95 protein-coding genes and 2 tRNA genes (2 of these 97 only partly in view) are annotated in these 114,336 nt (G+C 63.3%); 63 read left to right on the forward strand and 34 right to left on the reverse strand.

Annotated elements, in window-relative coordinates:
* The 16 genes from tagH to BLT03_RS17320 all read left to right on the forward strand — a co-directional run.
* Positions 1 to 2,182, forward strand: partial view of a type VI secretion system-associated FHA domain protein TagH gene (gene tagH, locus BLT03_RS17245; RefSeq protein WP_092744995.1) — the 3' portion only. It extends 14 nt beyond the left edge of the window; 2,182 of the gene's 2,196 nt are visible here — the last part of the coding sequence; its start codon lies beyond the left edge, outside the window; its stop codon occupies positions 2,180 to 2,182.
* Positions 2,179 to 2,967, forward strand: a complete 789-nt coding sequence (locus tag BLT03_RS17250) for a PP2C family protein-serine/threonine phosphatase (protein ID WP_092744996.1) — start codon at positions 2,179 to 2,181, stop codon at positions 2,965 to 2,967. The genes tagH and BLT03_RS17250 overlap by 4 nt, the downstream gene beginning before the upstream one ends.
* A gap of 31 nt (positions 2,968 to 2,998) precedes the next feature.
* Entirely contained in the window at positions 2,999 to 3,568 is a 570-nt protein-coding gene (tssJ, locus tag BLT03_RS17255) for a type VI secretion system lipoprotein TssJ (protein ID WP_092744997.1), read from the forward strand.
* Between the two features lie 5 nt (positions 3,569 to 3,573).
* Positions 3,574 to 4,908 carry a type VI secretion system baseplate subunit TssK gene (gene tssK, locus BLT03_RS17260; protein WP_092744998.1) on the forward strand — a complete coding sequence of 445 codons (1,335 nt, stop codon included), beginning with the start codon at positions 3,574 to 3,576 and terminating at the stop codon, positions 4,906 to 4,908.
* A gap of 8 nt (positions 4,909 to 4,916) precedes the next feature.
* A complete protein-coding gene (locus BLT03_RS17265) occupies positions 4,917 to 6,257 on the forward strand; it encodes a DotU family type VI secretion system protein (protein WP_092744999.1) in 1,341 nt (446 codons plus the stop codon).
* A gap of 2 nt (positions 6,258 to 6,259) precedes the next feature.
* A complete protein-coding gene (gene tssM / locus BLT03_RS17270; protein ID WP_092745000.1) occupies positions 6,260 to 9,889 on the forward strand; it encodes a type VI secretion system membrane subunit TssM in 3,630 nt (1,209 codons plus the stop codon).
* A complete protein-coding gene (gene tagF, locus BLT03_RS17275) occupies positions 9,871 to 10,587 on the forward strand; it encodes a type VI secretion system-associated protein TagF (RefSeq protein ID WP_092745001.1) in 717 nt (238 codons plus the stop codon). The genes tssM and tagF overlap by 19 nt, the downstream gene beginning before the upstream one ends.
* 78 nt (positions 10,588 to 10,665) lie before the next feature.
* Positions 10,666 to 11,679 (forward strand): type VI secretion system protein TssA, encoded by a 1,014-nt coding sequence (gene tssA, locus BLT03_RS17280; RefSeq protein ID WP_092745002.1) that lies wholly within the window; start codon positions 10,666 to 10,668, stop codon positions 11,677 to 11,679.
* A 315-nt stretch (positions 11,680 to 11,994) separates the two neighbouring features.
* On the forward strand, positions 11,995 to 12,540 hold the full coding sequence (tssB, locus tag BLT03_RS17285) for a type VI secretion system contractile sheath small subunit (RefSeq protein WP_092745003.1): 546 nt from the start codon (positions 11,995 to 11,997) through the stop codon (positions 12,538 to 12,540).
* An 18-nt stretch (positions 12,541 to 12,558) separates the two neighbouring features.
* On the forward strand, positions 12,559 to 14,055 hold the full coding sequence (gene tssC, locus BLT03_RS17290; RefSeq protein ID WP_092745004.1) for a type VI secretion system contractile sheath large subunit: 1,497 nt from the start codon (positions 12,559 to 12,561) through the stop codon (positions 14,053 to 14,055).
* 195 nt (positions 14,056 to 14,250) lie between these two features.
* Entirely contained in the window at positions 14,251 to 15,030 is a 780-nt protein-coding gene (locus tag BLT03_RS17295) for a type VI secretion system accessory protein TagJ (RefSeq protein WP_245711439.1), read from the forward strand.
* Between the two features lie 20 nt (positions 15,031 to 15,050).
* Positions 15,051 to 15,575 carry a type VI secretion system baseplate subunit TssE gene (tssE, locus tag BLT03_RS17300; RefSeq protein WP_092745005.1) on the forward strand — a complete coding sequence of 175 codons (525 nt, stop codon included), beginning with the start codon at positions 15,051 to 15,053 and terminating at the stop codon, positions 15,573 to 15,575.
* Between the two features lie 66 nt (positions 15,576 to 15,641).
* Complete coding sequence (gene tssF / locus BLT03_RS17305; RefSeq protein ID WP_092745006.1) at positions 15,642 to 17,516, forward strand: type VI secretion system baseplate subunit TssF; 1,875 nt, start codon at positions 15,642 to 15,644, stop codon at positions 17,514 to 17,516.
* Positions 17,513 to 18,643, forward strand: a complete 1,131-nt coding sequence (gene tssG, locus BLT03_RS17310) for a type VI secretion system baseplate subunit TssG (protein WP_092745093.1) — start codon at positions 17,513 to 17,515, stop codon at positions 18,641 to 18,643. Before tssF ends, tssG begins: the two co-directional genes overlap by 4 nt.
* Positions 18,644 to 18,681: 38 nt before the next feature.
* Positions 18,682 to 21,462 (forward strand): type VI secretion system ATPase TssH, encoded by a 2,781-nt coding sequence (gene tssH / locus BLT03_RS17315; protein ID WP_092745007.1) that lies wholly within the window; start codon positions 18,682 to 18,684, stop codon positions 21,460 to 21,462.
* A 518-nt stretch (positions 21,463 to 21,980) separates the two neighbouring features.
* The gene (locus BLT03_RS17320; protein ID WP_092745094.1) at positions 21,981 to 22,733 is read left to right on the forward strand and encodes a DUF2325 domain-containing protein; all 753 of its coding nucleotides are present in this window, start codon (positions 21,981 to 21,983) and stop codon (positions 22,731 to 22,733) included.
* A gap of 377 nt (positions 22,734 to 23,110) precedes the next feature.
* Here the strand turns inward: BLT03_RS17320 and putA are convergent, their stop codons facing one another.
* Positions 23,111 to 26,872, reverse strand: coding sequence for a trifunctional transcriptional regulator/proline dehydrogenase/L-glutamate gamma-semialdehyde dehydrogenase (putA, locus tag BLT03_RS17325; protein ID WP_092745008.1), 3,762 nt, complete (start codon positions 26,870 to 26,872; stop codon positions 23,111 to 23,113).
* 104 nt (positions 26,873 to 26,976) lie between these two features.
* On the opposite strand from putA, the gene BLT03_RS17330 reads away from it, so the two are divergent.
* From BLT03_RS17330 to rlmD, 3 genes are all read left to right on the forward strand, one after another.
* Positions 26,977 to 27,453 (forward strand): Lrp/AsnC ligand binding domain-containing protein, encoded by a 477-nt coding sequence (locus tag BLT03_RS17330; protein WP_092745009.1) that lies wholly within the window; start codon positions 26,977 to 26,979, stop codon positions 27,451 to 27,453.
* Positions 27,454 to 27,572: 119 nt separating this feature from the next.
* Complete coding sequence (locus BLT03_RS17335; RefSeq protein ID WP_092745010.1) at positions 27,573 to 27,887, forward strand: hypothetical protein; 315 nt, start codon at positions 27,573 to 27,575, stop codon at positions 27,885 to 27,887.
* A 45-nt stretch (positions 27,888 to 27,932) separates the two neighbouring features.
* The gene (gene rlmD / locus BLT03_RS17340) at positions 27,933 to 29,372 is read left to right on the forward strand and encodes a 23S rRNA (uracil(1939)-C(5))-methyltransferase RlmD (RefSeq protein ID WP_092745011.1); all 1,440 of its coding nucleotides are present in this window, start codon (positions 27,933 to 27,935) and stop codon (positions 29,370 to 29,372) included.
* A gap of 49 nt (positions 29,373 to 29,421) precedes the next feature.
* Here rlmD and BLT03_RS17345 read toward each other — a convergent pair whose 3' ends face one another.
* Positions 29,422 to 29,799, reverse strand: coding sequence for a hypothetical protein (locus BLT03_RS17345; protein ID WP_092745012.1), 378 nt, complete (start codon positions 29,797 to 29,799; stop codon positions 29,422 to 29,424).
* 163 nt (positions 29,800 to 29,962) lie between these two features.
* The gene (locus BLT03_RS17350) at positions 29,963 to 30,655 is read right to left on the reverse strand and encodes a Bax inhibitor-1/YccA family protein (RefSeq protein ID WP_092745013.1); all 693 of its coding nucleotides are present in this window, start codon (positions 30,653 to 30,655) and stop codon (positions 29,963 to 29,965) included.
* Positions 30,656 to 30,871: 216 nt separating this feature from the next.
* On the opposite strand from BLT03_RS17350, the gene BLT03_RS17355 reads away from it, so the two are divergent.
* Positions 30,872 to 31,279: a GlcG/HbpS family heme-binding protein gene (locus BLT03_RS17355; protein WP_092745095.1), complete on the forward strand. Its 408-nt coding sequence runs from the start codon at positions 30,872 to 30,874 to the stop codon at positions 31,277 to 31,279.
* A gap of 222 nt (positions 31,280 to 31,501) precedes the next feature.
* Here the strand turns inward: BLT03_RS17355 and hemP are convergent, their stop codons facing one another.
* The 7 genes from hemP to yedA all read right to left on the reverse strand — a co-directional run bounded on the left by hemP (position 31,502) and on the right by yedA (position 35,637).
* Complete coding sequence (gene hemP / locus BLT03_RS17360) at positions 31,502 to 31,720, reverse strand: hemin uptake protein HemP (protein ID WP_092745014.1); 219 nt, start codon at positions 31,718 to 31,720, stop codon at positions 31,502 to 31,504.
* 90 nt (positions 31,721 to 31,810) lie between these two features.
* Entirely contained in the window at positions 31,811 to 32,218 is a 408-nt protein-coding gene (locus BLT03_RS17365; protein ID WP_092745015.1) for an ExbD/TolR family protein, read from the reverse strand.
* 4 nt (positions 32,219 to 32,222) lie between these two features.
* Positions 32,223 to 32,939, reverse strand: a complete 717-nt coding sequence (locus BLT03_RS17370) for a MotA/TolQ/ExbB proton channel family protein (RefSeq protein ID WP_092745016.1) — start codon at positions 32,937 to 32,939, stop codon at positions 32,223 to 32,225.
* Between the two features lie 14 nt (positions 32,940 to 32,953).
* A complete protein-coding gene (locus BLT03_RS17375; RefSeq protein ID WP_092745017.1) occupies positions 32,954 to 33,655 on the reverse strand; it encodes an energy transducer TonB in 702 nt (233 codons plus the stop codon).
* 97 nt (positions 33,656 to 33,752) lie between these two features.
* Positions 33,753 to 34,025: a (2Fe-2S)-binding protein gene (locus tag BLT03_RS17380; RefSeq protein WP_092745018.1), complete on the reverse strand. Its 273-nt coding sequence runs from the start codon at positions 34,023 to 34,025 to the stop codon at positions 33,753 to 33,755.
* A gap of 195 nt (positions 34,026 to 34,220) precedes the next feature.
* The gene (locus BLT03_RS17385; RefSeq protein ID WP_092745019.1) at positions 34,221 to 34,529 is read right to left on the reverse strand and encodes an SWIB/MDM2 domain-containing protein; all 309 of its coding nucleotides are present in this window, start codon (positions 34,527 to 34,529) and stop codon (positions 34,221 to 34,223) included.
* Positions 34,530 to 34,716: 187 nt separating this feature from the next.
* On the reverse strand, positions 34,717 to 35,637 hold the full coding sequence (yedA, locus tag BLT03_RS17390) for a drug/metabolite exporter YedA (RefSeq protein ID WP_175537788.1): 921 nt from the start codon (positions 35,635 to 35,637) through the stop codon (positions 34,717 to 34,719).
* Between the two features lie 93 nt (positions 35,638 to 35,730).
* On the opposite strand from yedA, the gene BLT03_RS17395 reads away from it, so the two are divergent.
* Positions 35,731 to 36,222: an Lrp/AsnC family transcriptional regulator gene (locus BLT03_RS17395; RefSeq protein WP_092745020.1), complete on the forward strand. Its 492-nt coding sequence runs from the start codon at positions 35,731 to 35,733 to the stop codon at positions 36,220 to 36,222.
* Between the two features lie 41 nt (positions 36,223 to 36,263).
* Here the strand turns inward: BLT03_RS17395 and BLT03_RS17400 are convergent, their stop codons facing one another.
* Positions 36,264 to 37,223 carry a DMT family transporter gene (locus BLT03_RS17400; protein WP_092745021.1) on the reverse strand — a complete coding sequence of 320 codons (960 nt, stop codon included), beginning with the start codon at positions 37,221 to 37,223 and terminating at the stop codon, positions 36,264 to 36,266.
* 44 nt (positions 37,224 to 37,267) lie between these two features.
* Here BLT03_RS17400 and BLT03_RS17405 point away from each other — a divergent pair, with 44 nt between their 5' ends.
* From BLT03_RS17405 to BLT03_RS17475, 15 genes are all read left to right on the forward strand, one after another.
* Positions 37,268 to 37,696 (forward strand): gamma-glutamylcyclotransferase family protein, encoded by a 429-nt coding sequence (locus BLT03_RS17405; protein ID WP_092745022.1) that lies wholly within the window; start codon positions 37,268 to 37,270, stop codon positions 37,694 to 37,696.
* A gap of 254 nt (positions 37,697 to 37,950) precedes the next feature.
* A complete protein-coding gene (gene aceA, locus BLT03_RS17410; RefSeq protein ID WP_092745023.1) occupies positions 37,951 to 39,270 on the forward strand; it encodes an isocitrate lyase in 1,320 nt (439 codons plus the stop codon).
* Between the two features lie 266 nt (positions 39,271 to 39,536).
* Complete coding sequence (gene thrS / locus BLT03_RS17415) at positions 39,537 to 41,456, forward strand: threonine--tRNA ligase (protein ID WP_092745024.1); 1,920 nt, start codon at positions 39,537 to 39,539, stop codon at positions 41,454 to 41,456.
* A 79-nt stretch (positions 41,457 to 41,535) separates the two neighbouring features.
* A complete protein-coding gene (infC, locus tag BLT03_RS17420) occupies positions 41,536 to 42,132 on the forward strand; it encodes a translation initiation factor IF-3 (protein WP_092745025.1) in 597 nt (198 codons plus the stop codon).
* A gap of 185 nt (positions 42,133 to 42,317) precedes the next feature.
* Positions 42,318 to 42,521 carry a 50S ribosomal protein L35 gene (gene rpmI / locus BLT03_RS17425; RefSeq protein ID WP_092745026.1) on the forward strand — a complete coding sequence of 68 codons (204 nt, stop codon included), beginning with the start codon at positions 42,318 to 42,320 and terminating at the stop codon, positions 42,519 to 42,521.
* Between the two features lie 25 nt (positions 42,522 to 42,546).
* Complete coding sequence (gene rplT, locus BLT03_RS17430) at positions 42,547 to 42,909, forward strand: 50S ribosomal protein L20 (RefSeq protein ID WP_092745027.1); 363 nt, start codon at positions 42,547 to 42,549, stop codon at positions 42,907 to 42,909.
* Between the two features lie 111 nt (positions 42,910 to 43,020).
* The gene (pheS, locus tag BLT03_RS17435) at positions 43,021 to 44,073 is read left to right on the forward strand and encodes a phenylalanine--tRNA ligase subunit alpha (RefSeq protein ID WP_092745028.1); all 1,053 of its coding nucleotides are present in this window, start codon (positions 43,021 to 43,023) and stop codon (positions 44,071 to 44,073) included.
* Between the two features lie 72 nt (positions 44,074 to 44,145).
* The gene (gene pheT, locus BLT03_RS17440) at positions 44,146 to 46,587 is read left to right on the forward strand and encodes a phenylalanine--tRNA ligase subunit beta (RefSeq protein ID WP_092745029.1); all 2,442 of its coding nucleotides are present in this window, start codon (positions 44,146 to 44,148) and stop codon (positions 46,585 to 46,587) included.
* Positions 46,587 to 46,943, forward strand: a complete 357-nt coding sequence (locus BLT03_RS17445; protein WP_245711441.1) for an integration host factor subunit alpha — start codon at positions 46,587 to 46,589, stop codon at positions 46,941 to 46,943. The genes pheT and BLT03_RS17445 overlap by 1 nt, the downstream gene beginning before the upstream one ends.
* Before the next feature lie 98 nt (positions 46,944 to 47,041).
* Entirely contained in the window at positions 47,042 to 47,458 is a 417-nt protein-coding gene (locus BLT03_RS17450) for a MerR family transcriptional regulator (RefSeq protein ID WP_092745030.1), read from the forward strand.
* A 29-nt stretch (positions 47,459 to 47,487) separates the two neighbouring features.
* Positions 47,488 to 47,564: transfer RNA gene (locus tag BLT03_RS17455), tRNA-Pro, on the forward strand.
* Between the two features lie 148 nt (positions 47,565 to 47,712).
* A complete protein-coding gene (locus BLT03_RS17460; protein WP_245711444.1) occupies positions 47,713 to 48,996 on the forward strand; it encodes a sedoheptulose 7-phosphate cyclase in 1,284 nt (427 codons plus the stop codon).
* Positions 48,983 to 49,414 carry a GlcG/HbpS family heme-binding protein gene (locus BLT03_RS17465; RefSeq protein WP_092745031.1) on the forward strand — a complete coding sequence of 144 codons (432 nt, stop codon included), beginning with the start codon at positions 48,983 to 48,985 and terminating at the stop codon, positions 49,412 to 49,414. Before BLT03_RS17460 ends, BLT03_RS17465 begins: the two co-directional genes overlap by 14 nt.
* Positions 49,411 to 50,166 carry an SDR family NAD(P)-dependent oxidoreductase gene (locus BLT03_RS17470; protein ID WP_092745032.1) on the forward strand — a complete coding sequence of 252 codons (756 nt, stop codon included), beginning with the start codon at positions 49,411 to 49,413 and terminating at the stop codon, positions 50,164 to 50,166. The genes BLT03_RS17465 and BLT03_RS17470 overlap by 4 nt, the downstream gene beginning before the upstream one ends.
* 9 nt (positions 50,167 to 50,175) lie before the next feature.
* Positions 50,176 to 51,075, forward strand: coding sequence for an EamA family transporter (locus tag BLT03_RS17475; protein WP_092745033.1), 900 nt, complete (start codon positions 50,176 to 50,178; stop codon positions 51,073 to 51,075).
* On the opposite strand, the gene BLT03_RS17480 is transcribed toward BLT03_RS17475, so the two are convergent.
* Positions 51,072 to 51,947 (reverse strand): LysR substrate-binding domain-containing protein, encoded by an 876-nt coding sequence (locus BLT03_RS17480; protein ID WP_175537789.1) that lies wholly within the window; start codon positions 51,945 to 51,947, stop codon positions 51,072 to 51,074. The two genes, BLT03_RS17475 and BLT03_RS17480, sit on opposite strands and share 4 nt — an antisense overlap.
* On the opposite strand from BLT03_RS17480, the gene BLT03_RS17485 reads away from it, so the two are divergent.
* Entirely contained in the window at positions 51,946 to 52,860 is a 915-nt protein-coding gene (locus BLT03_RS17485; RefSeq protein WP_092745100.1) for an ROK family protein, read from the forward strand. The genes BLT03_RS17480 and BLT03_RS17485 overlap by 2 nt on opposite strands.
* 1 nt (position 52,861) lies before the next feature.
* Entirely contained in the window at positions 52,862 to 53,794 is a 933-nt protein-coding gene (locus BLT03_RS17490; protein WP_092745034.1) for a carbohydrate kinase family protein, read from the forward strand.
* Positions 53,795 to 53,866: 72 nt separating this feature from the next.
* Here the strand turns inward: BLT03_RS17490 and BLT03_RS17495 are convergent.
* From BLT03_RS17495 to BLT03_RS17505, 3 genes are all read right to left on the reverse strand, one after another.
* Positions 53,867 to 53,956, reverse strand: a tRNA-Ser gene (locus tag BLT03_RS17495).
* Positions 53,957 to 54,016: 60 nt separating this feature from the next.
* On the reverse strand, positions 54,017 to 54,937 hold the full coding sequence (locus BLT03_RS17500) for an SPFH domain-containing protein (protein WP_092745035.1): 921 nt from the start codon (positions 54,935 to 54,937) through the stop codon (positions 54,017 to 54,019).
* A gap of 74 nt (positions 54,938 to 55,011) precedes the next feature.
* Positions 55,012 to 55,437, reverse strand: a complete 426-nt coding sequence (locus BLT03_RS17505) for an NfeD family protein (RefSeq protein WP_092745101.1) — start codon at positions 55,435 to 55,437, stop codon at positions 55,012 to 55,014.
* Between the two features lie 134 nt (positions 55,438 to 55,571).
* Here BLT03_RS17505 and BLT03_RS17510 point away from each other — a divergent pair, with 134 nt between their 5' ends.
* Positions 55,572 to 57,953 carry an arginine/lysine/ornithine decarboxylase gene (locus BLT03_RS17510; RefSeq protein ID WP_092745036.1) on the forward strand — a complete coding sequence of 794 codons (2,382 nt, stop codon included), beginning with the start codon at positions 55,572 to 55,574 and terminating at the stop codon, positions 57,951 to 57,953.
* Positions 57,954 to 58,139: 186 nt separating this feature from the next.
* Complete coding sequence (locus tag BLT03_RS17515) at positions 58,140 to 58,700, forward strand: fasciclin domain-containing protein (protein WP_092745037.1); 561 nt, start codon at positions 58,140 to 58,142, stop codon at positions 58,698 to 58,700.
* Between the two features lie 179 nt (positions 58,701 to 58,879).
* Here BLT03_RS17515 and BLT03_RS17520 read toward each other — a convergent pair whose 3' ends face one another.
* Both BLT03_RS17520 and fabI read right to left on the reverse strand, forming a co-directional pair.
* A complete protein-coding gene (locus BLT03_RS17520) occupies positions 58,880 to 59,740 on the reverse strand; it encodes a DNA ligase (RefSeq protein ID WP_175537790.1) in 861 nt (286 codons plus the stop codon).
* Positions 59,741 to 59,816: 76 nt separating this feature from the next.
* A complete protein-coding gene (gene fabI / locus BLT03_RS17525) occupies positions 59,817 to 60,614 on the reverse strand; it encodes an enoyl-ACP reductase FabI (protein WP_092745039.1) in 798 nt (265 codons plus the stop codon).
* Positions 60,615 to 60,740: 126 nt separating this feature from the next.
* Between fabI and BLT03_RS17530 the strand changes: the two genes are divergently transcribed.
* From BLT03_RS17530 to BLT03_RS17545, 4 genes are all read left to right on the forward strand, one after another.
* Positions 60,741 to 62,573, forward strand: coding sequence for an extracellular solute-binding protein (locus BLT03_RS17530; protein ID WP_092745040.1), 1,833 nt, complete (start codon positions 60,741 to 60,743; stop codon positions 62,571 to 62,573).
* 64 nt (positions 62,574 to 62,637) lie between these two features.
* Positions 62,638 to 63,675, forward strand: coding sequence for a microcin C ABC transporter permease YejB (locus BLT03_RS17535; RefSeq protein ID WP_092745041.1), 1,038 nt, complete (start codon positions 62,638 to 62,640; stop codon positions 63,673 to 63,675).
* Between the two features lie 19 nt (positions 63,676 to 63,694).
* The gene (locus BLT03_RS17540; protein ID WP_092745042.1) at positions 63,695 to 64,774 is read left to right on the forward strand and encodes an ABC transporter permease; all 1,080 of its coding nucleotides are present in this window, start codon (positions 63,695 to 63,697) and stop codon (positions 64,772 to 64,774) included.
* Positions 64,771 to 66,483, forward strand: a complete 1,713-nt coding sequence (locus BLT03_RS17545) for an ABC transporter ATP-binding protein (protein ID WP_434802410.1) — start codon at positions 64,771 to 64,773, stop codon at positions 66,481 to 66,483. The genes BLT03_RS17540 and BLT03_RS17545 overlap by 4 nt, the downstream gene beginning before the upstream one ends.
* A gap of 137 nt (positions 66,484 to 66,620) precedes the next feature.
* Here the strand turns inward: BLT03_RS17545 and BLT03_RS17550 are convergent, their stop codons facing one another.
* From BLT03_RS17550 to BLT03_RS17560, 3 genes are read right to left on the reverse strand one after another with little or no spacing between them, the layout of a single operon-like run.
* Positions 66,621 to 67,145, reverse strand: a complete 525-nt coding sequence (locus BLT03_RS17550; RefSeq protein WP_092745043.1) for a FlxA-like family protein — start codon at positions 67,143 to 67,145, stop codon at positions 66,621 to 66,623.
* Complete coding sequence (locus tag BLT03_RS17555) at positions 67,099 to 69,396, reverse strand: diguanylate cyclase domain-containing protein (protein WP_092745044.1); 2,298 nt, start codon at positions 69,394 to 69,396, stop codon at positions 67,099 to 67,101. Before BLT03_RS17555 ends, BLT03_RS17550 begins: the two co-directional genes overlap by 47 nt.
* Positions 69,397 to 69,441: 45 nt before the next feature.
* Complete coding sequence (locus BLT03_RS17560) at positions 69,442 to 70,500, reverse strand: AI-2E family transporter (protein WP_092745045.1); 1,059 nt, start codon at positions 70,498 to 70,500, stop codon at positions 69,442 to 69,444.
* 230 nt (positions 70,501 to 70,730) lie between these two features.
* On the opposite strand from BLT03_RS17560, the gene BLT03_RS17565 reads away from it, so the two are divergent.
* The 5 genes from BLT03_RS17565 (at position 70,731) to BLT03_RS17585 (ending at position 78,364) form a co-directional block, all read left to right on the forward strand.
* A complete protein-coding gene (locus tag BLT03_RS17565; protein WP_092745046.1) occupies positions 70,731 to 73,610 on the forward strand; it encodes a 2-oxoglutarate dehydrogenase E1 component in 2,880 nt (959 codons plus the stop codon).
* A 51-nt stretch (positions 73,611 to 73,661) separates the two neighbouring features.
* Positions 73,662 to 74,939 (forward strand): 2-oxoglutarate dehydrogenase complex dihydrolipoyllysine-residue succinyltransferase, encoded by a 1,278-nt coding sequence (odhB, locus tag BLT03_RS17570; RefSeq protein WP_092745047.1) that lies wholly within the window; start codon positions 73,662 to 73,664, stop codon positions 74,937 to 74,939.
* 86 nt (positions 74,940 to 75,025) lie between these two features.
* Positions 75,026 to 76,453 (forward strand): dihydrolipoyl dehydrogenase, encoded by a 1,428-nt coding sequence (lpdA, locus tag BLT03_RS17575; protein WP_092745048.1) that lies wholly within the window; start codon positions 75,026 to 75,028, stop codon positions 76,451 to 76,453.
* 86 nt (positions 76,454 to 76,539) lie between these two features.
* The gene (zapE, locus tag BLT03_RS17580) at positions 76,540 to 77,637 is read left to right on the forward strand and encodes a cell division protein ZapE (RefSeq protein WP_092745049.1); all 1,098 of its coding nucleotides are present in this window, start codon (positions 76,540 to 76,542) and stop codon (positions 77,635 to 77,637) included.
* 16 nt (positions 77,638 to 77,653) lie between these two features.
* The gene (locus tag BLT03_RS17585; protein ID WP_092745050.1) at positions 77,654 to 78,364 is read left to right on the forward strand and encodes a hypothetical protein; all 711 of its coding nucleotides are present in this window, start codon (positions 77,654 to 77,656) and stop codon (positions 78,362 to 78,364) included.
* 59 nt (positions 78,365 to 78,423) lie between these two features.
* On the opposite strand, the gene BLT03_RS17590 is transcribed toward BLT03_RS17585, so the two are convergent.
* Positions 78,424 to 79,212, reverse strand: coding sequence for a PP2C family protein-serine/threonine phosphatase (locus BLT03_RS17590; protein ID WP_092745051.1), 789 nt, complete (start codon positions 79,210 to 79,212; stop codon positions 78,424 to 78,426).
* A 201-nt stretch (positions 79,213 to 79,413) separates the two neighbouring features.
* Here BLT03_RS17590 and BLT03_RS17595 point away from each other — a divergent pair, with 201 nt between their 5' ends.
* On the forward strand, positions 79,414 to 81,543 hold the full coding sequence (locus BLT03_RS17595) for an ATP-dependent DNA helicase (protein WP_092745103.1): 2,130 nt from the start codon (positions 79,414 to 79,416) through the stop codon (positions 81,541 to 81,543).
* Here the strand turns inward: BLT03_RS17595 and BLT03_RS17600 are convergent.
* Positions 81,506 to 82,303 carry an outer membrane protein assembly factor BamD gene (locus BLT03_RS17600; RefSeq protein ID WP_092745052.1) on the reverse strand — a complete coding sequence of 266 codons (798 nt, stop codon included), beginning with the start codon at positions 82,301 to 82,303 and terminating at the stop codon, positions 81,506 to 81,508. The two genes, BLT03_RS17595 and BLT03_RS17600, sit on opposite strands and share 38 nt — an antisense overlap.
* Positions 82,304 to 82,491: 188 nt before the next feature.
* Here BLT03_RS17600 and dnaE point away from each other — a divergent pair, with 188 nt between their 5' ends.
* From dnaE to clpA, 3 genes are all read left to right on the forward strand, one after another.
* Positions 82,492 to 86,040 carry a DNA polymerase III subunit alpha gene (gene dnaE, locus BLT03_RS17605; protein ID WP_092745053.1) on the forward strand — a complete coding sequence of 1,183 codons (3,549 nt, stop codon included), beginning with the start codon at positions 82,492 to 82,494 and terminating at the stop codon, positions 86,038 to 86,040.
* Positions 86,041 to 86,107: 67 nt separating this feature from the next.
* A complete protein-coding gene (gene clpS / locus BLT03_RS17610; RefSeq protein ID WP_092745054.1) occupies positions 86,108 to 86,476 on the forward strand; it encodes an ATP-dependent Clp protease adapter ClpS in 369 nt (122 codons plus the stop codon).
* Between the two features lie 57 nt (positions 86,477 to 86,533).
* On the forward strand, positions 86,534 to 88,882 hold the full coding sequence (gene clpA, locus BLT03_RS17615; protein ID WP_092745055.1) for an ATP-dependent Clp protease ATP-binding subunit ClpA: 2,349 nt from the start codon (positions 86,534 to 86,536) through the stop codon (positions 88,880 to 88,882).
* Positions 88,883 to 89,021: 139 nt separating this feature from the next.
* Here the strand turns inward: clpA and BLT03_RS17620 are convergent, their stop codons facing one another.
* The gene (locus BLT03_RS17620) at positions 89,022 to 90,428 is read right to left on the reverse strand and encodes a lytic murein transglycosylase (RefSeq protein ID WP_092745056.1); all 1,407 of its coding nucleotides are present in this window, start codon (positions 90,426 to 90,428) and stop codon (positions 89,022 to 89,024) included.
* A 61-nt stretch (positions 90,429 to 90,489) separates the two neighbouring features.
* On the opposite strand from BLT03_RS17620, the gene sbcB reads away from it, so the two are divergent.
* The 3 genes from sbcB (at position 90,490) to BLT03_RS17635 (ending at position 95,327) form a co-directional block, all read left to right on the forward strand.
* Positions 90,490 to 91,926 carry an exodeoxyribonuclease I gene (gene sbcB / locus BLT03_RS17625; protein WP_092745057.1) on the forward strand — a complete coding sequence of 479 codons (1,437 nt, stop codon included), beginning with the start codon at positions 90,490 to 90,492 and terminating at the stop codon, positions 91,924 to 91,926.
* A gap of 24 nt (positions 91,927 to 91,950) precedes the next feature.
* Complete coding sequence (locus BLT03_RS17630) at positions 91,951 to 92,910, forward strand: NAD-dependent protein deacetylase (RefSeq protein ID WP_092745058.1); 960 nt, start codon at positions 91,951 to 91,953, stop codon at positions 92,908 to 92,910.
* Positions 92,911 to 93,104: 194 nt separating this feature from the next.
* Positions 93,105 to 95,327 (forward strand): sigma-54-dependent Fis family transcriptional regulator, encoded by a 2,223-nt coding sequence (locus BLT03_RS17635; RefSeq protein WP_092745059.1) that lies wholly within the window; start codon positions 93,105 to 93,107, stop codon positions 95,325 to 95,327.
* Here the strand turns inward: BLT03_RS17635 and BLT03_RS17640 are convergent.
* The 3 genes from BLT03_RS17640 to adh all read right to left on the reverse strand — a co-directional run bounded on the left by BLT03_RS17640 (position 95,302) and on the right by adh (position 98,405).
* Positions 95,302 to 95,691, reverse strand: a complete 390-nt coding sequence (locus tag BLT03_RS17640; RefSeq protein WP_092745104.1) for a DUF779 domain-containing protein — start codon at positions 95,689 to 95,691, stop codon at positions 95,302 to 95,304. The genes BLT03_RS17635 and BLT03_RS17640 overlap by 26 nt on opposite strands.
* A gap of 56 nt (positions 95,692 to 95,747) precedes the next feature.
* The gene (adhP, locus tag BLT03_RS17645) at positions 95,748 to 96,779 is read right to left on the reverse strand and encodes an alcohol dehydrogenase AdhP (RefSeq protein WP_092745060.1); all 1,032 of its coding nucleotides are present in this window, start codon (positions 96,777 to 96,779) and stop codon (positions 95,748 to 95,750) included.
* Between the two features lie 105 nt (positions 96,780 to 96,884).
* Entirely contained in the window at positions 96,885 to 98,405 is a 1,521-nt protein-coding gene (gene adh / locus BLT03_RS17650) for an aldehyde dehydrogenase (RefSeq protein ID WP_092745105.1), read from the reverse strand.
* A gap of 334 nt (positions 98,406 to 98,739) precedes the next feature.
* Between adh and BLT03_RS17655 the strand changes: the two genes are divergently transcribed.
* The 3 genes from BLT03_RS17655 to BLT03_RS24540 all read left to right on the forward strand — a co-directional run bounded on the left by BLT03_RS17655 (position 98,740) and on the right by BLT03_RS24540 (position 100,532).
* Complete coding sequence (locus BLT03_RS17655; protein WP_217640175.1) at positions 98,740 to 99,144, forward strand: TfoX/Sxy family protein; 405 nt, start codon at positions 98,740 to 98,742, stop codon at positions 99,142 to 99,144.
* 257 nt (positions 99,145 to 99,401) lie between these two features.
* Positions 99,402 to 100,115 carry a YebC/PmpR family DNA-binding transcriptional regulator gene (locus tag BLT03_RS17660; protein ID WP_092745062.1) on the forward strand — a complete coding sequence of 238 codons (714 nt, stop codon included), beginning with the start codon at positions 99,402 to 99,404 and terminating at the stop codon, positions 100,113 to 100,115.
* A 111-nt stretch (positions 100,116 to 100,226) separates the two neighbouring features.
* The gene (locus tag BLT03_RS24540) at positions 100,227 to 100,532 is read left to right on the forward strand and encodes a hypothetical protein (protein ID WP_175537791.1); all 306 of its coding nucleotides are present in this window, start codon (positions 100,227 to 100,229) and stop codon (positions 100,530 to 100,532) included.
* 38 nt (positions 100,533 to 100,570) lie between these two features.
* On the opposite strand, the gene BLT03_RS17670 is transcribed toward BLT03_RS24540, so the two are convergent.
* Positions 100,571 to 101,107 carry a hypothetical protein gene (locus BLT03_RS17670; protein ID WP_245711442.1) on the reverse strand — a complete coding sequence of 179 codons (537 nt, stop codon included), beginning with the start codon at positions 101,105 to 101,107 and terminating at the stop codon, positions 100,571 to 100,573.
* A gap of 149 nt (positions 101,108 to 101,256) precedes the next feature.
* Here BLT03_RS17670 and BLT03_RS17675 point away from each other — a divergent pair, with 149 nt between their 5' ends.
* Positions 101,257 to 102,810, forward strand: coding sequence for a winged helix-turn-helix domain-containing protein (locus tag BLT03_RS17675; protein WP_092745065.1), 1,554 nt, complete (start codon positions 101,257 to 101,259; stop codon positions 102,808 to 102,810).
* A gap of 85 nt (positions 102,811 to 102,895) precedes the next feature.
* Entirely contained in the window at positions 102,896 to 105,037 is a 2,142-nt protein-coding gene (locus tag BLT03_RS17680) for an NAD(P)-binding protein (RefSeq protein WP_092745066.1), read from the forward strand.
* A gap of 105 nt (positions 105,038 to 105,142) precedes the next feature.
* Here the strand turns inward: BLT03_RS17680 and BLT03_RS17685 are convergent, their stop codons facing one another.
* The gene (locus BLT03_RS17685; RefSeq protein WP_092745067.1) at positions 105,143 to 106,417 is read right to left on the reverse strand and encodes an amidohydrolase family protein; all 1,275 of its coding nucleotides are present in this window, start codon (positions 106,415 to 106,417) and stop codon (positions 105,143 to 105,145) included.
* Positions 106,418 to 106,649: 232 nt separating this feature from the next.
* Here BLT03_RS17685 and BLT03_RS17690 point away from each other — a divergent pair, with 232 nt between their 5' ends.
* Positions 106,650 to 107,039 carry a VOC family protein gene (locus BLT03_RS17690; protein ID WP_092745068.1) on the forward strand — a complete coding sequence of 130 codons (390 nt, stop codon included), beginning with the start codon at positions 106,650 to 106,652 and terminating at the stop codon, positions 107,037 to 107,039.
* A 37-nt stretch (positions 107,040 to 107,076) separates the two neighbouring features.
* On the opposite strand, the gene BLT03_RS17695 is transcribed toward BLT03_RS17690, so the two are convergent.
* The 6 genes from BLT03_RS17695 to BLT03_RS17720 all read right to left on the reverse strand — a co-directional run bounded on the left by BLT03_RS17695 (position 107,077) and on the right by BLT03_RS17720 (position 113,270).
* Positions 107,077 to 107,778: a helix-turn-helix domain-containing protein gene (locus BLT03_RS17695; RefSeq protein WP_092745069.1), complete on the reverse strand. Its 702-nt coding sequence runs from the start codon at positions 107,776 to 107,778 to the stop codon at positions 107,077 to 107,079.
* Positions 107,779 to 107,796: 18 nt separating this feature from the next.
* Entirely contained in the window at positions 107,797 to 108,411 is a 615-nt protein-coding gene (locus BLT03_RS17700) for a GNAT family N-acetyltransferase (RefSeq protein ID WP_092745070.1), read from the reverse strand.
* Between the two features lie 9 nt (positions 108,412 to 108,420).
* Positions 108,421 to 109,344, reverse strand: coding sequence for an ABC transporter permease (locus BLT03_RS17705; RefSeq protein WP_092745071.1), 924 nt, complete (start codon positions 109,342 to 109,344; stop codon positions 108,421 to 108,423).
* A gap of 109 nt (positions 109,345 to 109,453) precedes the next feature.
* Complete coding sequence (locus tag BLT03_RS17710) at positions 109,454 to 110,515, reverse strand: ABC transporter permease (protein ID WP_092745072.1); 1,062 nt, start codon at positions 110,513 to 110,515, stop codon at positions 109,454 to 109,456.
* A complete protein-coding gene (locus tag BLT03_RS17715; protein WP_245711443.1) occupies positions 110,512 to 112,161 on the reverse strand; it encodes an ABC transporter ATP-binding protein in 1,650 nt (549 codons plus the stop codon). The genes BLT03_RS17710 and BLT03_RS17715 overlap by 4 nt, the downstream gene beginning before the upstream one ends.
* 98 nt (positions 112,162 to 112,259) lie before the next feature.
* The gene (locus BLT03_RS17720; protein ID WP_092745074.1) at positions 112,260 to 113,270 is read right to left on the reverse strand and encodes a BMP family protein; all 1,011 of its coding nucleotides are present in this window, start codon (positions 113,268 to 113,270) and stop codon (positions 112,260 to 112,262) included.
* Positions 113,271 to 113,506: 236 nt separating this feature from the next.
* Here BLT03_RS17720 and BLT03_RS17725 point away from each other — a divergent pair, with 236 nt between their 5' ends.
* Positions 113,507 to 114,336, forward strand: partial view of a type I secretion system permease/ATPase gene (locus tag BLT03_RS17725; RefSeq protein WP_092745075.1) — the 5' end (the start) only. 1,456 nt of this gene lie beyond the right edge of the window; only the first 830 of its 2,286 coding nucleotides appear in the window; it begins with the start codon at positions 113,507 to 113,509; the stop codon falls past the right edge of the window.

Genomic DNA, 114,336 nt, shown 5'->3' on the forward strand with positions numbered 1-114,336 from the left:
ACTCAGAGTCGCTCAACAGGCCGATCTTTCAGTAGAGCGGTCTTGGTCTGCAGTCTTCGGCGTTGCCGGAGGCACGATCGGCCGGGGTGGGCAGAACAAGCTGGTTTTGCCAGATTCCGACGCCAGCGTGGCCCGCGTCCACGCAATGGTGCGCATGGAGTCTGACGCGGCTTATATCGCTAATCTGTGCGAGCGCAGGTCCATCACGGTGGCTGGGCAAGAAGTGCGGTCGGGTGAAGAAGTGCCTCTGGCCATTGGTGACGAAGTGGTGATCGGGCCGTATCGCTTGTACGCGCTGATTCCCGGCCAGCCGTTGGTGATTAAACCGGCCGAGCCGGCGTTCACCGCACAGCCTGTGGCAGAAAAAGCCATCTCGGCAACTCCGATTTCGTTCGAACCGATTTCAGCCCCGGTCGCCGAGCCCAGTCCGTTTGATTTGCCCCCTTCCTTGGGGGCACAGTCTCCCGTCGATGACAGCAATCCGTTCGCGATTTTGGGTCGGGTGTCTGAGCCCGGCGTTGCACCTTCAGTGGACGCCACGGAGACCGCTGCCTCTGCAATCGTGCCATCTTTCATGGCCTCACCGCCTGAGAGCGCGTCGCCAGTGAGTTCCAGCGCCAATAAATCGATTGGAGCGCCATCGACCTCGGCCTCGTCCTTTGAGCCTCAAGAAGCCGTCTTACCTGGAGTCGTCAGAACATCTTCTGCTTCTCCAGCTCCTAGCCCTGAATTGCCGGCTTCCGGTTGGGACGATGTTCCCCGTTCCTCACCGGCGAAAGCCGCAGCACACCGGGCGCTTGTGATACCGGATGACTTCGATCTGTTTGCTCAGGACGCCAACAGACAAGCGCAAAAGGGTGATCCCTGGGCGGGAGGTTTGCAAACGAAGAGCTTGTCGGACGTCGCCAATCTGCGGCACGACGAGTTGCTGAAAACGCTGCCGATTTCCGGACGTTTCGAGCACGAAATGGACAACCCGGCGCATACGGGGCTTCCTAAAGCTTTGGATCCACGCAATGAATTGGATCCTTTGCGCCTGTTTCAGCAAGACCGTGATCAACCGGCGCCGCAGGAAGCCGGGCCTTCTGCCCTGGGCTGTGATCTGTCTCAGGCCTTCAGCATGCCGAAAAGTGCCTCCGCGTCGGGCATTGCGGTGGAGAACCTTGCCGTCGAATCGTTGGGGATCGAAGCCATCAGCATCGATGCTGCGGTGTCGTCTGCTCAAGCCCTTGCTTCGGCACCTGCTTCTCCAGCACCGTTGCCTGGTGAGCAGGTTGCAGCGCCCTTGGTCGGTCTGCGCAAAGTCGACGGGCTGAATCTGGACAGCTTTGGCGATGCACTGACCGTTTCCGACTCCGCATGGATGCCTGCAGTCGAGCCGGTGACCCCTCTGGTGGAAAAAATCCCCGCCCAGATTTCCCTGCAGGAAGGCAATGCTGAGCCAAAAATCAGTGTTGGCTTCTCCCGAGAAAACACCGACCCATTGCCGCCGGCGGATCAATATTCGGCGCCTGCGCAAGCGGTGTCCGCGCCTGCTGCGATGCCAGTTGCTTCGTCCACTACAGGCGCGCTACCGGCTGCAGAACTGAACGCATTGGTCACAGCCTTTTTGGACGGTGCTGGCGTTCTTCCCAAAAAGCTGGAGCCCACGCTGACACCCGAATTCATGCGGTCCTTTGGCGAGGCGTTTCGGGTTGCGGTGCAAGGCACCATCGATCTGCTCGCCGCACGCTCGGAAATCAAGCGGGAGTTTCGCGCAGGGGTGACCGTCATTGCATCGGGTGCGAATAATCCATTGAAGTTCTTGCCCACGCCAGACGGCGTGATCATGCAAATGATCGGGCAGAATTTTCCGGGGTTCATGCAGCCGATTCCTGCCATGAAGGACGCGTACCAAGATTTGTGCGTTCACCAGTTGGCACTGATGGCGGGCATCCGTGCTGCGTATGCGGAAGCGCTGTCGCGTTTCGACCCTGTTGAGCTTGAAAAGCAGGCGGCCACCATCGGCGGCATGTTGGGAAAAGTGTCTTCCATCGGCCGCAAAGCAGCCTTGTGGGACGAGTACAAGAAAAACTTCGATGCCATCCGGCGAGATGCGGAGGACGACCTCACCGCCTTCTCGGGCCAGGCATTTTTGGAAGCCTATGAGAACGCTGAAGCCGCAGCAAAGGCAAAACTGTGATTGCACACGTCGTCGGCGACCAATACCGTTTTCGGCTCACGGCCGCGTCGCTGTCTGACAGAGGCTCGCGCGCGACCAATGATGATTTCCTGGGCATGGTCGATGCGGGAGGACGAGGGTTCTGCTGCGCATTGGCCGATGGAGCCGGTGGTCATGGCCACGGGGGACTGGCCGCGCGGCTCACGGTGAACGCTGTCCTTGACGGTTTTCGCCACAACCCGCTGTTTGCACCAGCAGGTCTTGCGTCTTTGATCTCGCTGGCAGAGCACACGGTCGCTGTGGAGCAGCCCGTATCGGTTTCTCGCAGGCACATGAGTGCGACGGTGGTGCTGTTGTGCCTGGATCTCGCCAAGGGGCGGGCGTTGTGGGCCCACTGGGGAGATTCGCGCCTGTATTGGTTCCGGGATCAGCGGGTGCACCGGATGACGGAAGACCACAGCGTCGTGCAGCAGTTGCTGCACGCGGGCGTTTATCGCAACGAGGATCCGCGGGATCTGCCGAACAGAAGTGTTCTGGCGGGCGCCATCGGGGCCGAATCGCAGATTCCTCCTACCGTGCTGTCCAAGGCCGTCGATCTTGCGCCCGGAGATGCGTTTTTGCTGTGTTCGGATGGCCTTTGGGAAGGCATCCATGAAGACGATATGGAAGAGGCCCTGCGGCTCAGCCAAAATCCTGAAGATTGGCTGGAATACATGGAAACCACCTTGCGCGCCCAGGGCAAACCCCATCAAGACAATTTCAGCGCCTTCGCTATTTGGGTTTCGCCCAATGAAGATGTGCTGTGACACCGTTTCATAAGAATCAAAGGAATTGACGATGCTTGATCGCGTTTTTGGAGGGCGGCGCACTGTGCTCGGAGGGGCATTGGGCATCGTTGCGCTGGGGCTGGCAGGGTGCGGGATGATTGGTTCGATGAATCGCCCGCAGGAAGCGCCTACTGCGGTCCCGCCTGCGGTCTTTGAGATCGTGGCAGACCCCAAACTCAATCCTGACGTGCATGGCGCGCCCAAGCCCATCTTGCTCAGGATGTACGAACTGCGCGCGACCGCGGCGTTTGAGAAAGCCAGCTTTCTGGACCTTCAAGAAAAGGACGAAGCCCAGTTGGGAAGCGACTTCGTGCGCCGCGAAGAATTCTTGGTGGTACCTGGAGAGCGCCGGGTGATTGATCGCAAGGGCAGTGCCGAGGTACGCGCCTTTGCTTTTTTCGCGGGCTACCGGGATTTGGAGAAAAGCACTTGGAGAGCCTCCGCTCCAGCCCCCAACTCGGTCGAGATGCGCCGACGCTGGTGGGGATTGGGTGAGACCGAACGTCTGAAGCCCGTGCGCTATCTCGTCACGGTGTCTCAGGACGCGGTCAGAGTTCAAATTCAAGAAAACAAGCAATAACTATCATGGTCTGGCAGCGCAAGGTCGTTTGGGCGGAGGGCATGTTCTTGCGCCCTCAGCATTTTCAGCAGCAAGATCGATTCACAGACTTCCTGGTCCAGGCACGCACGCTGCCCACGCAGTTCTTTTTCTGGGGGTTCTCAAGCCTGGTCCTGGACACCGAATTGCTTGCACTTGGAAAGATCGGGCTGATCTCCGCTGAAGGCGTGTTGCCGGACGGAACGCCCTTCAGTTTTCCGCACCATGATGAGCCGCCGCCCGCACTGAGCATCGGCAAAGACGTCAAGGACACGGTCATCCATCTGGCGCTGCCGATGCGCCGGCGGATGGCCGCCGAGGTGTCTCTGGGCGCTGATTCGAATGCGCTGGTTCGCTATTCCGCCCAGGTGGCCGAAGTTGCCGACGTCAATGATGTTGGGGCGCAGCCTGCAGAAGTGCAGGTCGGCCAGATCAAGCTGGCACTCAGGGCGACGCAGGACATTGCCGACGGCTGGGTCAGCCTTCCCGTCGTGCAGGTGGTGGAGCGGCGCGCAGACGGTTCGATCCTGCTCGACCCCACCTTCATTCCCACAGTGGTCACCAATGCCGAGATGTCCTATCTGGCGGTGTTCTGCCGCGAACTGTTCGGCCTGTTGCGGCAACGCGGCGCGGCCCTGGAAGAGCGGCTCACACAGCCAGGCCGTGGCGGAGTGGGGGAGGTCGGAGACTTCCTGATGCTGCAGTTCCTGAATCGATGGGAACCGGCAGTGGAGCATTGGGTTCGCATTTCCGCCATCCATCCTGAGCGGCTGTTTGACGACCTTCTCAAAATGGCGGGCGAGTTGGCCACGTTCACGCGAGACCAACGCCGTCCTGCGCCGATGCCGGCCTATGACCATGACGACCTGCGCAGTTCCTTCCTGCCATTGATGCTGGAATTGCGCCGCGGCCTTTCGTCCGTGCTGGAGCAAAACGCCATCCAGATCGAATTGCAAGAGCGCCAATACGGTGTGCATGTCGCACTCATTCCGAGCACCGAGTTGCTGACCAGCTGCGATTTCGTGCTGGCAGTCCATTCACAAGCCACAGTGGAATTCTTGCGGGCGCACTTCCCGACCCAGATCAAGCTGGGCCCGGTCGAACGCATTCGCGACCTGGTCAACCTGCATTTGCCGGGTGTGACTCTGCGGTCTCTGCCGGTCGCGCCGCGGGAAATTCCCTACCACGCCGGGTATTCCTACTTCGAACTGGACACCGCGCACGACTTGTGGCGCCAGCTTCAAAACTCCGGCGGCCTTGCCTTGCACGTGTCCGGTGAGTTTCCCGAGCTGCAGCTCGAGATGTGGGCGATTCGCCGTTAAGAACCGATATGTCCATTCAAACCTCCGGCAATGTATTTGCCTTCGACACGGGCAGCGGCACTGCGGCTGCAAGGAGCGGGGCGGTGCCTGCCCAGGCTCCTGCCGGTGCTGTGCGCGAAACGGCATTGCCCTATGTCGTCAGCGGTGGCAATCCGCTGGTGGCAGCGGCCAATACGCTGCTCAACCTGATTCCGCAGATCCGGGCGATGGCCACCAACGGCGACCCGGGTGGATTCCAGCAATTTCTTCTGGAGAACATTCGCCAATTTGAAAGCCGTGCCGGAAGCACCGGCGTGCCGATGGAAACTATCATCGGAGCCCGATATTGCATCTGCACCGCAATCGACGAAGCGGCAGCGCAGACGCCTTGGGGTGGCTCCGGCGTATGGCCCAAATACAGCCTGCTTGTCGCCCTGCACAACGAAACCTGGGGCGGCGAGAAGTTTTTCCAGTTGCTTTCAAAACTCGTACAGACGCCCAATCAGCACATCGATCTGATCGAGCTGATGTATTTCTGTCTCATGCTCGGTTTCGAAGGGCGGTACCACGTCGTTGAAAACGGCAAGAGTCAGCTGGAGAGCCTCAAGGCACGGCTGCTGCAGGTCATCGAAGGGGCAAGGGGAGACCGCAGCGGCGCCCTGGCGCTGCATTGGCGCGGTGTGCAGCGTGCGGCGGTTCCGCCCTGGACCTTGATTCCGTTCTGGGTCGCTGCGGCGCTGGCCTTGTTGATCGCCTTTTTGATCTTTCTCTGGTTCAACTACCGGCTGGCTTCGCGATCCGACGATCTGTTCGCTGCGATCAATGGCATCCGGCTTCCGCAGGCGCCGACGGTCGTTGCCGCCGCGCCGAAGCCCAGGCTGCGCCAATTCCTCGAGCCCGAAATCAGGGAGGGTCTGGTGGAAGTGAACGATCTCGCCGACCGCAGCATCATCATCCTGCGTGGTGATGGGTTGTTCGATGCCGGGGCCACGGTGGTCAAGCCTCGCTATGTCGCCGTGATCCAGCGCATCGCTGCGGCACTGAACGAAGTGTCCGGCAAGGTAGTGGTCAACGGTTACACCGACAACTCGCCGATCCGCACGGCTCGTTTTCCTTCCAACTGGCACCTGTCCCAGGAGCGTGCGCAGGCCGTGACCACCATGCTGCTCAAGAGCGTGTCCGACGGCCGAAGGCTTCATGCCGAGGGCCGCGCAGAAAGTGATCCGATCGCACCCAACACCACGCCGGAAGGCAAGGCGCTCAACCGCCGTGTCGAGATCGTCTTGCATGTTGCTCCGCAGACCCGCGACAACGAACTGCAGCTCACTCCGGGCGCAGTTCCCAGCGGTAGCGCCACCAATCAAAAATAAGCATGTTCCGCAAGATATTCGATTTCCTGTTCAACAGGTTCACGCTGGTCCTGCTGGGGCTGGTGCTTTTGAGCTTGGTAATCTGGTTCATCGGACCGCTGATCTACATCAAGCCTTATCAGCCGCTGGAAAGCCCTCAGGTGCGTGGCTGGCTGATCTTCGCGATTTTCGCCTTCTGGTTCCTGAAGCTGATGGTTCAGTGGTGGCGCGCCAAGCAGATGAACGCCCGGCTGCTGACCCAGCTGGCGCGATTCGGCACGAGCGACCGGCCGGCTGAAAAAGCCGGCCCCGGGGAGGAAGAAGTCGCCGAACTCGAAACCCGTTTCAAGGAAGCCATCGGCGTCCTGAGCAAGACCCGCTTCGGCCAGACGGAGCAAGGCTGGTTCGGCCGTCTGAATCGCCGCTACATCTACCAGTTGCCGTGGTACCTCATCATCGGCTCGCCGGGGTCGGGCAAGACCACGGCATTGGTCAATTCCGGCCTGGATTTTCCGCTGGAGGCGCAGTTTGGCAAGGCGTCGATCCGGGGCGTTGGCGGCACGCGCAATTGCGATTGGTGGTTTACCGATCAGGCCGTGTTGCTGGACACTGCCGGCCGTTACACCACGCAGGAAAGCGACGAAACGCAAGACAAGGCCGCCTGGGGCGGATTCCTGTCGCTGCTCCGCAGGTTCCGCGGGCGGCAGCCCGTCAATGGCGTGATCGTCACTCTGAGCGTGCAGGAGTTGCTGAGCAGCACCGATGCAGAGCGTGACCGCTTGGCACGATTGATCGGCATGCGCCTGGGTGAGCTGTGTGAAGAACTCGCCATCAAATTCCCGGTTTACGTGTTGGTCACCAAGACCGATTTGCTGGCCGGGTTCAACGAATTCTTCGGCAACATGAATCGCGAGGAGCGCTCGCAGGTTTGGGGCTTCACCAGCCCCTACAACGAAGGCGGAGTGCAGGAAGAGCCGGCAGCCCGGTTCCGGGCTGAATTCGACGAGTTGGCCGGACAGATCAACCGCCTGCTGCCCCAGCGCTTGCTGAGCGAGCCCGACCTCGCACGACGCGGCCTGATCTATGGCCTGCCGCAGCAGTTCGTGGGGCTGCGCGATGTGGTGCAGGAAACCCTGTCCGTCATCTTCGCCTCATCGCGCTTCAAGGAAAAGCCGCTGTTCCGTGGCGTGTATTTCACCAGCGGTACGCAGGAAGGAATGCCCTTCGACCGCGTGCTCTCGGCGCTTTCGCGGCGCTTTGCGGTGCCGTCGCCTGCCGGCGCCTCGGTGGGAGCAGGCAAGACCGGAAAGAGCTATTTCATTGAAACGCTGCTCAAGGGCGTCATGTTCAATGAGGCCGGCCTGACGGGGCGCAACGCCAAAAAAGAGCGTCAACTGCGCATCGCCCAGGCCGGAGGGTTGCTCGCGCTGGTGTTGGCATTGGTCGGGGTGACCCTGGGCTGGGCGATCAGCCACGATAACAACGTGGCGTACATCGGCGAAGTGAAAGACCGGGTGCCCGCGCTCAAGCAGGCCGTGAACGACGCGCGCGATGCGGATCCCGAAGACATGGTGAGCCTGCTGCCGCTGCTGAACAACGCAGAGTCGCTGGCGATCAGCCAGCGTTACGAAGGCGACTCCGCTCCCTTGAGCTGGCGCCAGGGCCTGCTGCAGGTGCCCAAGGTGCAGACGGCGGCGGATGCCACTTACATGCGATTGTTGGAAGACGCCTGGCTGCCACGCCTGTCCCGGCATTTGCGCCGATCGCTGCAGCAGACCTCCACCAGCAATCCCGAAGCGAGCTTTGAGGCGCTGAAGGTTTATCTGATGCTGTATGAGCCCGAGCGCTTTAACGCCAAGGCGATTCGCGCGTGGATGGTGAACGATTGGGAGACTTCCCTTCCACCCGGCCTGGTGCAGTCCGGCGTCGTCAACCAACTGGCCCACCATCTGGACAACTTGATGGAAGACCGCGCCCTGGTTGCGCCGGTGCCCATGGACCAGCAACTGGTGGCCGAGGTACGCCAGCGGCTCGCCCAGATGTCGCCTGCACAGCGGGCCTACAGCCGCGTCAAGCAATTGCTGTTGACCGGAAATTCCCTGCCACCCGAATTCACGGTGGTTCGTGCCAGCGGCCCGGAAGCACCGCAAGTCTTCTCGCGCCGGAGCGGTCGCCCGCTGACGCAGGGCATTTCCGGCCTGTTCACCTACGACGGGTATTACGGCGCTTTTGCGCAGGAACTGCCCAAAGTGACCGCATTGCTTTCTCAGGAGGAAAGCTGGGTGCTGGGCAAGGCCGACGGGCGCCGAAGCACTGCCAACGAGGTGTTGACCGGCCAGTTGGCGCTGGAGGTCAAGCGGCTGTACCTCATGGAATACGCAAAGCTGTGGGAAGACTTCCTGGCCGATGTCCGACCCGTGCGAATCGCCTCCCTCGACCAAGCCGGCGAGCAAGCACGGCTGTATTCGGCGGCCAACTCCAGCCTTGAGCAATTCATTCGTGCGGTCGCCAAGGAAACCACCCTGGGCCAGCGCCCCTCAGCAGGCTCTGGCACCAGCAGCTGGCTGGGCGAAAAGATCAACCGCATCAAGGAAGAGCAGGAGCAACTGAGCCAGTTGACGGGCAAGCAGGTCAATGTGGCGGGGCTCACCTCCAGCGGAACGCTGGAAGCGGATCTGGTCGACTTCCGCTTCCGCGAGTACCGGCGGCTGGCGACGTCCAACGGCTCGGGTCCTTCGCCGATGACTGCAAGCCTTCAAGTGCTCAACGAGGCAGCCGCGGTCATCGCATCCGCGCGGCAGCAGGTCAGCGGGGGGGGCTCGGTACCTCCTTCGCTGTCGGCCACGCTGGAGCGTGTGCGCACCGAGGCCAAGCGGGTTCCTCCACCGCTCAACGTCATGTACGAAGACCTGGCAGGTGCTACGTCGGCTTTCGTGGGGCGCGATGTGCGGGCCGCCGTGGGTGGCAACCTCAATGCAACGATCGGAGCGTTCTGCCGGCGCGCCATCCTGGGCCGGTATCCGTTCACGCGCAGCGCAAGCCGTGACGTGACGACGGATGACTTCGCGCGCCTCTTCTCCGTCGGCGGCACGATGGACGAGTTCTTCCGGACCACCTTGCAGCCCATGGTGGACATCTCCACCAACCCTTGGAGTTTCAAGCAGGGGGTGGATGGATCGCCGGTGGGTGGATCCGCAGCGTTGGCATCGTTCCAGCGCGCCGCCGTCATCCGGGACGTCTATTTCCGCGCAGGGGGCAAGGCGCCTTCCATCCGGCTGGACATCAAGCCATTGGAGATGGACGCTGCCATCACGCAAATGGTGCTCGATGTGGATGGCGAGGTCTTGCGCTACCAGCACGGACCTCAGATTCCCAAGTCGGTGAATTGGCCGGGGGCCCGTGGCACAGGTCAGGTCCGGCTCCAGCTGACGGGCGCCGGCTCCGAAAACACAGGCATGGTGACCGAAGGGCCCTGGGCTCTGCACCGGTTCTTCGATCGGGCCCAGATATTGCCGGGCAATGCGCCAGAGCGCTTCATCGCAGCCTTCAATGTGGAAGGCCGCCGTCTACGGTTTGAAGTTACCACCGGCAGCGTGCTGAATCCTTTCCGTCTCAAAGCCATGGAGGAGTTCGAGTGTCCTGGCAACCTCTGAGTCAAGCATCGCCGCAGTTGGAGTCCCGCATTGCCTGGTTCGGAAAGCTGCCAGGGCAGGGGGATTTCGTAGGTCGCAGAATGCCGCGTGCTGTCGGGGACGAGTGGGATGCCTGGCTGAGCCGGGGCCTGGATCAGTTGCGTGCCAAAGGGTCCGGCCAGTGGGAGCCTGGGTTCATCCAGTCGCCGCTGTGGTTCTTCGTTGCCAGCCTCGGCGGAAAAGCGCTGCCTTTTTGTGGGGTGCTCGCACCGAGTGCGGATCGCATCGGCCGCTGCTACCCCATTACCGCGTTGGCCATCGCTTCGGATCGCGCCTGCTCTCTCGCGCCGGACCCCATGCTCGAGCGGTTCTTTGCGGGCACCCGTGAGGCCATCGTGGATGCCCGGCGGCTGGCATGGCCGGCGGAAGAGCTGGATGCAAAGCTGTCATCGCTGCCGTGGCCATTCAACGCCGATATTGCGCCGGCAGCGGCAGCGCCATCCATGGCGGGCATTCTTGCGGATCTCGGGTTGAGCCCATCGCAAGGTGTTGGCGGGACCGGTGGCAGGCCGTGGGGGGCTGGCCGCGACGTACTGCGGTCGAAGCAGGCCCGCAGCGTCTGGTGGTCCGACTCGCCGGGCGGCAGCGAAATGCTGGAGCACAACGGTCCCTTTGACGACCATCTGTTCTCCCGGCTTTTCAAGAAAATTGCTGCTTGAGGAATGCTGGTTTCTTTTGTCCCTTCGTCCTTCCTTTAACGAGCAAGCGCACCTTTCATGTGCGCCGACGGGTATTGAATGATTGATCTTGACGCTCTGCTGGTACCGACCGGCGATACCCCACCGTGCGGCGAAGACCTGACGTACGACGCCGAGTTTCTCGCCCTTGAAAACGCGGCCAGTGGCAAGCCCGAACAACAGTTCGGCGAAACCGTGATCCCGGCCGAACCGCCGGATTGGCGCGAGGTCGAAAAACGGTCCATCGCTCTCCTGTCGCGTACCAAGGACATTCGGGTCGTGGCAAAGCTCTCGCAGGCACTCACGAATACGCAAGGCGTGCAGGGGCTGTCTCAGGGGGTTCAGCTGATGGCGGCCATGTTCAACCGGTACTGGGATGAGCTTCACCCCTTGCCGGAGGACGGCGACCATTTCATGCGGATGAACGCCGTTGCCTCGTTGAACGATGTGACCGGCCAATTGCGTGATTTGAGGCAGCAGGACTTTCTGCGGTCTGCGGCGGGCTCCATCAACGTTCGAGATGCGGAAGCCCTGGCACGCGGCACGGCGGCCGACGGCGCCATCAAGATGTCGATCGACCAGTTGCGCGGCGTAGTCGCCGACGCCTGGCGGCAAGGCAACGAGTCCTTGCGCGCCTGGGTCGTCGCCACCGACGCATTCCAGTCCATGCAAACGGTTTTCAAGGACCGTCTGGATGCGAGCCAGCGGCCTGACCTGGATCAGATCCGCGGTTTGCTGACCGTACTCCGGGACCTGATTCCAAAAGATGCCGATGCCAACGCCGATTTGGTGTCGGTGGGCGACGCCGAAAACACCGCCGTTGTGGGCGATGCCTCTGCGCCTGCCGCTCAAACCCAAACCGGGTTTGCGTTGCGGTCGCGGGCCGATGCCGTGGCAAGGCTGATGGACATCGCGGAGTTTCTCGAAAAGACCGAGCCGACCAACCCGGCTCCCTTGCTGATTCGCCGGGCGGTCCGATTGATGGGGCTGGACTTTCTGGACATTCTTCGAGAGTTGTCTCCAGACAGCGTGGCGCAAGTGGAAAATATTACCGGTGTGAAGAGCCCGCTTTGAAAACGTTTTGTAGCATTTGATAGCGGGGCCATGGGGATACTGGCGGGACGGAACTCGGCCAAGATACGACCTTGAATCTGAAGTTCCTCAAACGCTCAAATGCTCGCATTTATAGGCGTCTGCTATGGGAGTGGCGACGTCGGCGCGAATAATGGGTTGGAGGGATGGAGCCAATGCAGAGCATCTTGAAGAAGCAGTGCTCCACTTTGTTGTGAATTTGTAAGTTGGTGTTTTGCGAAGCCGTTGTAATGGCGAAGTCTTCACAGGACCCTACGCTCACGTTTTAATAAATCCTAGGAAAAGAGAAGTTACATCATGACACTGAGCAAAACGGGTAAGAGTGGTCAGAAATTCATTGCTCGCAATCGCGCGCCACGGGTTCAGATCGAATACGACGTCGAAATCTACGGCTCAGAGAAGAAGGTGCAGATTCCCTTCGTCATGGGTGTCATGGCCGACCTTTCCGGCAAGCCCGTGGAAGCGCTGCCGGAAATTGCAGACCGTAAATTCCTCGAAATCGACATCGATAACTTCGATGCGCGCATGAAGTCCATCAAGCCCCGCGTGTCGTTCAATGTGCCCAATACATTGACGGGCGATGGCCGCCTGCACATCGAACTCACGTTCGACAGCATGGAAGACTTCTCGCCTGCCGCCATTGCCCGCAAGGTCGGCGCGCTTAATTCCATGCTGGAAGCCCGCACGCAATTGCACAACCTGCTGTCGTACATGGACGGCAAGCAAGGGGCTGAAGAACTGATCAGCAAGGTCTTGAAGGACCCTGCGTTGCTCAAGTCGCTGGCCGCCATGCCCAAGCCTGCAGATACCACCGCCGCCGAGCCATCGACGGACGTCAAATAAGCGAGGAGTGACCTGACCATGAACGCACGTCAAATGGAAGCGGCACCAGCCGCTCAGACGCTCGAAGGCAATGAATTCGCTTCATTGCTGCAAAAAGAATTCAAGCCCAAGACCGATCAGGCCCGTGAAGCCGTCGAAGCTGCGGTGCAGACCCTGGCGCAGCAGGCCCTCGCTGCATCGGCCACGCTGTCCGACGATGCCTACCAGACGGTGCAGGCCATCATTGCGGAGATCGACCGCAAGCTGTCCGAACAAGTCAACCAGATCATTCACCACAGCGAGTTCCAGCAACTGGAAGGCGCCTGGCGCGGATTGCACCACTTGGTCCACAACACCGAAGTGGACGAAATGCTCAAGATCCGAGTGATGAACATCTCGAAGAAAGAGCTGCATCGCAACATGCGCCGCTACAAGGGCGTGGGCTGGGACCAAAGCCCCATCTTCAAGAAGGTGTACGAAGAAGAATATGGCCAGTTCGGTGGCGAGCCCTTCGGCTGCCTGGTTGGCGACTACCACTTCGATCACAGCCCGACCGATGTCGAACTGCTGGGTGAGTTGGCCAAGGTGTCCGCCGCGGCCCACTGCCCGTTCATCGCCGGCGCATCGCCTTCGATGATGCAGATGGAGTCCTGGCAAGAGCTGGCCAATCCCCGCGACTTGACCAAGATCTTCACCAACACCGAGTACGCCGCCTGGCGCAGCCTGCGCGAGTCCGACGATTCGAAGTACATCGGCCTGGCCATGCCCCGCTTCCTGGCGCGGCTGCCCTACGGTGCGAAGACCAATCCGGTCGATGAGTTCGACTTCGAAGAAGAAACCGCCAGCGGCGACCACAGCAAGTACTGCTGGGCCAATTCGGCGTATGCCATGGCGGTGAACATCAACCGCTCGTTCAAGTACTACGGCTGGTGCACCTCCATCCGCGGCGTGGAGTCCGGCGGGGCGGTGGACAACCTGCCGGCGCATACTTTCCCGACGGACGATGGCGGCGTGGACATGAAGTGCCCCACCGAAATCGCCATCAGCGACCGCCGCGAAGCCGAGCTGGCCAAGAACGGTTTCATGCCGCTGGTGCACCGCAAGAACTCCGACGTGGCGGCCTTCATCGGCGCGCAGTCGTTGAACAAGCCTGCCGAGTACTACGATGCCGACGCCACGGCCAACGCCAACCTGTCGGCGCGTCTGCCCTACATGTTCGCTTGCTGCCGCTTCGCGCATTACCTCAAGTGCATCGTGCGCGACAAGATCGGCTCGTTCAAGGAGCGTTCCGACATGGAGCTCTGGCTGAACGACTGGATCATGAACTACGTCGATGGCGACCCAGCCAACTCGTCGCAGGAAACCAAGGCACGCAAGCCCCTGGCTGCTGCCGAAGTGCAGGTTGAAGAAGTCGAGGGCAACCCTGGCTACTACACCTCCAAGTTCTTCCTGCGCCCGCACTACCAACTCGAAGGCCTGACGGTTTCGCTGCGTCTGGTGTCCAAGCTGCCTTCCGTCAAGCAAGCCGGCAATTGAGCGTTCGTGCGCCGGGAGGAGGGGCTTTTTTGCCATGCCTCCCGGTCGCTCCTTCGCTGACTTAATTAGCGGGTGCCGCCAGCCTGGCGCCAATCCGTAGTGCGGTGTGGCGCCGCTCGAGCGCTGCAATCATCTCTGATGGAGCCATCGGCGGCACCCGCCTTCATGCTCCATCGTTCAAGGCCGATCCGTCCCATGATCTTCGACTCCAAGCTTCCGCTGGACACGCAACTGAGTTCTTTGAAGGATGCCATTCGCAAAGACCCGGCGGATGCATCCCTGCGCGTCTTCTACTTCCAGATGCTGGTGCTGTTCGGTGAATGGCAAAAGGCACTCGACCAGCTCCAGATCTGCGCCCAACTGGACAGCAAGACGGCCCCCATGGCCAAGGCCTACCGGGAGGTGATTCTTTGCGAGGTCGCCCGGCGCGACGTGTTCGCCGGCAAGCGCACTCCGCAGGTGCTGGGCGATCCCTCCGCCTGGCTGGGCTGGATGGTCGAGGCGCTGAAGTGCGCGGCAGATGGCCAGCATGACAAGGCCGCCGAACTGCGCAGCAGCGCTTTCGAAGAAGCGCCTGGCTCCCCCGGCGAACTGGACGGCAGCGCCTTCGAATGGCTGGCGGACTCGGACGCACGGCTCGGTCCGGTGTGCGAGCTGTACGCCAACGGGGGCTACTACTGGGTTCCTTTCACGGCGATCCAGCAGATCAATTTCGAAAAACCTCAGGACCTGCGGGACCTGGCTTGGTCGGCTTGCGAAATCACGCTGGTCAACGGCGGGCAGATGCTCGGTTTCATTCCTACCCGGTATCCCGGTTCGGAAAGCTCTGCATCCGATGGCGTGCGGCTGTCGCGCACGACCGAATGGACCGAACTGGGCCAGGATCAGGTGTCCGGCCTCGGTCAGCGCGTCTGGATTTCCGACCAGGCAGACCATGCGCTGCTGGACGTCCGCCGCATCCAGTTCTCGGCCTGATTCGAGGCAGTTCCGTCCCCATGGCAACCACGCGGCCCAACGACAATTTCGGTAATGGAAAAGACCGGCTTCAGCCGGCCTTGCTCGACCGCCTGACGGACCACGAGCCCACCAAGCGCACCGAGCGTGCCGACGCCGTCTATGTCACCGAGGCCCGCCTGCGCCAGGCCCTGTTGCGCGACCTGAACTGGTTGCTCAATGCCTCGGACGCGACCTCGCACATCGATTTCGAGGGCCTGCCCGAAGCCGAGCGGTCGGTCCTCAATTATGGAATGACGCCTCTGGCGGGGCAGTTGCTGTCCGAGCTGGACTGGAAGGACATCGAGAAAGCCATTCTCCGGTCCATCCTCGCCCATGAGCCGCGCATTCTCCGCGACACGCTGGTGGTCGCCCTCGCGCCGTCCAGCAAATTGTTCAGCCACCACAACACCCTGCAGTTCGAAATCCGCTGCCAGTTCTGGTCGGCTCCCTATCCGCTGGAGCTGCTGCTCAAGACCAGTCTGGACCTGGAAACGGGGCAGGTGGTCGTCTCTGATTTACGGTGAAGTGATCCAGTCCATGCATCTTTGCGCAATCCGGCCGGGTGATGACGTCGTGAAGGGCCACGCCCGATGAACCCGCGCCTGGTCGAGTACTACAACCGCGAACTCAGTTACCTGCGGGAGCTGGGCGCCGAGTTCGCAGCCGCCTTCCCCAAGGTGGCGGGCCGCCTGTCGATCCGCGAACTGGAAGTGGCCGACCCCTACGTGGAGCGGTTGCTCGAAGGGTTCAGCTTCCTGACCGCCCGCATCCAGATGAAGATGGACGCGGAGTTTCCGCGCCTGTCGCAGCGCATTCTGGAGATGGTCTGCCCACACTATCTGGCCCCCACGCCTTCCATGGTGGTGGTGCAGATGGAGCCGAGCGCCAGCGAAGGCAGCCTGGCCGACGGCTACACGCTGCCGGTGGGCAGCGTGCTGAGGGCGCGCAAGACCGCCGAAGAGCAGACGCCATGCGACTTTCGCACCGGACACGAGCTCACGCTCTGGCCCATCGACCTGACCCATGCGCGGCTGGGCGGTCCTCCGCTCGACCTGCCGCTGTCTCGGCTGCGTTTGCCCGAAGAGCCCGCCGGGCACCTGCGCATCGATCTTTCGACCCGCGGCGCACTCCGGTTCTGCGATCTGCGCATGGACCGGCTGGATGTGCACATTTCAGCGGGCGATGCGGTGGCGTCGCACCTGCAGGAGCTGATCCACGAGTCACTGATCGGCATCGTCGTCCACGATGCGCAAGACCCCTCGCGCGTCTGGGCGCATCTGCCACCCGAGGCGCTGCAGGCCGAAGGCTATGAGCAGTCGCAAGCGCTGCTGCCGTACTCGCACCGCAGCTTCCAGGGACACCGGTTGCTCCACGAGTATTTCGCGTTTCCGGCGCGGTTCCGTTTCTTTTCGGTGCGCGATCTGCGCGCGGCTTTTGCCAAAGCCGAGACGAAGAATGTGGCCATCACCTTGCTGCTGCGCCGCGCCCAGCCGAGCCTGGAAGCGCAGGTCGATCGACACAAGTTCTTGCTGCACTGCGTGCCCGCCATCAACCTGTTCGAACGCCCGGCCGATCGCATTCACGTGGCGCCGAATGTCAACGAATACCACGTGGTGCCCGACCGCACCCGCCCGCGCGACTTCGAGGTCTACAGCGTTCTGGGCGTGACGGGGCATCGGGAAGGGCAGCTCAACGATCGTGAGTTCGTGCCGCTGTTTTCGTCGATTCACGGCATCCGCTCCAGCGACCAGGCCTACTTCGCGGCGCGCCGGGAGCCCCGGCTTTTCTCGGAGCATGCGGCGCGTTTCGGTCCCCGCACCCAGTACCTGGGCAGCGAGGTCTTCATTTCGCTGGTCGATCAGCGGGAGGCTCCGTTCTCGGACGACCTCAAGCAGTTGAGCGTGCGCACGCTGTGCACCAACCGCGATCTGCCCTTGCTGATGGGCGGGCGCAGCAACGAGGGCGACTTCACCACCGTGGAGTCGGTGCCGGTAGACCGCGTCCGCACGGTGGCGGGGCCCACGCGGCCCACGTCCAGCGTGGCCGAGAACGAAATCACCTGGCGCCTCATCTCGCACCTGTCGCTGAACTACCTGGCCATGACGGACCTGTCGGAAGAAGAGGGCGCGGCGACGCTGCGCGATCTGCTTCGCCTGTACCTCGACCTGGGCGACAAGGATTTGTCGGGCCAGGTGTCGAGCATCAAAGGACTGGGCATTTCAGCCATCACCCGCAGGCTGCCGCAGCACGGTCAACTCGTCTATGGCCGCGGCGTGGGCGTGTCGGTCGGCGTGGACGAAAGCTCCCTGGCCGGCGTGAGCCCCTGGCCGCTGATGGCGGTGCTGGAACGGTTCTTTGCCCGGCACGTGGGGGTGAACAGCTACACCGAACTGGCGCTCGATTCGCGCCAGCGGGGCCGGATTGCGCAATGGCGGGTGCGGCCTGGCCAAAGGCCCTGCACATGAGCCAGTTGCCGACGCTCGGCGGGGGCGAAGGCCGCGATGCACGCAGGCCGCAGGCAGCCGACAGCGCCGGGGTTGCCGACTTTTGGCAAAAGCTGAAAGCCAACCCGCACGAGTTCGACCTGTTCTTCACGCTGCGGCTGTTGCAGGCGCGCCAGCCCGGATTTCCCCGTTTCGGCAAGGCGCTGCGGCCCCAGGCTGAGTCCCTGCGGCTCGGGCAGGACCCGTCGCTGGCGTTTGCGCCGGCGACCTTGGCCGAAGTGTTGCCGGCCACGGCGGGGCAGCCCGAACGGCTCATGGTGTGGAACTTCGGGCTCTACGGGCCCAACGGGCCGATGCCCACGCACTTGACGGAATACGTGCGCGAGCGGCTGCGGCAGTACGACGACCCGACGCTCGCACGCTTTTCGGACATCTTTCACCACCGGCTGCTGCTGCTGTTTTTTCGCGCCTGGTCGGACCCGCAGCCCACCACGTCGCTGGACCGCGCGGGCGACGACCCGTTCGGGCGCCACGTGCGCAGCCTGGTCGGACTGGGCGAGCCGACCCAACTGGCCCGCGATGCGGTGCCCGACCACGCCAAGCAATACATGGCGGGACACCTGACCCGATGGACGCGCAACCCCGAAGGCCTGATGGCCGCGATCCGCGTCTACTTCGGCATACCGGTGGAGCTGATCGAATACACCCTGCATTACCTCGAACTGGAGCCGCGCCAGCAGACGCGGCTGTCGCGCAATGCCTGCAATTCGCAACTGGGCGTGGACACCGTAGTCGGAAGCCGCGTGCCCGATGCGCAGAGCAAGTTCCGCCTGCGCATCGGCCCCCTCACGCTGGCGCAGTACGAACGGTTTTTGCCGGCGGGCGAAGACTTCCAGGCGCTGGTGGACTGGGTGCGCAACTACCTGGGCATCGAGTTCGCTTGGGACTTTGAATTGATCCTGCGCCGTGAAGACGTGCCCCCCTGCCAGCTCGGCGGTGCCACGCGGCTGGGCTGGACGACCTGGTCGCTCTCTGCGCCCGCCACGCGCGATCCCGACGATTTCCGCCTCGACCCCGAACACTGGCTGACCCTGCGCAAAGGCGCCGCCCGCCGCGCCGCTCCTTCGCCTGCCTCCGCGCACGCCTGACACATTTCCTTTTTAAAAACCTGACTGACCGAGGTCCCATGTCTGAAATTAGCCGGCAAGCCCTTTTCGGAAAACTGAATCCGCTGCTGTTCAAATCGCTGGAAAGCGCCACGGTGTTCTGCAAGCTGCGCGGCAATCCCTACGTGGAACTGGTGCACTGGCTGCACCAGTTGCTGCAAGAAACCGATTCCGACCTGGTGCGCGTGTTTCGCCATTTCGAGATCGACGCCGAGAAGCTCGCCGCCGATGTGCTGCAGAGCCTGGACCGCCTCCCGCGCGGGGCGACGTCGATCAGCGACTTTTCGGCGCAGATCGAAACCGCCATCGAACGTGGCTGGGTCTATGCCACGCTGATGTTCGGCGAGTCGCAGATCCGCAGCGCTTACTGGTTGTCCGGCATGGTGCGCACGCGCGCGCTGGCCAATGAACTGCGTGCCATCTCCAGCGAACTGGGCCGGCTCACGGAGCCGGGCCTGAGCGACGCGTTCGCGCGCCTGTTGCCCGACTCGCCGGAATCCCGCCTGGGCGCTGCGGACGGCTCCGGCCTGTCCGGCGTGCCCGGCGAAGTGAGCGGCGCCACCGGCCCGGCCGGTTCGGGCCGCGGCGAGGCGCTGCAAAAGTACACGGTCGATCTGACTGAGCGCGCGCGCCAGCAGGAGCTGGACCCCGTCACCGGGCGCGACGAAGAAGTGCGCCAGATGGTCGACATCCTGATGCGCCGCCGCCAGAACAACCCCATCCTCGTCGGCGAGGCCGGCGTGGGCAAGACGGCCGTGGTCGAAGGCCTGGCACTGCGCATCGCAGCGGGCGACGTGCCGCCGCCGCTAAAAGACGTGCAACTGCGCGTGGTTGACATCGGGCTGCTGCAGGCCGGTGCGAGCATGAAGGGAGAGTTCGAGAACCGCCTGCGGGCCTTGCTCGATGAAGTGCAGGCCAGCACTGCGCCCATCGTGCTGTTCATCGACGAAGTGCACACCCTCATCGGCGCTGGCGGACAGGCCGGCACTGGCGATGCGGCCAACCTGCTCAAGCCCGCGCTCGCCCGCGGGGTCCTGCGCACCATCGGCGCCACCACCTGGGCCGAGTACAAGAAATACATCGAGAAAGACCCGGCGCTCACGCGGCGTTTCCAATTGGTGCAGATCCACGAGCCCGACGAAGCCAAGGCGGTGCTCATGCTGCGCGGCGTGGCCGCCAAGCTCGAAGGGCACCACCGCGTGCGCATCGGTGACGACGCCGTGGCTGCGGCCGTCAGCCTGTCGCACCGCTACATTCCTTCGCGGCAGCTTCCCGACAAGGCAGTGAGCTTGCTCGATACGGCCTGCTCGCGCGTGGCGATGGGCCTGCATGCCACCCCTGCGCGGCTGGAGGCCGTGATCCGGCAACTGGAATCGCTGGCGGTGGAAAAAGACATCGTGCAGCGCGAACTGGACCTGGGCGTGGGCGAGACCGAGCGCTTCGACGAAATCCAGGCCTCCCTCGCACGCCTGGAAGCCGAGCACGAAGTGCTCAAGGCCCGCTTCGAAACCGAAAAGGGCATGGTCCAGCAGATCGTGGATGCCGAAGCCGCCGTGCTGGCCCGCCGCGTGGCAAAGGAGGCCGCAACTGCCCAGGCAACGCCCGGCGCCGTAGCTGCCCAGCCCGATGCCCCTGCGGAGGCAGGCAGTGCCGCTGCTGGCGCACCTGCATCCACCGATGCCGTCGCTGCGACCGACAGTGACACCGGTGCAGGCCCCGCCGCCGTCCAGCAACTGAGCGATCTGCGCAGCGAACTGCTGCGCATGCAGGGCGAAGACCCGCTGCTGCAACCCGTGGTGGACGCCAGCGTGGTGGCGGCCGTGGTGGCTGAGTGGACCGGCATTCCGGTCGGCCGCATGGTGCGCGACGAAGTCAAATCCGTGCTCACGCTGGCGGACACGCTGGAAAAGCGGGTGATCGGCCAGCGGCATGGCCTGGAGGCCATCACCCGCCGCATCCAGACGGCGCGCGCGCAACTCGACAACCCGGGCAAGCCGATCGGGGTGTTCCTGCTCGCGGGCCCGTCCGGTGTCGGCAAGACCGAGACCGCGCTCTCGCTGGCCGAGGCCTTGTACGGCGGCGAGCAGAACCTCATCACCATCAACATGAGCGAGTTCCAGGAGGCGCACACGGTATCGACCCTGAAGGGCGCGCCACCCGGCTACGTGGGCTACGGCGAAGGCGGCGTGCTCACCGAGGCCGTGCGCCGGCGCCCCTACAGCGTGGTGCTGCTCGACGAGATCGAAAAAGCCCACCCGGACGTGCACGAACTGTTCTTCCAGGTGTTCGACAAGGGTTGGATGGAAGACGGCGAAGGGCGCTACATCGACTTCAAGAACACGGTCATCATCCTGACCTCCAACGTCGGCTCGGAACTGATCGCCGGCATGTGCCGCGACCCCGATCTGGTGCCGCCGCCCGAAGCGCTGGCCAAAGCCGTGCGCCAGCCGCTGCTGGAAAAATTTCCCGCAGCGCTGTTGGGCCGCCTGGTGGTGGTGCCGTACTTTCCGATCTCCGATTCGATGCTGGACCAGATCATCCGCCTGCAACTGCAGCGCATCCAGACGCGGATTCTGGAGCGCCACAACGCGCAGTTCACGTTCGACGAAGTCGCGGTGCAGCTGATTCGCCAGCGCTGCAGCGAGGTGGAATCCGGCGCGCGCATGGTGGACGGCATCATCACGCAGAACCTGCTGCCGCGGCTGGCCATGCAGTTCCTGCAATCGTCCGTGGATGCGCACGTGATCCGCAAGATCGAGCTCAGCGCCTCGGACAGCGATTTCGACATCGCGTTCAGTTGAGTCGAACAAGCCCATGGGCCGATGGCCCGTGGGCGTGCGGCTTGGCACCAGCCGTGGCTCAAAACTTAGTTAGGGCAGGGCGGTGGTGCCTGCCCAAGCCTCGATGGGGGCTGCGTGAATCCCATCGGGTCAGAGATCGCGTCGAAGAAATGGCGCAGGGCCGTTGCCCGAGCGTTCACCGCTGGGCCGTTTGAAAGAAGCGCAGCGACACCACCCATCCATCCATACATACATCGCAGAAAAAAAGCCTGGCTACGCGAGCACGCCCGTTGGCTGGCAAAAAACGACCCTTCGGACGGAGTCCGGGAGTCGCCCCACGATGAAACTGTTCGGTGGCTGAGCGGGGCATCGATCGGTTCGTGAAACGAACCTCCTGAAGCCCGGTCAGCGATTGACGCCAGTGTATCATTAAATGAGAATGGTTATCAATCAAATGGCTGGCGAGACGAACCAGCCATTGCCGGCAGCACCCATCCTGGGTTTGCAAGGGCTTCGGTACCGAACAAATGGGAGCGCAGATGATCGCCACTCCGCTGGAAGATCTGATCGAGGAACACCGCGTGCTGCTGGACGGATATGGGCGAGCACAAATCCGCTGCAGCCACCTGCTGACGCTGCAGGCCGCCGAAATCGAGCGCCTGCAGGCTGAGGCCATTCGCTTGCGAGGCCGGGCCATCGTGGCGGAGACTGCGCTGGCCTTCGCGCGCGAGGCGCTTGCCGAAAACGCGGCTGCGCTGCCAGCGTCCGGGTCGATGCGGCGCCGCGCCATGGGCCGGCAAATCGAGGCGTTGGGGCAGCGCATCCAGGACCTGATGCGCGAGGTGCTGCATTGGCAATGGCGCGCGGCGCGGCCTGGTGCGCACCCACCGCTGGCGCAAGGGCCCAGCACGGGTTCTGGGGCCGATGCCGAGACGCAGTGGCCGCCCGCGAACCGAGAGGGGCAGTCGCTGGTGCGTTCCGTGGTGTGCATTGCCCAGAACGCTGCCGGCAGCCTCGTTGCGCGGCCGGTCGTCGGTAACCCCCAATCCAACTTTTTGGACCCCGAGAACGCCACGGCGTGGGCGGCCGGTGATGCCGCGCTGGAAGCCAGCCTGGTGGCCGCAGACTTCGTGATCTGCCAGACCGGCTGCGTCGGCCACGACGATTACTGGCGTGTGCAGGACCATTGCAAGCGCACGGGCAAGCCATGCGTGCTGGTCGATCAGCCCCAGGTGGTTCAGATCATGCGGGGATTGGCCCACCCGCAGGATTGGCTGGTGCCGGAGCGTTGACGCGGGCATCGGCAGACATGGCCAGCAGGTAGCGCAGTGCAATGCCGTACAGGAGTGCTTCAGCCAAAAACGGCACTGCGACGCCAGATCGTGTTTGCTATTAAAAACATAGCTATACACCGTAGAGGAATATGCGCTGGAGCCACTTTTGGCTCAAATCCTGCTCTTGCCAACGCTGTCAAGACCTGCGCTTGCCAGTGGTGGTGTCGGGCACACCGAGTCGCTCTGCAGGCGATGCCTCACCCTTGAAACGCTGCCTTCGCCGATCAAGGACCCGCCGCCGCTTACCCTTGAGGTCATGGTGGAGTGCTATTGAATAAATAGCAAACCACCCTAGTGAATCATGCGCCGGAGCCGTTTTTGACTCGTACCCTGCCTCAGGCCATCGTCATCAGGCTCGCATTGCCGCCGGCGGCTGCGGTGTTCACGCTCAGCGCCCGTTCGATCACCAGCCTTTCCAGCGGCACCGAGGTCGCGCCTTCCGGCAGCGCGGTGATGCCCACGATGGGCCCCGGCCGTTGCGCCATCTGCTGGCACAGCGCCACCAGCGTCTCCTTGCTGCCTTGGTGCAGCACGGCGTCCAGCGCCACGCTGGGGCTGCGCCAATCGTTCACCAGCGCGATGCGCGTCTGCACGCTGGCCGGCAGCCGGGCGTGCAGCGCCTGCGTTTCAGCCAGGGGCCACACCGCCGTTCCACCCACGGCCAGCACGGCGGCCAACTGCGTCAGGCGGTCGGCCTCCTGGGTCGCCAGGCACAGGGTGCGGGCGCGGGGCGCCAGCGTGTACTGGTTGCGCTCGCCGGTCGGCCCGGGCAGTGTGCAGACCAAGCCCGCCACGGCAGCATCGGCCAGTGCGGTGCAGGTGTTGGCCAGCGATGCATGGCCGGCTCCCGGCGCCCAGCCGGCCAGCGCCTGCAGCGGGCCTTGCAGCACGGCACGTGCGGCCAGGTCCGGCGCGGCCGCAGCGGTGCAGTCGATGGCCCCACGGGCCGCCTGCGCCGGGTGCTGCGAGAGCAGGCGCAGCAGGTACAGCGGCCCGCCCGCCTTGGGGCCCGTGCCCGACAGGCCCTCGCCACCGAAGGGCTGCACGCCCACGACCGCGCCGACCATGTTGCGGTTCACATAGACGTTGCCGGCATGCGCACGCCGAACGACCCGTTCCACGGTTTCGTCGATGCGCGTGTGCAGGCCTTGCGTGAGGCCGTAGCCGGTGGCGTTGATCTGGTCGAGCAGCGTATCCAGGCCGTTGCTGGCGTAGCGCACCACGTGCAGCACCGGGCCGAACACCTCGCGCTGGAGTTCGCCGATGCTGGCCAGCTCGATCAGCGTCGGCGCGACGAAGGTGCCGCGTGCGAGCACCTCGGCATCGACCGGGGGTTGGAACACGGCGCGCCCGTTGCCACGCAGCGTGGCGACGTGCTGCTCGATGCCGGAGCGCGCTTCCTCGTCGATCACCGGCCCCACATCCACCGCCAGCAGGGCAGGGTTGCCCACGGTCAATTCGGCCATGGCGCCCTTGAGCATCTCGATCACGCGGTCGGCCGCATCGGCCTGCACGCACAGCACGCGCAGGGCGGAGCAGCGCTGGCCCGCGCTGTCGAACGCCGAGGCCACCACATCGCCGACGACCTGCTCCACCAGCGCGGAGGAGTCCACGATCATCGCGTTCTGCCCGCCGGTTTCGGCGATCAGCGGAATGGGGCGGCCCTGGGCATCGAGCCGGCCAGCCACGGTGCGTTGAAGAATGCGGGCCACGTCAGTGGAGCCGGTGAACATCACACCCATCACGCGCGCATCGCCCACCAGCCGTGCACCGACCGTCTCGCCGCGCCCCGGCAGCAACTGCACCGCCCCGCGCGGAATGCCGGCCTCGTGCAGCAGGCGCACGGCTTCAGCGGCGATCAACGGGGTTTGTTCGGCGGGCTTGGCGAGCACGGTGTTGCCGGCCGCGAGCGCCGCAGCCACCTGGCCCAGAAAGATGGCGAGCGGAAAATTCCACGGGCTGATGCACACCACCGGACCGAGCGGCCGGTGCGTGGCGTTGTCGAAATGCCCATCGGTCTGCACGGCGTAGTAGCGCAGAAAATCCACGGCCTCGCGCACTTCGGAAATGGCGTTGGCGCAGGTCTTGCCGGCCTCGCGCATCAGCAGGCTCAAAAGCTGGGGCATGCCGGCTTCGAGCAGCTCGGCGGTGCGCCGCAGCGCAGCGGCCCGCGCGCCCGGCTCGGTGGCGGCCCAGGCCGGTGCGGCGCCGCAGGCGGCCTGCAGTGCGCAGTCCACGTCGGCATCGGTCGCTTCCTGCACGTGGCCCACCACGTCGGTGGGGTCCGCTGGGTTGCGCACGGCCTGAGTCGTCTCGGTCTCCGCGACCTCGCCGTCGATGAGCGGCTCGGCCTGCCAGAACTGCCGTGCTTCCGCCGCCAGGGCGCTCGACAGGCGGAACAGCACCGATTCGTTGGACAGGTCCAGCCCTGCCGAATTGGCGCGGCGCGCACCGAACAGGTCCTTGGGCAGCGGGATGCGCGGGTGGGGCAGGGCGGTGCCGCCCTCGGCTGCGGCGGTGGCATCCACCGTGGCGACCGGGTCGCTGACGAGCGATTCGAGCGGCAGCGTGGTGTCCGCCACGCGGTTCACGAACGAGGTGTTGGCGCCGTTTTCCAGCAGCCGGCGCACCAGGTAGGCCAGCAACGTCTCGTGCGTGCCCACCGGGGCGTAGATGCGGCACGGGCGGCCCAGCTTGCCGGCCGACGGCGCACCGACGACTTGCTCGTAAAGCGGCTCGCCCATGCCGTGCAGGCACTGGAACTCGTACTGCCCGGGCTGGTAGTCCGGGCCGGCCAGTTGGTAAATGGTGGCGAGCGTCTGCGCGTTGTGGGTGGCGAACTGGGGGTACACCGCGTCGGTGGCGGCCAGCAGCTTGCGTGCGCAGGCGATGTAGGAAACATCGGTGTGCGCCTTGCGCGTGTAGACCGGGTAATCGGCCAGGCCATCCAGCTGGGCGCGCTTGATTTCGCTGTCCCAGTAAGCACCCTTGACCAGGCGGATCATCAGCCGATGGCCGGTGTTGCGGGCGATATCGATCACCCAGTCGATCACGTGCGGGCAGCGCTTTTGATACGCCTGGATCACGAACCCGATGCCGTTCCAGCCCGCCAGCGACGGGGCGCGGCACAGCCGCTCCAGCAGGTCGAGCGACAGTTCCAGCCGGTCGGCCTCTTCGGCATCGATGTTCAGGCCGATGTCGTACTGGCGGGCCAGCTCCACGAGTTGCAGCACCCGCGGGTAGAGCTCGTCCATTACGCTGGCATATTGCGCGCGGCTGTAGCGGGGGTGCAGCGCCGAAAGCTTGATCGAGATGCCCGGCCCTTCGTACACGCCGCGCCCGGCGGACGCCTTGCCGATCGCATGGATCGCGTCCACATACGAGCGCAGGTAGCGCGCGGCGTCATCGGCGGTCAAGGCAGCCTCGCCCAACATGTCGTAGGAGTAGCGAAAGCCCTGCGCCTCCATCGCGCGGGCGTTGGACAGCGCCTGTTCGATCGTCTCGCCCGTGACGAACTGCTCGCCCATCATGCGCATCGCCATGTCCACGCCCTTGCGGATCAGTGGCTCGCCGCCTTTGGCAGTCAGGCGCCGCAGTGCCGAGGTCAGGCCCCGCTCGCTGTGCGTGGCCACGAGCTTGCCGGTAAGCAGCAGCCCCCACGTGGCGGCGTTGACGAACAGCGACGGGCTTTTGCCGAGGTGGGGCTCCCAGTCGCCGGAGCGGATCTTGTCGCGGATCAGCGCGTCGCGCGTGGGAGCGTCTGGAATGCGCAGCAATGCCTCGGCCAGGCACATGAGCGCCACCCCTTCCTGGGAAGACAGGGCAAACTCCTGCAGCAGCCCCTGCACGATGCCGGCGCGTCCGCCAGCGCTCTTGCGGTTGCGAAGCGTGTCCGCCAACCGCAAGGCCAGTGTCTGAATGCCGCCGGACACACCGGCTGGCAGCCGTGCCAGATCCAGCAGCGGTGCAAGGGCCTCAGGCTCGGGCTGCCGGTACGCAGCGGTGATCGCATGGCGCAGTGGGTGGATGTCTTGAGCACGGGGCGCAAAAGAGGCTGCGTTCGTTGCGGGAGCGGCAGAGTCGGCGGTGAGGGACATGGCGGTTTAAAAAGACCAGCGGCGCTGGAGATATAACTATCATGCAATTGATTAATCTGAATTTCTTTCCAAAAAAAGCCAGATAGCAGAATAAAAAACTAACAATGCACGACTCTGAAACCACTTTGGACCGAATCGATCGCCGCATCCTGCAAACCCTTCAGGAAGACGGCCGCATCGCCAATCTGAAGCTCGCCGAGCGAGTGGCGCTGTCGCCCACGGCGGTGCTTTCGCGGGTGCAGCGGCTGACGCGTGACGGATACATCCTGGGCTACGAAGCGCGGCTCAACCCGCTCAAGCTCGGCGCGGGCCTGCTGGTGTTCGTCGAGGTGCTTCTGGACCGCACGACGCCCAATGTGTTCGATCAATTCAAGGCGGCAGTGCAGGTCTACCCGGAGATCCTGGAGTGCCACATGGTGGCCGGCGGTTTCGACTATCTGCTCAAGACACGTTCGGCCGACATGAAGGCCTACCGCGAATTCGCGGGGCACGTACTGTGGCAACTGCCGGGCGTGCGCGAAACGCGCACCTATGCGGTGATGGAAGAGGTGAAGCACTCCACCCACCTGCATCTGGGCTGAGACGGCGCATGCCATGCTGTGGCTTGCAAGCATCGGCATCGTCCGATGCGCCACCAGCCCCGAAGTCCGCAATAATCGGCGCCATTCATCCGCAAGAACGCATCCACAAGGGGTTCACCATGCCAGCCATCCGCTATGCCGCCGCCGCGCTCTTGGCCGGCTTTTTCTCCCAAGGCGCTTCTGCCGCGTGCTATCTGGTTTACAGCGCCGACCAGCAGATCATCTACCGCTCGCAGCGGCCACCGGTGGATCTGGCGCGCCAGGTGCACGAAACGCTGCCGCGCACCGTGCCGGGCGGCACGCTGGTCTTCTCGCTGGACAACTATGGTTGCGAGCTGGAAATCAATCGCCTTCCCGCTTCGGCCTCGCTGGGCGGCATGTCCAGACAGCCGGCCACCATGACGCCGCGTCGCGCGCGGGCCGACCGCAGCTGAGGCTGGCCTTGCCAGAAGGCCTTTGCGGCCTGAGACAATCGGGGGATGAGCGACCCCACAGAACCACAGATCCCCACGAACGAACTCCCTGAAGGCTGGCTGGAAATCACGTCCATGGACATGGATGCCCAAGGCGTGGCCCGCAAGCCCGACGGCAAGGTTGTCTTCATCGACGGCGCGCTGCCGCTGGAACTCGTTACCGCCAATACCCATCGCAAGAAGAACAACTGGGAGCAAGCCAGCCTGACGGCGATCCACCGTGAATCGTCGCAGCGCGTGCGCCCGGGCTGTCCGCACTTCGGCCTGCACGGCGGAGCCTGTGGCGGCTGCAAGATGCAGCATCTGCATGTCGCCGCGCAGGTGGCGGTGAAGCAAAGGGTGCTGGAAGACAACCTCTGGCACCTGGGCAAGGTCAAGTCCGAGACGATCATGCGTCCCATCGAGGGGCCGGCCTGGGGCTACCGCTACCGTGCGCGCCTGTCGGTCCGCTACGTCATCAAGAAGGGCCAGGTGCTCGTCGGCTTCCACGAACGCAAGAGCCGCTATGTCGCCGACATGGAGGTGTGCCCCGTGCTGCCGCCCCACGTGAGCGCCATGCTCGTGCCGTTGCGCAACCTGATTGCTTCCATGGAGGCGCGCGACACCTGTCCGCAGATCGAACTGGCCTGCGGCGACGACGTCACCGCGCTGGTGCTGCGGCACCTGGAGCCCCTGAGCACCGACGACCTGGCCAAGCTGCGGGCCTTTGCTGTGGAGCAGAACGTGCAGTGGTGGCTGCAACCCAAGGGGCCGGACACCGTGCAGCTTCTCGACGCCGGGGGCGAGCAACTGTCCTATGCACTGCCTGACTTCGGCATCACCATGCCGTTTCGGCCGACCGACTTCACGCAGGTGAATCCGCACATCAACCGGGTGTTGGTGTCACGGGCCCTGCGTTTGCTGGACGCGCGCAAGCATGAGCGGGTGATCGACTGGTTCTGCGGCCTGGGCAACTTCACCTTGCCCATTGCCACGCAAGCACGCGAGGTACTGGGCATCGAGGGCAGCGAGGCCCTGGTGGCCCGCTCACGGGATAACTACCAACTCAACCAGTCCCGCTCATCCGGTGGCAAAGCGCTGGCGAAGACGGATTTCGTCGCCAGAAACCTGTTCGACATGACGCCGGCGATGCTGGTGGCCGACGGAACTGCGGACAAGTGGCTGGTCGATCCTCCCCGGGAAGGCGCCTTTGCTCTGATGAAGGCGCTGGCCGATATCCACCAAGCCCGCCTCGGTGCCGAAGAAGCCCCGGCGTTGCCAGCCGGAGCGCAAGACTGGGTTCCACCCCAGCGCATCGTGTACGTGAGCTGCAACCCGGCAACGCTGGCTCGGGATGCCGGATTGCTGGTGCACCAGGCAGGCTATCGCTGCGTGGCGGCAGGGGTGGTCAACATGTTCCCGCACACGGCGCACGTGGAAAGCATGGCGGTGTTCGAGCGGGCCTGAAACTGAAACTGCCGCTCAGGTGAGCGGCAGTTGGCGCCCGTCAGCCCCATCAACTGCGGTTGCGGGAGCCGGTACCTGCTTCGCCAGACTCGGCCGCTTCGCCGGATTTGCTGGCGCGCTCCGGCTTGGTTTCCAATTTGCCAAGCACGGAGGGAGCGCCCTCCAGCTTGTTGTCGCGCATGTATTGGTCCATGTCCTTCCAGCCGGCGAAGACGGACGCTTTCGCGGCTTTGGGATTCAGCGTGAAGCAATCTTCCAGGCCGCGCAGCGCGTGCCTGCAAGCCCCGCCGATGGCTTTGGCCTCGGCTTCCTTTTGCACGGCGCGGGGGTCAGGCCCCAGCCCGGGGATTTCGCAGCCCGAGAGAAGCAGCAGGACGAGCAGGGCAGCGCATCGCGGGCGGAGGGTGGGGGCTGGGATGTGAGCCATGTTCCTTGATTATCGGCACGGCGCCGGAAGGATTGAGGGATTGCTGCGGCTTTGCGCGGAAATTAATTCCGGGGCGTTTTCAAATCACCGAAGACGCCATGAAAAAAGGCCTCTTTCGAGGCCTTTTTCAGAGAGAACCCGGCGGTGCCGTGGCACCGCAGGATCAGTCGCGCTCGCCACCCACGATGCCCAGCAGGGCCAGCAGGCTCTGGAACACGTTGAATACGTCGAGGTACAGGGCCAGCGTGGCGCTGATGTAGTTGGTTTCGCCGCCGTCCAGGATCTGCTTGAGGTCATACAGCATGTAGGCGCTGAAAATACCGATGGCCGCGACCGAGATGGCCATCATGCCGGCGGAAGAGCCCACGAACACGTTGATGATCGCGCCGACCATGAGCACCATCGCGCCCACGAACAGCCATTTGCCCATGCCCGACAGGTCACGCTTGATCACGCTGGCCAGGGTCGCCATCACAAAAAACACGCCTGCGGTGCCTGCAAACGCCGTCATGATCAGTTCAGTGCCGTTCTTGAAGCCCAGCACCATGCCGATCAGGCGGGAGAGCATCAGCCCCATGAAGAAGGTGAAAGCGAGCAGCACGGGCACGCCCGCTGCAGAGCGCTTGGTCTTCTCGATGGCGAACATGAAAGCGAAGGCGCCGCCGAGGAAAACGATCAGCCCGACGCCGCCACGCAGCGATTGGGTGATGCCGGTTGCGACGCCCACCCAAGCGCCCAGCACCGTGGGCAGCATGCTCAGCGCGAGCAGCCAGTAGGTGTTGCGCAGCACTCTCTGCCGCTCTTCTTGCGAGACCCCATATCCCGCTGAGCCCAGGGTAGTGACTTGGTCGTTCATCTTCTATCTCTCCTTTGAGGCCTGCACAGCGCAGACCGACAAATTCTAGGTGGTGCCGACGCACGCCGTTTCAAATACCCTCTTTCGATCCCGTACTTTTAAGGATGGAATCTTTTGCCTGATGCCAGCAGGGTCTTGCAGGGTCGAGCCGGTATGCTTGACCCTTCCACGGGCCACCGGCCCTTGTCCCTCGACCTGCACTGGACCGCACACGCCATGAAAAACAAACCCGAACTCGAAGCCGCCGACGTCAAGAAGATCGCTGCCGCCGCGGAAGCCGAAGCCCTCAAGAACCAATGGGCCGTGACCATCGCCATCGTCGACGACGGCGGGCATCTGCTGTCCCTGCAGCGCCTCGATGGTGCAGCCCCGGTGTCGTCGCACATTGCCCCGGGAAAAGCCCGCACGGCCGCCCTGGGCCGTCGCGAAAGCAAGGTGTATGAAGACATCGTCAACGGCGGCCGCACGGCCTTCCTGAGCGCCCCTTTCATCGACGGGTTGCTGGAAGGCGGTGTGCCGATCATGAAGGACGGACAGTGCCTTGGCGCCGTGGGGGTCAGCGGCGTGAAGTCGACCGAGGACGCACAAATCGCCAAAGCCGGCATCGCGGCACTGGGACTCTGACGTCCAAGAAGCGTGGAGGCGATTGCCTTCACGTTCCTGCTCTGAGGGTGGATTTGATACTTCGAAGGTCTCAATCTCATCCAAAAAAAACCGGCCTCAAGGGCCGGTTTTTTTATGAGCGGGGTGGGGCGGAAAAAAAGCCTGGCTACGCGGGCAACCCGTTGGCTGGCAAATACGACTCCCCGAGCACAGAGCGTGCCCTGGAGTCGCCCCACGATGAAACTATTTGGTCAGGATCAACTTGCCCAGCTTCGTGGCTTGCAAGCGGTAGACCGAGCCGTTGTGGCAGATGGCGACGGTCTTCTGTCCCTTGAGCAATTCCCGGCTGTCCACCGCTGGGGCGGAACTCGCCAGATGGGCGGCGCCCGATGGCTCGCGTTCCTGAAAGACGGCGGAACCAAAAAAGGAAGAAGAAGGCAGGGCGTTAAGACTGGCGTGCATGAGAAATCCTCTGTGCTTTGCGATTGAGTTAATGATAACTATTCGCAATTGTTCGTCAAGGGCGCCGCGTAGCTATCTTGTAAATATTTATCACTGGGGCTCGGTCACGAAGCCGATCTTGCGCACGCCGGCGCGTTGCGCGGCAGACATGGCCAGCGCCACGCGCTCATAGCGCACTTCCTTGTCGCCGCGGATGTGCAGATCGGGCTGAGGGTCCTTGGCGGCCTCGGCCTTCAGGCGAGGCTCCAGATCGTCGTCCCCGATCGTCAATTCATTCCAGTGGTATTTGCCGTCCGCAGTGATGCTGAGGCGGATCGTCTCGGGCTTCACGTCCTCGCGCTGGTTGGAGGCGCGAGGCAGATCCACCGGCACGGCATGCTTCATCACGGGCACGGTGATGATGAAGATGATGAGCAGCACCAGCATGACGTCCACCAGGGGCGTCATGTTGATTTCGTTCATCACCTCGTCGGCGTCGTCCTGGGTTCCGAAAGACATGGCTTCAGCCCTTCTTGATCGGCAGGACCTTGGCTTGTTCGCCAGGGGCGCTGACCCGTGCACCCGTCACGAAGTAGGCGTGCAGGTCGTGTGCAAAGCTGTTGAGATTGTTCAAGATGGACTTGTTGCCACGCACCAGCGCGTTGTAGCCCAGCACCGCGGGAATCGCCACGGCCAATCCGAGGGCCGTCATGATGAGTGCCTCGCCGATCGGGCCAGCCACCTTGTCGATGGTGGATTGGCCCGAAGTGCCAATCGCGACCAGTGCGTGGTAGATGCCCCAGACCGTGCCGAACAAGCCGATGAACGGAGCGGTCGAGCCGACGGAGGCCAGCACGGCCAGGCCGGATTGCACGCGCGCGGTGAACTCATCGATGCAATTGCGCAGGCTGCGCGTGACCCAGTCGCTCACGTCCAGGCTGTCATGCAGATGGGCCTTGGTGTTGCGGTGGTGCGCAGTGGCTTCGCGCCCTTCGAGCGCCAGATGGCGAAACGGGTTGGCTGGATCGTCGCCGAGCTTGCTGAGGCCTGCCGCGAAATCTTCGCTGTGCCAGAAATCGCGGGCGCCACGCGCATGTTTTTTGAATCGGAAGATGTCCATGGCCTTGATCAAGATGACGATCCAAGACGCGAGGGACATGCCGAGCAACAGCACGGCGACGGCGCGGGTGACAAAGTCACCCTGGATCCAAACGTTGGCAATGCCGAAATGCGATTCCATGAAAACTCCTGAAATTATTCGAGAACAAAATTGACGGGGACCAGGTTCCACATGGTTTCTGGAACGCCATTGCGCTTGCCGGGCACGAAGCGCCAGCGCATGACGGCGTCCTGTGCCTGGCGATCCAGACGGTCGAAGCCGCTGGACTTATTGATTTCCACCTTTTGTGGCAGGCCATCCGTGCCGATGAGCACGCGCAGCACGACTTTGCCTTGCTCGCCCAGCCGTTTGCTGATCGCGGGATAGGTCGGCCGGGGGTTGTTCAGATAGGCGGCGTCGCTGGACGGCAATTCGATCTTGGGCGGCGCTGGAGGAGCGGGCGGCGCAGGCGGAGGGGCTGGCGGCGCGACGGGCGCTTCAATGGGGGGAGCCGGTGGTTGAGGCGTGGTGACGCCTGTCGGAGCATTGGGCGCAGGCGTCGGATCAGGGATTGCGACCGGCATCGGCGCAGGTCGGGGTGCCGGCGCCTTGGGCGCGGGTTTTGGCGGAGGAGGTGGCGCCGGTTTGGGAGGTGGTGGAACAGGCGGCGCCGGTGGTGCAGGAGGGGTGATGAACTCGCTCAACACTTCCGCGGGAACGATGACTTCCGCCGCCTTGCGCAACAGGCCTGACTGCAGTGCCCACAATCCGGCCACGTGCAAAAGCACGACAGAACCCGCAATCACGGCGTTGCGGCTCACGCCCCGTGAGGAACCATATCGATCAAATTGGGACATAAAAATGATAGCTGCTAGCGCAAGCAGGACAAGCGCTAGAGGCCTAAAAGACCAAGTTACTTACGGAAGATCCACCACACCGAGCCGATGACGAAGATCAGGCTGCCTGCGAGGGTTGAGAGCAGTTCCATGCTTTGCTTTCCAAAATGGAGTTGGCAAGCTGGATCGTCTGCGACGGGATCTCTTTGTGCAGGGCAGCGACGGGATGGGAGACGCTGCACTGGGCCACGACGTCCCGCGCGCAACTTTCGCATCGGCCACATTGGGTGGCGACGCCCAGTTCGAACTGGATCTCGTCGAAACTCATGCCCGCATGTGCATGGCGTGCGATCTCGCGATCAGAAACCCGGCGGCAAACACAAACGATCATGGGGCAGGCAGTGTTAGCTGGCTGTTGACAATAAATCATTATAAATGCGAATTCATCGCATTTGCAATCCCTGGGCCTTTCTGCGGGAAAACATTGCATCAGGTCGTGTCTGCTGCAGGAATCAACGGGCCAAAAAAAAGCCGGCTGTAGGGCCGGCTTCACCATGAGTCTGCTGTAAAGCAGACCTAGAAATACTTACTTGACGTGCTTGCCGATCAGGCCGGCCATCTCGAACATGGAGACTTGGGGCTTGCCGAACACTTCCTTGAGCTTGTCGTCAGCGTTGATCATTCGCTTGTTGCTGGCGTCTTGCAGATTGTTGGCCTTGATGTAGACCCACAGCTTGCTGATGATTTCGGTGCGGGGCAAGGGCGTGGAGCCCACGACGGCAGCCAGGGCAGGGCTGGGCGTAAGGGCTTTCATGAAAGCGGCGTTCGGGGTGCGCTTCTTCGCGGGTGCTGCGGCCTTGGCTTCGGAGGCCGGCGCTTTCTTTGCAGTTGCCATGTTGGGTTTTCCTTGTTGGAAGTGAAATGTCGTCACCAGCGAAAACCTGCTTCTCCACTGGCCCGCAGATGCTACTGGGAAAAAAACGCGTTTCCAAGGGAGACGCCGCTTTTTTTGCCTCCATTTGTTGCGTGAGCACAGCGCAATTGATCCAGGCAAACTCCCATTGGCGTGACCAAAGCTGGTGTCAGCGCGTCCGACGCGACAGGAAGATGACCAGCACTGCCGCCAGGATCAACGCGCATGCAGACCATTCGCCAGCCGTTAGGTGCTCCCCTGCCAACGCACTGCCCAGCAGCAACGCGATGAGCGGATTGACGAATGCATAGCTCGATGCCAAGGCCGGGGTGGCATGGCGCAGCAAATACATATAAGCGCTGAATCCGACCAAGGAACCCAGGGTCACCAGATACAGCCACGCGGCGATGGCGGTTGGCTGTGGGGGCCACGCTGGCTGCTCGCCCAGTGCCAGCGATACCGCCATGAGAACGGCACCTCCGCAGAGCATCTCGCTGGCGAAGCCGCTGGGCCCGTCGGCCAGCGGAAGGCGGGTCGTGGACAAGACCGAACCCAGCGCCCAGGCCATCGTCGCGGTGAGGATGCAAGCCACGCTGGTGGGCGAAGCCGAGAAACTGCTGCCTTGCATGAGCATGAGCACGCCGATAGCACCCAACAACATTCCAATGGTTTCTCCCGGGGTAGGGCGCTTTCCCCAAAGCAATCCCCACGCAGCAATCATCATGGGGACCACGGCCACACATGCTGCGATCAGCCCTGAGCCGATATGCACGCTGGCCGTTGCGGTCAATCCCATTCCGCCGCCCAGCATCAGAGCGCCCACGATCCACGCGTTGATCCATTGCCGCCCGGTGGGCAGTACAGCTTTAACGCATCCCGCAGGCGCGCGCCAGACGACCCAGGCCATCAACAGCGAGCCAGCCACCAGAAAGCGGGCCCCCATCTGGAAGAAGGGCGGAAAGCTCTTGAGCGCGACCTGTATCGCCAGATAGGTCGAGCCCCAGATGAGGTAACAAGCCACCAGCGCGAGAACGACCAAGGTCGGCAAGCGGTAGGGGATGGAAGCAGTGGCGGTAGCATGAGAGTTCATGCCGCAAATGCTATGCAGGTGAGGTCCGCTCTTCCATGCCAATTCAAAGGTGAAAAGTGATTAGTGCCTTTTTATTGATGGTTAAATGGCTCTATGACCGATAAATTAATGCTGGACTTCCACGACGGCCGGATACTGGCCGAATTGCAGCAGGATGCTCGGATTTCGATGGCGGAGCTGGGCCGCCGGGTCCATCTCAGCCAGCCGGCGGTCACGGAGCGTGTGCGAAAGCTCGAGGCGTCAGGCGTGATCCGCAGCTACGGCGTTCGTCTGGACTACAGCCGACTGGGCTACGGCATCCGCGCGATCATTCGCGTAGGCCGCGCCGAATATGCGCGGGTGGTGCGATTGATCGAGGAGACACCGGAGGTCTTGAACGCCTACAACGTCACAGGGGAGGACAGTTGGGTGATCGAGATCGCCGTGATCGATGTGAGCCATCTCGATGCCGTCGTGACGGGGTTCTGCCTGTTGGCCGAAACATCCACCTGCATCGTGCTCAACGCGCCGCGCGAGCACGCGCCTGTTCTTCCTGCCCGGCGCGAGAGTATCAAGCCACCGATCCGCAAAGTGACTGGACGCTAGAAACGCCGTGCGCAACTGAGCGCCAGGTTGCTGCTGAACGGTTATTCGGCGATGGCCTTGTCTTTGACGAGCGGGTCGTCTGCGATCGATTTGCCCGGCAGGGTTGCCAGGACGACGCTGGCAAGTGCCACGCCGAACGCCATCAATTGAACGAGCGTCAAGGTCTCGCCCAGCACCAGCACGCCGACCAGCGCAGCGCTGATGGGAAGCATGACGGTGAACACCCCGCCCTGGGCAGCGGGAACCACCTTGAGCCCCGTCATCCACAGCCACACCGTCCACATGCTGGCAGCCAGCGCATAAAACACGAGCAGCGTCCACAAACCCGGCGTGAGCGTGGCGAAATCAAATTTCCACGCGGCATAGATTCCCATCGGCGTGGCCAGTACGAACCCCCACAGATTGATCAACGAGGTGATGCGGCGTGGCCCGAGCGTGCCGGTCAGTTTTTTCCCGATCACTGAATAAGCCGCCTCACAAAGCACGGCCCCAAGCAACAGCAATTGCCCCAGCCACGCCAGGTTTGAAGCGCTTTCGCCCGTCTGCCGCGGTGTATCTTGCAGGTGATGCTCTGAATTCGATAGCGAAAAGAGTGCGATGCCCGCCACCGCGCAGCCGACCGCGATCCAGGTGCGCGGCGAGACTTTTTCCTTCAGGAAAAACCAGCTCATCACAGCGACCGCGGCAGGTATCCCAGCCATCGTTACACCAGCCGAGACTGCGCTGGTCAGGCTCACGCCTGAAATCATGCAAAGTGTGAAAAGGAAGTTGCCAAGAAAAGACTCCAGGAAAAGCAGGCGGCGAACCTGTGGAGTCATGGGCCCCTCGTCCTTAGGCTTCCTGAGCCAATGCAGCATGCCCAAACCGCCGATGCCGAAGCGCAGCCAGGCCAACAAAAAAACCGGAAGCGCCGCCGCCAGCGGTTTTGACAAGGCGACATAACTGCCGACGAGCGACATGCTCAGTGCAAGGCAAAGATAGGCGACAGCGCGGCTCGGCATGGGAGATGGCTAGACTTTGGGCGGTAAATCCTGGAGCGCGAATCATGCCCGATGAAACCTTTCCCATCCCTTCTCGATACGTCTTCGTGTACGGCACGTTGCGCCGTGGCGGTAGCAACGACATCACCCAATTGACGCCACAAGCAAAGTTCGTTGGCGAGTCAACCGTTTGCGGAACGCTCTATGACCTGGGAGCCTATCCCGGAGTGGCTCTGCATTTGGAAGATGCGTCGGAACCTGGAGATTTTCCGGTGCAGGGAGAGGTCTACGCGATCTCGGCTGACCTCGAGGCCCGTTTGGATGAGATCGAAGGTTTGTTACCGGAGCCGAACGGCGAATATTTCAAGCGGGAGATTTCCGTGGTCGTGAACGGAAAACGCCTGGACTGCTTGGTGTACGAAATCAATCCCGAGCATTTGCGCAATGCGCCGCTCATCGCCCACGGAGATTGGATGACGGGGCGCCGCCCTTAAACATCAATTTTCACATTGCGAAATTTTTCTTCCACAATATGAAATTAATAATTGCTGCGCTGCCGCAATATTTCTCGATATGAGAAAATTATTTTCATATGATGAATTTAAAAAGATAACTTGTTGATTCTTAAGGTAAAAATTTATCTCTTATATAAGACATAAGAGATTGCATAAGTCTTATACAAGACTTAAAGTTGTTCCCAAGGGCCGCGTTTGCAGCCCGGCGTTTCAACCAACCTCTGGAGTGACTTATGCCGCAATCCTTCAATGAACAACTCAGCCGCGAACAGCAAATTGCCGCCCTCGAAAAAGACTGGGCGCAGAACCCCCGCTGGAAAGGCATCAAGCGCGGCTACAGCGCTGCGGATGTGGTGCGTCTTCGCGGTTCTTTTCAGGTCGAGCACACCTTGGCGCGGCGCGGCGCTGAAAAACTGTGGAGTTTGGTGAACAGCGAACCGTATGTGAACTGCCTGGGTGCCCTCACAGGCGGGCAAGCCATGCAGCAAGTCAAAGCAGGCATCAAGGCGATCTACTTGTCCGGGTGGCAGGTGGCCGCAGACAACAACGAATATGCGGCGATGTACCCCGACCAGTCGCTTTACCCGGTCGATTCGGTGCCAAAGGTCGTGGAACGCATCAACAATGCGTTCACGCGCGCTGATGAAATCCAATGGTCCAAAGGACTGAATCCAGGCGATGCAGGCTTCGTCGATTACTACGCTCCTATCGTGGCGGATGCGGAAGCCGGTTTTGGCGGCGTGCTGAACGCCTATGAACTGATGAAGGCCATGATCCGCGCAGGTGCCGGTGGCGTTCACTTCGAAGACCAATTGGCCTCGGTGAAGAAGTGCGGTCACATGGGTGGCAAGGTGCTGGTACCAACGCAGGAGGCTGTACAAAAACTGGTGGCTGCACGCATGGCGGCAGATGTGTACGGTGTTCCCACGCTGGTGATTGCCCGCACCGACGCAGAAGCCGCAGACTTGATAACGAGCGACTATGACGCGAACGACAAGCCGTTTTTGACGGGCGAGCGCACGGCCGAAGGGTTCTACAAGACCAAGAAGGGGCTGGACCAAGCCATCAGCCGGGCCGTTGCGTATGCGGAATATGCGGACCTCGTGTGGTGCGAAACGGGTACGCCTGATCTTGAGTTCGCGAAGAAATTTGCCGATGCTGTGCACGCCAAGCATCCGGGCAAATTGCTGGCTTACAACTGCTCGCCGTCCTTCAATTGGAAGAAGAACCTGGACGACGCCACGATCGCCAAGTTCCAGCGGGAGTTGGGCGCGATGGGCTACAAGTACCAGTTCATCACGCTGGCCGGCATCCACAGCATGTGGTTCAACATGTTCGACTTGGCCCAGGACTATGTGAAGCGCGGAATGTCGGCATATGTCGAGAAGGTGCAAGAGCCCGAATTCGCCGCCCGTGAGCGGGGCTACACCTTCGTGTCCCATCAACAAGAAGTCGGTACCGGTTATTTCGACGACGTGACCACGGTGATCCAAGGCGGCAAGTCCAGCGTGACGGCGCTCACCGGCTCGACCGAAGAAGAGCAGTTCCACTGAGCCTGGACTTCATAAAAAGCCCGACGCCTGACAGCGTCGGGCTTTTTCAATTGGCCGGTTAGAATGCAGCAATCTTCACATCAGCACAAGAGCGAGAAAGGCATATCTGGTTATGACACCGCGAACTACATCGGAGATTTCGATCGGCCTTTAAGGCTGCATGTTCGCGCCTGCACAGATTGCACTCTTTTTCCAAAAGCGCGGACGTTGTTCCGCGCTTTTTGCTTTGTGGCGCTGCGCTTGCCACGTTAGACAAGGATTCTTCAATGATTCAGATCACGCTTCCCGACAACTCCCAACGCGAATATCCCGGCCCGGTCACCGTGGCTGAAGTGGCGCAGTCCATCGGGCCCGGACTGGCCAAGATGACGGTGGCAGGAAAGGTGGACGGACGCTTGGTGGATGCCAGCGATCTGATCGATCACGATGCGCGCCTTCAGATCATCACGCCGCGCGATGAGGAAGGCGTTGAAATCATCCGTCACTCTTGCGCCCATTTGGTCGGCCATGCGGTGAAGCAACTCTATCCAACGGCTCGAATGGTCATCGGACCAGTGATCGAAGAAGGGTTTTATTACGACATCGCCTACGAGCGACCCTTTACTCCTGACGATCTCGCCGCCATCGAGCAACGCATGAAGGAATTGATTGCGCAAGATTACGACGTCGTGAAAAAGATGACGCCCCGGGCAGAGGTGATTGAGGTGTTCAAAGCCCGTGGCGAGGATTACAAGCTGCGCCTGGTCGAGGACATGCCCGAAGAACAGGCCATGGGCCTGTACTACCACCAGGAATATGTGGACATGTGCCGCGGCCCCCACGTGCCCAACACGCGATTCTTGAAAGTCTTCAAGCTCACCCGCGTCTCTGGGGCCTATTGGCGTGGTGATGCCAAGAATGAGCAGTTGCAGCGTATCTATGGCACGGCATGGGCCGACAAGAAGGACTTGGAGTCGTACGTCAAGCGCATAGAGGAAGCCGAGAAGCGCGACCATCGCCGTCTGGGGCGGGAGCTGGATCTGTTCCATATTGACGAGCACTCACCCGGTACCGTTTTTTGGCATCCCAAGGGTTGGACCATCTGGCAGGGCGTTGAGCAATACATGCGCCAGGTTTACCGCGACAACGGCTATCAGGAAGTGAAGGGCCCGCAGATCCTGGACAAGCATCTGTGGGAAAAAACCGGCCATTGGGACAAGTACCGCGAGAACATGTTCACGACGGAGAGCGAGAAGCACGACTACGCGCTCAAGCCGATGAATTGCCCTGGCCACATCTTGATCTTCAACCAGGGAGTGAAGAGCTATCGTGACTTGCCTTTGCGATTTGGCGAGTTCGGGCAGTGCCACCGCAACGAGCCGACGGGCGGCTTGCATGGAATCATGCGCGTGCGTGCTTTCACACAAGATGACGGTCATATTTTCTGCACGGAAGAGCAGATCCAGCAGGAGTGCATCAACTTCACGTCCTTGCTGCAAAAGGTCTATAAAGACTTCGGTTTCACGGACATCATCTACAAGGTGGCAACCCGTCCTGAAAAACGCATCGGTTCTGAAGAGAGTTGGGACAAGGCCGAAAGCGCACTCATCGAAAGCCTTAAGGCGTCGGGATGCGACTATCAGATCGCAGTCGGCGACGGTGCCTTCTACGGGCCTAAGCTTGAGTACACACTGCGGGATGCCATCGGTCGCCATTGGCAGTGCGGCACCATTCAGGTCGACCCCTCCATGCCAGAGAGGCTGGGGGCAGAATATGTGGGTGAGGACGGTGCCCGTCATCGGCCCATCATGCTGCACCGTGCGATCGTGGGTAGCCTGGAGCGCTTCATTGGAATCTTGATCGAGCAGCATGCGGGTGCATTGCCGGTCTGGCTGGCGCCTGTTCAGGTCAGCGTACTCAACATCACTGGCGCGCAGGACGATTACTGTCGTGAAATTGCCGCAAAGCTGCAAAAAGCATTGCCGAATCAAGACCTTAGGGTGGCGCTTGACCTGCGTAACGAAAAGATTACGTATAAAATACGAGAGCATTCGTTGCAAAAGCTGCCTTACATCGTCGTCGCCGGCGAGAAAGAAAAGGCGGCAGGAACCGTCGCTGTACGCGCCCGAGGCAATCGGGACCTCGGTGTGATGTCTTTAGAAGCGTTCGTAGCGCTCATCGCACAAGACATCGCCACTAAAGCTTGATTGGTTGAGAAATCTTGCTCTAGCCCGCGCAGTCGTACGGATTTAGCTACGTTATTTGTAGCATTTTGATTGAAGGAAGATAGCCATCGCTACTGAATTTCGTGATCGTCGCCAGCGCGAAGAGCGCAAGCACCGCCTGAACCGTGAAATCATGGCCCCTGAGGTTCGCCTCTCGGGTCCTGAGAACGAGCCGCTCGGGGTCGTTAGCCTCATGGAAGCCCTCCGCATGGCGGGCGAGCTGGATGTGGACTTGGTGGAGATTGCCGCCACGGCCAACCCTCCTGTGTGCCGCCTGATGGACTATGGCAAGTTCAAGTATCAGGAGCAGAAGCGCGCAGCGGAGGCCAAGGCCAAGCAGACGGTCATCGAGATCAAGGAAGTCAAATTCCGTCCTGGCACGGATGATGGCGACTACAACATCAAGATGCGGAATATCCGCCGATTTCTGGCTGAGGGCGACAAGTGCAAAATCACCTTGCGCTTCCGTGGCCGCGAAATCACCCACCAGGAATTGGGTCTGGCCCTGCTGAATCGCATTCGCGATGATTTGGGCGATACCATCCTGATCGAGCAGTTTCCGAAGCTCGAAGGCAGGCAGATGATCATGATGATTGCGCCTGGCAAGAAGAAGCCCGCTGGCAAGCCATCGGCAGAAGGCGCGACGACTCCTGCCTGAGATTGACTGAATCAGCGAGTTGAATGAATTGACTGGAGCAGCTTTTAAAACTGCTCTGGGCAAGATGCCGCGAAGGCGGCATCGAACGGTAGACCTAGGTTTGCCGTCAAAAAGTGGCTCGGGGCCAACAAGGTTGCGGATCGGTCTGCAAACGCCTCGCGAGCACAAGTAAAAGGAGCATTCACATGCCCAAAATGAAGACCAAGAGCAGCGCGAAAAAGCGTTTCCGCGTTCGTCCAGGTGGCACCGTCAAGCGCGGTCAAGCCTTCAAACGTCACATCTTGACCAAGAAGACCACCAAGAATAAGCGCCATCTGCGTGGTGCAGTTTCTGTGCATGAGACCAACATGGGCTCGATCGCACAAATGCTGCCCGGTGCTGGCCTTTAATAACTGACGAACAAGGAGTACTCACATGCCTCGCGTCAAACGTGGTGTAACGGCCCGTGCCCGTCACAAGAAAGTTCTCGCCCTTGCAAAGGGTTTCCGTGGTCGCCGCGGTAATGTTTTCCGGATCGCCAAACAGGCGGTAATGAAAGCTGGGCAATATGCCTACCGTGACCGCCGCACCAAGAAGCGCGTGTTCCGCCAACTGTGGATCGCTCGTATCAACGCCGCTTCGCGCGAGTTGGGCCTGACCTACAGCCAATTCACGAACGGCTTGAAAAAAGCTGCCATCGAGATCGACCGCAAGATGCTGGCCGACCTCGCGGTGCACGACAAGGCTGCCTTTGGCAGCATCGTGGAGCAAGTCAAGGCCAAGCTGGCTGCTGCTTGAGTTCACGACGGGTAGCTATCTTATAGATAGCTGCTTGCGCAATAAACGCAAGGGCTAGGGCTTGAAAAGGCACTAGCCCTTGTTTATTTCCAAGAGACGATGAGAGCTGGTATGAACGAGTTGGACTCCCTGGTCGAAAGCGCGCGGCAACTGTTTGCGCAAGCCATCACCCCCGCTGATCTGGAAAATGCCAAGGCCCAGTTTTTGGGCAAGTCGGGACGTGTGACCGAACTCATGAAGGGCATGGCTCAGCTCTCCGTCGAGGAAAAAAAATCCCGTGGGGCCGCAATCAACGTCGCGAAACAGGCGATCGAAGCTGCGCTGAATGCCAGCCGCAAAGCTTTGGCGGATGCCGAGTTGGAGGCACAGCTTCAAGCCGAATCACTGGACGTGAGCTTGCCCGGCCGTCAGCGTGGACAGGGAGGCCTTCATCCCGTCTCGCTGACCCTTGAGCGCATCGAAGGTATTTTTGGATCCATGGGATTCGACGTAGCAGAAGGCCCTGAAATTGAATCGGACTGGTTCAATTTCACGGCTTTGAATACGCCGGAAGACCATCCTGCACGCTCAATGCACGACACGTTCTATGTGGAGGGCGGCACTGCCACCGCGCCCAACCTGCTGCGGACCCATACCAGTCCCATGCAAATTCGCCATGCTGTTCAGCATGTCAAAAAGCACCGGAACCTCATCGATGCAGGGCAGACCATGCCTGAGATTCGAGTGATTGCGCCGGGGCGCACTTATCGCGTGGACAGCGATGCGACGCACTCGCCGATGTTTCATCAGTGCGAAGGACTATGGATCGGTGAGAACGTAAGTTTCAAAGACTTGAAGGTCGTCTTCACGGATTTCTGCCGTACCTTTTTCGAAAGCGACGATCTCGTCTTGCGCTTTCGGCCCAGTTTCTTCCCTTTCACCGAGCCCAGCGCCGAAATAGACATTCAATTCCAGGCAGGACCTTTGGCCGGGCGGTGGCTGGAGGTTGCTGGTTCGGGGCAGGTTCATCCGAATGTCGTGCGCAACATGGGGCTTGATCCCGAGAAATACATCGGTTTTGCCTTCGGCATGGGGCCTGACCGGCTGACGATGCTGCGTTATGGAGTCAATGATCTGCGCCTGTTCTTCGACGGTGACATTCGTTTCCTCTCGCAGTTCCAATAATCCGCAAGCCGTGCCCTCTGCGGACAGCTCTTGCCAAGCGCTACCGCATCCAAGAATCATCGAAGACTGAATATGCAATTTCCAGAATCCTGGTTGCGCGAGTTCTGCAACCCTCCGCTTTCGACCAACGAGTTGGCAGAGACGTTGACCATGGCGGGGCTCGAAGTCGAGGAGCTGCAGCCTGTCGCTCCGCCTTTCACCAAGATCGTAGTGGGCGAAATCAAGGAGGCAGCGCAGCATCCGAGTGCCGATCGCTTGCGTGTTTGCCAAGTCGATGTGGGGCAGGGTGCTTTGCTCAACATCGTTTGTGGTGCCCCGAATGCGCGCGTGGGCATCAAAGTGCCCTGTGCGCTCGTTGGTGCTGAGTTGCCGCCCGGCGATGATGGCAAACCCTTCCTCATCAAGGTGGGCAAGCTGCGTGGTGTGGAAAGCCAGGGAATGCTGTGTTCCGCACGCGAACTCAAGCTTTCCGAAGACCATGGCGGCCTGCTGGAGCTGTCTCCCGATGCCCCGCTGGGCCAGGATATTCGTGAGCACCTGAATCTGGACGACACACTGTTCACTCTCAAGCTCACACCTAATCTGGCACATGCTCTTAGCGTCTATGGTATTGCACGTGAAGTGGCTGCTTTGACCGGGGCACCTCTGAAGCCGATTCAGTTTCCTGCCGTGTCGGTGGGGCATTCAGATATTCTGCCGGTCAAGATCAGCGCTCCAGACCTCTGCGGACGATTCACAGGACGGATCGTGCGTAACGTCAACACGCAGGCAGCGACTCCGCAATGGATGCTGGACCGTTTGGCGCGCTGTGGGCAGCGGGGTGTTTCGCCGTTGGTCGATATTTCCAACTATGTGATGTTCGAGTTGGGTCGCCCTTCGCACATCTTCGATCTGGAAAAGATCCATGGTGGGCTGGATGTTCGCTGGGCACGCCCTGGCGAAGAGCTCAAGCTGCTGAATGGAAGCACTGTGGCGCTCGACGACAAGGTGGGCGTCATCGCCGACGAAAACCAAGTTGAGTCACTGGCCGGCATCATGGGCGGCGATGCAACCGCTGTGTCGGATGCCACCCGCCATATTTATATCGAAGCCGCTTTCTGGTGGCCGAAGGCGGTTGCAGGCCGCTCACGCCGGTACAACTTTTCGACCGATGCCGGGCATCGTTTCGAGCGCGGTGTGGACCCGAGCCAGACGGCCGAGCACATCGAGCGTATTACCCAATTGGTGATCGATATCTGCGGCACATCGGAGACCGTTTGCGGTCCGATGGACGACCAGCGTCCCAATATGCCGGAAGCCAAGCCGGTCACGTTGCGGGTTGCCCGGGCCGCAAAAGTCATCGGAATGCCGCTGACCCAGCAGCAGTGCTTCGATGCCCTGCATCGCCTGGGCCTGCCTGTGACTTCAGGGGAGGGTACGTTGACGGTGCTGCCGCCTTCTTATCGCTTCGACCTGGCCATCGAGGAAGACTTGATTGAAGAAGTGGCTCGCATGGTGGGCTACCAGCAACTGCCGACCACGCCACCCTTAGCGCCAATCACTCCAAAGTTGAGGGCAGAAGAGCAGCGCGGCCCTTTTGCAATTCGACGGGCATTGGCGGGGTTGGGTTATCAGGAGACCATCAATTTCAGCTTTGTGGAAGAGCACTGGGAGCACGAACTGGCTGGAAATCCAGAGCCCATTCGCTTGTTGAATCCCATCGCCAGTCAGATGAGCGTCATGCGCTCGTCTCTTCTGGGTTGTTTGCTGCAAATTTTGAAGTTCAACCTCGACCGTAAGTCCCAGCGGGTCCGGGTGTTCGAGTTGGGACGGGTTTTTCTTCGCGACAAGTCCGTTGTTGGGTCCGACACCACGGTGGAAGGGTTTCATCAGCCCATGCGGGTGGCTGGCCTCGCGTATGGTGCAGCGGATATGCTGCAATGGGCGCGCAAGGAACAAGACATTGATTTTTTCGACGCCAAAGGAGATGTCGAAGCGCTTCTGGCTCCGTTCAAGGCCGAGTTTGAGCCTGCGACCCATCCGGCCATGCATCCAGGCCGCTGTGCCCGCGTGCTGTTGAAGGGGCGGCCTATCGGCTTCGTGGGTGAATTGCATCCCCGCTGGCGCCAGTCCTGGGAGCTTCCGCAAGCCCCGGTCTTATTCGAGTTGGAACTGGATGCGGTCATTCAGCGGCCCATGCCTTCGTTCCGACCGGTTGCCAAGCACCAGGCCGTCGAGCGGGATCTGGCGGTCGCCGTTGCAGAGCGTGTCACTCATGCAGAGGTGATGGATGCGATCAAAGCTGCAGTTCCAGCAACGCGTTTGCGCAATGCGGTGCTGTTCGATGTGTTCCGCCCAAAGCCTTTGCGCGATGGAGAGGCTGCTGTCGGCAGCCTTGGCGCCGGTGAAAAGAGCTTGGCTGTGCGCCTCACGCTTGGCGCGGACGATGCCACGCTGACAGAGGCTGAGATCGACGCCACGATTCAATCGGTGGTTGAACACTTATCCCATCGCACTGGTGCGAGATTGCGGTGATGGTCATGTTGAACGGGAGCGCTGACGTGATGGAATTTGCGGTAGAGAGCCTGGAAACCCCTGCCTTGACGAAGGCCCAGTTGGCGGAACTTCTCTTCGATCACATCGGCTTGAACAAGCGCGAATCGAAAGACATGATCGACGCTTTTTTCGATTTGATTGCGCAGCGTTTGGTCGATGGTCAGGACGTCAAGCTGTCAGGGTTCGGCAACTTTCAAATTCGCACGAAGGCTCCGCGCCCTGGACGCAACCCCCGAACTGGAGAAGCCATCCCGATCCAGGCCCGTCGAGTGGTGACCTTTCATGCGAGCAGCAAGCTCAAGGAACAGATCCAGACGGGTGGGAGCGTGGCTTGAAACGCTGTCGCTTTCTTGTCTGCCCTTGAGGCAAATGTGGCTGGCGCCTTTGTTCCCGCTGCAGTACGCTCGCTCGCTTAATTGCTAGAAACCGCGTCATGGGCACACCGCTTCCTCCCATTCCGGCCAAACGGTATTTCACCATTGGCGAGGTTGCTGCACTGTGCGGCGTCAAACCGCATGTGCTCAGATATTGGGAGCAAGAGTTCACGCAGTTGCGGCCTATGAAGCGCCGTGGCAACCGCCGCTATTACCAGCACCATGAAGTGCTCATGATTCGCCGCATCCGAGACTTGCTGTACGAGCAAGGCTTCACCATCAGCGGAGCTCGGAATCGGCTTCAGGAGGCCGATTCGTCGTCTGTGGAGTTTGACGCAGAGGCATCGGTTTTGGATTCGATTGCTGGCTCGATCGAAATTGGCGCGTCACCGCCCTTGCGCTCTGGCAAGACCTTGGACGCGCAGATGTTGCGTCAGGAATTATTTGAAATTCGAGCGCTGCTTTCCTTGAACTGAGATTTTTCTGCATATAATCTAAGTCTTGTCGGCGTGTAGCGCAGCCTGGTAGCGCACTTGCATGGGGTGCAAGGGGTCGCGAGTTCGAATCCCGCCACGCCGACCATTTATTCAAAAAATTAACGGGCTATCGCAAAAGCGATAGCCCGTTTTTTCTTGTGCGTCATCTTTTGAACTGCCACTAGCATCGTTGGCATATGCGGACGTGCGAGAGATTGTACGCGGAATGTTGAACAAATAGTGTCGCCGTGCAGATGCTGCAGGCGACTATTCATCAACGATGCCGTAGAAAGCTTGCGAAACGTTCAACAATCAAACGTCCGCTTCGCCATACGCTCGCCCTACAAAAAGGGATGGAGCGAAGGATGAACGATCGGGCAGTTTGGTCGGCCAGCATGGGAGCGGTGACCCGTGTTGAAGCGAGCAGTTGGAGGGTCAACGCGACCCAAGAGGTTTCTTACGAAGTGCGGCAGGTCGATGGGATCTTTCGTCCGTCATCTCTTCATCTACTCAACTGTGGACGCGCTGCTTCCAGTGGGCGCCAGGTGATCGTGATTGACGCTCGCGTGGAGGAACTCTATGGCGATGAGATGCGTGCCTATTACGCGCATCACGGTATCGAAATCTCCGTCTTGAGCCTTTCGGTTTTAGAGGAGTCCAAGCACTTTGAAGCCGCATCGGCCGTGAGCCGCCATCTGGAAAGTGCGGGAGTGCTCCGGCGATCGGAGCCTATCGTTGCGATTGGCGGGGGCGTGCTGCTGGACCTTGCCGGTTTTGCAGCGGGTTTGTATCGGAGAGGAATTCCTTATGTGAAGGTTCCTACCAACGCGATGGCGTTGTGGGATGCCGCTGTCGGCATCAAGACCGGTGTCAATGCGCTGGGGCGCCGCAACAGGCTAGGTTCGTACCATGCGCCGAGTGCTGCTTTGCTGGATCGCCGCTTTTTATCGACGGTCGAGCCACGCGATCTTTCAAGTGGAATGGGCGAGTTGCTGAAACTCGGCGTGATCAAAAATCGACGTCTGTTCGATCTGCTGGAACAGCATTCCGAAATGTTGCTGCAGACTCGTTTTCAAGATGCCATCGTGGCACCTGAAGTCATCGCGTTGGCGGTGGAGGGAATGCTTGAAGAGTTAGCACCGAACCTGTGGGAACTGACGCTGGAACGTGCCGTGGATTTCGGGCACTCATTCAGTCCCATGCTGGAAATGAAGGCTCTCCCAGAGCTTTTGCACGGCGAAGCCGTAGCGCTGGACGTACTGTTGTCATGCCGTCTGGCACGCGTCCGAGGACTTCTTTCTGAGCTTGAGGTTTTGCGAGTTCGGAGTGTCATGAAGGCGATGCGGTTGCCGGTTCGACATCGTTTTTTCGCGGACCCGCAGTTGTTGAAGGAAGCGCTGTCCGACACGATGAGACACCGTGACGGAAGGCAGCGGTTACCGCTTCCTGATGGAATAGGTGCTTGCTGCTTTGTCGACGACGTTAGTGCCGGTGAACTCTCTGCTGCCGCAATGGAGATGACCGATGACGAAGCGTGAGCCTGGTTTAAGGCTCACGTCGAACCAGGCGCAGCAATTAGTGCAAAACGCCATCGCTGCCGGGCTTGGCGAAGGTCTGGCGGTCTCTGCGGCAGTGGTGGACAGTTCAGGACATCTTCTTGCCTTTGGCCGTGCAGATGAAGCCTTCTTGGGATCGATCGATGCGTCCATGGCAAAGGCTCGCACCGCGGTTTACTTCCGGCGCGATACCGGAGCCATGCAACGCGCATTGGAGCAAGGCAAAACGGCCTATCTGGCGCTGACAGGCGCGCTCCCTCTGGAGGGCGGTGTACCGCTGCATGCGGGTGATTCAGTTGTAGGCGGCCTGGGAATCAGCGGCGCCTCATCGATGCAGGACGGCACGCTGGCTCGTGCGGCCGCGTCTTTCATGAGTGGGTTGGGAGAGCACGGCGCATGACAGCATTTGCGGAAAAAGTGGTGCTGGTGACCGGAGGGGGAACCGGTATCGGCCGTGCGACTGCGCTCGCCTTCGCGAATCAGGGCGCTCATGTCGCCATTGCTGGCCGGACGTTTTCTTCTTGCAATGAGACTGCCCAGATGATTCTGGATGCCGGGGGCATCGGCTTTGCCGTGGCCTGCGACGTGTCCATCGAGAACGATGTCATGAACTTGGTGGACGAGGTGGAGCGTCGCCTTGGCGTAGTGGACATCGGGTTCCTTAACGCTGGCGTGGGGGCCGCCGCAGCCATCATCGATCAGGACATCGATGATTTCGAGGCGGTGATGCGCACCAACTGCACGGGCCTGATGCTGTGCATGAAGCACCTGTTGAGGCCGATGTATGAACGCCGCTCTGGCTGCATCGTCAACAACCTTTCAGTGCACGCCCATCGCACAATTCTTGAGGGAACGGGTGCCTATACGGCCTCCAAGCATGCGGCGCTGGCCCTCACCAAGACTGCTGCTGTCGAGGCAGCGCCGTACGGCGTCCGCGTTAATGCCGTCTCTCCGGGGCCGATCGGGACAGAAATGCTGCAGCGTTCCAGTGCCGTATCGGGAGGGATGAATGCCTGGGCAGACCGGCTTCCCATGAAGCGGACGGGTGAGCCGCATGAAGTTGCGCAAGCTGTTCTTTGGCTGTGCAGTTCGCAAGCGTCATTCATTACCGGCGCGATCATGCCAGTGGACGGAGGTTTCCTTGCCGTCTGATGCCAAGCCATGACGTGGATCGCACTGGGCCTGCTCGCCGGGCTTGTATTGGGAACCTACGATTTCCTCACCAAACTCGCACTGCGCGAGAAAACGGTGCTAGAAGTCGTGATGTGGTCCTCTCTTCTCGGTGCGCTGCTCTGGGTGCCTTTCTTCTTTGTCCCCGCCCCTTGGGCAAATACGTTGAAGCCGATCGGCCTTTATCCCGCAAGCTTGACGGCAGCTGAGCAGATGGCATTACTCCCTAAGTCCGCAATGATGGTCGCGACCTGGGTTCTTTCGTATTACTCCGTCAAATCGTTGCCGCTGTCGATCTCTGCGGGCGTGCGTGCTTCGGGACCGCTATGGACAGCGCTGGGTGCCATTGTGTTTCTATCCGAGCAACTCAATTGGTGGCAATGGATGGGCCTTGCACTGTCCATGGGCTCGTACTACCTGTTTTCTTTGATTGGCCGTAAAGAGGGCATCAGTTTCCAGCGAAATATGTGGGTGTTGTGCATGCTTGCAGCCACGTTGTTGTCGTCGGCCAATGCACTTTATGACAAGCATATTTTGGCCACTTTGCAGTTGGACTTGGCAGCTGTCCAAGCGTATTCGGCGATACAACGAGGCGGCATCGCGCTGCTTCTGCTGCCTTGGTTATTGGAAACCATGGAGTGGCGCAGCCTGCTGTCCCGCAATTGGGCGGTGCCTGCCATTGCTGCAACCTACGTGCTTGCGGAGTTCATCTACCTCACTGCAGTGCAAACGGACGGGGCGCTTATTTCAGTGATATCGGTTTTGCGTCGAACCAACCTTGTGATGGTCTTTTCGCTGAGCGCACTTTTTTTTGTCGAGCGTTTCATTCGCCAGAAAATACTGGCGATTGCTGGCGTGCTGCTGGGCATCGGACTCACCATCATCCATTAACCGTTTTGAACCAGAGAACGGATCCAATCGATCACTGTGCTGCCATGCCGGGACACCATGGCTCGCTCGGAAGCGAGCAAAAAATACGATTGCTCAGAAGGAATGGCAATCTCAGAAATCCGGATCAGGCTGGCGTTTTCCAGAAGACCCTTGACGAGAGAGCGGCGGCCCAGGGCAATGCCCTGCAAGTTAAGGGCCGCATCCAGCATCAGGCCCGTGTCGGAGTAGGTCAAGGTGCGCTGCGCTGCCGATATTTGAATGCCAGCTTTTTGAAGCCAGGGTTCCCACGGTTGCCGGCTGTGGGAAAGGAACACCGCTCGCTTGAACAATTGCTCAATGTTGAGGGTGCCCCATTTCGCCAGGTACGCCGGAGCGGCTACGGGAAACCAGTCGTCCTCCAAAAGCGCTTCGCAGTAGTGAGCCTGGGGCCGAATCTTCGAAAAGCGAATGGCGATGTCTGCTTCTCCTTGGTCGATATCTACCTTGCATGTGGTCGGCGAAACCTCTATCGAAACGGAGGGATGCAGGCGCTGAAATTCCGTCAATGCAGGGACCAGCCGAAAGCGCGCAAAAGATGGCAGCACACTGATTCGAACCACGCTCCGCTCAGGGTTGAAGTTTGAGAAAGCTGCCTCCAGCGTGTCCAGTGAATCTTTCATTTGCTGATGCAAATGTTCTCCTTCGGTGGTCATCGCGACCGAACGGGTAGTGCGCGCAAAAAGGCTGCTACCTAAAAGGCGTTCGAGTTCGCGGATGCGATGACTGACTGAGCTGTAGGAAATATTCAGCTCGTCCGCCGCTTTGTTGAAACTGCGCATGCGGGCGACCGCGTCGAAGGCCAAAATTAAATGAATGGGGGGAATCTTGCGCATGGATGCGGATAAGGAAAATTCAAAAGAAAGATTCCATATCGGGATCGATCTGGGCGGGACAAAAATCGAAGGCATCGTACTTGACGACCAATATCGTGAGTGCCGACGAATCCGAATGGAGACCCGCGCTTGCGACGGGTATGCGCAGGTTTTACAACGCATTGTCGATATGCATTCCCAATTGGCTCTGGTTGCGGCTGGAAAAGAGACGACCTTGGGCATCTGTACGCCAGGGTCGATCTCTCAAGCCACGGGACTGCTCAAAAACTGCAACGCGACTGAATTGAACGGACACCCATTGCAGATGGACTTGCAACAAAGGTTGGGCCGTTTTTTTGCCTTGGAAAACGATGCCAACTGCTTTGCCATGGCCGAAGCCAGCCATGGGGCCGGCAGTGGCCACGAATGCGTATTGGGGCTGGTGTTGGGAACCGGCGTTGGAGCCGGCATCGTGATCGGCAGACGGCTTCGGGGTGGGCGCCATGGCATTGCCGGAGAGTGGGGCCATATGTCCATCGATCCCACAGGCCACGCCTGCTATTGCGGCCGCAAAGGCTGTGTCGAGCAATACCTGAGTGGTTCCGCGCTGGAGGCACGCTATCTGGAGAATGCCGGCCATTGGGCGGATGCTGCAGGCATCGTGATGATGGCTCGCCAGGGCGATCGCATTGCGTCGGCGCTGATGGACGAATTCCTAGAAAAATTTGCCAGTGCTTTGGCCAATGTCGTGGCGGTGTTGGACCCCGACGTCATCGTGATCGGAGGAGGGTTGGCAAGCGTGGATGAGCTCTATGCAGAAGGCGTGCAAAGAATGCGGGAGATCGTTTTCAACGATGGCTTTCATACCCCGGTGCTGCGCAATATGCTGGGCAACTCTGCTGGGGTCATAGGCGCTGCCATGGCTGGTGTTTGAGATGCGCGTACTCACGATCGGAGGGGCCACGCTCGATATCGTGGTCATGGGTGCTGAAGCGATTCCAGTGCAGGGCGCCAAGCACGAAGTTGAGCACGTGGGCTTGTCCATGGGGGGAGGCGCCGTCAATGCAGGGCTGGGGTTCGCATCCTTCCGTGCCCAAGTGACCGCTCTTTGCGCGGTGGGGACGGATGCCGAGGGGCAATGGTTGCGTGCTTCGATGGCTCGCCAGGGCGTTTTGACAGAGAGCATGCAAACCATTGATGGCTACCCGACGGGAAAGGCCGTGGTTCATCTCGACGCGAACGGAGATGCCAGCGTGTACGCACAGCGCGGCGCCAGCACCCAGCTGACACTTGGGGCGATCGACGACCTGCTGGCAAAGGCCGATGTGGTCTATGTCTCGGCATTGGCAGAGCCGGCCATGCTTCAGCTGCAAAAAGCCCTGACCGAGCTCCCTCACCATTTCAGGCTTGCGATCAATCCAGGCGCAAGGCAACTGGCCCAATCTGCTCAATTGACGGACGGCTTGCTGGCCGCTGCAAACTTGGTGTGCGTGAACGCCACCGAAGCAAAACTGCTCGCGCATGGCAGAGGGTTGCCCCATGCCGCAGACATGGATGCGGACGGTGCTGCGGCACTTGCTCCCTTGCTGGCGCAGCATCCTGCTCAGTGCGTGCTGCTCACGCTGGGTGCGGAAGGCGCAGTCTTTTTCGATGGGCAACGCAGCCACTACCAAGCTGCTGACGATGTGATCGTCGTGTCTACGCTCGGGGCCGGGGATGCGTATGCATCTGCTTTCGCCTTCCACTGGTTTTCCGGCCATGGTGCCAGTGCCTCTTTGCAAGCCGCCAGCCGCAGGGCTGCGGCCGTGCTTCAAGTGGCGGCCGCGAATCTTGCAAGTTTGGTGATGGAAGACAGCAGAACAACGTAAAACGAGTCAGGCAATAAAAAAGACACCCGAAGGTGTCTTTTTTATTGCCTGATCTTGCTGACCAGTCTTGTTTGGCGGAGAGGGCGGGATTCGAACCCGCGGTGGGGATTAGCCCACACACGCTTTCCAGGCGTGCGACTTAAACCGCTCATCCACCTCTCCGAAGCCCGCGATTGTAGCAGCGGTTTTGGCCTGATTTTTGAAAAACCGTTGCAACGCTGCTTATGGCGCGCGTTGTGTCGTTTGCACCATCTTCATGGCAGAGCCGATCAGCGCTGACACTTCGCTCATGTTGCTGGGAACAATCAGCGTCGTGGTGGCGTCCGCAGCCACTTTGCCATACGCGTCCACGGCCCGTTCTGCCACCTTCAGCTGCACGGCTTGCTCGCCACCAGGCTGCCGAATGGCGGCGGCGATTCGCTCAATGGCCTGCGCGGTGGCTTCCGCCACCGCCGTGATGGAAGCGGCCTCGCCCTGGGCATTGTTGATCTGCGCCTGCTTCTCGCCTTCCGACCGGGCAATGAAGGCCTCGCGCTCGCCCGTGGCGATGTTGATCTGTTCCTGGCGACGGCCTTCCGATGCGGCGATGAGGGCACGCTTTTCGCGCTCTGCGGTGATCTGCGCCTGCATGGACCTCAGGATTTCAGCCGGCGGCGTGAGGTCCTTGATTTCGTAGCGCAGCACTTTCACGCCCCAGTTCAATGCGGCCTCATCGATCGCCTGGACGACTTGGGCATTGATGATGTCGCGCTCTTCGAAAGTCTTGTCCAGTTCCAGCTTGCCGATCACGCTGCGCAGCGACGTCTGGGCCAGTTGGGTCACGGCCATGATGTAGTTGCTGGAGCCATAGCTGGCGCGCATGGGATCGGTCACCTGGAAGTACAGGATGCCGTCCACCTGCAATTGGGTGTTGTCGCGGGTGATGCAGACCTGGCTGGGCACGTCCAGCGGAATTTCCTTGAGGCTGTGCTTGTAGGCCACGCGATCGACGAACGGCACCAGAAAATTCAGCCCAGGCGTGAGGGTGCCGGCATATTTGCCCAGCCTTTCCTTGACCCAGGCGTTCTGTTGCGGAACCACTTTCACCGAGCGTGCGATGAAGATGCCTGCGATGACGACGATGACGAGGGCAATGATTTCCATGGGGTCCTTTGCGATGGTGAAGATTCAAATGAGCGCAGTGATGTGTCGCGCTGCGTGATGGCAGGGGGCCAAGCTCAGAGCTTGTCGACCAGCAGACGGTTGCCGATGACTTCAGCCACGCGGTGCATGCCGGAGGAGGGTGCATTGCCGGGCCGCAAGACCACGGTCCATTGCGCGCCGCGGTAGCGCACCTGCGCGGTGCCGTCGGAGTTCCAGATCTCTACGTTCACGGATTCGCCCACATCCATGTTCACGTCGCGATTGCTCGATGCGGGCTGCGCTCCGGGGTGCTTCTTCCTGAAGACATAGCAGCCCACTGCGCCGGCCAATCCGATCGCGGCAGCGACCAGCAACTGCACTGCGACCGAGCCGCCCGCATGGGCGGCAAGAGCGCCGGCACTCAGGCCGATGGCCAGCATGAGCAGGTAAAAAGTGCCTGTGAAAAGTTCCACCGCAACGGCCCCTCCCGCCAGTAGCCACCAGAGGGTGGATTGCTCTATCACTTCGTGCTCCTCGTTGTGTTTAGTGCACCACATTCTGGGTCAAAAGGCCGGGCCGTCAAAGGCGTGACAACGTTATTCCTTACACTTCGCGCCTGTTTCGTTTTTTGGGCCCGCTCGCTCGGAGGCTGCGCATGAAATTCCGTTTCCCCATCGTCATCATCGACGAGGACTATCGTTCCGAGAACACATCCGGCCTGGGTATCCGCGCACTGGCGCAGGCCATCGAGTCGGAAGGCTTCGAGGTGCTGGGTGTCACGAGCTATGGCGACCTGTCCCAGTTCGCGCAGCAGCAAAGCCGCGCGAGTGCTTTCATCCTGTCCATCGACGACGAGGAGTTCACGCTGGGATCGGGGCTGGACCCCATCGTGCTCAGCCTGCGCACCTTCATCGCCGAGGTGCGCCGCAAGAACTCCGACGTGCCGATCTACGTGCATGGCGAGACGAAGACCAGCCGTCATCTGCCCAACGACATCCTGCGCGAGCTTCACGGTTTCATCCACATGTTCGAGGACACGCCGGAGTTCGTGGCGCGCCACATCATCCGCGAGGCCAAGAGCTATCTCGAAAGCGTGCAGCCACCGTTCTTCAAGGCGCTGCTGGACTACGCCGAAGACGGCTCGTACAGCTGGCACTGCCCGGGCCATTCGGGCGGCGTGGCGTTTCTCAAGAGCCCCGTGGGGCAGATGTTCCACCAGTTCTTCGGCGAGAACATGCTGCGCGCCGACGTGTGCAACGCGGTCGAGGAACTCGGCCAACTGCTCGACCACAACGGTGCCATCGGCGAGAGCGAGCGCAATGCCGCGCGCATCTTCAATGCGGACCATTGCTTCTTCGTGACCAACGGCACCAGCACTTCCAACAAGATGGTGTGGCACCACACAGTGGCGCCGGGCGATGTGGTGGTGGTGGACCGCAACTGCCACAAGTCCATCTTGCACAGCATCATCATGACGGGCGCGATTCCCGTGTTCATGAAGCCCACGCGCAACCACTTCGGCATCATCGGCCCGATCCCGCAAAGCGAGTTCGAGCCTGAAGCCATCCAGGCCAAGATTCGCGCCAATCCGCTGCTGAAGGGCGTGGATGCGAAAGCGGTCAAGCCGCGGGTGCTGACCCTGACGCAATCGACCTACGACGGCGTGGTCTACAACACCGAGACCATTAAGGGCATGCTCGATGGCTACGTGGACAACCTGCACTTCGACGAGGCCTGGCTGCCGCACGCGGCCTTCCACCCGTTCTATGGCACGTACCACGCCATGGGCAAGAAGCGCGCACGGCCGAAGCACTCCGTGGTGTATGCCACGCAGTCCATCCACAAGCTGCTGGCCGGCATCAGCCAGGCCAGCCATGTGCTGGTGCAGGATTCGCAGACCGTGAAACTCGACAGGCCGTTGTTCAACGAGGCCTATCTGATGCACACCTCGACCTCGCCGCAGTACAGCATCATCGCCAGCTGCGATGTGGCCGCCGCGATGATGGAGCCGCCCGGCGGCACGGCACTGGTGGAAGAAAGCCTGCTCGAAGCCCTGGACTTCCGCCGTGCGATGCGCAAGGTGGAGGAAGAGTTCGGCAAGGACGACTGGTGGTTCAAGGTCTGGGGACCGGACAAGCTGGTGGACGAAGGCCTGGGCCGCGCCGAGGACTGGATCATCCGCAGCGACGGCAAGGGCAAGAAGAACGCCAGCAAGTGGCATGGCTTCGGCCAGCTGGCGGACGGCTTCAACATGCTGGACCCGATCAAGTCCACCATCGTCACGCCGGGCCTGAACCTGGACGGCAAGTTCGACAAGACCGGCATTCCCGCGTCCATCGTGACCAAGTACCTGGCCGAGCATGGCGTGGTGGTGGAGAAGACGGGGCTCTACAGCTTCTTCATCATGTTCACCATCGGCATCACCAAAGGCCGCTGGAACACTTTGCTCACCGCGCTGCAGCAGTTCAAGGACGACTACGAGAAGAACCAGCCGATGTGGCGCATCCTTCCCGAGTTCTGCCAATCGCACAAACGCTATGAACGCATGGGTCTGAAGGACCTGTGCCAGCACATTCACCAGCTCTATGCCAAGTACGACATCGCGCGTCTGACGACCGAGATGTACCTTTCCGACCTGACGCCCGCGATGAAACCGAGCGACGCCTACGCGCACATTGCCCACCGCAAGACCGAGCGCGTCGAGATCGACCAGTTGGAAGGCCGCATCACCACGAGCCTGATCACGCCGTATCCCCCCGGCATTCCGCTGCTCATTCCCGGCGAGGTCTTCAACAAGAAGATCGTGGACTACCTCAAGTTCTCGCGCGAGTTCTCCAAGCTGTCTCCGGGCTTTGAAACCGACATCCACGGCTTGGTGGAGATCGAGGACGACAGCGGCAACGTGCGCTACTACGCCGATTGCGTGGCTGAAGCGCCGCAGGCGGCGGCACCTGCGCGCAAGAGCCGCAAGAACGCACCGGCGGCCGAAGACATCGTTCAGGTGGGCAGCGACGGGCCGTTCGGCCGCAAGATCTGACCGTGGGCGGCGAGAGCCGCCACCAATCCCAAGAGCCCGGTGGTGCGAAAGTGCCCCGGGCTTTTTGCATGGGATTTGTATGGGAATGTCACTGCGTGAATCCACCGGTCGCGCACGGCCGTATGAGTGTTCAGCCGCGCGAATTTTCGAGCGGCACGGTCTACAAACATCACATCGGAGATTTCCATGACCTTTCGTCTGAACGCCCGCCTGGCTGCTGCCGGCCTCACGCTTGCTTTGTCGGCTGCCGCGATGCCCGCCTTCGCCCAGGTGACCGTCGGCGGTGCGCCGATGTATCCCACCAAGGACATCATCGATAACGCGGTGAACTCCAAGGACCACACCACGCTGGTGGCCGCCGTGAAGGCAGCGGGCCTTGTGGACACGCTGAAGGGCCCCGGTCCGTTCACCGTGTTCGCACCCACCAACGCCGCGTTTGCCGCACTGCCGGCCGGCACCGTGGACACGCTGCTGAAGCCCGAGAACAAGGCCACGCTGACCAAAGTGCTGACGTACCACGTGGTCGCAGGCAAGGTCGATGCAGCCTCGTTGTCCAAGATGATCGCTGACGGCAAGGGCTCGGCGAGCCTCAAGACCGTGGCAGGCGGCACGCTGACGGCCAAGGCCAGTGGCTCGTCCATCGCACTGACCGATGAAAAGGGCGGCACGTCCACGGTGACCATTGCCGACGTGTACCAGTCGAACGGCGTGATCCACGTGGTGGACAAGGTGCTGTTGCCCAAGTAAGCCATCCGGCAGGCCGATGGCAGCGCTTGCACCGCTGACGGCGGTGCCGGTCCTGCGCTCTGCGCCTGAAGCGACGAATTCGCTAATGGCGCAAAAAGGCCGCATGAGTACCCGTTGGACGGGACGCTGCGGCCTTTTGTCTTTATGCCTCTTCGCTGTCGAGGTCGGCTTGAGGTGTTCTAGCGGGCTGCGGGGTGGAAGTCTTCACGCACCCGCATGAAGCTCGCGAACCTCGGCAGTCCGCCATCGTGGGTGCCGCGGAACCGGTAAGTGACCCAACCGCCCAGGGGTGGCGGGTGCTGGCGGTCCGCATCGCTGAAACCGGCGCCCAGCCGGAATCGCTGGCCGCTGGGCATCTCGACCAGCAAGGCGCCCATGCGGCCCTGGTGGCGGCCTTTGCCAGGCACGTAGCCCACCACCTTCGCTTCCGTATCCTCGTGGGTTTTCACCTTGATCAGGTCGTCGCCGCGGCCGGCTTTGTAGAGCGATGCGCCACGGTGCAGCATCAACCCCTCGCCGCCGGCCCGCACGGTTCGGTGCAGCAGCGATTGCAACTGGGCATCGGTGTCCACACGCTGCTGCGGCACCGCTTGCACCCAGCGCTGGCCGATGCCGGCGACCAAGGTTTGCAACGCAGGCAGGCGCTCGTCGAACGGTCCGCCGTGCGACGGCAGATCGAACACCATGAACTGAATGTGGCGCCACGCCGCGTCGTCGGGCCGCTGTTGCCGCACCGTGGACTGCGCCTGCGTGAAGCGGCCACGGCCTGCCCAAAGTTCACCGTCCATCGGCGTGGCTGGCCAGTCTTGCGTGAACCAGGCCGGCGGATTCACCGTTTCGCCGCCGCGCGTGCGCAACCGCGTGCCGTCCCAATAGCCGCGCACCCCGTCGTATTTTTCGCTCACCCAGTAGTCCGCCAGCGGCAGCCCCGGCTGATACACGCTGGCCAGCAGGAGCGCAGGCGGCGAGGAGGGCTGCGCCCCGACGGCGGTCGCCGCGCAGCAGCCCAGCAAAGCAATGATCGCAACGCGGCGGAGCATCAAACTCGGATTGCTATGTTATTGATAGCAATATACCGTCGTATTTATTGCGCTGGAGGCCATTTTGACCAATGCGTCAGGAGAGCTCGGTGCTGTCGCGGCTGATGCCGCCGGTCTGGCTGAAGCCGCCGTCCACGTACATGATTTCGGCCGTCACGCCGCTGGCAAGGTCCGACAGCAGGAACGCGGCGGCATTGCCCACGTCTTCGATGGTCACGTTGCGGCGCAGGGGCGAGGCGCCGGCGACCACGCCCAGCAGCTTGCCGAAGTCCTTGATGCCGCTGGCGGCCAGCGTCTTGATGGGGCCGGCGCTGATGCCGTTGGCGCGCATGCCGCGTGGGCCCAGCGATTCGGCGAGGTAGCGCACGCTGGCTTCCAGGCTGGCCTTGGCGAGGCCCATGGTGTTGTAGTTGGGCACCGTGCGCAGCGCGCCCAGGTAGCTCAGGGTCACCACGGACGATTTCTCGTTCAGGAAGGGAAGGGCGGCCTTCGCCATTGCGGGGAAGCTGTAGGCGCTGATGTCGTGGGCGATGCGGAACGATTCGCGCGACAGGCCTTCCAGGAAGTCGCCGGCGATCGCCTCGCGGGGTGCGAAGCCGATGCTGTGCACGAAGCCGTCGAACTTGGGCCAGGCTTGCGACAGGTCGGCGAACATGCGTTCGATCTGTTCATCGCTGCCCACGTCGCAATCGAAGATGAGCTTGGAGTCGAACTCCGCCGCGAAGTCGGTGATACGGTCCTTGAAGCGTTCGCCCACGTAACTGAAGGCAAGTTCTGCGCCCTGCGCGTGGCAGGCCTTGGCGATGCCGTAGGCGATGGAGCGATTGGACAGCACGCCGGTGATAAGCAGCTTCTTGCCGGTCAGAAAACCCATGGTTCTTCTCCTGTGAATGCGGGGGATTTGGTGGCTTTGACGGCGGCGCGTGTGCCGCCGACGGACCCATCGGGGCATGTGACAACGAACCGCCGGGGCGCCGCCAGCGTAGTGCAGAATTGTCGCATGCGTCTTTGGCCGATCTTGTTGCTGTGGGGGAGTGCGATGCCCGTCTGGGCCGGGCACGCCTATGCACTCTGGGGCGAGCCCCGCATGCCTGCGGGCTTCGACCACTTCGCTTATGTGAATCCCGATGCCCCCAAAGGCGGAGAGCTGCGATTGGTGAGCAACCTTCGCGTGTCCACCTTTGATAAATACAACCCGTTCACCATCAAAGGCAACGCGCCGGCCTACCTGTCGGACCTGATGTTCGACACCTTGCTCACCGGCTCCCTCGACGAGACCGCCACGGGCTATGGGTTGCTGGCGCAGGACGTCGAAGTGGCGCCCGACGGGCTTTCCGCCGTTTTCAAGCTTCGGCCCGAGGCGCGCTTTCACAATGGCAAGCCCGTGCTGGCGCAGGACGTGAAGTTCAGCTACGACACGCTGATGGGCCCCTACACCTCGCCGGCCTACAAGACTGCGCTGTTCGACGTGGCGGGCATCGATGTGCTGGACGACCGCACCGTGCGCTACCGCTTCAAGCACCCCAACCGGGAGTTGCCGCTGACGGTGGGCGGGCTGCCGGTGTTCAGCCGCGATTGGGGCGTCGAAAACGGCAAGGCGAAGCGCTTCGACCAGGTGGTGATGGACATCCCGATCGGCAGCGGCCCTTACAAGATCGGCCCGGTGCGATTCGGCAAGGACATCACCTACGTGCGCGACCCCGGCTACTGGGCGCGCGATCTCAACGTGCGCAAGGGCACCGCGAATTTCGACCGCATTCTCGTCAAGATCTACCGCGACAACACGGCGCGGCTGGAGGCCCTGAAGGCCGGTGAGTTCGACCTGATGCGATTTTTCAGCGCGGGCGACTGGGCGCGCCGCGTCACGGGCCGCAAGTTCGACAGCGGCGAACTGGTCAAGGGCGACTTCGCGCACAAGCAGCCCTCCGGCTTTCAGAGCTACGTGCTCAACACGCGCCGACCGCTGCTGCAGGACGCCCGCGTGCGGGAAGCGCTGGGGCTGGCCTACGACTTCGAGTGGATGAGCCGCCAACTGTTCTACGGGGCGTATCAGCGCATCAACGGACTGTTCGGCAACACCCTGTGCGAGACCCGTGGAACGCCCACGCCCGAAGAACTCGCGCTGATGGAGCCCTGGCGCCAAAGCATTCCAGCCAGTGCCTTCGGCCCCATGACGACCCCGCCGCGCACCGATGGCGGCACGACCCTGCGCGACAACCTGCGCCGCGCCCAGGCACTGCTGAAAGAGGCGGGGTGGGAGGTGAAGGATGGCGCGCTGCGCAATGCGCAGGGCCAGGCCATGGTGCTGGAGTACCTGGACAGTAGCGAAGGCGGCGTGCGGTCGCTGTCGTCGTGGATCCGCAACCTGCAAAAGCTCGGCATCACGCTGAACTTCCGGGCCGTGGACTTCGCGCTTTATCAGCAGCGTCTGAGTAAATTCGACTTCGATATCACCACCATCGCCTACCAGGGCAGCAACAACCCGGGTCAGGAATTGGCCGACATGTTCGGCTCCCAGGCGGCCGACACGGAAGACTCTGGCAATTTCCCGGGCGTGAAGAACAAGGCCGTGGACGCGATGATCCGGGGCATCGTTTCGGCCAAGTCCCTGGACCAGCTCTTGCCCGCCTGCCACGCGCTGGAACGCGTCATCGCGCACGAGCATTACCTGATTCCCCAATACACGGCACCCTCGCACCGCATGGTCTACAACGCCTGGCGCCTGGAGCGGCCGGCCACCCTGCCGCCGTATTCCACCGGCGAGGCCTGGGCCATCGACACGTGGTGGGCCCGCACGCCGCCCCAGACCGCGCCGGGCCCAGCGCCGCGCTGATTCGCCCCGCACATTCCCCGGCACCCCACAGTCCGCCTCAACTTTTCCACACCACACCGCTGCCATGTTCGCCTACATCCTCAAGCGCGTGCTGCTCATGTTGCCGACCCTTCTGGGCGTGCTGCTGCTGACGTTCGTGGTGATCCAGTTCGTGCCGGGCGGCCCGGTGGAGCAGTACCTGGCCGAATCCAAGGCAGGGCTTGCGCGCGGTGGCGGCGGAGCGGAAGGTGGCGGCTTGGGCTACCGGGGCGCGCAGGGCGTGGACCCGAAACGCCTGGAGCAGATCAAGGCGCTGTATGGGTTCGACAAGCCGGCGCATGAACGCTTCTGGCAGATGCTGGGCCAGTTCGCGCGCTTCGACCTGGGCCGCAGCTTCTTTCAGAACAAGGACGTGTGGCAACTGGTGAAAGAGAAGCTGCCGGTGTCCATCAGCCTGGGGTTGTGGACGTTCTTCATCAGCTATCTGGTGGCTGTGCCGCTCGGGGTGGCCAAGGCGGTGCGCGCGGGCTCGCGTTTCGACTTCATCACCACGCTCATCGTGCTGGTGGGCTACGCGATTCCGGGCTTCGTGCTGGGGGTGGCGCTGCTGGTGATCTTCGGCGGGCAGTTGCAATGGTTTCCGCTGCGCGGCCTGACCTCGGCGAACTGGGATGAGATGTCGTGGGGCGCGCGCATCGTGGACTACCTTTGGCACATCACGCTGCCCGTCACCGCAATGGTGCTGGGCAGCTTCGCGGTGACCGCCATGCTGACCAAGAACGCCTTTCTCGAAGAGATCCGCAAGCAATACGTGCTCACGGCCCGGGCCAAAGGGCTGTCCGAGCGGCAGGTGCTGTGGAAGCACGTCTTTCGCAACGCGCTCATCCCGATCATCACCGGCTTTCCGGCCGCGTTCATCGGGGCTTTCTTCGCCGGGTCGCTGTTGATCGAGACGCTGTTCTCGCTCGACGGCCTGGGCCTGCTGAGCTATGAAAGCGTGATCCGCCGCGACTATCCCGTGGTGCTGGGCACGCTGTACCTTTTCACGCTGATCGGGCTGGTGACCAAGCTGGTGAGCGATCTTTGCTACGTATGGGTGGATCCGCGTGTCAAGTTCGACTAATCCCTCCGCGCAAACAACCATGGCACCGGAGGGGCTCGCCCCGTCCGGCAACGCCCGCAATGCGGCTGCGCCTTCGCTCTCGCCGGGGCGCAGGGCATGGCGGCGTTTCAAGCGCAACCGGCTCGGCTACTGGAGCCTGATCCTGTTCAGCATGCTGGTGGCCTTGAGCCTGATGGCCGAGCTGATCAGCAACGACCGCCCACTCATCGTTCACTACGAAGGGCAGACCTATCTGCCCATGCTGCACGACTATTCCGAAAAGACTTTCGGCGGCGACTTCGACACGCCGACCGACTATCTCGACCCTTTCATCCGCGAGCGATTGGGGCAGGGCAGCAACTGGGCGCTCTACACGCTGAACCCGTACGGCCCGGACACGCTGAACTATTTCGCGAAGTCGCCCAACCCGTCCGGCCCCACGGCCCAGAACTGGCTGGGCACGGACGACCGGGGGCGCGATCTGCTCGCGCAGCTGATCTACGGCTTCCGCGTGAGCGTGCTGTTCGGCATCGCGCTCACCGTGGTGGGCGTGCTGCTGGGGGTCGTCACGGGTGCCATCCAGGGCTTTTTCGGCGGCAAGACCGATCTGGCATTCCAGCGGTTCATCGAAATCTGGGGATCGATGCCCGAGCTGTACCTGCTCATCATCTTCAGCGCGGTGTTCGCGCCCAGCGTCGGCTTGCTGCTGGTACTGCTTTCGCTCTTCGGCTGGATGGGCCTGTCGGACTATGTGCGGGCCGAATTCCTGCGCAATCGGCAATTGGATTACGTGAAGGCCGCCCGCGCGCTGGGTGTGCCCAACGGGCAGATCATCTGGCGCCACATCCTGCCCAACAGCATGACGCCGGTGGTGACGTTCCTGCCGTTTCGCATGAGCGCGGCCATCCTGGCGCTCGCCTCGCTCGACTTCCTGGGGCTGGGCGTGCCGCCCGGCACTCCGTCGCTGGGCGAGTTGCTCAACCAGGGCAAGAACAACATCGACGCCTGGTGGATTTCACTGTTCACCTTCGCGGCGCTGGTGGTCACGCTGCTGCTGCTCACCTTCATGGGCGATGCCCTGCGCGATGCGCTCGATCCCCGCAAAGCAGACCATTCATGAGCGAAGAACGCATGCACACTGCCACGCCGCAAGCCCCGGTGGCGTCCTCTTTGGCGGGCGGCCGAGCGCCTTCCGCGGCTGCCACTGCTGCGGGAGTACCGCTGCTGCAGGTGCAGGACCTGCACGTCCGCTTCGGCGACAAGGAGGTGGTGAGCGGCGTCAGCTTCGACATCGCGGCGGGCGAGAAGCTGGCGTTGGTGGGCGAGTCGGGCTCCGGCAAGACCATCACCGCGCTGTCGATCCTGCGGCTGGCGGGCGATGCCACCATCACCGGCCGAGCCCTGATGGCCGGGCACGATCTGCTCGCGCTGTCCGAGCGCGAGATGCGCGGCGTGCGCGGCGGCGACATCGCCATGGTGTTCCAGGAGCCCATGACCGCCCTCAACCCGCTCATGTCGGTGGGCGATCAGGTGGCCGAGGTGCTTCAACTCAAACAGGCCCTCTCGCGCGCGCAGGCCGGGCAGGCGGCCATCGAACTGCTGGCCAGCACCGGCATTCCAGAACCGGCCCGGCGTGCGGGCGCGTTTCCCCATCAGCTTTCGGGCGGGCAGCGCCAGCGCGCGATGATCGCCATGGCGCTCGCCAGCCGGCCGCGCTTGCTGCTGGCCGACGAGCCGACCACGGCGCTGGATGTCACGCTGCGTGGCCAGATCCTCGATCTGCTGTCCGACCTGCAGCGGCAGACGGGCATGGCCGTGCTGCTCATCACCCATGACTTGAATCTGGTGCGCCGGTTCGCCGACCGTGTGGCCGTGATGGAGCATGGCGTGCTGGTGGAGCACGGTGCTGTGGCCGACGTGTTCCGCGCGCCGCAGCACCGCTACACGCAGCGGCTGATCGGCAGCGTTCCGCGCCGCGATGTGGTGGAGGCAGCGCCCCCGGCCGATGCGGTGCCGGCGGCGCAGGCGCAGGCACTGCGTGTGGCCTACGCCACGCCACTGCCCGGCGTGCGCGGCTGGTTCAAGCGCGGCGAGTTCGTGGCCGTCAAGGGTGCTGACTTTTCCGTTGCCCATGCGCGCACCCTGGGTGTCGTCGGCGAATCGGGCTCGGGCAAATCCACGCTGGCGCAGGCGCTGCTGGGCCTGCTCCCCTACCAAGGCACCTTGAAGATAGCGGGGCAGGGCTGGCAGCAGCCGGCCACGCGCAACAGCCCAGCCAATCAGGCGCTGCGGCGTGAAGTGCAGGTGGTGTTCCAGGACCCGTTTTCGTCGCTGTCACCGCGCCTGACCGTGGAAGAGATCGTGGGCGAAGGGCTGCTCGTGCACGAACCCGGCCTGTCGCCTGCCGAGCGCCGCACGCGCGTGCAGTCGGCATTGCACGATGTGGGCTTGGCGGAAACGCAGTTCCCGGGCCTGCTCGCGCGCTACCCGCACGAGTTTTCCGGCGGGCAGCGCCAGCGGCTGGCCATTGCCCGCGCCTTGATCCTGAGCCCCCGCCTGCTTGTGCTGGACGAGCCCACCAGCGCGCTCGACGTCACCATCCAGCAGCAAGTGCTGACGCTGCTGCAGCGGCTGCAGAAAGAGCGCTCGCTGAGCTACCTGCTCATCACGCACGACGTGGCGGTGATCCGGGCGATGGCGCACGACGTGATCGTGATGAAGGACGGCGAGGTGCTGGAAACCGGCCCGGTGCATGCGGTGCTGGATGCGCCGCGGCACCCCTACACCCAGCGGCTGGTTTCCGCGGCCGGGTTGGATGGCCTGGGCTGATCCAAAGCCTTTTTGCCTGCTGCCGCCGTGTTTATTGCCTCTTTTGCTATTAATTTAATAGCAAATTGACGTGATGATGCCGCGGTGCGGATGACCAGGGCGCCCTTGGTGCTGGTCGTTGCAAGGGTCTGTGAATGTCAGGCGTAAGTATCGACCTGCGTGCCCAGGTTGGGCGGGGAGGGGGGCGTTTTCTTCTCGGCCGTTTGCATCTGCTGCATGGCCTTCTCCATCGCCTTTTGCTGCTGCTCTTGCTGCTGTGCCTGCTGAATGGCTTGAATCTGCTGCTGCACCAGTTGAATCTGGTTTTGCAGCGCCTGCATTCTCTGCTGCTTGGCTTTGGCTTCGGTCTGATTCGCTGACTGGCCGGCTTCTGCAGATGCCTGCTTCAGATCGGCCGTCAGGTCCTTGAGCTGCTTTTGCAGCGCCGCGATGTCGCTGTTCGATGTGCCCGAAGAACGGCTGGCCGAGATGTTGGAAGAGGTGCCGGAGGCAGAGGCGATGGAAAGAGACATATGGGTGGTATCGGCGAGGATTTGCGATAACTGAAGGGCACGCCGGGCTTTTATTTTTGCGGAAGGCGGCGAGCGGTATGAATCGGCTGTTGGCCCGTCGCGGCTATTCGGTGGCTGCTGTGGCGGCTGGCCCGGCAACGTCTGCCGCATGGGGTGCCGAGACGATGCTGGGTTCCTGGTCCGCGCCCTCGAACAGGCGGAAATGCCCGCGTCCTGCCCGCTTGGCGGCATACATCGCCATGTCGGCGCTGCGGGCCAATTCTTCGAAGCTGCGGCCATGTTGCGGGAACAGGGCGATACCGCCGCTCAGGTGAATGCGCCGGGCGTTGCCTTGCAGATCGAAGGGCGGCTCGCAGGCCGCCATGATCTTGTGCGACACCAGGCAAGCCTGCTCGGCGTTGTCCAGGCTGGGCAGGAGAACGACGAATTCGTCGCCGCCCTGACGGCACACGGTGTCCGAATGCCGGACTGCGCCTTTGAAGCGGCGTGCGACCTGTACCAGCAGCACATCGCCCGCATCGTGCCCGAGCGTGTCGTTGACCTGCTTGAAACCGTCCAGGTCGATGTACATCAGCGCCAGGCTTCGGTTGTCGCGTATCGCATGCGCAATGGCCTGCTGCGCGCGATCCTGCAGCAGCACGCGATTGGGCAGGTCGGTCAGCACGTCGTATTGGGCCAGATGCGCCATGCGGCGCGACATTTCCATGGCTTCCGTCACGTCGCGCAGCACCATCACGGTCCCAGTGACGTGGCCGTGGCGGTCCATGATCGGGCTCACCGATTTTTCGATGTCGATGCGCCTCCCGTCCCGGCACTGCAGCACGAAACCCCGCTCGGACGGCTGGGGCGTGCCTTGCGCCAGCGCCTTGCGCGTAGGGCTCACGCTGCCTTCGTTGCCTGGCTGCAGCAGCGGAACGACATCGTCGATGTCCGACCCCGCAGCGTGAAAGGCCTGCCACCCGGTCATCTTTTCGGCGACCGGGTTGATGTAGGTGACTTGGCCCTCGGCGTCGGTGCAGATGACCGCATCGCCGATGGACTGCAGGGTCAGCCGGATCAGCTCTTTCTCTTCGAACAGCAAGTCTTCCATGCGCTTGCGGTCGGTCAGGTCGTCGATCTGCACGAAGATGCCCTGCACCTCGTCGCCCTCCTTGTCGGGGATGTACGAGACGAGCGTGTGGCGCACCTCGCCGGAGGGCAGCGGCACCGTGCGTTCGAACACCTGCTTGTGCCCTTTCAGGGCCTGCTGGATATGGGTCAGCGCGTGGTTGTAGGTGTTCTGGTCCAGCACCTCCAGCAGCTTCACGTCGGGCATGCGCTCCGGTGAAACGCCCAGCCAGTCCATGTAGGCCTGGTTGGCAAATCGGTTGCGCTGGTCCTTGTCCCAATAGCTCACCAGCGACGGCAGGTTGTCCAGGATCGTGCGCATGTCGTGCTCGGCCTGCTTCAATTGGGCGGCGATGGCCTGGCGGCGCTGCAACTCTCTAGCGAACAGGGCGGACAGACCCAGGCAGGCCGCCATCAGCAGCACGGCGAACGCGCCGAGCACCTTGGCGCTGGCGCGCCATTTGGCGAGGATGTTGTCGGCGGACTGGCCCACGCTCACCACCAGGGGATAGCCGCCGATGCGGCGGAACGTGTGCAGCCGTTCGGTTCCATCCTTGGCATCCTGCGCCGTGAAGCTGCCGCTGTCGGAGGCTTGCAGCCGGGCGAGCAGGCTGGCGTCGTCCATCGGCTGGCCGACGTCCTTCTCTTCATAGGGAAACCGCGCCACCGCAATACCGTCGCGGGTGCTCCAAAGATCCACGCGGCTCATCGGCCCGACGTCGATCGAGGCGAACAGTTCCTTGAAGTAGCTGATCCGGACGGTGCCCACCACCACGCCGCCGAAGCTGCCATCGGGCCGGTAATAGGCGCGGCTGATGGGCAGGCTGTACATGCCCGTCACGCGGCCCTGGATCGGCTTGCCGACGTAAACGCCCTCGCGTTCGACGTCCTTGTGGACCTGGAAATACTCCCGGTCTGCCAGATTGAGCGTGATCGGCTCCAGGCTGGTGGAGCGCATCAGCACGTCGCCTTTGTCGTCCAGCACCGCCACCGCGCCCAGGCCCGGGGTGTGCAGCGAATGGTCGAACAGGAAGGTGTTGCGCATCTCCGGGCCCAGACTCGGCAGGCCCGGGTCGGACAGGCTCTTGGCCACCCCGATCAATGAATAGTCGAAGCCATCCAAAGTGCGCTTGATGTTCTGCTCCACCGTGCGCGCCAGGCTGGCGTTGGTTTGCAACGCATAAGACCAAGCGTCGTCCCGGATCGTGAGGATCGCCCGGGCGAACAGCGCACCGATGCCTGCCGAGAGCACGAGGGCCAGCAGGACGAGGCGGCGAGGCGAAATCTGGGGCATGGCGGATGGCAGCCGGCCAGGTGCCGGCGGGTGCCGCAGTGCAGGCTACTTTAGCGAGGATTCAGGCGGTTGCGAGAACAGATCCCAGGTGGCGATGAACAGGGCAGCGATCACCGGGCCGATCACGAAGCCCGTCAGGCCGAACAGCGCCATGCCGCCCAGCGTGGAAATGAGCACGATGTAGTCCGGCATCTTCGTGTCCTTGCCCACCAGCACGGGGCGCAGCGCGTTGTCCACCAGCCCGATCACGCACACGCAGAACGCTACCAGCACCGAGCCTTGCCAGACGGCGCCTGTGGCGAAGAAATAGATCGCCACCGGTCCCCAGATCAGGCCGGCGCCGATGGCGGGCAGCAGCGACAGGAACGCCATCAGCACGCCCCAGAGGATGGGGCCCTGGATGCCGAGAATCCAGAAGATCCCGCCGCCCAGCGCGCCTTGAACCGCCGCCACCACGATGTTGCCTTTGACCGTGGCGCGGATCACCGTGGTGAACTTGCTGGCCAGCTGGCGCTTGTGCTCTTCGTCGAGCGGCACCGCCTGGCGAATGCGATTCACCAGCGAACTGCCGTCGCGCAGCAGGAAAAACAGCAGGTACAGCATGATGCCGAAGCTCACGATGAACTGCAGCGTGTTCTGGCCCACGTCCAGCGCCTTCGTCGCCACGAACTGGCCGGCCTGCACCGAAACCGACGACAGCTTGGCTTCCACCTCGGCGGCGGTCGTCAGATTGAAGCGGTCCAGCAGCCCCAGCAGCCACGAGGGCAGTGCGCCCAGCACCTGCTGCACGTAGGCCCCGAAGTTGAGCTGCCCGGTCTTCATGCGCTCATAGATCAGCCCGGCCTCCTGCACCAGTGAAATGGTGATGAAGGTCATGGGCAGGATCACGATCACCAGGCACAGTCCCAGCGTGCACAGCGCCGCCAGGTTGCGCCGGCGTGGCATGCGCCGCAGCAGGCGCCGGTGCAGCGGCGTGAAAAGAATTGCCAGGATCACCCCCCAGAACACCGCCCCGTGGAACGGCCACAGGATGGCGAAAAACGCGACCGTCACCGCGATGAGAAGGAGCAAAAGGGTGCGGCTTTGCAGGGTGGGTGAGTTCATATGGGCGGTAACAGCGAAAGCAGAAATGTAAGCGACGCGCATGACACGGCCGAGCAGGAACACGCGCTTACGCCCCGTAGGGCGCGCTGGTGAGTGTTCGGTGGCACAATGGCGCCCGCACCCCCGGCCCTTCCCCAGCCACAGTCGCATCCGCCAATCGGTTCAGCCGTGTCGCGGAAGGTTTACCCACCAGCTAATGCTTCCCCAAGGGAAGCGGAGGTCAGCGGAATATGAGCGATACGACATCCGTATACCAAGCCTACCAAGGCAACACCTATCTTTTCGGCGGCAACGCGCCTTATGTCGAAGAGATGTACGAGAACTATCTCGTCAACCCCGGCAGCGTGCCAGACACGTGGCGCGAATACTTCGACGCCCTGCAGCATGTGCCAGCCGTCGATGGCTCCAACGCCAAGGACGTCCCCCATCTTCCCGTCGTCAATGCTTTCGCAGAGCGCGCCAAGCAAGGCGGCACGAAGGTCGTGGTGGCCACCGGCGCCGACTCCGAACTTGGCCGCAAGCGCACCGCCGTCCAGCAGCTGATCTCCGCGTACCGCAACGTCGGCCAACGCTGGGCCGATCTGGACCCCCTCAAGCGCACCGAGCGCCCCGCCATTCCTGAGCTCGAAGCCTCGTTCTACGGCTTCACCGATGCCGACCAGGAAACGGTGTTCAACACCAGCAACACCTTCTTCGGCAAAGAATCGATGCCGCTGCGCGAACTGACCAACGCGCTGCGCGAAACGTACTGCGGCTCGATCGGTGTCGAGTACATGTATGCCACCGACCAGAACCAAAAGCGCTGGTGGCAGGAAAAGCTCGAAACCATCCGCAGCAAGCCCAGCTTCGGCCCCGACAAGAAAAAGCACATCCTGGACCGTCTCACGGCCGCTGAAGGCCTCGAGCGCTTCCTGCACACGAAATACGTCGGCCAAAAGCGCTTCTCGCTCGAAGGCGGCGAAAGCTTCATCGCGGCCATGGATGAGCTCATCCAGGCCGCCGGCACCAAGGGCGTGCAGGAAATCGTGATCGGCATGGCCCACCGCGGCCGCCTGAACGTGCTGGTGAACACGCTGGGCAAGATGCCCAAGGACCTGTTCGCCGAGTTCGACCACACCGCTCCGGAAGACCTGCCGTCCGGCGACGTGAAGTACCACCAAGGTTTCAGTTCGGACGTCAGCACCCCTGGCGGCCCGGTGCACTTGTCGCTGGCCTTCAATCCATCCCATCTGGAAATCGTGAACCCCGTCGTGGAAGGCTCCGTGCGCGCACGCATGGACCGCCGCGCCGATCCACACGGCAAGCAGGTGCTGCCTGTACTGGTGCACGGCGATGCCGCTTTCGCCGGCCAGGGCGTGATCCAGGAAACGCTGGCGCTGGCCCAGACCCGTGGCTATTCCACGGGGGGCACGGTGCACATCGTGATCAACAACCAGATCGGTTTCACCACCTCCGATCCACGCGACAGCCGCTCCACGCTGTATTGCACGGACGTGGTCAAGATGATCGAGTCGCCCGTGCTGCACGTGAACGGCGACGATCCTGAAGCCGTCGTGTTCGCCACCCAGCTCGCCCTGGAATTCCGCATGGAGTTCCAGAAGGACGTGGTCGTGGACATCATCTGCTTCCGCAAGCTGGGCCACAACGAGCAGGACACCCCCGCGCTCACCCAGCCGCTGATGTACAAGAAGATCGGCGCACACCCAGGCACCCGCAAGCTTTATGCCGACAAGCTGGCCACGCAGGGCATGGGCGAAACGCTGGGCGACGACATGGCCAAGGCCTATCGGGCCGCCATGGACGCTGGCAAGCACACGGTCGATCCGGTGCTGACCAACTTCAAGAGCAAGTACGCCGTGGACTGGAGCCCGTTCCTGGGCAAGAAGTGGACCGACGCCGGCGACACCGCCATTCCGCTCGCCGAGTGGAAGCGCCTGTCCGAAAAGATCACCACCATTCCTGAAGGCGTGACGCCGCACCAACTGGTCAAGAAGGTGTATGACGACCGCGCTGCCATGGGCCGCGGCGACATTCCCGTCGACTGGGGCATGGGCGAGCACATGGCTTTCGCTTCGCTGGTGGCCAGCGGCTTCCCGGTGCGCCTTTCGGGCGAAGACTGCGGCCGCGGCACGTTCACGCACCGCCACTCGGTCATCCATGACCAAAAGCGCGAAAAGTGGGACACGGGCACCTACGTGCCGCTGCAGAACGTGAGCGAGAACCAGGCTCCGTTCGTCGTGATCGACTCGATCCTGTCGGAAGAGGCGGTGCTGGGCTTCGAATACGGCTATGCCTCCAACGACCCCAACACGCTCGTGATCTGGGAAGCGCAGTTCGGCGACTTCGCCAACGGCGCGCAGGTGGTGATCGACCAGTTCATCGCTTCCGGCGAAGTGAAGTGGGGCCGCGTGAACGGCATCACGCTGATGCTGCCGCACGGCTACGAAGGCCAGGGCCCCGAGCACAGCTCGGCCCGCCTGGAGCGCTTCATGCAGCTGTCGGCCGACGCCAACATGCAAGTGGTGCAGCCCACCACGGCCAGCCAGATCTTCCACGTGCTGCGCCGCCAGATGGTCCGCCACCTGCGCAAGCCGCTGATCATCATGACGCCGAAGTCGCTGCTGCGTAACAAGGACGCGACCTCGCCGCTGTCAGAGTTCACCAAGGGCAGCTTCCAGACGGTGATTCCGGAGCAGAACGAAGCCATCGACAAGAAGGCCGACAAGATCAAGCGCGTCATCGCCTGCTCGGGCAAGGTGTACTACGACCTGGTCAAGAAGCGCGAAGAGAAAGAAGCCGACGACGTCGTCATCCTGCGCGTGGAACAGCTCTATCCGTTCCCGCACAAGGCTTTCGCTGCCGAGCTGAAGAAGTACCCGAACGCCACCGACATCGTGTGGTGCCAGGACGAGCCGCAGAACCAGGGCGCCTGGTTCTTCGTGCAGCACTACATCCACGAGAACATGCTCGACGGCCAGAAGCTGGGTTATTCCGGCCGCGCCGCCTCGGCGTCTCCCGCGGTCGGCTACTCGCACCTGCACCAGGAGCAGCAAAAGGCTCTGGTGGACGGCGCGTTCGCAAAGCTCAAGGGGTTTGTCCTGACCAAGTAAGGCCGGAAACCCGAACACACAAAAGCAGAAACAATCCCCGAAAGAATTCCCATGGCTATCGTTGAAGTCAAAGTCCCCCAACTGTCCGAATCCGTGGCGGAAGCCACCATGCTCACGTGGAAGAAGAAGGCCGGCGAGGCCGTCGCCATCGATGAGATCCTGATCGAAATCGAAACCGACAAGGTCGTGCTCGAAGTGCCCGCGCCGTCCGCCGGCGTGCTGGCAGAAATCGTGCAGGGCGACGGCGCCACCGTGGTGGCCGACCAGCTCATCGCAAAGATCGACACCGAAGGCAAGGCCGGCGCCGCAGCGCCAGCCGCCGCAGCCCCTGCCGCCGCGCCCGCCGCTGCACCGGCACCAGCCACGGCTGCAGCCCCCGCCGCCGCTGGCGGCTCCAAGGGCGATGTGGCCATGCCGGCCGCTGCCAAGCTGCTGGCCGACAACAACCTGTCGGTCTCTTCCGTGGCCGGCACGGGCAAGGACGGCCGCGTGACCAAGGGCGACGTACTGGGCGCCGTGGCCTCCGGCGCTGCCAAGCCAGCCGCCGCCCCCGCAGCGATCCCCACCGGCGTGCCCACGAAGGCGCTGCCCCAGGTGGCTGCACCGGCCGCCAAGGAAGACCTGAGCGGCCGTCCGGAGCAGCGCGTGCCCATGAGCCGCCTGCGTGCCCGCGTGGCCGAGCGCCTGCTGCAATCGCAATCGACCAACGCGATCCTGACCACGTTCAATGAAGTGAACATGGCCCCCGTGATGGACATGCGCAAGAAGTTCCAGGACGCGTTCACCAAGGAACACGGCGTGAAGATCGGCTTCATGAGCTTCTTCGTGAAGGCCGCCGTGCACGCCTTGAAGAAGTATCCGGTGCTGAACGCTTCGGTCGATGGCAACGACATCGTCTACCACGGCTACTTCGACATCGGCATCGCCGTGGGCTCGCCCCGTGGCCTGGTGGTGCCGATCCTGCGCAATGCCGACCAGATGACGTTCGCCGACATCGAAAAGAAGATCGCCGAGTTCGGTCAGAAGGCCAAGGACGGCAAGCTGGGCATCGAAGAGATGACCGGCGGCACGTTCTCTATCTCCAATGGCGGCACGTTCGGCTCGATGCTGTCCACGCCCATCATCAACCCGCCCCAGTCGGCCATCCTGGGCGTGCACGCCACCAAGGACCGCGCCGTGGTGGAGAACGGCCAGATCGTCATCCGTCCGATGAACTACCTGGCCATGTCGTACGACCACCGCATCATCGACGGCCGTGAAGCTGTGCTCGGCCTGGTGGCCATGAAGGAAGCGCTGGAAGACCCATCGCGCCTGCTGTTCGACATCTGATCCCCCCTGGATGACCCACCCGCGTGGCCCGGCCGTTGGCCGTGCCCGCCGGTGGGTTTTTCTTCAACCGATTGAGTGAGATTGACATGAGCAAACAATTCGACGTGATCGTGATCGGCGGCGGCCCCGGCGGCTACATCGCTGCCATCCGCGCCGCGCAGCTGGGCTTCAACGTGGCCTGCATCGACGAGTGGAAGAACGGCAAGGGCGGCCCCGCGCCCGGCGGCACCTGCACCAACGTGGGCTGCATTCCTTCCAAGGCGCTGCTGCAATCGTCCGAGCATTTCGACCAGGCCAACCACCACTTCGCCGACCATGGCATCGAAGTCAAGGACGTCCGCATGGACGTGGCCAAGATGATCGCCCGCAAGGACAGCGTGGTGAAGCAGAACAACGACGGCATCCTGTACCTGTTCAAGAAGAACAAGGTCACGTTCTTCCATGGCCGCGGTTCGTTCGTCAAGGCGGCCGACGGCGGCTATGAAATCCGCGTGGCCGGCGCTGCCGAAGAGTCCATCACCGGCAAGCAGATCATCCTGGCCACGGGCTCCAACGCCCGCGCTCTGCCCGGCGTGCCGTTCGACGAAGAGTTCATCCTCTCCAACGACGGCGCACTGCGCATCGGCGAGACGCCCAAGAAGCTGGGCCTGATCGGCGCTGGCGTGATCGGCCTGGAAATGGGCTCGGTGTGGCGCCGCCTCGGTGCCGAAGTGACGGTGCTGGAAGGCCTGCCCACGTTCCTCGGCGCGGTCGACGAGCAGATCGCCAAGGAAGCCAAGAAGGCTTTCGACAAGCAGAACCTCAAGATCGAACTGGGCGTGAAGATCGGCGAGATCCAGACCGGCAAGAAGAGCGTGACCGTCGCCTACACCAACGCCAAGGGCGAAGCCCAGTCGCTGGAAGTGGACAAGCTCATCGTCTCGATCGGCCGTGTGCCCAACACCATCGGCCTCAATGGCGAAGCTGTGGGCCTGCAGCTCGACGAGCGCGGCGCGATCGTGGTCGATGCCGATTGCAAGACCAACCTGCCCGGCGTGTGGGCCGTGGGTGACGTGGTGCGCGGCCCGATGCTCGCGCACAAGGCCGAGGAAGAAGCCGTGGCGGTGGCCGAGCGCATCGCGGGCCAGCACGGCCACGTGAACTTCAACACCATCCCCTGGGTGATCTACACGAACCCCGAGATCGCATGGGTCGGCCGCACCGAGCAGCAGCTCAAGGCGGATGGCGTGAAGTACAAGGCCGGTACGTTCCCGTTCCTGGCCAACGGCCGCGCACGGGCGCTGGGCGACACGACTGGCATGGTCAAGTTCCTGGCCGACGCGACCACGGACGAAATCCTGGGCGTGCACATCGTCGGCCCGATGGCCAGCGAACTGATCGCAGAAGCGGTGGTGGCCATGGAGTTCAAGGCCAGTGCAGAAGACATCGCGCGCATCTGCCATGCCCACCCCAGCCTGAGCGAAGCCACCAAGGAAGCGGCGCTGGCCGTCGACAAGCGCACGCTGAACTTCTGATTCCGGGACTTTGAGTAAAAATGGCTGCCGGCGCTTGAAACACTAGCGCAGGCAGCTATCTTTTTTATAGCGTTTGGAGTGTGCGTGTGAATGTGAAGCAGGCGTATGAAGCGGAGTTGGCCAGCAAGGGCTACCAAAGCGATCCGGCCCAGTTGCGCGCCGTGGAGGCACTGCAGCGCTGTGCCGACGATTGGGCGCTGTACAAGGAGCGCCGTTCCAACGCCTTGAAAAAACTCATCAACCGCCCTGAGGTGCCCCGTGGCGTCTACATGTACGGCGGGGTGGGGCGTGGCAAGAGCTTCCTGATGGATTGCTTTTTCAACGCAGTGCCCATTCGCCGCAAGGTGCGGCTGCACTTCCATGAATTCATGCGCGAGGTGCACCGGGAGTTGGCGGGGCTGCAGGGCACCGTCAATCCGCTGGACGTGCTGGGCGAGCGCATCTCCAAGCGCTACAAGCTCATCTGCTTCGACGAGTTCCATGTGGCCGACATCACCGACGCGATGATCCTGCACCGCCTGCTGGTGGCGCTGTTCGAGAACGGCGTGGGTTTCGTGACCACCTCCAATTTCGAGCCTGACGGGTTGTACCCCGGCGGGCTGCACCGCGACCGCATCTTGCCGGCCATCGAACTGCTGAACCAGCGCATGCAGGTCGTCAATGTGGACAACGGCACCGACTATCGCCGGCGCACGCTGGAGTCGGCGCGGCTGTACCACACACCGCTCGGTCCTCAGGCCGACGCAGAAATGTCCGAGACGTTCGACCAGTTGGCCGAGGTGCGCGACGAAGATCCCGTGCTGCACATCGAAGCCCGTGAAATCCGCGCGCGCCGCAAGGCCGGCGGCGTGGTGTGGTTCGATTTCAGCGTGCTGTGCGGCGGCCCGCGCTCGCAGAACGACTACCTGGAAATCGCCACGCAGTTCCATACGGTGCTGCTGTCGGACGTGCCATACATGCCCGTGGCGATGGCGTCCCCGGCCCGGCGGTTCACCTGGCTGGTGGACGTGTTGTATGACCGGCGCGTGAAGCTCATACTCTCGGCAGCCGTGCCCCCCGAGGAGCTCTACACCGAAGGCCCGCTGGCGCACGAGTTTCCCCGTACCGTGTCCCGGCTGAACGAAATGCAATCCAAGGAATTCCTGGCCCTGGAGCGGCGAACCGTCGACACCGGGCTGACCTGACCCCTCATCTTTCACCATGCCATCTTTCCATCGCCTTTTCATCGCCGCTGCGGTGGCGCTCGTCTCGTCGCTGGCTACCGCTCAGGCCCCGCTGGACGCTGCCCGTTCTTCGGCCGATGCGGCGCAGGCCGAGCGGCGTGCGGAACTCGACCAGATCCAACGCGACCGGCGTGCGCTGCAGGCCCGCCGCACGAAGGAAGAGGGCGTTTGCTACCAGCGCTTTGCCGTGGAGGCCTGCCTGGCCGAAGTGCGGGCCCAGGTGCGTGACCAGGAGACCGCGCTGCGGCAGCGCGAGATCGCGATCAATGACGCGGGTCGGCGCGAAAAAGCCGACCTGCGCAAACAGTCCATCGAGCAAAAGCAGCAGGAGCAGCGCGAAAAGATCGAAGGGGGAGAGCGCCCTGCGCCCATGCAAGCGGCTTCGCGTGCCCAGTCGCAGGCAGAGGGCCGTGCCGAGCGCGAGCATGAAGCGCAACAGCGCGCGGCACAGCAGCATTCCCGCGAGCAGTCGCATGACGCTGCCAAGGCACAGCGGGCCGCAGGTCAGCCGGCCGCCATTTCCGAGGCGCGTGCCCGTTACGAAGCCAAGCAAAAGGCCGCTCAGGAACGGCGGGAAAAGCACGACAGAGCCCAGGCCGAGGCTGCCGCAGAGGGCCGCAAGCCCGCAGCAGCATTGCCGCCGCCACCACCAGCGCCAACCGTGGCACCAGCCAGCACCACGCCCTGAGCGGATTGCCGCGGGGCCCGCGCCGCTGCGTCAAAAGACTGCGCGTGCAATGCGCGGAGTCAGCGCACCAGCCGGGCAGGCTTCTTTTCTTCGGCCAGTGCTTCGATCTTGACGATCGCAAGGGACAGGTTGTCGCCACCGCCGCGTGCCCGCGAGCGCGCTTTCTCGATGAGGAATTCGGTCGCCTCGCGCGGTGACAGCGAATCGACCACCGACGCCAGTTCGGTGGGCGAAAAATAGTGCCATACCCCATCGCTGCAGGCCAGCAGCACATCGCCCGGCAGCAGTTGCGGGATCATGTGCTGCGTCACCGGCGGGTCGCTCTCGGTGCCCAGGCAGCCCACCAGGATGTTGGAATGCGGGTGGGTGTTGGCCTCGGCCTCGGTGATTTCGCCGCGGTCCACCAGGGCCTGCACGTAGGAATGGTCGCTGGTGCGAAAGGCCAGCCGGGCCCCCTGGAAGTGATAGATGCGCGAGTCGCCCGCATGGGCCCAATGGCAGTCGCCGCGCGGATTGATGATGAACGCCGCCACGGTGCTGTGCGGCTCCTGCTCGGCCGAAATGGCGGTGAGCCGGATCACGATGTGGGCCTCTTCGACCATGTGCTTGAGCATGGCGGCCGTGTCGTCGCTGTCCGGCGAGTAGCGCTCAAACCACTGCCTTGCTGTGAGCATCACCTGATCGGAGGCCTTGCGACCGCCGCTGCGGCCCCCCATGCCGTCCGCCACCACCCCCAGCACGCAGCCGTTGTAGCGGGGATGGGCGATCAGCGCCACCTGGTCCTGCTGGTACTCGCGGTCGCCTTTGTGGATGCCAGTTGACGCAGTGAGGCGAAACGGTTTGGTCATGGCGGAGATGGTGTGGGGGCGGGGAACCGCCGGCCGGACGGAGGGGCGGGTGAGCACGTATTATCGGGCGCCCTTTGGCGGTTTTGCCATGCGACGCGCGTCCTGCCTTCTTTCCTTGTCCTCCCCTTCTTTCTCTCCGCGATGCTGCAATCCCACAGGGTGGGCTGTTCCGCGTGCCTGGCGATGCAGGGCCTGAACGGCATGGACCTGCCTCGCACTGAATCGCTGGTGCACAGCGTGCAGGCTGCGTTCGCCCAGGGGGGCGTGCTGACGCTGGCGCACGAGCACTTCAAGCCGCGCGCCGGCCAGACCGAAATGGCCGTGGCGGTGGCGGAAACCATCGAGCAGGGCGGCGCGCTGGTGGTGGAGGCCGGCACGGGCGTCGGCAAGACGTTTTCCTATCTGGTTCCGGCGCTGCTCAGCGGCGAGCGGGTGCTGGTGTCCACGGCCACCAAGGCCCTGCAGGACCAATTGTTTGCGCGCGACCTGCCGCGACTGGTGGATGCCTTCGCACTGCCTGTCCGAACGGCTTTGCTGAAGGGCCGAGCCAGTTATCTCTGCCTGCACCGCATGGAACTGGCACGGCAGGACGGTGCGGCGCACGATGCCTCCGTGGCCCGCGTGCTCGCCCGTGTGGAAACCTGGTCGCAAAGCACGGTGAGCGGCGATCTGGCCGAGCTGCCGGGGCTGGACGAGCGCTCGCCCGTCATCCCGCTGGTGACCTCCACGCGCGAGAACTGCCTGGGCTCGCCGTGCCCGCGGTTTCGGGCCTGCCACGTGCATCGCGCCCGTCGCGAGGCACTGGCAGCCGATGTCGTGGTGATCAACCACCATCTCTTTTTCGCCGACCGCGCCATTCGCGATTCCGGCATGGCCGAGTTGTTGCCCACGGTGCGCGTCGTCATCTTCGACGAAGCGCACCAGTTGAATGAAACGGGCGTGCAGTTCATGGGACGGCAGGCGTCCACTGCGCAGCTGCTGGATTTTTCACGCGATGTGATGGCGGCCGGGTTGCAGTTCGCCCGGGGTCTCGTCGATTGGCTGGCGGTGGCTGCGGCGCTGGACCGCGCCGCGCGCGATCTGCGGCTGACGGTTGGCCGTGCCGCCGCGGGCGCCCGGCTGCGCTGGACGGGCGAAGTGCCTGACGGGGTCGACCCAGGCGATTGGCATGCCGCCATGCTCCAGGTGGTGGGCGCCTGCCGCAATGCCTTGGCCGCCCTGGATTCGGTCAGCGAGATCGCCCCGGATTTCGTGCGCCTGCACGGGCGCGCTGTGCAGCTCATGGAGCGCATGGACGGGTTTTCGCAGCCTTGTGGCCCAGATGCCGTGCGGTGGGTGGACGTGGCGGGAGCCTTGCGGTTGGTAGAGGCCCCGCTCGACATCGCGGGGCCCATGCGTTCCTTGTGGCACTTGCCCACAGGCCAATCCGCTGACGGGGCGGAATCAGGCTTCGATGTGGATGCGAATGCCGAGGCAGACGCCAACGCATCGGCCTGGGATGAACCTGAGCAAGAAAGGCCGCCGCAGGGCAAGCCCCGCTCCTGGATCTTCACTTCGGCCACGCTGGGAGACGACGCCACCTTGCGCTGGTTCACCGAGCCTTGCGGTCTGCAGGAGGCTCGCGTGCTGAAGGTGGACAGTCCTTTCGACTATTCGTCGCAAGCGGCGTTTTACGTGCCCCGGGAGTTGCCGAAACCTGCCGACCCGGCCCACAGCGCGGCGTTGGCCGCCTGGGTTGGCGAGGCGGCCCAGGTGCTGGGCGGGCGCACCCTGGTGCTGACCACCACCCTCAAGGCCCTGCGGAGCATCGGCGAAGCGCTCCAGGCCCGGTTTGCTGCAGAGCCTGCCATCGAGGTGCTGGTGCAGGGCCAATGGCCCAAGCGGCGCTTGATGGAGCGGTTTCGAGAAGGTGCCTCGGAGGGGCGCGCGGGTTGCGTGCTGGTGGCGTCCGCCACGTTCTGGGAAGGGTTCGACGTGCCAGGCGAAGCGCTGCAACTGGTCGTGATTGACAAGCTGCCTTTCCCTCCCCCGAGCGACCCCTTGGTCGAGGCGCGCTCGCAGCGGTTGGAGCAGGCCAAGCGCAGTGCTTTTCGCTATTTTTCGCTGCCCGAGGCGGCGATTGCCCTCAAGCAGGGGGCCGGGCGGTTGATTCGCAGCGAGACCGACAGGGGCGTGCTGGTAGTCGCTGACACCCGGCTGGTCGATATGGGCTATGGCAAGCGCCTGCTGGCGGCGCTACCCCCGATGCGGCGCCTTCAGACGGCGCAGGAATTCGAGGCGGCGCTGCGCGCGCTCACCACACCTTCCACCACGGTTCCGCCTTGGCCTTGAGGCCTTCGCGGTTCAGTTCGCTCTGCGGGTAAGAACTGGCCATGACGCGCTGCGCATCGTCTCGCAGCTGGGTCATGCCCAGTGCGTCATAAGACTTGACGAGGATGTACAGGGCTTCTTCGAGCGCAGGCACTTCCTTGTAGTCGGCCAGGGCGATCTGCGCGCGGCTGATGGCAGCCACATAGGCGCCGCGCTCGTAGTAGTAGCGGGCCACGTGCACTTCGTACTGCGCCAGGGAGTTGACGATATACGTCATGCGCTGGCGCGAATCCTGGGCGTAGCGCGAATCGGGAAACCGCGTGGTCAGTTCACGGAAAGATTCGAAAGAATCCTTGGCGGCCTTCTGGTCGCGCTCGGAAAGGTCCTGCCGCGATAGCCACGAGAACAGGCCCAGGTTGTCATTGAAGTTGACCAGGCCCTTCAGGTACAGCGCATAGTCGTAGGCCGGGCTGGCGGGGTGCAGCTTCATGAAGCGGTCCAGCGTGGCGATGGCCTGGGCTTTTTCACCGGCCTTGTACTGGGCGTAGGCTTTTTCCAGTTGCGCCTGCTGGGCCAAAGGCGTGCCAGCGGCACGGCCTTCCAGCTTTTCCAGCAGTGGCACGGCCTTGTCGAAGCCGCCGCTGTTGAGCTCGTCGCGGGCTTCGGAATAAATGCGATTGGGGCTCCAGCCGGCGGTCTTGTCTTCGGGGGTGCTGGAGCAGCCCGCCATCAGGCCGGCGGCCAGCAGGACGGACAACAGGGGCAGGGGAAAACGCGGCATGGAGGCAGCTTTCAGGCAATAGAAGGGCATCTGGTTCCCGCTTCCGATCGACAAGCCGCCTGGGCCACAGGGGCTCGCGCGGCGATCGGGCAGGAGCCGGATTGTACCGGCGAGCCGGCTGGCGGCCTGAACGAAACCCCGGGGCTCTGGCGCGGGACCATGAGGCTAGCGTTCCTACAATACCCGTCATGTTTGTTCATTTGCGCCTGCACACCGAATTTTCCGTCGTCGACGGCACCAATCGCATCGATGAGGTGGCCAAGGCGGCCGCCAAAGATGGCCAGCCCGCCCTGGCGATCACCGACCTCAACAACCTTTTCGGCGCCATCAAGTTTTACAAGGAAACCCGCGGCAAGGGCGTGAAGCCCGTGCTCGGGGCCGAAGTGTTCGTCGAGCCCGAAGAGCCCGGTAACCCGCCGTCCCGCATCATCCTCTTGGTGCAGGGCAAGCAGGGCTACCTGAACCTGTCAGAACTGCTCGCACGGGCTTGGACCCGCGGCGTGGTGAAAAACCAGCCCCTGTGCACCTGGGCCTGGCTGGAAGAGCTGGGCGAGGGCCTCATTGCCCTGGCAGGTGCGCAGGCCGGCCCGGTGGGCCAGGCGATCATCAAGGGCGACGATGCCGGGGCCGCGCGCCTGGCCTTGCGCCTGGCGGGGATTTTTCCGCACCGTTTCTATCTGGAAATCCAGCGTGCGGGCCGGGCCGACGATGAAGCGCATGTGGTCTCCGCCGTGCAACTGGCGGCGCGGTTGAACCTGCCGGTGGTGGCGACCCACCCCGTGCAGTTCGCCACCGCCGATGACTACGAAGCCCATGAGGCGCGCGTGTGCATTTCCGAGGGCGAAATCCTTGGCAATCAGCGCCGCGTGCGCAAGTTCACGCGTGAGCAGTATTTCAAGTCGAGCGCCCAGATGGAGGCGCTGTTCGCGGATGTGCCCTCTGCCATCGCCAACACGCTGGAAATCGCCAAGCGCTGCAACCTCACCCTGGTGCTGGGCAAGCCACAGTTGCCGGACTTCCCCACGCCGGGCGGCATGCCCATCGACGAGTACTTCCGCGTGGCTTCGCTGGAGGGGTTGGAAGAACGGCTCGCACACCTGTACCCGAAGGAAGCCGAGCGCGACAATCAGCGACCTCGCTACCTGGAGCGGCTGGAGTTCGAGATCAACACCATCCTGAAGATGGGGTTTCCCGGCTACTTCCTCATCGTGGGCGACTTCATTCAGTGGGCCAAGAACAATGGGTGTCCGGTGGGGCCGGGCCGAGGGTCCGGCGCCGGCTCGCTGGTGGCTTACGCGCTCAAGATCACCGACCTGGACCCACTGCAGTACAACCTGCTGTTCGAGCGGTTCCTGAACCCGGAACGGGTCTCGATGCCCGACTTCGACATCGACTTTTGCCAGTCCAACCGTGACCGCGTGATTGACTACGTGAAGGACAAATACGGCAAGGATGCCGTGAGCCAGATCGCCACGTTCGGAACCATGGCCGCGAAAGCGGCGATCCGCGACGTGGGCCGCGTCATGGACATGAGCTACACGTTCTGCGACGGAATTTCCAAGCTCGTGCCGGGCAAGCCGGGCATGTCGTACACGCTGCAGTACCCGCCCAACCCGAAAAAGGAGGGCGACAAGAACAACTACGCGCTGGAGTTGGAGCCCTTGCTGGCCGAGCGGGTGCAAAAGGAAGAGGACGTCAAGACCATCATCGAGATGGCGCAGAAACTGGAGGGCATGACCCGCAACATCGGCATGCACGCCGGGGGCGTGCTGATCGCACCGGGCAAGCTGACCGACTTCTGCCCGCTGTACCAGCAGCCGGGAAGCGACTCGGCAGTGAGCCAGTACGACAAGGACGATGTGGAGGCCATCGGGCTCGTGAAGTTTGACTTCTTAGGTCTGGCCACGCTGACCATTTTGGAGATCGCCAAGGACTTCATCGTCAAGCGCCATAAAGGTCAGGAGAACTTCACGTTCGAGAACATCCCGCTGGACGATTCGCGTACCTACCAGCTGTTTTCCGACGGCAAGACCGAGGCCGTGTTCCAGTTTGAAAGCCGCGGCATGCAGGGCATGCTCAAGGAAGCCCGGCCGAGCCGCCTGGAAGACCTGATCGCCCTGAATGCTCTGTACCGGCCAGGCCCGATGGACCTGATCCCCAGCTTCGTGAACCGCAAGCACGGCAAGGAAGTGGTGGAGTACCCGCATCCGCTGGTCGAGAAGGTGTTGTCGGAAACCTACGGGATCATGGTGTACCAGGAGCAGGTGATGCAGACCGCCCAGGTGCTGGGAGGCTACTCGCTGGGCGGTGCCGACATGCTGCGCCGGGCCATGGGCAAGAAGAAGGCCGAGGAAATGGCCGAGCACCGCGAGATCTTCCGTGCGGGTGCCGCCAAGCAGAACATCAGCCAGGAAAAGGCCGACGAGGTGTTCGACCTGATGGAGAAGTTTGCGGGGTATGGCTTCAACAAGTCGCACGCCGCCGCTTACTCACTGCTGGCCTACCAGACCGGCTGGCTCAAGGTGCACTACACGGCCGAGTTCTTCTGCGCCAACATGACGGTGGAAATGGACGACACCGACAAGCTCAAGGTGCTGTTCGAGGACGCCATCAAGAATTTCGGCCTGTCGTTCGAGCCGCCGGACGTGAATCGCGGGATGTACCGCTTCGAGCCGGTCACCGACAAGGTCATCCGTTACGGCCTGGGCGCCATCAAGGGGACGGGGCAGCAAGCCATCGAAGCCATCATTGCGGCCCGGGAAGGGCGGGGCGCCGGGCCACGCGGCGATACGAAGGGGCCGTTCACGAGCCTTTTCGATTTCTGCGTGCGCGTGGACCGCACTCGTTTGAACAAGCGCACGCTGGAGGCGCTCATCAAGGCGGGCGCCTTCGACGCCATGAACATGAACCGGGCGTCGCTCGCCGCATCGATCGACCGGGCTTTCGATTTCGCCAACGCCACGCTGGCCAATGCCAACCAAGGCGGCCTGTTCGACATGATGGGCGAAGACGTCCATGGCTCCAGCACGCAAGAGCCGGAGCTGGTGGAAATGACCCCCTGGGGCGTGAAAGAGCGCCTCACGATGGAAAAGACCGCGGTGGGTTTCTACCTGTCGGGCCACCTGTTCGATGAGGTCGCCAGCGAGGTCCGCCGCTTCGTGCGCACCCAGATCGACGAACTGCTCGACAGCCGAGAGCCGCAGATTCTGGCCGGCATCATCAGCGACTTCCGGGTGATCAACGGCCAGCGGGGGCGGCTCGCGCTGTTCAAGCTGGACGACAAGTCCGCCACCATCGAGGCCTCGGCCGACGAAAACGTGGTCAATGCGCACCGCGACATGCTCAAGGACGATGAGTTCGTTGTCATGAGCGGGCGCCTTCAGCTCGACCATTTCAGCGGGGGGCTGCGGGTCAAGGTCCAGCAGGTATGGGATCTGGCGGGGGCACGGGCCAAGTTCGGCCGTTATCTTCAGGTGGCCATCGGCGACACCGCCCCCGATGTGCAACGGCTGGTGCGCGAATTTCCGCCTCGCCGGCAGGAGACCGAGCAGGGCGAGGTGCTGGTGCATGGCCTTCGCGTGCGGATGGGGGTGCGCTGCAAGGCCGGGCAGGGCCAGGCGACGGCTGAATTGCAGCTGGGTGAGGGCAGCCGCTTCTTCCCGTCCGATGCGGCGTTGGCCGCGTGGAGCGCGCAGGCCGGCACCGGTTCCGTCAACGTCGTCTATGACGCGGGCTGAAGGCTTGAAACACCGTTGGGTGATCACTACATGGGAGAGGCTGCGTCGATCGCCGTGGCTCGCTAGAATGAAATCCATGGCAACTAAACCACCTTCCCCTGTTCCCGCTCCGCCCACCAGGACGCCAGCGCGGGACGACGGCGGTTCGGTCGTGCTTGAACGGCGCACACAAAAGACCCAGCCGCCACAAATGTTTCAGGTGGTCATGCTCAACGATGACTTCACGCCGATGGAATTCGTCATCGTCGTGCTGCAGGAATTCTTCAGCAAAGACCGGGAAGCCGCCACGCAGATCATGCTGAAAATCCATTTGGACGGCAAAGGCGTATGTGGGGTGTATTCCCGCGATGTCGCAGCGACCAAGGTGGAGCAGGTCCGCGAGGCAGCCCACAAAGCGGGGCATCCGCTGCAATGCCTCAGTGAGCCTGTTGAATAAACGGCCTTTGGTCCCGATCTACAGTAATCCCTTCCACGCAAGCACAAAGGAGTTCACATGATTGCCCAGGAACTGGAAGTCAGCTTGCACATGGCCTTTGTCGAGGCCCGCCAGCAGCGCCACGAGTTCATTACCGTGGAGCATCTGCTGCTTGCATTGCTTGATAACCCCAGCGCAGCCGAAGTGCTGCGCGCATGCTCGGCCAATATCGATGATCTGCGTTCATCGCTGGCCAACTTCATCAAAGACAACACGCCCCAGGTCGCCGGCACGGACGAGGTGGATACGCAGCCCACGCTGGGTTTCCAGCGCGTGATCCAGCGCGCCATCATGCACGTGCAATCCACCGGCAACGGCAAGAAGGAAGTCACCGGCGCAAACGTGCTGGTGGCGATCTTCGGCGAGAAGGATTCGCACGCCGTGTACTACCTGCACCAGCAGGGCGTGACGCGGCTGGACGTGGTTAATTTCATTGCCCACGGCATCAAGAAAGGCGAACCGCCGGAGCCCGCCAAGCCTGAGAACCAGGCCGAGGGCGAAGAGGGCGGCGGTGGCGAGCGCAACGAAAAGGCTTCGCCGCTCGAGCAGTACACGCAAAACCTCAACCAGGCGGCCAAGGACGGCAAGATCGATCCGCTGATCGGGCGCCACTACGAGGTGGAGCGCACGATCCAGATACTGTGCCGCCGCCGCAAGAACAACCCGCTTCTGGTGGGTGAGGCTGGCGTGGGCAAGACGGCCATCGCCGAGGGCCTGGCGTGGCGCATCACGCAGAACGATGTGCCGGAAATCCTGGCCGAGGCCGTGGTGTATTCGCTCGACATGGGAGCGCTGCTGGCAGGCACCAAGTACCGCGGCGATTTCGAGCAACGCCTGAAGGGTGTGCTCAAGTCGCTCAAGGACAAGCCCAACGCCGTGCTGTTCATCGACGAAATCCACACGCTGATCGGCGCTGGCGCCGCCTCGGGCGGCACGTTGGACGCGTCCAATCTGCTCAAGCCGGCGCTCTCCAGCGGCCAGCTCAAGTGCATCGGCGCGACCACGTTCACCGAATACCGCGGCATCTTCGAGAAAGACGCGGCGCTTTCGCGGCGCTTCCAGAAGGTGGACGTGGTGGAGCCGACCGTGCAGGAAACGGTAGACATCCTGAAGGGCCTGAAGTCGCGCTTCGAGGAACATCACAGCGTGAAGTACGCTGCGGCGGCGCTGCAGGCTGCGGCCGAGCTGTCGGCCAAGTACATCAACGACCGCCATCTGCCCGACAAGGCCATCGACGTGATCGACGAGGCCGGTGCAGCCCAGCGCATCCAGGTCGCCAGCAAGCGCAAGAAGACCATCGGCAAGGCCGAGATCGAGGAAATCGTGGCGAAGATCGCGCGCATTCCGCCCGCGAACGTTTCCAACGACGACCGCAGCAAGCTGCAGACCATCGAACGCGACCTGAAGAGCGTGGTATTCGGCCAGGACAAGGCGCTGGAGGTGCTTGCCTCCGCCGTGAAGATGGCGCGCTCCGGCCTGGGCAAGGGCGACAAGCCGATTGGCTCGTTCCTGTTCAGCGGCCCCACTGGCGTCGGCAAGACCGAAGCGGCGAAGCAGCTGGCCTACATCATGGGCATCGAGCTGATCCGCTTCGACATGTCCGAGTACATGGAGCGCCATGCGGTGAGCCGCCTGATCGGTGCGCCTCCTGGCTATGTGGGGTTCGACCAGGGCGGCCTGCTGACCGAAGCCGTCACGAAGAAACCGCACTCCGTGCTGCTGCTGGATGAAATCGAGAAGGCGCACCCGGACATCTTCAACGTGCTGCTTCAGGTGATGGACCACGGCACGCTGACCGACAACAACGGGCGCAAAGCCGACTTCCGCAACGTCATCATCATCATGACGACGAACGCGGGTGCCGAGACCATGAACAAGGCCACCATCGGGTTCACGAATCCGCGGCAGGCGGGCGACGAAATGGGCGACATCAAGCGCCTGTTCACGCCAGAGTTCCGCAACCGGCTGGATGCCATCGTGAACTTCAAGGCGCTGGATGAGCAGATCATCCTCCGCGTGGTGGACAAGTTCCTGCTGCAGCTCGAAACCCAGCTGGCCGAGAAAAAGGTGGAGGTGACTTTCACCGACACCCTGCGCAAGCACCTGGCCAAGAAGGGGTTCGATCCGCTCATGGGTGCACGCCCGATGCAGCGCCTGATTCAGGACACGATTCGCCGTGCGCTGGCTGACGAGCTGCTGTTCGGACGCCTGACCGAAGGGGGCCGCCTCACGGTGGACATCGAAGTCAAGACGGACGACAAAGGGGTGGAAACGCCCGACGTGTTGCTCGACATTCAGCCGTTGCCGAAAAGAGAGCGTTCCGCGAAGTCGGAACCCGCCGAGCCGGAAGAGGCCACGGCCGACTGACCAGCGGCGGCCACCGCAGTCGGTGGCCTGGACTTCCCGCAAAAAAGCCCGCGTTCATCGCGGGCTTTTTTATGGCGAGAGCGGAATGCTCACAGTCGAGGCAACCGCAACCGAGCCTCGGTGCCGTGGGCAACGCCCATCACGGAGCTGTCAGGCGCTGCAGCAGCTCCAGGGTCGGATAGCCATCGGCCACGGCACCGATGCTCTGCTGGTACTGGCGCAGGCCAGCCCGCGTGGCGGGGCCCATCACACCGTCTGGTGTGCCGGTGGAAAAGCCGCGCGCATTCAGCGCGGTTTGCAGGTCTTTCACCTGGCTGCGCGACAGTGGCTGCAGGTCTCGCGGCCAGGCGGCCGCCACGCCGGTTCCACCTTCGATCTGCCGCGCCAGCAGCCCCACGGCGAGCGCGTAATTCACCGAATTGTTGTAGCGCAGGATGCTGCGGAAGTTGTCGCCCACCAGGAAGGCCGGCCCGCGTGCACCCGCTGGGGCTATGACCGAGGCCGAGCCGAGGTCTGGCAGTGGCTGGCGGTCGATGGCCACGACGCCTTCGCTGGCCCACTGGGCCGTGGATTGGCGGATCGTGGTTTCGGCGCGGGCATGGTCGAAGCCGGCGGGCAGTTGCACTTCGACGCCCCAAGCCTGTCCTGTGCGCCAGCCGGAGTTGGCGAGGTAGTTGGCGGTGGACGATGCAACGTCGGGAATGCTTCCCCATATGTCGCGGCGGCCATCGCCGTCGGCATCGACGGCATAGGCCAGGAACACCGATGGCAGGAACTGCGTGTGCCCCATGGCACCGGCCCAAGAGCCGATCATTCGGTCGGCGGCGATGTCCCCCTGGTCGAGGATGCGCAGCGCAGCCATGAGTTCATTGCGCGCCCATTGGGACCGGCGGCCTTCGAAACCCAGGGTGGCCAGCGCATCGACTGCACGGAAGGTGCCGAAGTTGCTGCCGAAGTTGCTTTCCATGCCCCAGATGGCCGTGACGATCGAGGCCGGCACGCCGTACCGCCCGGCTGCGGCTTGCAGAGGTGCTGCGTACTCGGTCAGCTTGGCCTGGCCTTGAGCGATGCGCTGGGCGGAGACCGCACTGTCCAGGTAGGCCCATGGCGTGCGGGTGAACTCGGGTTGCGCGCGGTCCAGTTCGATCACGCGCTGCTGCAACTGGGCACCGGCCAACGCAGCCTGCACGGTTTCAGGGCGAATGCCGGCGGCCAAGGCTTCCTGGGTGAATGCTGCAATCCAGGCGGTGAAGCCTGCCTGCTCGGCAGCCGCCGCCTCTTCTGGCGTGGGCGGCACAGCGGTGGAGGGCGCTACCGGCTCTGCAGGCATGGCGGGAACCACGGGAACCTGTGGCGTTTGTGGCGCAGGCATCGCGGCTGGCGGGGCTGCCGGCAGCGCTTGCGGCGCCTGGGCGCGAGGCTCGGAAGCGCAGCCTGCCAGGGCCAGCGCGGCCACCAGAGGTGCCAGCCAGGCCGCGGAGACAGTGGCGCGCCGGCGGTGGGGATGAAGATGAGGGGGGGATGAGGGGGCAAGGCGTCGGTGCATGCCTTATTGTCCCGCGCCCCGGCATACTTGCGGGCTTCGGTGTTACCGGCTGCACGATTTCATGCATACCTTTCTCTGGCACGACTACGAAACCTTTGGCGCGAACACGCGCCGCGACCGCCCGGCGCAATTTGCCGGCATTCGCACCGACGCGCAACTGAACGAAATCGGCGAGCCGCTGATGGTCTATTGCCGGCCTGCGCCCGACTATCTGCCCGACCCCGAGTCGTGCCTGATCACGGGCATCACACCGCAACTGGCGCTGGAACGTGGCCTGCCGGAGCATGAGTTCGCCGCCCGCATTGAAGCCGAACTGGCACTGCCCGGCACCATCGGTGTGGGTTACAACACCATCCGCTTCGACGATGAGATCACGCGCTTCATGTTCTGGCGCAACCTGATGGACCCGTATGCGCGCGAATGGCAGAACCAATGCGGCCGCTGGGACCTGCTCGACGTGGTGCGCATGTGCTACGCCCTGCGGCCCGACGGTATCGTCTGGCCGAAAAAGGAAGATGGCTCGCCCAGCTTCAAGCTGGAGCATTTGTCCAAAGCCAATGGCCTGGTGCACGAGGCGGCGCACGATGCGCTGTCCGACGTGCGCGCCACCATCGCGCTGGCGCGCCTGATCCGCGATCGCCAGCCCAAGCTGTTCGAATTCGCACTCGGGCTGCACAAGAAAGACCGCGTTGCCGCCGAACTGCGCTTGCCCGCCACGGCCGAGACGGCGCGGCCGTTTCTGCACATCTCGGGCATGTTTTCCGCTGAGCGTGGCTGCGTGGCCGTCATGTGGCCGTTGGCCAGCCACCCGACCAACAAGAACGAACTGATCGCCTGGGAACTGGCTCACGACCCGTCCGAGTTGGCCCTGCTGGGTGCCGACGCGATCCGCGAGCGCCTGTTCAGCCGGGCCGATGCGCTGCCCGAAGGGGTGTCGCGCCTGCCGATCAAGACCGTGCACCTGAACAAGTCGCCCATGGTGGTGGGCAACGTCAACACCCTGACTGCGCAGATGGCCGAGCGCTGGGCCATCGACCTGGACCGGGCTGCCGGCCACGCCGAAGTGGCGCGCGACCTGCCCGACATGAGCGCCATCTGGACCAGTGTGTTCACCCGCCCGCAGGAAGCCGCGCCCGATGTGGATCAGGACCTGTACGGCGGCTTCGTCGGCAACGAAGACCGGCGGCGCCTGAACCGCCTGCGCACCTTGCGGCCTGAAGAACTGGCCATGGCCAAGACCGGTTTCGACGACGAGCGGCTCGAAGAGCTGGTGTGGCGGTACCGGGCGCGCAATTTCCCGCACACGCTGGATGCCGCAGACCAGGAGCGCTGGGAGAACCACCGCGTCGCCTGCCTGATGGAAGGCGCGGGCGGCGCACTCACCTTCGACGAGCTTTTCGCGCGGCTGGACCAATTGGGTGCCGAGGCCGATGAGCGGGGCGAGGAGATCCTGGGCGCCTTGTACGACTACGCGGAAAGCATCGCGCCAGCGATGTGAACGCGCCCTGAACCGAAGGCCTGAATGTCCCTGACCCCACCCACAGAGCCCGGCGCAATACCTGCGCCATCCGCGCCTTTGCTGGTGGCGCATGCCCTCCCTGCAGCACCTGCCGGCGGAGCCGTGCCGGCGGCTTCTGCGGACGGGCTTCATGCGCTGGCGGAGTTCATGGCCGCGCACCCCCGGGTGTTCGTGCTGACCGGCGCCGGCTGCAGCACCGCGGCGGGCATACCGGACTATCGCGATGGCAATGGCGACTGGAAACGCCCGCCGCCGCTCACCTTTCAGGCATTCATGGGCGACGTCGCGACGCGGCAACGCTACTGGGCCCGCAGTTTCATCGGCTGGCGCGTGATGGGTCGCGCGCAGCCGGCAGCCGCACACCACGCGCTGGCGGCCCTGGAGGCCGCCGGCCGGGTAGAGATGCTGCTCACGCAGAACGTGGATGGCCTGCACGACGCGGCGGGAAGCCTGCAGACCATCGACCTGCACGGCCGTGTCGACACGGTGCGCTGCATGGGCTGCGAAGCCCGCATGCCACGCGCTGAGTTGCAGGCAGAGCTGCTGCGCCGCAACCCCGATTGGGCCGCGCTGCACGCCCAGGCCGCGCCCGACGGCGATGCAGACTTGGAAATGCAGGATTTCAGCGCGTTCGATGTGCCGCCGTGCCCACGCTGCGGTACCGGTGTGCTCAAGCCCGACGTGGTCTTCTTCGGAGAAAGCGTGCCGCGCGAGCGGGTGCAGGCCGCGCGCGACGCGTTGCTGCGAGCCGATGCCATGCTCGTTGCCGGCTCTTCGCTCATGGTGTATTCGGGCTTTCGATTCGTTCAGATGGCGGTGGACGCGGGCAAGCCGGTGGCGGCCGTCAATTGGGGGCGCACGCGGGCCGATCCGCTGCTGTCGCTCAAGGTCGAGCAAGAAGTGGGATCGGCGCTCGGCGCCGTGGCTCACGCACTGGGTGCGCTGCCCCTCGGGTCGGCTTGAGTCTGCTTCCGCGATTTAGCGATTGAAGCTGGCAGGGCCGTGCTGGGCTGTACTTGTGGGCGCAGCGGCCGGCCGTCCGGTGTGCCACCAGGGTTTTGGGAGCGACGGCGGCTGCCGATGGTGCTAAGGTGCCAGCCGCAAGCACCCCGGCAGCGCCAGCGCGCCGGGCGACGACTGAGCCCCAAGGAGACAGCATGCAGACGAACGCATTCCTCGGTGCGCCCGGCCCGATGCCGGGCGAGTTGGCCGCCTCCGTGGCCCAGCAGATCGCGCAGGCCCATGAGCGCTCCACCGCCTTCGGTCTGCGGCGGACCGAAGCGGCCGACCTGCAGCCGGTAGATGCCGAAGCCCTGGCCTGGATGGTGGCCCGCAACGAAGCCCTCTTTGCCCACGCGCGCCCCGTGATGGAAACGCTGTCGGCCCAGATCGCCGGCACGCAGAGCATGGTGCTGCTGACCGACGCGCAAGGCGTGGTGCTGCACGCGCTGGGCGACGACGAGTTCCTGGACCGGGCAAGCCGCGTCGCCCTGCGCCCTGGCGCGGCGTGGTCGGAGCGCAGCAAGGGCACCAACGCCATCGGCACAGCGCTGGCGCTGGGCGAGGCCCTGCAGGTCAACGGCAGCGAACACTTTCTGCAGGCCAACCATTTTTTGACGTGTTCGTGCGCCCCCATCCTGGACCCGCACGGCCGCGTGATCGGCGCGCTCGACGTGAGCGGCGACCACCGCAGCCAGAGCGCTCACACCCTCGCTCTGGTGCGCATGTCGGCCAAGATGGTGGAGAACCACCTCTTCGGCAAAGTCTTCGAAGACGCGGTGCGGTTGCGCTTTCATGCCCGGCCGGAATTTCTGGGCACGCTGGTGGAAGGGTTGGCCGCGTTCACCCCGGAGGGGCGATTTCTCGCGGCCAACCGCAGCGGCCAGTTTCAGCTGGGGTTGTCGGTCAACGCTCTGCAGGCGCACACGTTTCCCTCGCTGTTCGGCTTCTCGATGAGCGCGCTGCTGGCCCATGCGCGACAGGCGGTTCCGGAGTTGCTGCGGCTGCAGTTGCCGGGTGGCGTGACGGTACAGGCGCAGGTGGAGTTTCGGCCACGATCAGGCACGTTGCTGCCGATGGCCGACGTGATTGAACGGAGCGAGCCGGAGGAATCGACCGGCCTTGCTGAATCGGCACATACCAAAAACCATCCAGGGTTGGAGTCAGGCTCGACGGATGCAATGGGGCAGGGCAGTGGCGCAATGGGCCGACCCGTGCGCCAGCGCCCGGCCATGCCAGCCCGGCTGTCCAGCTTGCGCTATCTGGACACGGGCGACGCACAGCTCGCCCAGGTCATCGACCGCGTGACGCGGCTGCTGGGCAGCGATGTGTCCACGCTGATCCTGGGCGAAACCGGCACCGGCAAGGAGTTGCTGGCCCGTGCCATCCACCAGGACGGGCCGCGCCAGCGTGGGCCATTCGTCGCCGTCAATTGCGCGTCGATCCCCGAGTCGCTGATCGAGTCCGAGCTTTTCGGCTACGACGAAGGCGCCTTCACCGGCGCGCGGCGCAAGGGCAGTGTCGGTAAAGTCGTGCAGGCCCATGGCGGCACGCTGTTCCTGGACGAGATCGGCGACATGCCGCTGTCGATGCAGGCCCGTTTGCTGCGCGTTTTGCAGGAGCGCAGCGTGTCGCCTCTGGGTGCGGCGAAACAGGTGGCGGTCGATGTGGCCGTGGTCTGCGCCACCCACCGCAATCTGCGCGAAATGATGGCGCAGGGCACGTTCCGCGATGACCTCTACTACCGGCTCAATGGCCTGGTCGTGCGCCTGCCTGCGCTGCGCGAGCGAACCGACCTGGCCGTGATCGTCGAGCGCATCCTGCGCGCCCAGGCCGAAACCCCACCGGTCCCCGCGAGCGGTGCCGTGCCGCGCGTGGCGCCCGAAGCCATGGCGCTGTTCGCTGCGCATGCCTGGCCCGGCAACCTGCGCCAGCTCAGCAGCGTGCTGCGCACGGCCGCGCTGATGGCGCGCTCTGACGGGGGCATGATCCAGCGCACGCACTTGCCGGAAGATTTTCTGGAAGATTGCGACCAGTGGCTGGCGCATGCGGACGGTATGGCGGGCCCTGCCGGCGCGGCTGGCGCACTGCACCCAAACCCGGATCGCCTGTGGGACACGACGGGGGCTGCGGCGCAAGCCTCGCCGCCCCGCCCGGGCGTTTCGAGTCCCCCTGCCGCGGTGTCCCGCCTGGGTGATACCACGGCTGCGGCGCTGGAGCAGGCGCTCGCAGCGCACGGCGGCAATGTGTCAGCGGCGGCGCGCGCGCTGGGCGTTTCGCGCAACACCATCTACCGGCATTTGAGGGCGGCCCGGGTTGCCCCCGACGCGCTGTCGCCGGCAGCAGCGGCAACCGTCAGCGGGGTGGGCCGAGCGCGCTGACCACTTCCCACTCGGCGTCGCTGTACAGGCGCGAGCGGGTCAGGAAACGCAGCCCGGTGGGCCGCTCCAGCGAAAACATGCCGCCGTTGCCGCGCACCGCATCGATGATGAGGTGCGTGTGCTCCCAATAGGCGAACTGCGAGCGGCTCATGTAGAACGGCGTGCCCGCGATTTCGCCCAGCAGCACGTCGGAGTCGCCGACCATGAATTCGCCCAGCGCAAAGCACATCGGCGCGCTGCCGTCGCAGCAGCCGCCCGATTGGTGGAACATGAGCGGGCCATGCTGTGCGGCCAGTCGCTCTATCAACTCCACTGCGGCAGGTGTGGCAGAAACGCGGCTCGCGGCCGCCGCATCCGTTGCCATGGCAGGCGCTGCGGGCACCGCTGGATCCGTGGGCTCGGCAGAGGGCGTGGCCATGATCAGGCCGCCATGTCCAGCACGATGCGCCCCTGGATCTGCCCCTGGCGCATGCGCTCGAACACTTCGTTGATGTTCTCGAGCTTTTCGGTAGCGACCGTGGCCTTCACCTGCCCGCGTGCCGCGAAATCGAGCGATTCCTGCAGGTCGAGCCGGGTGCCCACGATGGAGCCGCGCACCGTCACGCCGCGCAGCACCATGTCGAAGATGGGCAAGGGGAAATTGCCGGGTGGCAACCCGTTGAGGGACACCGTGCCGCCGCGCCGCACCATGCCGAGTGCCTGTTCGAAAGCCTTTGGCGACACGGCCGTTACCAAGGCGCCATGTGCGCCGCCGATCTCTTTTTGAAGATAGGCTGCCGGATCGGTCGTCTTGGCGTTCACCGTCACGCTCGCGCCGAGCTGGCGGGCCAGGTCGAGCTTGTCGTCTTCCACGTCCACCGCCGCCACGTTCAGCCCCATGGCCTTGGCATACTGGACGGCCATGTGGCCCAGACCCCCGATGCCGGAGATCACCACCCAGTCACCGGGTTTCGTGTCGGTGACCTTGAGGCCCTTGTAGACCGTGACGCCCGCGCACAGCACCGGGGCGATCTCGACAAAGCCGATGTCCTTGGGCAGGTGGCCCACGAAGTTCGGGTCGGCCAGGGCGTAGTCGGCAAAGCCGCCGTTGACCGAGTAGCCCGTGTTGGTCTGCGATTCGCACAGGGTTTCCCAGCCGCCCATGCAGTGCGTGCAGTAGCCGCAGGCCGAATGCAGCCACGGCACGCCCACGCGGTCGCCTTCCTTCACGTGCTTGACGTTCTTGCCGATGGCAGCCACGAAGCCCACACCTTCATGGCCCGGGATGGAAGGCGGGTTGGGCTTCACCGGCCAGTCTCCTTCGGCGGCATGCAGGTCGGTGTGGCACACGCCGGAGGCTTCGATCTTCACGAGAATCTGGTCGTCCGAGGGCCTCGGCACCGGCACTTGCTCTATGGCGAGCGGCTGGCCGAACGTGCGAACGACGGCGGCTTTCATGGTCTTGGCGGTCATGGGTGAAGAAGTCCTTTCGCCTGCAGTACAGGGGTGGTGAAACGGGTGTCGGGTCTTTCACCTTAGGCCCGGCCACCCGCGTGCGTGCTGACCCAGATCAAGCGGTCAGAAGAACCCCAGCGGCGCTTGCGAATAGCTCACCAGCAGGTTCTTGGTCTGCTGGTAGTGGTCCAGCATCATCTTGTGGTTCTCGCGGCCGATGCCCGATTGCTTGTAGCCACCGAACGCCGCGTGCGCGGGGTAGTGGTGGTAGCAGTTGGTCCACACGCGGCCGGCCTGTATGCCCTTGCCCATGCGGAACGCGCGGGCGCCGTCGCGGCTCCACACGCCGGCGCCCAGGCCGTACAGCGTGTCGTTGGAGATTTCCAGGGCCTCTTCCTCGGTCTTGAAGGTGGTGACCGACAGCACCGGGCCGAAGATCTCTTCCTGGAAGATGCGCATCTTGTTGTGGCCCTTGAACACCGTCGGCTTCACGTAATAGCCGCCGGCCAGGTCGCCACCCAGATCGTTGCGTTCACCGCCGATCAGGCACTCGGCGCCTTCCTGCTTGCCCAGGTCGAGGTAAGAGAGGATCTTTTCCAATTGCTCCTGCGAGGCCTGCGCGCCGATCATCGTGCTCTTGTCCAGCGGGTGGCCCTGCTTGATGGCCGCCACACGCTTCAAGGCGCGCTCCATGAACTTTTCGTAGATCGATTCCTGCACCAGCGCACGGCTGGGGCACGTGCAGACTTCGCCCTGGTTGAGCGCGAACATCGCGAACCCTTCCAGCGCCTTGTCGAAGAAACCGTCGTCCGCCGCCATCACGTCTTCGAAGAACACGTTCGGGCTCTTGCCGCCCAGCTCCAGGGTGACGGGGATGATGTTCTGGCTCGCGTACTGCATGATCAGCCGGCCCGTGGTCGTCTCGCCCGTGAAGGCGATCTTTGCGATGCGCGGGCTGCTGGCCAGCGGTTTACCGGCTTCCAGGCCAAAGCCGTTCACCACGTTCACCACGCCGGGCGGCAGCAGGTCGCCCACCAGTTCCAGCAGCACGAGGATCGAGGCCGGCGTCTGCTCGGCGGGCTTGAGCACCACGCAGTTGCCGGCGGCCAGCGCGGGCGCCAGCTTCCACACGGCCATCAGGATCGGGAAATTCCACGGAATGATCTGTCCCACCACGCCCAGCGGCTCGTGGAAGTGATACGCCATGGTTTCGTGGTCGATCTCGCTGATGCCGCCTTCCTGCGCGCGGATGCAGCCGGCAAAGTAGCGGAAATGGTCGATGGCCAGAGGAATGTCAGCCGCCATGGTTTCGCGCAGCGGCTTGCCGTTGTCCAGTGTTTCGGCCACGGCGATGGTGAGCAGGTTCGCCTCCATGCGGTCGGCGATCTTCAGCAAGGCGTTGGCACGGTCGGTGGTGGAGGTCTTGCCCCAGGCGGTCTTGGCCTTGTGGGCTGCGTCCAATGCGGCGTTGATGTCCTTGTCGTTGGAGCGGGGGATGGACGTGAAAACCTGTCCGTTAATCGGCGAGGCGTTCTCGAAATACTGTCCGTCGATCGGTGCCACCCACTGGCCGCCGATGTAGTTGCCGTATTGCTTCTTGTAGGGGTTGGCGATTCCGAGGCTGGCGATTTCTGCCATGTTCATGGTGCTTGTCTCCTGTGAACGGTTGGTGTTCCGCGCCACGGCGAGCGGTGCGGGCCCCAGCATTGGCGCAATGCCCGTGCCAACTGCCTCTGCGCTCAGTAACTATCAAAATTGATAGCAATAAAACCAATGTGTAAAAGCGCTGGGGTCGATTTTTATGGTCATCGCTTTTTTTTGGCGGTGAACAGCCTCACATGTTCCAGTGTTGACCGGCTGTTCCGTTGCGGAACAGTCCCGGAACAGTGCGCTACCCAGGTCGTCCCCTTGGCTTGGCGCAACATGGCTCGCCCGCCGCACACAATGGCCTTTCCCTTCCCACCCTGAGCTTGCACGCGTGAAAAAACCGACTGCCATTCCCATGAGCGCTTTCGCGCAGGAGCTTCCCGCCGTTTTCGCCCCGGGGGGCCCCGTGCAACTGCGCCGCATGTTCGGGGGCTGGGGCGTCCTCCACGAAGGTCTCATGCTGGCACTGGTGTTTCACGACACGCTGTACCTCAAGGCGGACGCGCAGACGGAGCCGGCGTTCGAGCACCGGGGATTGCGGCCGTTCGTCTACGAGCGCAGCGGCCGGCCGGTGGCCCTGTCGTACCGGCAGGCCCCCGCAGAGATGTACGAAGGCCCTGCCGAGGCCATCGAATGGGCGGGCCGTGCGTGGGAGGCGGCCTTGCGGTCGGGCACCAAGCCGGCAGCGCCGCGAGGCCGGCAAAAGCGCCAGGACGTGGGCAAAACGAAGGCGTGAAGGTCAGTTCTGCCGGATGCTATCGTTTTGATAGCTATGCAGGCAATCAATACGGCGGCAGGAGGTCTTTTTTGCTCGGATCACGGCGCAGACGGGCAAGGCACGGGTGCCTGGGTGTATAACCGATGCCCTTCGGGTCGGGCGCCCGTGCCGCACCGCTGGGTGCGAGGATCATTGTTCCAAGCCGCCGCCCGGCCTGTCATCCAATCAACGAAGCCGGACGCCTTTCGAGCGCCGCAACACAAGGAATCGTCACGATGGGCGCGCAGTGGAAAGCAAAGGGCAAGGCACAGGTCGCGGATGCCAAGGGCAAGCTGTTCGGCAAGCTGGTCAAGGAAATCATGGTCGCCGCGCGCGGCGGCGCCGACCCGGCGGGCAACGCACGGCTGCGCCTCGTGGTGGAACAGGCCCGCAAGGTGTCCATGCCCAAGGACACGCTGGAGCGCGCCATCAAGAAGGGCGCAGGCCTCTCCGGCGATGCCGTCAACTACGAACGCGTGATCTACGAAGGCTTCGCCCCGCACCAGGTCGCCGTCATGGTGGAGTGCCTGACCGACAACGTGAACCGCACCGCGCCCGAGATGCGCGTGCTTTTCCGCAAGGGCCAGCTGGGCACTTCCGGCTCGGTGGCCTGGGACTTCAACCACGTGGGCATCATCGAAGCCGAGCCAGCGTCTGCCGATGCCGACCCCGAAATGGCCGCCATCGAAGCCGGCGCGCAGGATTTCGAGCCCGGCGAGGAAGAGGGCAACACCACCTTCTGGACCGACCCCACCGATCTCGACCTGGTCTGCCGCGCGCTGCCGGCGCAAGGGTTCACGGTGCTGGCGGCCAAACTGGGCTATCGGCCCAAGAACCCGGTGAACCCGGCCAATCTCAGCGCCGAACAGCTGGAAGAGGTGGAATCGTTCCTGGCCGCCATCGATGGCAACGACGACGTGCAGAACGTCTTCGTGGCGCTGGCAGGCTGAACGCCGGCGGGTCAGCTACCTTCTCTGGCGCTACTGGCGCCAATCAGCAAAAAGCCGCCCCGGCCAACGCCGGTGCGGCTTTTTTGCGAGCGGTACCGTCAGAAGTCCAGGATGTTCGCCTGGACGATCGTCGGGATGTGCGACTGCACGAACGACTGGATCGCGCTGCAGGGCAAGAAGAACGGCCGCTGTGTGATGGTTACCGTACAAACCTGTCCGTTGACCGAGAACGTTCCTGCGACGGTTCCGATGGGCGTGCCCACTGAAAAGCTGCCACCGGCTGGACCACCGGAAATCGTTCCACCATTCTGGTGGATGAGCGATGCGATCTTGATAAACAGATCCTGTGCGCCACCCGTGAAGGGGACGTTAAATGGACTGCATGAAGCCATTGAGTTTCTCCCGATCAATGAATAGCCGAATTTTTAATGATCCGGCCTCTCCCTTTTTTAAAATCAGCAGCGACCGACAACGGTTCCGCTGTAAATAGGATTGTCGTTGAGGTAAATCGTGACTTTCAGGCCTGTGGGAATGAAGGAGCCGCAAGTTTGGGCGCAGGCCTTCAATTGGCCTCCGAAGGGGATGCTGACTGGCGAGGTAATACAAAGGTTGCCATAGATTGGCACCGAGAAGCAGATCTGGTTGGTGGATGGGTTGTAGCTTGCGCCCACGCAGACCGAAAGCTTCAGCGCGTGCACGCCTTCCAGGTTGGGTGTGTTGCCAGCGTTGCTGCGCAGTACGGGCGCATGGTTGTTGCCTTCGGAGAAACCAACGGCAGCGAAATTCGGCACATGATCAGCGTTGTCTTGGGCATTGTTCTGGTTGCAATTACAGTCGGACATGGTGTTTCCTTCAGGGGTCTTTTGGGCTGAATTAAATGCCGGCTGCAGCAAAATGATTGCTTCGCCGGTGGGGTTCTCATGCCAGCTCTGAATAATGTTTTCAAAGGTTTTTTTAAAGCCCTTGAATAATCCATTCAGCGCCCGATTCATGAGTGGGCAGATTTTGTTCGCCCCCCTCATGCTTTGCCCTTAACAAATCTTGGAAAATCCTGAAGCGTTCTGAAACATCTTGGTGTAGAGTCAGCCTCCAACCGGGGGAGGCCGGGTCGTTTCATGGAACAGGACCTTGTGCGGGCGCAATGACCACTGAATTCACGTTTTCCCACTTCACTCTGAGAGTCCATGAACGCCAGTTGCTGGCCCATGGCAAGCCTGTTCTGCTGGGGGCACGCGCTTTCGATGTCCTGTGCGCCCTGGTGCACAAAGCCGGTGCTCTGGTAACCAAGTCGGAACTGTTCAACCTGGTCTGGCCCGGCATGGTGGTGGAAGAGAACAACCTGCAGGTGCACGTCTCCTCGCTGCGCAAGCTGCTGGGCTCCGAACTGATCATGACGATTCCCGGGCAGGGCTACCGGTTCGTCGCCCGCGTCGCACCGGTCGTGCCGGCAGCGGCCCTGGCAGTGGACAAGGCGATGCCCGAGCCGGTGCCCATCGTGGCCCCAAGCACCTCGCGTTCGGTGGCGGTGCTGCCTTTCGGCGTGGCTGGTGGGGTTGCCGAAGAGGGCTATCTGGCCGATGGCATGGCCGAGGACATCATCAACCGGCTTTCGCGCTCGCGCTGGCTGTATGTCATCGCCCGCAGCTCCTCGGTGAGCTACCGGCATCCACTGCCGCCCAACGGCACCATCAGCCAGCAACTGGGGGTGCGCTACCTCGTGACGGGGCTGATCCGCTTCAACGGCAACCGGCTGCGCATCACCGCGGAGCTGATCGATGGCCCGCGCAACGAAACCATCTGGGCGCAAAGCTTCGATCGCCCGGTGGACGATCTCTTTCAGGTACAGGACGAAATCTCGGCCGCCATCGTGAGTGCGATCGAGCCGGTCTACCTGCGGCGAGAAGAATGGGTCAGCAGCCAGACCACCCCGCGCGACCGGGAGCATTGGGAACTGTTGATGCGCGCGCGCTGGCACTTCTGGCGGTCCACGCGCGATCACATGCAAAAGGCCGAGCACTTCGCGCAGAAGGCGCTCGACACCAAGCCCGACGATCCCCCCAGCCTGGCGCTCATGGCCTTCGTGCTGATGTCGCGGGTGTGGGCGGGCTGGTCCGATTCAGCGCGCATGGACATTGCCGAGGCCAACCGCCTTGCCCTGATGGCGGTGAGCCACGACGACACCGATGCGTTCGCCCATTTCACGCTGGGCACGGTGCTCTCTTTCTCGCACAACTTTCCCCAGGCGATCTCCGAGCAGGAACATGCGCTGTCGATCTACCCGCAGTTCGCCGCCGCTGCGGGCGAGTTGGGGCGCCTGCTGGCGTTCTGCGGGCGCACGCAGGAGGCCGCGAGCTATGCGCTGCAGGCGTGCGAGGCCAGTCCGCTCGATCCGCACCTGAGCCTGTGGATTCGCACGCGCGCACTGGCCAGCTTCATCGAGCAGGACTACCAGGCCGCGCTCGGCTTTGCGCTGCAGGCGCTGTCCAAGCGGCCCGACTGGTTCTTCAACCATTACCTGCTGGCGGCCTGCCAGGTCGCCGCGGGCGTGCCCGAAGACGCGCAGCAAACCCTGCGGCAGGCGCAAAAGTTCGGTCCGTATTCATTGCAGGCGCTGAAGGCCGGGCACCCCTTCGTCGACGAAAACCATTTGAACCGCTACACCGACTGCCTGCGCCAGGCCGGCTGGAGCGAGTGAACCGAACCGATTCGATCACCCATGGAGCGTGAAGACGTTCCGACAAGAAGCCATCGGCAATCCAAAGAGAAAAGAGGGAAGAGGTATGTCTGACGCGAATCGTTCACCCCGGAAAATTGCCATTCTCGGGGGCGGCCTGGCCGCTCTCACGGCGGCCTACGAGCTGACCAGCCAGCCGGGCTGGCAAGAGAAATACGCCATCACCGTGTACCAGATGGGATGGCGTCTGGGCGGCAAGTGCGCCACCAAGCGGGGGCCCAACAACCGCATCGAGGAGCACGGCATCCACGGCTTTCTGGGCAGCTACTACAACGCGCTGCCGCTCATGGCCGATTGCTACAAGGCGCTGGGCCGCCCCGCAGACGCCAAGCTGGCCACGTTCGATCAGGCTTTCGTTCCCGAGAGTTTCGTGCTGATGTGGGAGTTCGAGAACGGTGGCTTCAAGCGCTGGCCCATGACGGTGCCGACCAACGCGCTCACGCCGGACGATTCCTCGTCGCTGCAGACCATTCGCCAGTGGATCGGCGGGCTGATCGAGACCACGCAGGGCCTGATCGATCCCGAAGCCACGCCCGGCCTGAGCGAAATCCACAAGCTGGAGCTGCGGGCCGGCCAGGCCATCCTGGAGCGCCTGCAGACCGCGATTCTCGACGAGGGCACGATGTTGGGCGCCAGCCATCCGGTGCTCGACGAGGTGTGGGGCTGGCTGCAGTCCCACCTCAAAACGCTGATCGAGGAGAACGACGATCTGCGGCGCCTGTATATCCTGCTCGAATACCTGCTGGCCATCGTGCGCGGCGTGCTGGCCGACCACATCATCGAACGCGGCTTCGATGTGATCGACAACGAGAACTTCAGCGACTGGCTCGCGCGCCACGGCGCTTCGGTGATGACGGTGTCGTCGCCGCTGGCGCTCAATACGGTGAATCTTTCATACCAGTATCCGCAGGGCGACACGGCCCGCACCGCCAGCATGGCGGCCGGCGCCTACCTGCACTGGTCGCTGCGCAGCTATGCCTACATGGGCGCGTTCGCTTGGCTCTTCGCAGCGGGCACGGGCGAGACGGTGATCGCGCCGCTGTACCTGGTGCTGCGCCAGCGTGGCGTGCAGTTCGAGTTCTTCCACAAGGTCGAGAACCTGGCGCTGTCGGCCGACGGCCAGTCGGTGGCGGCGGTGCAGATGGGCGTGCAGGCCACGCTGGTGAAGCCGGACGCGCCCTACGAGCCGCTGGTGCCGGTCGAGGGCCTGCCGTCGTGGCCGTCCGGCCCCGGCTACGACCAACTGGTGCAGGGCGACGCGCTGCGCGAGCAGAACATCGATCTGGAGTCGTACTGGACACCCTGGAAGAACGTGGGCGAGAAGACCCTCAAGGCCGGCGAAGACTTCGACCAGGTGGTGCTGGCCATCGCCGTGGGCGCCGTGCCCTACCTGTGCAAGGAACTGCTGGCCGCACGCCCCGCATGGCGCAACATGGTCGAGAAGGTGCCCACCGTGCAGACGCAGACCATGCAGGTCTGGCTGAACCGCACCACCACCGACCTGGGCTGGGACATTCCCATGAAGAACCCCACCGACACGGTGATCGGTGCCACCTACATGAATCCGCTGGACGGGCAGGTGGACTTCAGCCACCTGCTGCAGTGGGAGTCCTGGCCCGCCGCCCAGATGCCGAAATCGCTCTGGTACTTCTCGGGCGCCATGGCCGACTACGAGCCGCCCCCGCCGCTGACAGACACCGACTATCCCGCGCGGGCCCATGCCCGGGTCAAGGCGCAGTGCATCCAGTACCTGCAGGTGTGCATGGGGCCGCTGCTGCCCAAGTCCACCACCAACGTGGTCTCGCCCCCCGGCGACCCGACCGGCATGGATTTCAGCCTGCTGCAAGACCATGACCCGGCCAACGCGGGCCTGGGCGTACAACGGTTCGACCAGCAATTCTGGCGCGCCAACATCGATCCGTCCGAACGCTACGTGATCAGCCCGCCCGGCAGCACGGCGGCCCGGCTCAAAGCGTGGGAATCCGGCTTCACCAACCTGGTGTTGGCGGGCGACTGGATCTACACCGGCCTGAACGTGGGCAGCGCAGAGGGCGCGACCATGGGCGGACGGCTTGCCGCGCATGCGATCAGCGGCCTGCCTGCGCTGACGGACATCGTCGGGTATCCAGCAGCCGATGTGCCACCCGGCACCTCGACGACCTTGCCCGCGCCAGCCGCTGCTGCTTGACGAGCTGAAGGCCTGAACACGGGCGGGCCGCCGGCAACCGGCGCCCGCCCGTATATCACGGTCAGATCCCGCTCAGACCCCGGTCAGACCGCGCTTAGATTCAGCTCAGCCGCGCAGGAAGTCCGCGTGGCCCGGCCTGCCGGGCAGCGCCAGCGCCGCCACGGGGGCAGGGCTGCTCGCCACCTTCTTGCCGCGCCGCCACACGGCCAGCCGTGCGGCGCGCAGTCGAATGGCCTCGGCCGGGTTGCGCGCGTGCAGCAGCACGAAATCGGCATGGCAACCGGCCTCGAGGCCGTAGCCTTCCAGCCCCAGCAGCTTCGCCGGGTTGGTGGTGACGGCCTCGAAGCACTGGCGCATGGCGGTCTGGCTGGTCATCTGCCCCACGTGAAGGCCCATGTGCGCAGCCTCCAGCATGTCGCCGCTGCCGCCGCCGTACCACGGGTCCATCACGCAGTCGTGGCCGAACGCCACGGTCAGCCCGGCCGTCATCAGCTCGGGCACGCGCGTCATGCCACGGCGCTTGGGGTAGGTGTCGTGCCGGCCCTGCAGCGTGATGTTGATGAGCGGATTGGCCACCACGCCCAGCTGCGCCTCGGCCATCAGGGGAATGAGCTTGCTCACGTAGTAGTTGTCCATGCTGTGCATGGAGGTGAGGTGCGACCCGGTCACCCGGCCGTGCAAGCCCAGGCGCTGCGTCTCGAAGGCCAGCGTTTCGACATGGCGCGAGAGCGGATCGTCGGATTCGTCGCAGTGCATGTCCACGCGCTTGCCCAGATTGGCGGCCAGCTCGCACAAAATGCGCACGCTTTCCGCGCCCTGCGCCATGGTGCGCTCGAAATGCGGAATGCCGCCCACCACATCCACGCCCATGTCCAGGGCCCGTTTCAGGTTATCGAGGCCGCCTGCGGCGCGCAGCACACCGTCCTGCGGGAAGGCGACGAGCTGCAGGTCGAGGTAGGGCGCCACGCGGCGCTTCACGTCGATGAGCGCCTGCACCGGCAGCAGCCGCGCATCGCTGGTGTCCACGTGCGAGCGGATCGCCAGCAGGCCGCGCCCCACGGCCCAGTCGCAGTACTGCATTGCGCGTTCGACGATGGCCTCGTGCGTGAGATCCGGCTTGAGTTCGCCCCACAGCGCGATGCCCTCCAGCAGCGTGCCGCTCTCGTTCACGCGCGGCTGGCCGTAGCTCAGCGTCGAATCCATGTGGAAGTGCGCGTCGACGAACGGCGGGCTGAGCAGCAGTCCGCCGGCATCGACGGTGTCATGCGCGGGGGCTTGCAGCCCTTCGGTCACTTCGGCAATGCGCCCGTCCTGCACGGCCACGGAGATGTTGGTGCGGCCGTCGGGCAGGGTGGCGTTGTGGATGAGCAGGTCGAGCATGGGGTGGGGCGCGCGAGCAGGGCGCGGCGGTTTTGTGGGTTGGAGGATGCGCGGCCGGGCATGCAAAAGGCTTGCCTGCGGGCGCTGCCCCGCCAGTGTAGGCCGCAAGGGAAACGTCCCCCTCGCAGGCCGATGGCCAGGCAGTCCCTGTCGGATTTCTTCCAGACCGTCAGCATCAGGCCGCCTATGCTGCGGCAGGTTCGATCCATCCCATTTTGTTGAAGGAGACCGCATGCAGTTCGGCTACACCATTCTCTACGTCGAAGACGTGCCCGCCACCGTCGCTTTCTACGAGGCCGCGTTCGGCCTCTCACGCCGCTTCGTGCACGAAGAAGGCGATTTCGGCGAAATGGACACCGGCGCCACCGCGCTGGCGTTCTCGTCGTTGAAGCTGATGGGCCAGCTCGGCAAGAACCCGCAGCGCGCGGTGGCGGGCGCTCCACAGTGCGAGATCGCGTTCACCACGGCCGACGTCGCCGCTGCCGTGGACCGCGCCGTGCAGGCCGGCGCCATGCTCGTACAGCCGCCCGAGACCATGCCCTGGGGCCAGACGGTGGCCTATGTGCACGACTGCAACGGCTTTCTGGTGGAGCTTTGCACGCCGATGGCCGCGGGCGGTTGATGAGTGAAGCGGTGGCTTGGTCGAAGGCCCCGCGCCATCAACCGTAGCCGCTGGACTGCACGGACGCCAGCAGGTCTTGGGACGACCGCAGCCTGGCGGGCGTTTGCCCCAGCCAGTGCAGGCACTCACGCCCGAAGTGGGCTTGGTCGGCATAGCCGTGGTCCGCAGCGATGGCGGCCAACGGCAACCCATCGCCAGCCAGTGCCCGGGCCGCGCGGCGCACCCGGGCGAGGGCGCGCCAGTAGCGCGGGGGCTCGCCGGTCGTGGTGCGGGTCAGCCGCTCCAGCGTGCGTTCGGACACGCCCAGCGACCGTGCCGCAGCGGCAACGGTCGGGGAATGGGCCAGTGCGGCCAGCGCATCCTGCATGCGTGCGTCGCACCGCGTGAAATCCGCCAGCGCCGTGTGCACATGGGCCGCGCTTTCGGCCGGATCGCCGGTCAGGTCGATGGCCTGCACCGCCTGCAGCAGCGCATCGGCGTTCACCACCACGCCGGGATGCAGCCGAAAACCCAGCCAGTCTTCGCCAGCGCTTCCCGGCACGCCATAGGCCTGCTGCGGCAGGTGCGACACCATCCAGTGCGCGGCGCCCTGCGCGTCGATTTGCACGATGAGGTCACGGCACCCGTCGGGCAGCACGCAGGTCACGCCGGGTTCGGTGCTGTGGTGCTGCCAGCGCTCCAGCACCGTGGGAGGCAGCCATATTGCATCCGGCGAAGCGGGAAGCAGGAGACGTTCCATGGGCGGTGCCGAGGTGCTTCAGCTGCGACCCGCGCCTACCTGCCAGTCGGCACGGGTGAGCCGGTACAGGCAATGCGGCTGCACGGGGTGCCCCTGCGGCACGGCCGGGTGATCGAACGCCTCTGCAAGGCTTTCACGCATGCCCAGCCGTTCCATCACGGCGCGGGATCGCTGGTTGCGCAGGGTGGTGAACGACACGATTTCCGATAGGTCAAGTGCTTCAAAACCCACGCGCAGGGCCAAGCGAGCTGCCTCGCTCGCCAAGCCCTGACCCCAGAAAGGCCGGGCGAGCCGCCAGCCGATCTCCACGCATGGCGCGAAGGGCAGCTCGGCCGATGGCGTGTGCAGGCCGACGAAACCCATGAAGCGCGGCCCGTCGTCCAGCAAGCAGTCCGCCGCCCAGAAACCCCAGCCGCGCTGATCGATGAGCTTTTCTATCCGCTCTGCCATGGCATCGCTGGCATCGCGCGCCAGCGGCGCGGGAAAGTGCTCCATCACCGCCGGGTCGGCGTTCATCGCGGCGAAAGGTGCGCGGTCGGCGGCAGTCCACTGCCGAAGGCGCACCCGCGGCGTGGCCAGATGGTCGGGCGATAGGTGAACGAAGGTGTCGGGGATGGCGGCGTGCGTCGGCATGGGCCGATGCTACCGCTCGCCCTTGCGGTAGGGCTTCATCAGCGCCTGCGGATAGGCCGCTTTGCGCGCCACCAGCACCAGCGCCAGGATCGACAGCAGGTAAGGCAGCATCAGATACACCTGATAGGGCAGCCAGGCATCGCCCGCCTGCTGCAGCCGCAGTTGCAGCGCATCGAAAAACGCGAAGAGCAGGGCGCCCAGCAGCGCCTTGCCGGGTCGCCACGAGGCGAAGACCACCAGCGCCACGCAGATCCAGCCGCGCCCGTTCACCATGTTGAAGAAGAACGCATTGAAGGCCGACAGCGTGAGGAACGCGCCCGCCACCCCCATGAGCGCCGAGCCCGCCACCACCGACGACGTGCGCGTGGCCGCGACCGAAATGCCCTGGCCTTCGGCCGCCTGCGGGTTCTCGCCCACCATGCGCACCGCCAGCCCCAGCGGCGTGCGCAGCAGCGCCCAGGCCAGAACTGGCACCAGAACGAGCGCCAGCAGGGTGAGCGGGGTCTGCGCCGAAAGGATGGGAATGCCCAGCCACGCCATGGGCGCAAAGGGCTCGATGGTCGGTGGCGTGGTCACCTTGGGGAAGCCCACCCGGTAGCCGTAGTAGCTGAGCGAAGTCGCCAGCAGCGTGATGCCCAGCCCCGACACGTGTTGCGACAACGCCAGGCCCACGGTGAGCCAGGCATGCAACAGCCCGAACGCCGCGCCCGTGAGCGCGGCCACCAGCACCCCGGTCCACAGGCCATGCCCGGCATACACCGTGAGCCAGCCGGTGAAGGCCCCCGCGACCATGATCCCTTCGATGCCCAGGTTGAGCACGCCCGCGCGTTCGCACAGCAGCACGCCCAGGGTGCCCAGGATGAGCGGCGTGGCCACCCGCAGCGTGGCGATCCAGAACGCTGGGTTGGCCAGAATGTCGAGCAGTTCGGTCATGCGGCCAGTCGTTCAGAAACGTTTGCTATGAATTTAATAGCTGCCAGCGCAATGAATACGGCGGCGCAGGCCCAATTTGACTTGAAACAGCCTTTGGTGTGCCGCCGCGTCATTTCCAGCGCACCCGGTACTGCGTGAGCAGGCCCGCGACCAGTACCGCGATCAGCGAGGCCGCCACGATCACATCGGCGATATACGTGGGCACGCCGACCGCGCGGCTCATGGTGTCGGCCCCCACCAGCACGCCCGCCATGAACACGCCCGCAGCCACCACGCCCAGCGGATGCAAACCCGCCAGCATGGCGATCACGATGCCGCTGTAGCCATAGCCCGGGGACATGTCGAGCGTCACATAGCTGGTGCGTCCCGCCACTTCGATGGCACCCGCGAGCCCGGCCAGCCCGCCCGAAAGCAGCGCCACCAGCACCACCGTGCGCGTGACCGGCACACCGGCGAACGCAGCGGCGCGGGCGTTGGCCCCGGCCGCGCGGATCTGAAAACCCGGCACCGTGCGCGTCAGCAGCGCCCACAGCAGCACCGCCAGGCCAACGGCCCACAGCAGGCCGGTGTGCAACCGCGTCTGTGGCACCAGGCGCGACAGCTCCAGCTCGCTTTGCAGCGCCACGCTTTGCGGCCAGCCGAGGGCCAGCGGGTCTTTCATCGGACCGTCGAGCAGGGCCGACACCAGCAGCAGCATCACGAAGTTGAGCAGCAGCGTCGTCACCACCTCGTCCACCCCGAGCCGCGCCTTCATCAGCGCTGGGCCCAGCAGCAGGGCCGCCCCGGCCAATGCGGCGGCCAGCATCATGAGCGGGAACAGTACGGCGGGCGGCATCTGCAAACCGGTGCCTCCGTGCATGCCCCCCACCGCCACGGCCGCGATGGCGCCCGCATACAGCTGCCCCTCCGCGCCGATGTTGAAGAGCCGTGCGCGGAACGCCACGGCTGCGGACAAGCCCGTCAGGATGAGCGGCGTGGCGCGCGTCAGCGTTTCGGTCAAGGCGAACACCGAGCCGAACGCGCCCTGCGCCAGCAGCGCGTAGGTCCGGCCCACCGGCGCGCCGGCCCAGAGCACCAGCAGGGCGCTCACCAGCAGGGTGAAGGCCACCGCGCCGATGGGGGCGGCCGCGTAAGCCAGGGCCGAAGTGCGATCGCGTTTTTCCAGCCTCATGGGGCAATGCTTTCAGGGCCGGGGGCCGGCGGTGACATGGTCGGGTCTGCGGAGGCGGCGCCTGCCATCGCCAGGCCGATGGCCTCACGCGTCCAGGCGGTCGCTGGCCGGGCATTGCTCAGATGCCCGCCATGCATGACCGCCACGCGGTCGCCCAGCGCCAGCACCTCGTCCAGGTCATCGGAGATCAGCAGCACGGCCGCGCCGGCGTCGCGCGCCGCCACCAGTTGCCGCTGCACGAAAGTCACCGCGCCGATGTCCAGGCCCCACGTGGGCTGGTGCGCCACGATGAGGCGCGGCGCGGGCGCCGGTTGATTGCCGTCGCCGGGCGGGAGCAGCGCCCGGCCCAGAATGAGTTTTTGCATGTTGCCGCCCGAGAGGCACCGCGCCGGCGCGTCCAGCCCGCCGCCGCGCACGTCGAAGGTTTCGGCCACGCGGCGCGCATGCTGGCGTGCCGCACCGCGCCGGACCCAAAAGCCCGTGAACCATCCGCGCGAGAACCACCGGCTGGGCAGGCGCTCGGAAATGGCGTTCTCCCACACCGGCAGATCGCCCACCACGCCGACCGCATGGCGGTCTTCGGGGATGCGGGCCACGCCCTGCGCCACCAGCCGGGTCGGGCGTGCCACCAGAGGCGCACCCAGCAGCGTGGCCGTACCTGCCGTGGGCACGCGCACGCCGCACAGCACATCGGCCAGCGCCACCTGCCCGTTGCCCGAAACGCCGGCAATAGCCACGATCTCGCCCGCATGGAGCGTGAGGCTCACGCCCCGCAGCGCATCCTGGGCCGACGCGGAAGACGCCTGCGTCTCGACCCCATCGAGCGTGCACACCGCCGCACCGACCACGCTGGCCGGGCTGCGCTCCGCCGCGTCCACGGCATGGCCCACCATCCACTGCGCCAACTGCCCTTGCGTGGTGCCGCGGGCCGGAGCCTCTGCCACGAGCTTGCCCTGGCGCAGCACGGCGATGCGATGCGACACGCGCAGCACCTCGCCCAGCTTGTGGCTGATGAACACGATCGACAGCCCTTGCGCCACCATCTGGGCCAGGGTGTGGAGCAGCGCCTCGCTCTCTTGCGGCGTGAGCACGGCAGTGGGTTCGTCCAGGATCAGGATGCGTGCGCCACGGTACAGCGCCTTCAGAATCTCGACGCGCTGCCGCTCACCCACCGACAGGCTGCCCACGCGCGCATCGGGCGCCACCGGCAGCCCGAACTGCGCCGACACCGCCATCAGCCGCGCGCGGCCGGCGGCCCTGCGCGAGAAAGGCTGCCACAGCGGCTCGCTGCCCAGCATCACGTTGTCCAGCACGCTCAGGTTGTCGGCCAGCGTGAAGTGCTGGTGCACCATGCCGATGCCGGCCGCCAGCGACGCGCGGGGCTGTCCCGGCGGCAGCGGCTGCCCGAAAACCTCGATGTGCCCGGCATCGGCCCGGTAGTGGCCGAACAGGATAGACATCAGCGTGGACTTGCCCGCGCCGTTCTCGCCCAGCAGCGCGAGCACCTCGCCGCGCGCCAGCGTCAGGCTGATGCCGTCATTGGCCAAGAGCGGGCCGAAGCGCTTGGTGATGCCGCTCAGGCGCAGCACGGGGCCACCCTCCGTCCCGCGCGCCTGCTGGGCCGGCGCTTGTTGTTCTGCGCTCACGCGGTGCGCCCTTGCGGGCCGTGCACCTCACCCGCTGCAATGACTCCCGGTGCGACCGTTCGCACGCCGTGCAGCGCAGCAATCGCCATCCGCACCGCTTACTTCGCCGTGGATTTGGGCTGGCTGTCGTCCACCTTCACGGTGAACTTGCCCGCCAGAATGTCGGCCTCCTTGGCTTTCACCTTGGCGACCACATCGGCCGGCACCTTCTTTTCGAACGTGCCCAGCGGCGCCAGCTCCGAACCCTTGTGCTTCATCATCGAATAAGGGCCGTAGTCCTCGGCGGTGAACTTGCCTTCCTTGACCGCCGCGATCGCGCGGTCCACGCTGGGCTCCATGTGCCACAGGGCCGAGGCCACCACCGTCTCGGGGTACTGGGCCTGCGTGTTGATCACGTTGCCGATGGCGAGCTTGCCCTTTTCCTTGGCCGCGTCGGACACGCCGAAACGCTCGGCATACAGCACATCGGCGCCCTTGTCGATCATCGCGAACGTCGCCTCCTTGGCCTTCGGCGGATCGAACCAGCTGTTGATGAAGGTGATGGTGAACTCCACCTTCGGGTTCACTTCCCTGGCGCCTGCCATGAAGGCATGCATCAGGCGATTGACCTCGGGGATCGGAAATCCGCCCACCATACCGATCTTGTTCGTGCGCGTCATGCCGCCCGCCACCATGCCGGAGAGGTACGCCGGCTCCTGGATGTAGTTGTCGAACACGCTGAAATTCGGCCCCTGCGGCTTGCCGGAGGAACCCATCACGAAAGCCGTCTTGGGGAAGTCCTTGGCCACCTTGCGCGCGGCGGACTCCACCCCGAACACCTCGCCGAAGATCAGCTGGTTGCCGCCCGTGGCGTACTCACGCATCACCCGTTCGTAATCGGCATTGGCCACGTTCTCGCTGCTTTTGTATTCGATCTCTCCCCGCGTCTCGGCCGCCTTGAGTGCTTTGTGAATGCGGCTCACCCATTGCTGCTCGTAGGGCACGGTGTAGATCGCTGCGACCTTCAGTTTCGCCTGCGCAAAAGCCAGCGTGGGCGCAAAGCCCAGCGTGGCGGAAATGGCGAGCGAGGTGCAGAACAGGCGGCCGGTGAAGAGGCGGCGAGAGGTCATGGAAGGGTATCTTTCTTTGCAAGGAACTCGATAACGAGATTAAGCAATTTGCACGCCCGGCAAGGCAAGGGTAATTACTTATCCGTCGGATTTTTTTGCGTGAAAGTCAATGAAATTTTTTGACTTGTTGTTCAATTACACACATTTAGAAATATTCGGAATAGACGCAAAACCTACACAGAAATTACACGGTTTTGTCGAATAGCATCCGCGCCACCGATAGACAGGAGCGATCGATGGTGGCGATAAATGCACTTCCCAGTGCCGGCGGATCAACGGGGGAAAGCCAGTCGGCCCATCCCTTCACAAAGCCAGGGGGGAATGGTGGCGTTGCGGCCCTCTGCCTGGTTGCCAGGCTGCACCAGATTGCAGCCGACCCCGCCACGCTGATGCACCAGATGGGGTTGGCCCCCAGCGATGCTGTGACCTTGCAAGACTTGGTAAGGGCCGCCAAGCACATCGGTTTGAAGGCGAAGATCAGTCCTACCACCGTGGATCGTCTGGCCCTGTGCCCCTTGCCAGCCCTGGCCATGGTGCGCAATGCGACCGGCGAGGTACGCGCCATCGTGCTGGCCCAGTGCAACGGCCAGCGCGTGCTGCTGCAGGACCCTTCGGCCGGCCCTGGCGGCAGCCGCCCCACCATCGAATCGCTGGAAGACTTCGCCGCGCAATGGACCGGCGAGCTGCTGCTCATCACCAGCCGCGCCAGCCTGGCGGGCGAGTTGGCCAAGTTCGACTTCTCGTGGTTCATTCCCAGCCTCGTCAAGCATCGCAAGCTGCTGGGCGAGGTGCTGCTGATCTCTTTCATGCTGCAACTCTTTGCGCTGATCAGCCCGCTGTTCTTCCAGGTGGTGATGGACAAGGTGCTGGTCCACCACGGCGTGACCACGCTCGACGTGTTGGTCATCGGCCTGGTCGTTGTCGTGGTGTTCGAGAGCCTGCTGAACGGCCTGCGCGGCTACGTCTTCAGCCACACCACCAACCGGATCGACGTGGAACTGGGCGCGCGGCTGTTTCGCCACCTCATGCAACTGCCGCTGTCGTACTTCCAGGCGCGCAGAGTGGG

The sequence above is a fragment of the Paracidovorax valerianellae genome, from assembly GCF_900102625.1.
Taxonomy (GTDB): domain Bacteria; phylum Pseudomonadota; class Gammaproteobacteria; order Burkholderiales; family Burkholderiaceae_C; genus Paracidovorax; species Paracidovorax valerianellae.

What these genes read in the sequence shown, in the direction of transcription:
- tssJ (WP_092744997.1), top strand. Translation starts at nt 2,999, where the DNA reads ATGCTTGATCGCGTTTTTGGAGGGCGGCGCACTGTGCTCGGAGGGGCA.
- tssK (WP_092744998.1), top strand. Translation starts at nt 3,574, where the DNA reads ATGGTCTGGCAGCGCAAGGTCGTTTGGGCGGAGGGCATGTTCTTGCGC.
- BLT03_RS17265 (WP_092744999.1), top strand. Translation starts at nt 4,917, where the DNA reads ATGTCCATTCAAACCTCCGGCAATGTATTTGCCTTCGACACGGGCAGC.
- tssM (WP_092745000.1), top strand. Translation starts at nt 6,260, where the DNA reads ATGTTCCGCAAGATATTCGATTTCCTGTTCAACAGGTTCACGCTGGTC.
- tssA (WP_092745002.1), top strand. Translation starts at nt 10,666, where the DNA reads ATGATTGATCTTGACGCTCTGCTGGTACCGACCGGCGATACCCCACCG.
- tssB (WP_092745003.1), top strand. Translation starts at nt 11,995, where the DNA reads ATGACACTGAGCAAAACGGGTAAGAGTGGTCAGAAATTCATTGCTCGC.
- tssC (WP_092745004.1), top strand. Translation starts at nt 12,559, where the DNA reads ATGAACGCACGTCAAATGGAAGCGGCACCAGCCGCTCAGACGCTCGAA.
- BLT03_RS17295 (WP_245711439.1), top strand. Translation starts at nt 14,251, where the DNA reads ATGATCTTCGACTCCAAGCTTCCGCTGGACACGCAACTGAGTTCTTTG.
- tssE (WP_092745005.1), top strand. Translation starts at nt 15,051, where the DNA reads ATGGCAACCACGCGGCCCAACGACAATTTCGGTAATGGAAAAGACCGG.
- tssF (WP_092745006.1), top strand. Translation starts at nt 15,642, where the DNA reads ATGAACCCGCGCCTGGTCGAGTACTACAACCGCGAACTCAGTTACCTG.
- tssG (WP_092745093.1), top strand. Translation starts at nt 17,513, where the DNA reads ATGAGCCAGTTGCCGACGCTCGGCGGGGGCGAAGGCCGCGATGCACGC.
- tssH (WP_092745007.1), top strand. Translation starts at nt 18,682, where the DNA reads ATGTCTGAAATTAGCCGGCAAGCCCTTTTCGGAAAACTGAATCCGCTG.
- BLT03_RS17320 (WP_092745094.1), top strand. Translation starts at nt 21,981, where the DNA reads ATGATCGCCACTCCGCTGGAAGATCTGATCGAGGAACACCGCGTGCTG.
- putA (WP_092745008.1), bottom strand. Translation starts at nt 26,872, where the DNA reads ATGTCCCTCACCGCCGACTCTGCCGCTCCCGCAACGAACGCAGCCTCT.
- BLT03_RS17330 (WP_092745009.1), top strand. Translation starts at nt 26,977, where the DNA reads ATGCACGACTCTGAAACCACTTTGGACCGAATCGATCGCCGCATCCTG.
- BLT03_RS17335 (WP_092745010.1), top strand. Translation starts at nt 27,573, where the DNA reads ATGCCAGCCATCCGCTATGCCGCCGCCGCGCTCTTGGCCGGCTTTTTC.
- rlmD (WP_092745011.1), top strand. Translation starts at nt 27,933, where the DNA reads ATGAGCGACCCCACAGAACCACAGATCCCCACGAACGAACTCCCTGAA.
- BLT03_RS17345 (WP_092745012.1), bottom strand. Translation starts at nt 29,799, where the DNA reads ATGGCTCACATCCCAGCCCCCACCCTCCGCCCGCGATGCGCTGCCCTG.
- BLT03_RS17350 (WP_092745013.1), bottom strand. Translation starts at nt 30,655, where the DNA reads ATGAACGACCAAGTCACTACCCTGGGCTCAGCGGGATATGGGGTCTCG.
- BLT03_RS17355 (WP_092745095.1), top strand. Translation starts at nt 30,872, where the DNA reads ATGAAAAACAAACCCGAACTCGAAGCCGCCGACGTCAAGAAGATCGCT.
- hemP (WP_092745014.1), bottom strand. Translation starts at nt 31,720, where the DNA reads ATGCACGCCAGTCTTAACGCCCTGCCTTCTTCTTCCTTTTTTGGTTCC.
- BLT03_RS17365 (WP_092745015.1), bottom strand. Translation starts at nt 32,218, where the DNA reads ATGTCTTTCGGAACCCAGGACGACGCCGACGAGGTGATGAACGAAATC.
- BLT03_RS17370 (WP_092745016.1), bottom strand. Translation starts at nt 32,939, where the DNA reads ATGGAATCGCATTTCGGCATTGCCAACGTTTGGATCCAGGGTGACTTT.
- BLT03_RS17375 (WP_092745017.1), bottom strand. Translation starts at nt 33,655, where the DNA reads ATGTCCCAATTTGATCGATATGGTTCCTCACGGGGCGTGAGCCGCAAC.
- BLT03_RS17380 (WP_092745018.1), bottom strand. Translation starts at nt 34,025, where the DNA reads ATGATCGTTTGTGTTTGCCGCCGGGTTTCTGATCGCGAGATCGCACGC.
- BLT03_RS17385 (WP_092745019.1), bottom strand. Translation starts at nt 34,529, where the DNA reads ATGGCAACTGCAAAGAAAGCGCCGGCCTCCGAAGCCAAGGCCGCAGCA.
- yedA (WP_175537788.1), bottom strand. Translation starts at nt 35,637, where the DNA reads ATGAACTCTCATGCTACCGCCACTGCTTCCATCCCCTACCGCTTGCCG.
- BLT03_RS17395 (WP_092745020.1), top strand. Translation starts at nt 35,731, where the DNA reads ATGACCGATAAATTAATGCTGGACTTCCACGACGGCCGGATACTGGCC.
- BLT03_RS17400 (WP_092745021.1), bottom strand. Translation starts at nt 37,223, where the DNA reads ATGCCGAGCCGCGCTGTCGCCTATCTTTGCCTTGCACTGAGCATGTCG.
- BLT03_RS17405 (WP_092745022.1), top strand. Translation starts at nt 37,268, where the DNA reads ATGCCCGATGAAACCTTTCCCATCCCTTCTCGATACGTCTTCGTGTAC.
- aceA (WP_092745023.1), top strand. Translation starts at nt 37,951, where the DNA reads ATGCCGCAATCCTTCAATGAACAACTCAGCCGCGAACAGCAAATTGCC.
- thrS (WP_092745024.1), top strand. Translation starts at nt 39,537, where the DNA reads ATGATTCAGATCACGCTTCCCGACAACTCCCAACGCGAATATCCCGGC.
- rpmI (WP_092745026.1), top strand. Translation starts at nt 42,318, where the DNA reads ATGCCCAAAATGAAGACCAAGAGCAGCGCGAAAAAGCGTTTCCGCGTT.
- rplT (WP_092745027.1), top strand. Translation starts at nt 42,547, where the DNA reads ATGCCTCGCGTCAAACGTGGTGTAACGGCCCGTGCCCGTCACAAGAAA.
- pheS (WP_092745028.1), top strand. Translation starts at nt 43,021, where the DNA reads ATGAACGAGTTGGACTCCCTGGTCGAAAGCGCGCGGCAACTGTTTGCG.
- pheT (WP_092745029.1), top strand. Translation starts at nt 44,146, where the DNA reads ATGCAATTTCCAGAATCCTGGTTGCGCGAGTTCTGCAACCCTCCGCTT.
- BLT03_RS17445 (WP_245711441.1), top strand. Translation starts at nt 46,587, where the DNA reads ATGGTCATGTTGAACGGGAGCGCTGACGTGATGGAATTTGCGGTAGAG.
- BLT03_RS17450 (WP_092745030.1), top strand. Translation starts at nt 47,042, where the DNA reads ATGGGCACACCGCTTCCTCCCATTCCGGCCAAACGGTATTTCACCATT.
- BLT03_RS17460 (WP_245711444.1), top strand. Translation starts at nt 47,713, where the DNA reads ATGCTGCAGGCGACTATTCATCAACGATGCCGTAGAAAGCTTGCGAAA.
- BLT03_RS17465 (WP_092745031.1), top strand. Translation starts at nt 48,983, where the DNA reads ATGACGAAGCGTGAGCCTGGTTTAAGGCTCACGTCGAACCAGGCGCAG.
- BLT03_RS17470 (WP_092745032.1), top strand. Translation starts at nt 49,411, where the DNA reads ATGACAGCATTTGCGGAAAAAGTGGTGCTGGTGACCGGAGGGGGAACC.
- BLT03_RS17475 (WP_092745033.1), top strand. Translation starts at nt 50,176, where the DNA reads ATGACGTGGATCGCACTGGGCCTGCTCGCCGGGCTTGTATTGGGAACC.
- BLT03_RS17485 (WP_092745100.1), top strand. Translation starts at nt 51,946, where the DNA reads ATGGATGCGGATAAGGAAAATTCAAAAGAAAGATTCCATATCGGGATC.
- BLT03_RS17480 (WP_175537789.1), bottom strand. Translation starts at nt 51,947, where the DNA reads ATGCGCAAGATTCCCCCCATTCATTTAATTTTGGCCTTCGACGCGGTC.
- BLT03_RS17490 (WP_092745034.1), top strand. Translation starts at nt 52,862, where the DNA reads ATGCGCGTACTCACGATCGGAGGGGCCACGCTCGATATCGTGGTCATG.
- BLT03_RS17500 (WP_092745035.1), bottom strand. Translation starts at nt 54,937, where the DNA reads ATGGAAATCATTGCCCTCGTCATCGTCGTCATCGCAGGCATCTTCATC.
- BLT03_RS17510 (WP_092745036.1), top strand. Translation starts at nt 55,572, where the DNA reads ATGAAATTCCGTTTCCCCATCGTCATCATCGACGAGGACTATCGTTCC.
- BLT03_RS17515 (WP_092745037.1), top strand. Translation starts at nt 58,140, where the DNA reads ATGACCTTTCGTCTGAACGCCCGCCTGGCTGCTGCCGGCCTCACGCTT.
- BLT03_RS17520 (WP_175537790.1), bottom strand. Translation starts at nt 59,740, where the DNA reads ATGCTCCGCCGCGTTGCGATCATTGCTTTGCTGGGCTGCTGCGCGGCG.
- fabI (WP_092745039.1), bottom strand. Translation starts at nt 60,614, where the DNA reads ATGGGTTTTCTGACCGGCAAGAAGCTGCTTATCACCGGCGTGCTGTCC.
- BLT03_RS17530 (WP_092745040.1), top strand. Translation starts at nt 60,741, where the DNA reads ATGCGTCTTTGGCCGATCTTGTTGCTGTGGGGGAGTGCGATGCCCGTC.
- BLT03_RS17535 (WP_092745041.1), top strand. Translation starts at nt 62,638, where the DNA reads ATGTTCGCCTACATCCTCAAGCGCGTGCTGCTCATGTTGCCGACCCTT.
- BLT03_RS17540 (WP_092745042.1), top strand. Translation starts at nt 63,695, where the DNA reads ATGGCACCGGAGGGGCTCGCCCCGTCCGGCAACGCCCGCAATGCGGCT.
- BLT03_RS17545 (WP_434802410.1), top strand. Translation starts at nt 64,771, where the DNA reads ATGAGCGAAGAACGCATGCACACTGCCACGCCGCAAGCCCCGGTGGCG.
- BLT03_RS17550 (WP_092745043.1), bottom strand. Translation starts at nt 67,145, where the DNA reads ATGCGGCAGACGTTGCCGGGCCAGCCGCCACAGCAGCCACCGAATAGC.
- BLT03_RS17555 (WP_092745044.1), bottom strand. Translation starts at nt 69,396, where the DNA reads ATGCCCCAGATTTCGCCTCGCCGCCTCGTCCTGCTGGCCCTCGTGCTC.
- BLT03_RS17560 (WP_092745045.1), bottom strand. Translation starts at nt 70,500, where the DNA reads ATGAACTCACCCACCCTGCAAAGCCGCACCCTTTTGCTCCTTCTCATC.
- BLT03_RS17565 (WP_092745046.1), top strand. Translation starts at nt 70,731, where the DNA reads ATGAGCGATACGACATCCGTATACCAAGCCTACCAAGGCAACACCTAT.
- odhB (WP_092745047.1), top strand. Translation starts at nt 73,662, where the DNA reads ATGGCTATCGTTGAAGTCAAAGTCCCCCAACTGTCCGAATCCGTGGCG.
- lpdA (WP_092745048.1), top strand. Translation starts at nt 75,026, where the DNA reads ATGAGCAAACAATTCGACGTGATCGTGATCGGCGGCGGCCCCGGCGGC.
- BLT03_RS17585 (WP_092745050.1), top strand. Translation starts at nt 77,654, where the DNA reads ATGCCATCTTTCCATCGCCTTTTCATCGCCGCTGCGGTGGCGCTCGTC.
- BLT03_RS17590 (WP_092745051.1), bottom strand. Translation starts at nt 79,212, where the DNA reads ATGACCAAACCGTTTCGCCTCACTGCGTCAACTGGCATCCACAAAGGC.
- BLT03_RS17595 (WP_092745103.1), top strand. Translation starts at nt 79,414, where the DNA reads ATGGACCTGCCTCGCACTGAATCGCTGGTGCACAGCGTGCAGGCTGCG.
- BLT03_RS17600 (WP_092745052.1), bottom strand. Translation starts at nt 82,303, where the DNA reads ATGCCGCGTTTTCCCCTGCCCCTGTTGTCCGTCCTGCTGGCCGCCGGC.
- dnaE (WP_092745053.1), top strand. Translation starts at nt 82,492, where the DNA reads ATGTTTGTTCATTTGCGCCTGCACACCGAATTTTCCGTCGTCGACGGC.
- clpS (WP_092745054.1), top strand. Translation starts at nt 86,108, where the DNA reads ATGAAATCCATGGCAACTAAACCACCTTCCCCTGTTCCCGCTCCGCCC.
- clpA (WP_092745055.1), top strand. Translation starts at nt 86,534, where the DNA reads ATGATTGCCCAGGAACTGGAAGTCAGCTTGCACATGGCCTTTGTCGAG.
- BLT03_RS17620 (WP_092745056.1), bottom strand. Translation starts at nt 90,428, where the DNA reads ATGCACCGACGCCTTGCCCCCTCATCCCCCCCTCATCTTCATCCCCAC.
- sbcB (WP_092745057.1), top strand. Translation starts at nt 90,490, where the DNA reads ATGCATACCTTTCTCTGGCACGACTACGAAACCTTTGGCGCGAACACG.
- BLT03_RS17630 (WP_092745058.1), top strand. Translation starts at nt 91,951, where the DNA reads ATGTCCCTGACCCCACCCACAGAGCCCGGCGCAATACCTGCGCCATCC.
- BLT03_RS17635 (WP_092745059.1), top strand. Translation starts at nt 93,105, where the DNA reads ATGCAGACGAACGCATTCCTCGGTGCGCCCGGCCCGATGCCGGGCGAG.
- BLT03_RS17640 (WP_092745104.1), bottom strand. Translation starts at nt 95,691, where the DNA reads ATGGCAACGGATGCGGCGGCCGCGAGCCGCGTTTCTGCCACACCTGCC.
- adhP (WP_092745060.1), bottom strand. Translation starts at nt 96,779, where the DNA reads ATGACCGCCAAGACCATGAAAGCCGCCGTCGTTCGCACGTTCGGCCAG.
- adh (WP_092745105.1), bottom strand. Translation starts at nt 98,405, where the DNA reads ATGAACATGGCAGAAATCGCCAGCCTCGGAATCGCCAACCCCTACAAG.
- BLT03_RS17660 (WP_092745062.1), top strand. Translation starts at nt 99,402, where the DNA reads ATGGGCGCGCAGTGGAAAGCAAAGGGCAAGGCACAGGTCGCGGATGCC.
- BLT03_RS24540 (WP_175537791.1), top strand. Translation starts at nt 100,227, where the DNA reads ATGTTCGCCTGGACGATCGTCGGGATGTGCGACTGCACGAACGACTGG.
- BLT03_RS17670 (WP_245711442.1), bottom strand. Translation starts at nt 101,107, where the DNA reads ATGAATCGGGCGCTGAATGGATTATTCAAGGGCTTTAAAAAAACCTTT.
- BLT03_RS17675 (WP_092745065.1), top strand. Translation starts at nt 101,257, where the DNA reads ATGACCACTGAATTCACGTTTTCCCACTTCACTCTGAGAGTCCATGAA.
- BLT03_RS17680 (WP_092745066.1), top strand. Translation starts at nt 102,896, where the DNA reads ATGTCTGACGCGAATCGTTCACCCCGGAAAATTGCCATTCTCGGGGGC.
- BLT03_RS17685 (WP_092745067.1), bottom strand. Translation starts at nt 106,417, where the DNA reads ATGCTCGACCTGCTCATCCACAACGCCACCCTGCCCGACGGCCGCACC.
- BLT03_RS17690 (WP_092745068.1), top strand. Translation starts at nt 106,650, where the DNA reads ATGCAGTTCGGCTACACCATTCTCTACGTCGAAGACGTGCCCGCCACC.
- BLT03_RS17695 (WP_092745069.1), bottom strand. Translation starts at nt 107,778, where the DNA reads ATGGAACGTCTCCTGCTTCCCGCTTCGCCGGATGCAATATGGCTGCCT.
- BLT03_RS17700 (WP_092745070.1), bottom strand. Translation starts at nt 108,411, where the DNA reads ATGCCGACGCACGCCGCCATCCCCGACACCTTCGTTCACCTATCGCCC.
- BLT03_RS17705 (WP_092745071.1), bottom strand. Translation starts at nt 109,344, where the DNA reads ATGACCGAACTGCTCGACATTCTGGCCAACCCAGCGTTCTGGATCGCC.
- BLT03_RS17710 (WP_092745072.1), bottom strand. Translation starts at nt 110,515, where the DNA reads ATGAGGCTGGAAAAACGCGATCGCACTTCGGCCCTGGCTTACGCGGCC.
- BLT03_RS17720 (WP_092745074.1), bottom strand. Translation starts at nt 113,270, where the DNA reads ATGACCTCTCGCCGCCTCTTCACCGGCCGCCTGTTCTGCACCTCGCTC.